Origin of the sequence: Sphingopyxis sp. UBA6723 (genome assembly GCF_002454115.1) — a bacterium.
In the GTDB taxonomy this organism is placed as follows: domain Bacteria; phylum Pseudomonadota; class Alphaproteobacteria; order Sphingomonadales; family Sphingomonadaceae; genus Sphingopyxis.
Genome location: NZ_DKIH01000005.1, coordinates 1 through 113,548 on the forward strand (window position 1 = coordinate 1; position 113,548 = coordinate 113,548).

General features: G+C 62.7%; 113 protein-coding genes, 2 tRNA genes and 1 pseudogene (1 of these 116 cut by a window edge). 51 read left to right on the plus strand and 65 right to left on the minus strand.

Going from position 1 to position 113,548, the window contains the following annotated elements:
• The 9 genes from B4F07_RS02710 to B4F07_RS02750 all read right to left on the minus strand — a co-directional run.
• On the minus strand, positions 1-711 hold a 711-nt coding region (locus B4F07_RS02710; protein WP_293704506.1), incomplete at its 3' end, for an outer membrane protein.
• 130 nt (positions 712-841) lie between these two features.
• Entirely contained in the window at positions 842-1,294 is a 453-nt protein-coding gene (locus B4F07_RS02715) for a DUF2793 domain-containing protein (RefSeq protein WP_293704507.1), read from the minus strand.
• A gap of 12 nt (positions 1,295-1,306) precedes the next feature.
• Entirely contained in the window at positions 1,307-2,824 is a 1,518-nt protein-coding gene (locus tag B4F07_RS02720; RefSeq protein WP_293704509.1) for a phage tail protein, read from the minus strand.
• Between the two features lie 837 nt (positions 2,825-3,661).
• The gene (locus tag B4F07_RS02725) at positions 3,662-4,084 is read right to left on the minus strand and encodes a peptidoglycan endopeptidase (protein WP_293704510.1); all 423 of its coding nucleotides are present in this window, start codon (positions 4,082-4,084) and stop codon (positions 3,662-3,664) included.
• Entirely contained in the window at positions 4,077-4,913 is an 837-nt protein-coding gene (locus tag B4F07_RS02730) for a DUF2163 domain-containing protein (protein WP_293704512.1), read from the minus strand. Before B4F07_RS02730 ends, B4F07_RS02725 begins: the two co-directional genes overlap by 8 nt.
• Positions 4,907-7,231: a DUF2460 domain-containing protein gene (locus B4F07_RS02735; RefSeq protein ID WP_293704513.1), complete on the minus strand. Its 2,325-nt coding sequence runs from the start codon at positions 7,229-7,231 to the stop codon at positions 4,907-4,909. The genes B4F07_RS02730 and B4F07_RS02735 overlap by 7 nt, the downstream gene beginning before the upstream one ends.
• A gap of 220 nt (positions 7,232-7,451) precedes the next feature.
• Positions 7,452-8,030, minus strand: a complete 579-nt coding sequence (locus B4F07_RS02740; protein ID WP_293704515.1) for a tail tape measure protein — start codon at positions 8,028-8,030, stop codon at positions 7,452-7,454.
• Entirely contained in the window at positions 8,023-8,226 is a 204-nt protein-coding gene (locus B4F07_RS02745) for a phage tail assembly chaperone (RefSeq protein ID WP_293704516.1), read from the minus strand. Before B4F07_RS02745 ends, B4F07_RS02740 begins: the two co-directional genes overlap by 8 nt.
• A gap of 292 nt (positions 8,227-8,518) precedes the next feature.
• Complete coding sequence (locus B4F07_RS02750) at positions 8,519-9,361, minus strand: TauD/TfdA dioxygenase family protein (protein ID WP_293699996.1); 843 nt, start codon at positions 9,359-9,361, stop codon at positions 8,519-8,521.
• Positions 9,362-9,531: 170 nt separating this feature from the next.
• Here B4F07_RS02750 and B4F07_RS02755 point away from each other — a divergent pair, with 170 nt between their 5' ends.
• Both B4F07_RS02755 and B4F07_RS02760 read left to right on the plus strand, forming a co-directional pair.
• The gene (locus B4F07_RS02755; protein ID WP_293699995.1) at positions 9,532-11,130 is read left to right on the plus strand and encodes a peptide chain release factor 3; all 1,599 of its coding nucleotides are present in this window, start codon (positions 9,532-9,534) and stop codon (positions 11,128-11,130) included.
• A 75-nt stretch (positions 11,131-11,205) separates the two neighbouring features.
• Positions 11,206-11,664, plus strand: coding sequence for a hypothetical protein (locus tag B4F07_RS02760; protein ID WP_293699994.1), 459 nt, complete (start codon positions 11,206-11,208; stop codon positions 11,662-11,664).
• Here B4F07_RS02760 and dinB read toward each other — a convergent pair.
• On the minus strand, positions 11,657-12,787 hold the full coding sequence (gene dinB / locus B4F07_RS02765; RefSeq protein ID WP_293699993.1) for a DNA polymerase IV: 1,131 nt from the start codon (positions 12,785-12,787) through the stop codon (positions 11,657-11,659). The genes B4F07_RS02760 and dinB overlap by 8 nt on opposite strands.
• Positions 12,788-12,886: 99 nt before the next feature.
• On the opposite strand from dinB, the gene B4F07_RS02770 reads away from it, so the two are divergent.
• A tRNA-Gly gene (locus B4F07_RS02770) sits at positions 12,887-12,960 on the plus strand.
• Between the two features lie 253 nt (positions 12,961-13,213).
• Here B4F07_RS02770 and bglX read toward each other — a convergent pair.
• The gene (gene bglX / locus B4F07_RS02775) at positions 13,214-15,538 is read right to left on the minus strand and encodes a beta-glucosidase BglX (protein WP_293699992.1); all 2,325 of its coding nucleotides are present in this window, start codon (positions 15,536-15,538) and stop codon (positions 13,214-13,216) included.
• A gap of 247 nt (positions 15,539-15,785) precedes the next feature.
• Between bglX and B4F07_RS02780 the strand changes: the two genes are divergently transcribed.
• Together B4F07_RS02780 and B4F07_RS02785 are read left to right on the plus strand one after the other, a co-directional pair.
• Positions 15,786-18,845: a TonB-dependent receptor domain-containing protein gene (locus B4F07_RS02780; protein WP_293699991.1), complete on the plus strand. Its 3,060-nt coding sequence runs from the start codon at positions 15,786-15,788 to the stop codon at positions 18,843-18,845.
• 69 nt (positions 18,846-18,914) lie between these two features.
• Positions 18,915-20,411, plus strand: a complete 1,497-nt coding sequence (locus B4F07_RS02785; protein WP_293699990.1) for a glucoamylase family protein — start codon at positions 18,915-18,917, stop codon at positions 20,409-20,411.
• A 101-nt stretch (positions 20,412-20,512) separates the two neighbouring features.
• On the opposite strand, the gene B4F07_RS02790 is transcribed toward B4F07_RS02785, so the two are convergent.
• The 13 genes from B4F07_RS02790 to B4F07_RS02850 form a co-directional block, all read right to left on the minus strand.
• Positions 20,513-21,376: an endonuclease/exonuclease/phosphatase family protein gene (locus B4F07_RS02790; protein ID WP_293699989.1), complete on the minus strand. Its 864-nt coding sequence runs from the start codon at positions 21,374-21,376 to the stop codon at positions 20,513-20,515.
• Entirely contained in the window at positions 21,373-22,719 is a 1,347-nt protein-coding gene (locus B4F07_RS02795) for a GH1 family beta-glucosidase (protein WP_293699987.1), read from the minus strand. The genes B4F07_RS02790 and B4F07_RS02795 overlap by 4 nt, the downstream gene beginning before the upstream one ends.
• A complete protein-coding gene (locus tag B4F07_RS02800) occupies positions 22,716-23,468 on the minus strand; it encodes a hypothetical protein (protein ID WP_293699985.1) in 753 nt (250 codons plus the stop codon). Before B4F07_RS02800 ends, B4F07_RS02795 begins: the two co-directional genes overlap by 4 nt.
• Positions 23,469-23,491: 23 nt before the next feature.
• Entirely contained in the window at positions 23,492-24,307 is an 816-nt protein-coding gene (locus B4F07_RS02805; protein ID WP_293699983.1) for a carbohydrate ABC transporter permease, read from the minus strand.
• Positions 24,304-25,200 carry a carbohydrate ABC transporter permease gene (locus B4F07_RS02810; RefSeq protein ID WP_293699981.1) on the minus strand — a complete coding sequence of 299 codons (897 nt, stop codon included), beginning with the start codon at positions 25,198-25,200 and terminating at the stop codon, positions 24,304-24,306. The genes B4F07_RS02805 and B4F07_RS02810 overlap by 4 nt, the downstream gene beginning before the upstream one ends.
• Positions 25,197-26,444, minus strand: a complete 1,248-nt coding sequence (locus B4F07_RS02815) for an extracellular solute-binding protein (RefSeq protein WP_293699979.1) — start codon at positions 26,442-26,444, stop codon at positions 25,197-25,199. Before B4F07_RS02815 ends, B4F07_RS02810 begins: the two co-directional genes overlap by 4 nt.
• A gap of 37 nt (positions 26,445-26,481) precedes the next feature.
• Complete coding sequence (locus tag B4F07_RS02820) at positions 26,482-27,525, minus strand: LacI family DNA-binding transcriptional regulator (RefSeq protein WP_293699977.1); 1,044 nt, start codon at positions 27,523-27,525, stop codon at positions 26,482-26,484.
• Between the two features lie 118 nt (positions 27,526-27,643).
• Positions 27,644-28,723, minus strand: a complete 1,080-nt coding sequence (locus B4F07_RS02825) for an ABC transporter ATP-binding protein (RefSeq protein WP_293699975.1) — start codon at positions 28,721-28,723, stop codon at positions 27,644-27,646.
• 23 nt (positions 28,724-28,746) lie between these two features.
• On the minus strand, positions 28,747-30,759 hold the full coding sequence (locus B4F07_RS02830; RefSeq protein ID WP_293699974.1) for a glycoside hydrolase family 97 protein: 2,013 nt from the start codon (positions 30,757-30,759) through the stop codon (positions 28,747-28,749).
• A 29-nt stretch (positions 30,760-30,788) separates the two neighbouring features.
• Entirely contained in the window at positions 30,789-32,159 is a 1,371-nt protein-coding gene (locus B4F07_RS02835) for an MFS transporter (RefSeq protein WP_293699973.1), read from the minus strand.
• A 406-nt stretch (positions 32,160-32,565) separates the two neighbouring features.
• Positions 32,566-32,931, minus strand: a complete 366-nt coding sequence (locus tag B4F07_RS02840) for a hypothetical protein (protein WP_293699972.1) — start codon at positions 32,929-32,931, stop codon at positions 32,566-32,568.
• 76 nt (positions 32,932-33,007) lie between these two features.
• Positions 33,008-33,103, minus strand: a tRNA-Lys gene (locus B4F07_RS02845).
• A 532-nt stretch (positions 33,104-33,635) separates the two neighbouring features.
• Positions 33,636-34,118, minus strand: coding sequence for a GNAT family N-acetyltransferase (locus B4F07_RS02850; protein ID WP_293699971.1), 483 nt, complete (start codon positions 34,116-34,118; stop codon positions 33,636-33,638).
• Between the two features lie 385 nt (positions 34,119-34,503).
• On the opposite strand from B4F07_RS02850, the gene B4F07_RS02855 reads away from it, so the two are divergent.
• The 4 genes from B4F07_RS02855 to B4F07_RS02870 all read left to right on the plus strand — a co-directional run bounded on the left by B4F07_RS02855 (position 34,504) and on the right by B4F07_RS02870 (position 41,887).
• Entirely contained in the window at positions 34,504-36,831 is a 2,328-nt protein-coding gene (locus B4F07_RS02855; RefSeq protein WP_293699970.1) for a TonB-dependent receptor, read from the plus strand.
• Between the two features lie 91 nt (positions 36,832-36,922).
• Positions 36,923-38,611, plus strand: a complete 1,689-nt coding sequence (locus B4F07_RS02860) for an amidohydrolase family protein (RefSeq protein ID WP_293704534.1) — start codon at positions 36,923-36,925, stop codon at positions 38,609-38,611.
• Positions 38,612-38,734: 123 nt separating this feature from the next.
• Positions 38,735-40,372, plus strand: a complete 1,638-nt coding sequence (locus tag B4F07_RS02865) for an amidohydrolase family protein (RefSeq protein WP_293699968.1) — start codon at positions 38,735-38,737, stop codon at positions 40,370-40,372.
• A 108-nt stretch (positions 40,373-40,480) separates the two neighbouring features.
• Positions 40,481-41,887, plus strand: a complete 1,407-nt coding sequence (locus B4F07_RS02870) for an amino acid permease (protein ID WP_293699967.1) — start codon at positions 40,481-40,483, stop codon at positions 41,885-41,887.
• A gap of 63 nt (positions 41,888-41,950) precedes the next feature.
• Here B4F07_RS02870 and B4F07_RS02875 read toward each other — a convergent pair whose 3' ends face one another.
• Complete coding sequence (locus B4F07_RS02875) at positions 41,951-42,406, minus strand: Lrp/AsnC ligand binding domain-containing protein (protein WP_293699966.1); 456 nt, start codon at positions 42,404-42,406, stop codon at positions 41,951-41,953.
• A gap of 167 nt (positions 42,407-42,573) precedes the next feature.
• Between B4F07_RS02875 and putA the strand changes: the two genes are divergently transcribed.
• Positions 42,574-45,606 (plus strand): bifunctional proline dehydrogenase/L-glutamate gamma-semialdehyde dehydrogenase PutA, encoded by a 3,033-nt coding sequence (putA, locus tag B4F07_RS02880; protein WP_293699965.1) that lies wholly within the window; start codon positions 42,574-42,576, stop codon positions 45,604-45,606.
• A gap of 40 nt (positions 45,607-45,646) precedes the next feature.
• Positions 45,647-45,937: a hypothetical protein gene (locus B4F07_RS02885; RefSeq protein ID WP_293699964.1), complete on the plus strand. Its 291-nt coding sequence runs from the start codon at positions 45,647-45,649 to the stop codon at positions 45,935-45,937.
• Between the two features lie 588 nt (positions 45,938-46,525).
• On the opposite strand, the gene B4F07_RS02890 is transcribed toward B4F07_RS02885, so the two are convergent.
• Positions 46,526-47,377, minus strand: coding sequence for a hypothetical protein (locus tag B4F07_RS02890; RefSeq protein ID WP_293699963.1), 852 nt, complete (start codon positions 47,375-47,377; stop codon positions 46,526-46,528).
• An 89-nt stretch (positions 47,378-47,466) separates the two neighbouring features.
• A complete protein-coding gene (locus B4F07_RS02895) occupies positions 47,467-48,735 on the minus strand; it encodes a S8 family serine peptidase (RefSeq protein ID WP_293699961.1) in 1,269 nt (422 codons plus the stop codon).
• Between the two features lie 127 nt (positions 48,736-48,862).
• On the opposite strand from B4F07_RS02895, the gene B4F07_RS02900 reads away from it, so the two are divergent.
• Both B4F07_RS02900 and B4F07_RS02905 read left to right on the plus strand, forming a co-directional pair.
• Complete coding sequence (locus B4F07_RS02900) at positions 48,863-49,351, plus strand: RNA polymerase sigma factor (RefSeq protein WP_293699958.1); 489 nt, start codon at positions 48,863-48,865, stop codon at positions 49,349-49,351.
• Entirely contained in the window at positions 49,348-50,043 is a 696-nt protein-coding gene (locus tag B4F07_RS02905) for an anti-sigma factor family protein (protein WP_293699955.1), read from the plus strand. Before B4F07_RS02900 ends, B4F07_RS02905 begins: the two co-directional genes overlap by 4 nt.
• A 277-nt stretch (positions 50,044-50,320) precedes the next feature.
• On the opposite strand, the gene B4F07_RS02910 is transcribed toward B4F07_RS02905, so the two are convergent.
• The 5 genes from B4F07_RS02910 to B4F07_RS02930 all read right to left on the minus strand — a co-directional run bounded on the left by B4F07_RS02910 (position 50,321) and on the right by B4F07_RS02930 (position 56,313).
• Positions 50,321-50,680 (minus strand): hypothetical protein, encoded by a 360-nt coding sequence (locus tag B4F07_RS02910; RefSeq protein ID WP_293699953.1) that lies wholly within the window; start codon positions 50,678-50,680, stop codon positions 50,321-50,323.
• A gap of 121 nt (positions 50,681-50,801) precedes the next feature.
• Positions 50,802-52,169: a PLP-dependent aminotransferase family protein gene (locus B4F07_RS02915; protein ID WP_293699950.1), complete on the minus strand. Its 1,368-nt coding sequence runs from the start codon at positions 52,167-52,169 to the stop codon at positions 50,802-50,804.
• Complete coding sequence (locus tag B4F07_RS02920; RefSeq protein WP_293699948.1) at positions 52,166-52,594, minus strand: DUF983 domain-containing protein; 429 nt, start codon at positions 52,592-52,594, stop codon at positions 52,166-52,168. Before B4F07_RS02920 ends, B4F07_RS02915 begins: the two co-directional genes overlap by 4 nt.
• Before the next feature lie 294 nt (positions 52,595-52,888).
• Positions 52,889-54,067, minus strand: coding sequence for an acyl-CoA dehydrogenase (locus tag B4F07_RS02925; RefSeq protein WP_293700003.1), 1,179 nt, complete (start codon positions 54,065-54,067; stop codon positions 52,889-52,891).
• A 65-nt stretch (positions 54,068-54,132) separates the two neighbouring features.
• Complete coding sequence (locus tag B4F07_RS02930; RefSeq protein WP_293699945.1) at positions 54,133-56,313, minus strand: TonB-dependent receptor; 2,181 nt, start codon at positions 56,311-56,313, stop codon at positions 54,133-54,135.
• Between the two features lie 162 nt (positions 56,314-56,475).
• Here B4F07_RS02930 and B4F07_RS02935 point away from each other — a divergent pair, with 162 nt between their 5' ends.
• The 7 genes from B4F07_RS02935 to B4F07_RS02965 all read left to right on the plus strand — a co-directional run bounded on the left by B4F07_RS02935 (position 56,476) and on the right by B4F07_RS02965 (position 64,062).
• Positions 56,476-57,723, plus strand: coding sequence for a TetR/AcrR family transcriptional regulator (locus B4F07_RS02935; protein WP_293699942.1), 1,248 nt, complete (start codon positions 56,476-56,478; stop codon positions 57,721-57,723).
• Positions 57,724-57,876: 153 nt separating this feature from the next.
• On the plus strand, positions 57,877-59,697 hold the full coding sequence (locus B4F07_RS02940; RefSeq protein WP_293699939.1) for a flavin-containing monooxygenase: 1,821 nt from the start codon (positions 57,877-57,879) through the stop codon (positions 59,695-59,697).
• The gene (locus B4F07_RS02945; RefSeq protein ID WP_293704518.1) at positions 59,666-60,640 is read left to right on the plus strand and encodes an alpha/beta hydrolase; all 975 of its coding nucleotides are present in this window, start codon (positions 59,666-59,668) and stop codon (positions 60,638-60,640) included. The genes B4F07_RS02940 and B4F07_RS02945 overlap by 32 nt, the downstream gene beginning before the upstream one ends.
• Positions 60,637-61,506 carry a crotonase/enoyl-CoA hydratase family protein gene (locus tag B4F07_RS02950; RefSeq protein WP_293699934.1) on the plus strand — a complete coding sequence of 290 codons (870 nt, stop codon included), beginning with the start codon at positions 60,637-60,639 and terminating at the stop codon, positions 61,504-61,506. The genes B4F07_RS02945 and B4F07_RS02950 overlap by 4 nt, the downstream gene beginning before the upstream one ends.
• A gap of 22 nt (positions 61,507-61,528) precedes the next feature.
• Positions 61,529-62,356 carry an SDR family NAD(P)-dependent oxidoreductase gene (locus B4F07_RS02955; RefSeq protein ID WP_293699931.1) on the plus strand — a complete coding sequence of 276 codons (828 nt, stop codon included), beginning with the start codon at positions 61,529-61,531 and terminating at the stop codon, positions 62,354-62,356.
• A 145-nt stretch (positions 62,357-62,501) separates the two neighbouring features.
• Complete coding sequence (locus tag B4F07_RS02960; RefSeq protein ID WP_293699928.1) at positions 62,502-63,314, plus strand: universal stress protein; 813 nt, start codon at positions 62,502-62,504, stop codon at positions 63,312-63,314.
• A gap of 55 nt (positions 63,315-63,369) precedes the next feature.
• On the plus strand, positions 63,370-64,062 hold the full coding sequence (locus B4F07_RS02965) for a Crp/Fnr family transcriptional regulator (RefSeq protein ID WP_293699926.1): 693 nt from the start codon (positions 63,370-63,372) through the stop codon (positions 64,060-64,062).
• A 9-nt stretch (positions 64,063-64,071) separates the two neighbouring features.
• On the opposite strand, the gene B4F07_RS02970 is transcribed toward B4F07_RS02965, so the two are convergent.
• Positions 64,072-64,743 carry an OmpW/AlkL family protein gene (locus B4F07_RS02970; RefSeq protein WP_293699923.1) on the minus strand — a complete coding sequence of 224 codons (672 nt, stop codon included), beginning with the start codon at positions 64,741-64,743 and terminating at the stop codon, positions 64,072-64,074.
• Between the two features lie 168 nt (positions 64,744-64,911).
• Between B4F07_RS02970 and ccoN the strand changes: the two genes are divergently transcribed.
• The 11 genes and pseudogenes from ccoN to B4F07_RS03025 all read left to right on the plus strand — a co-directional run.
• A complete protein-coding gene (gene ccoN / locus B4F07_RS02975; protein ID WP_293699921.1) occupies positions 64,912-66,570 on the plus strand; it encodes a cytochrome-c oxidase, cbb3-type subunit I in 1,659 nt (552 codons plus the stop codon).
• Positions 66,571-66,581: 11 nt separating this feature from the next.
• Positions 66,582-67,355, plus strand: a complete 774-nt coding sequence (ccoO, locus tag B4F07_RS02980; protein WP_293699918.1) for a cytochrome-c oxidase, cbb3-type subunit II — start codon at positions 66,582-66,584, stop codon at positions 67,353-67,355.
• A complete protein-coding gene (locus tag B4F07_RS02985; RefSeq protein ID WP_293699916.1) occupies positions 67,352-67,510 on the plus strand; it encodes a cbb3-type cytochrome c oxidase subunit 3 in 159 nt (52 codons plus the stop codon). Before ccoO ends, B4F07_RS02985 begins: the two co-directional genes overlap by 4 nt.
• A complete protein-coding gene (gene ccoP, locus B4F07_RS02990; RefSeq protein WP_293699913.1) occupies positions 67,503-68,465 on the plus strand; it encodes a cytochrome-c oxidase, cbb3-type subunit III in 963 nt (320 codons plus the stop codon). Before B4F07_RS02985 ends, ccoP begins: the two co-directional genes overlap by 8 nt.
• Entirely contained in the window at positions 68,452-69,909 is a 1,458-nt protein-coding gene (gene ccoG / locus B4F07_RS02995) for a cytochrome c oxidase accessory protein CcoG (protein WP_293699911.1), read from the plus strand. Before ccoP ends, ccoG begins: the two co-directional genes overlap by 14 nt.
• Positions 69,906-70,376 carry a FixH family protein gene (locus B4F07_RS03000; protein ID WP_293699909.1) on the plus strand — a complete coding sequence of 157 codons (471 nt, stop codon included), beginning with the start codon at positions 69,906-69,908 and terminating at the stop codon, positions 70,374-70,376. Before ccoG ends, B4F07_RS03000 begins: the two co-directional genes overlap by 4 nt.
• A complete protein-coding gene (locus B4F07_RS03005; RefSeq protein WP_293699906.1) occupies positions 70,373-72,484 on the plus strand; it encodes a heavy metal translocating P-type ATPase in 2,112 nt (703 codons plus the stop codon). Before B4F07_RS03000 ends, B4F07_RS03005 begins: the two co-directional genes overlap by 4 nt.
• Complete coding sequence (ccoS, locus tag B4F07_RS03010; RefSeq protein ID WP_293699903.1) at positions 72,481-72,636, plus strand: cbb3-type cytochrome oxidase assembly protein CcoS; 156 nt, start codon at positions 72,481-72,483, stop codon at positions 72,634-72,636. The genes B4F07_RS03005 and ccoS overlap by 4 nt, the downstream gene beginning before the upstream one ends.
• The gene (locus B4F07_RS03015; protein ID WP_293699900.1) at positions 72,633-72,860 is read left to right on the plus strand and encodes a hypothetical protein; all 228 of its coding nucleotides are present in this window, start codon (positions 72,633-72,635) and stop codon (positions 72,858-72,860) included. Before ccoS ends, B4F07_RS03015 begins: the two co-directional genes overlap by 4 nt.
• Before the next feature lie 56 nt (positions 72,861-72,916).
• Complete coding sequence (gene hemN, locus B4F07_RS03020; protein WP_293699897.1) at positions 72,917-74,212, plus strand: oxygen-independent coproporphyrinogen III oxidase; 1,296 nt, start codon at positions 72,917-72,919, stop codon at positions 74,210-74,212.
• Positions 74,213-74,417: 205 nt separating this feature from the next.
• Positions 74,418-74,767 (plus strand): annotated as a pseudogene (locus B4F07_RS03025) (tyrosine-type recombinase/integrase); the annotation flags it as partial.
• A gap of 117 nt (positions 74,768-74,884) precedes the next feature.
• Here B4F07_RS03025 and B4F07_RS03030 read toward each other — a convergent pair.
• The 3 genes from B4F07_RS03030 to B4F07_RS03040 all read right to left on the minus strand — a co-directional run bounded on the left by B4F07_RS03030 (position 74,885) and on the right by B4F07_RS03040 (position 77,602).
• Complete coding sequence (locus B4F07_RS03030) at positions 74,885-76,144, minus strand: cation:proton antiporter (protein ID WP_293699894.1); 1,260 nt, start codon at positions 76,142-76,144, stop codon at positions 74,885-74,887.
• Entirely contained in the window at positions 76,145-76,831 is a 687-nt protein-coding gene (locus tag B4F07_RS03035) for an MgtC/SapB family protein (protein WP_293699892.1), read from the minus strand.
• Between the two features lie 474 nt (positions 76,832-77,305).
• Complete coding sequence (locus tag B4F07_RS03040; protein ID WP_293699889.1) at positions 77,306-77,602, minus strand: hypothetical protein; 297 nt, start codon at positions 77,600-77,602, stop codon at positions 77,306-77,308.
• A gap of 185 nt (positions 77,603-77,787) precedes the next feature.
• Here B4F07_RS03040 and gntA (B4F07_RS03045) point away from each other — a divergent pair, with 185 nt between their 5' ends.
• The 5 genes from gntA (B4F07_RS03045) (at position 77,788) to B4F07_RS03065 (ending at position 81,057) form a co-directional block, all read left to right on the plus strand.
• A complete protein-coding gene (gene gntA / locus B4F07_RS03045) occupies positions 77,788-78,594 on the plus strand; it encodes a guanitoxin biosynthesis heme-dependent pre-guanitoxin N-hydroxylase GntA (RefSeq protein WP_293699886.1) in 807 nt (268 codons plus the stop codon).
• Between the two features lie 2 nt (positions 78,595-78,596).
• Positions 78,597-79,523 (plus strand): NAD(P)/FAD-dependent oxidoreductase, encoded by a 927-nt coding sequence (locus tag B4F07_RS03050; protein ID WP_293699883.1) that lies wholly within the window; start codon positions 78,597-78,599, stop codon positions 79,521-79,523.
• A 127-nt stretch (positions 79,524-79,650) separates the two neighbouring features.
• The gene (locus tag B4F07_RS03055; RefSeq protein ID WP_293699881.1) at positions 79,651-80,394 is read left to right on the plus strand and encodes a Crp/Fnr family transcriptional regulator; all 744 of its coding nucleotides are present in this window, start codon (positions 79,651-79,653) and stop codon (positions 80,392-80,394) included.
• Positions 80,391-80,588 (plus strand): hypothetical protein, encoded by a 198-nt coding sequence (locus B4F07_RS03060; RefSeq protein ID WP_293699879.1) that lies wholly within the window; start codon positions 80,391-80,393, stop codon positions 80,586-80,588. Before B4F07_RS03055 ends, B4F07_RS03060 begins: the two co-directional genes overlap by 4 nt.
• The gene (locus B4F07_RS03065) at positions 80,581-81,057 is read left to right on the plus strand and encodes a hypothetical protein (RefSeq protein ID WP_293699876.1); all 477 of its coding nucleotides are present in this window, start codon (positions 80,581-80,583) and stop codon (positions 81,055-81,057) included. The genes B4F07_RS03060 and B4F07_RS03065 overlap by 8 nt, the downstream gene beginning before the upstream one ends.
• 32 nt (positions 81,058-81,089) lie before the next feature.
• Here the strand turns inward: B4F07_RS03065 and B4F07_RS03070 are convergent, their stop codons facing one another.
• Together B4F07_RS03070 and B4F07_RS03075 are read right to left on the minus strand one after the other, a co-directional pair.
• A complete protein-coding gene (locus tag B4F07_RS03070; protein ID WP_414711694.1) occupies positions 81,090-82,154 on the minus strand; it encodes a L,D-transpeptidase family protein in 1,065 nt (354 codons plus the stop codon).
• A gap of 90 nt (positions 82,155-82,244) precedes the next feature.
• Positions 82,245-82,826, minus strand: a complete 582-nt coding sequence (locus B4F07_RS03075; protein WP_293699870.1) for an urea carboxylase-associated family protein — start codon at positions 82,824-82,826, stop codon at positions 82,245-82,247.
• Positions 82,827-83,021: 195 nt separating this feature from the next.
• Here B4F07_RS03075 and B4F07_RS03080 point away from each other — a divergent pair, with 195 nt between their 5' ends.
• Complete coding sequence (locus B4F07_RS03080) at positions 83,022-83,738, plus strand: hypothetical protein (protein ID WP_293699867.1); 717 nt, start codon at positions 83,022-83,024, stop codon at positions 83,736-83,738.
• 268 nt (positions 83,739-84,006) lie between these two features.
• Positions 84,007-84,252, plus strand: coding sequence for a conjugal transfer protein TraD (locus B4F07_RS03085; RefSeq protein WP_293699864.1), 246 nt, complete (start codon positions 84,007-84,009; stop codon positions 84,250-84,252).
• A 91-nt stretch (positions 84,253-84,343) separates the two neighbouring features.
• Here the strand turns inward: B4F07_RS03085 and B4F07_RS03090 are convergent, their stop codons facing one another.
• Together B4F07_RS03090 and B4F07_RS03095 are read right to left on the minus strand one after the other, a co-directional pair.
• On the minus strand, positions 84,344-84,505 hold the full coding sequence (locus B4F07_RS03090; RefSeq protein ID WP_414711746.1) for a DUF2256 domain-containing protein: 162 nt from the start codon (positions 84,503-84,505) through the stop codon (positions 84,344-84,346).
• A gap of 109 nt (positions 84,506-84,614) precedes the next feature.
• A complete protein-coding gene (locus B4F07_RS03095) occupies positions 84,615-85,148 on the minus strand; it encodes a diguanylate cyclase (protein WP_293699858.1) in 534 nt (177 codons plus the stop codon).
• A 734-nt stretch (positions 85,149-85,882) separates the two neighbouring features.
• Between B4F07_RS03095 and B4F07_RS03100 the strand changes: the two genes are divergently transcribed.
• Positions 85,883-86,770, plus strand: a complete 888-nt coding sequence (locus B4F07_RS03100) for a hypothetical protein (protein WP_293704520.1) — start codon at positions 85,883-85,885, stop codon at positions 86,768-86,770.
• Between the two features lie 179 nt (positions 86,771-86,949).
• On the opposite strand, the gene B4F07_RS03105 is transcribed toward B4F07_RS03100, so the two are convergent.
• Positions 86,950-87,831 carry a GNAT family N-acetyltransferase gene (locus B4F07_RS03105; RefSeq protein ID WP_293699852.1) on the minus strand — a complete coding sequence of 294 codons (882 nt, stop codon included), beginning with the start codon at positions 87,829-87,831 and terminating at the stop codon, positions 86,950-86,952.
• Between the two features lie 90 nt (positions 87,832-87,921).
• Between B4F07_RS03105 and B4F07_RS03110 the strand changes: the two genes are divergently transcribed.
• Entirely contained in the window at positions 87,922-88,188 is a 267-nt protein-coding gene (locus tag B4F07_RS03110; RefSeq protein WP_293699850.1) for a KTSC domain-containing protein, read from the plus strand.
• 33 nt (positions 88,189-88,221) lie between these two features.
• Here B4F07_RS03110 and B4F07_RS03115 read toward each other — a convergent pair whose 3' ends face one another.
• The gene (locus tag B4F07_RS03115; protein WP_293699848.1) at positions 88,222-89,100 is read right to left on the minus strand and encodes a Ku protein; all 879 of its coding nucleotides are present in this window, start codon (positions 89,098-89,100) and stop codon (positions 88,222-88,224) included.
• 108 nt (positions 89,101-89,208) lie between these two features.
• On the opposite strand from B4F07_RS03115, the gene B4F07_RS03120 reads away from it, so the two are divergent.
• Positions 89,209-90,096, plus strand: a complete 888-nt coding sequence (locus tag B4F07_RS03120; protein ID WP_293699845.1) for an esterase/lipase family protein — start codon at positions 89,209-89,211, stop codon at positions 90,094-90,096.
• 85 nt (positions 90,097-90,181) lie between these two features.
• Here B4F07_RS03120 and B4F07_RS03125 read toward each other — a convergent pair whose 3' ends face one another.
• The 7 genes from B4F07_RS03125 to B4F07_RS03155 all read right to left on the minus strand — a co-directional run bounded on the left by B4F07_RS03125 (position 90,182) and on the right by B4F07_RS03155 (position 95,688).
• Positions 90,182-91,267, minus strand: coding sequence for a response regulator (locus tag B4F07_RS03125; protein ID WP_293704521.1), 1,086 nt, complete (start codon positions 91,265-91,267; stop codon positions 90,182-90,184).
• A gap of 1 nt (position 91,268) precedes the next feature.
• A complete protein-coding gene (locus B4F07_RS03130; protein WP_293699839.1) occupies positions 91,269-91,715 on the minus strand; it encodes a response regulator in 447 nt (148 codons plus the stop codon).
• Positions 91,708-93,210 carry a sensor histidine kinase gene (locus tag B4F07_RS03135; RefSeq protein WP_293699836.1) on the minus strand — a complete coding sequence of 501 codons (1,503 nt, stop codon included), beginning with the start codon at positions 93,208-93,210 and terminating at the stop codon, positions 91,708-91,710. Before B4F07_RS03135 ends, B4F07_RS03130 begins: the two co-directional genes overlap by 8 nt.
• A gap of 132 nt (positions 93,211-93,342) precedes the next feature.
• Positions 93,343-93,708: a response regulator gene (locus B4F07_RS03140; protein WP_293699833.1), complete on the minus strand. Its 366-nt coding sequence runs from the start codon at positions 93,706-93,708 to the stop codon at positions 93,343-93,345.
• Between the two features lie 500 nt (positions 93,709-94,208).
• Positions 94,209-94,547 (minus strand): hypothetical protein, encoded by a 339-nt coding sequence (locus B4F07_RS03145; RefSeq protein ID WP_293699830.1) that lies wholly within the window; start codon positions 94,545-94,547, stop codon positions 94,209-94,211.
• Positions 94,548-94,964: 417 nt separating this feature from the next.
• Positions 94,965-95,369 (minus strand): PRC-barrel domain containing protein, encoded by a 405-nt coding sequence (locus B4F07_RS03150; RefSeq protein WP_293699827.1) that lies wholly within the window; start codon positions 95,367-95,369, stop codon positions 94,965-94,967.
• A 145-nt stretch (positions 95,370-95,514) separates the two neighbouring features.
• Positions 95,515-95,688 carry a DUF1328 domain-containing protein gene (locus B4F07_RS03155; protein WP_293699824.1) on the minus strand — a complete coding sequence of 58 codons (174 nt, stop codon included), beginning with the start codon at positions 95,686-95,688 and terminating at the stop codon, positions 95,515-95,517.
• A 254-nt stretch (positions 95,689-95,942) separates the two neighbouring features.
• On the opposite strand from B4F07_RS03155, the gene B4F07_RS03160 reads away from it, so the two are divergent.
• Complete coding sequence (locus B4F07_RS03160; RefSeq protein ID WP_293699821.1) at positions 95,943-96,554, plus strand: flavodoxin family protein; 612 nt, start codon at positions 95,943-95,945, stop codon at positions 96,552-96,554.
• Between the two features lie 26 nt (positions 96,555-96,580).
• On the opposite strand, the gene B4F07_RS03165 is transcribed toward B4F07_RS03160, so the two are convergent.
• The 4 genes from B4F07_RS03165 to gntA (B4F07_RS03180) all read right to left on the minus strand — a co-directional run bounded on the left by B4F07_RS03165 (position 96,581) and on the right by gntA (B4F07_RS03180) (position 98,848).
• Positions 96,581-97,087, minus strand: coding sequence for a lipocalin family protein (locus B4F07_RS03165; RefSeq protein WP_293699818.1), 507 nt, complete (start codon positions 97,085-97,087; stop codon positions 96,581-96,583).
• A 274-nt stretch (positions 97,088-97,361) separates the two neighbouring features.
• Entirely contained in the window at positions 97,362-97,571 is a 210-nt protein-coding gene (locus tag B4F07_RS03170) for a hypothetical protein (RefSeq protein WP_293699815.1), read from the minus strand.
• Between the two features lie 77 nt (positions 97,572-97,648).
• The gene (locus B4F07_RS03175; RefSeq protein ID WP_293700001.1) at positions 97,649-97,912 is read right to left on the minus strand and encodes a DksA/TraR family C4-type zinc finger protein; all 264 of its coding nucleotides are present in this window, start codon (positions 97,910-97,912) and stop codon (positions 97,649-97,651) included.
• Between the two features lie 141 nt (positions 97,913-98,053).
• Entirely contained in the window at positions 98,054-98,848 is a 795-nt protein-coding gene (gntA, locus tag B4F07_RS03180) for a guanitoxin biosynthesis heme-dependent pre-guanitoxin N-hydroxylase GntA (RefSeq protein ID WP_414711747.1), read from the minus strand.
• A 24-nt stretch (positions 98,849-98,872) separates the two neighbouring features.
• On the opposite strand from gntA (B4F07_RS03180), the gene B4F07_RS03185 reads away from it, so the two are divergent.
• Entirely contained in the window at positions 98,873-99,256 is a 384-nt protein-coding gene (locus B4F07_RS03185) for a hypothetical protein (RefSeq protein ID WP_414711748.1), read from the plus strand.
• 172 nt (positions 99,257-99,428) lie between these two features.
• Here B4F07_RS03185 and B4F07_RS03190 read toward each other — a convergent pair whose 3' ends face one another.
• Positions 99,429-99,833 (minus strand): response regulator, encoded by a 405-nt coding sequence (locus B4F07_RS03190; protein ID WP_293699806.1) that lies wholly within the window; start codon positions 99,831-99,833, stop codon positions 99,429-99,431.
• Positions 99,800-100,243: a response regulator gene (locus B4F07_RS03195; RefSeq protein ID WP_293699804.1), complete on the minus strand. Its 444-nt coding sequence runs from the start codon at positions 100,241-100,243 to the stop codon at positions 99,800-99,802. Before B4F07_RS03195 ends, B4F07_RS03190 begins: the two co-directional genes overlap by 34 nt.
• 312 nt (positions 100,244-100,555) lie before the next feature.
• On the opposite strand from B4F07_RS03195, the gene B4F07_RS17425 reads away from it, so the two are divergent.
• The 4 genes from B4F07_RS17425 to B4F07_RS03215 all read left to right on the plus strand — a co-directional run bounded on the left by B4F07_RS17425 (position 100,556) and on the right by B4F07_RS03215 (position 103,363).
• Positions 100,556-100,765, plus strand: coding sequence for a DUF6961 family protein (locus tag B4F07_RS17425; RefSeq protein ID WP_349681340.1), 210 nt, complete (start codon positions 100,556-100,558; stop codon positions 100,763-100,765).
• 201 nt (positions 100,766-100,966) lie between these two features.
• The gene (locus B4F07_RS03205; protein ID WP_293699798.1) at positions 100,967-101,728 is read left to right on the plus strand and encodes a histidine phosphatase family protein; all 762 of its coding nucleotides are present in this window, start codon (positions 100,967-100,969) and stop codon (positions 101,726-101,728) included.
• Positions 101,721-102,602: an NAD(P)H-hydrate dehydratase gene (locus tag B4F07_RS03210; protein ID WP_293699795.1), complete on the plus strand. Its 882-nt coding sequence runs from the start codon at positions 101,721-101,723 to the stop codon at positions 102,600-102,602. Before B4F07_RS03205 ends, B4F07_RS03210 begins: the two co-directional genes overlap by 8 nt.
• A gap of 299 nt (positions 102,603-102,901) precedes the next feature.
• Positions 102,902-103,363: a host attachment family protein gene (locus B4F07_RS03215; protein ID WP_293699792.1), complete on the plus strand. Its 462-nt coding sequence runs from the start codon at positions 102,902-102,904 to the stop codon at positions 103,361-103,363.
• A gap of 28 nt (positions 103,364-103,391) precedes the next feature.
• On the opposite strand, the gene B4F07_RS03220 is transcribed toward B4F07_RS03215, so the two are convergent.
• The 5 genes from B4F07_RS03220 to B4F07_RS03240 all read right to left on the minus strand — a co-directional run bounded on the left by B4F07_RS03220 (position 103,392) and on the right by B4F07_RS03240 (position 106,347).
• Positions 103,392-103,871, minus strand: a complete 480-nt coding sequence (locus B4F07_RS03220) for a DUF421 domain-containing protein (RefSeq protein ID WP_349681306.1) — start codon at positions 103,869-103,871, stop codon at positions 103,392-103,394.
• Positions 103,871-104,407: a hypothetical protein gene (locus B4F07_RS03225; RefSeq protein ID WP_293699786.1), complete on the minus strand. Its 537-nt coding sequence runs from the start codon at positions 104,405-104,407 to the stop codon at positions 103,871-103,873. The genes B4F07_RS03220 and B4F07_RS03225 overlap by 1 nt, the downstream gene beginning before the upstream one ends.
• A gap of 202 nt (positions 104,408-104,609) precedes the next feature.
• Positions 104,610-104,975: a hypothetical protein gene (locus B4F07_RS03230; RefSeq protein ID WP_293699783.1), complete on the minus strand. Its 366-nt coding sequence runs from the start codon at positions 104,973-104,975 to the stop codon at positions 104,610-104,612.
• Between the two features lie 26 nt (positions 104,976-105,001).
• A complete protein-coding gene (locus tag B4F07_RS03235) occupies positions 105,002-105,568 on the minus strand; it encodes a hemerythrin domain-containing protein (RefSeq protein ID WP_293699780.1) in 567 nt (188 codons plus the stop codon).
• A 23-nt stretch (positions 105,569-105,591) separates the two neighbouring features.
• The gene (locus B4F07_RS03240; protein WP_293699777.1) at positions 105,592-106,347 is read right to left on the minus strand and encodes an SDR family oxidoreductase; all 756 of its coding nucleotides are present in this window, start codon (positions 106,345-106,347) and stop codon (positions 105,592-105,594) included.
• 212 nt (positions 106,348-106,559) lie between these two features.
• Between B4F07_RS03240 and B4F07_RS03245 the strand changes: the two genes are divergently transcribed.
• Positions 106,560-106,730 (plus strand): hypothetical protein, encoded by a 171-nt coding sequence (locus B4F07_RS03245; protein WP_293699774.1) that lies wholly within the window; start codon positions 106,560-106,562, stop codon positions 106,728-106,730.
• A 26-nt stretch (positions 106,731-106,756) separates the two neighbouring features.
• On the opposite strand, the gene B4F07_RS03250 is transcribed toward B4F07_RS03245, so the two are convergent.
• The 4 genes from B4F07_RS03250 to B4F07_RS03265 all read right to left on the minus strand — a co-directional run bounded on the left by B4F07_RS03250 (position 106,757) and on the right by B4F07_RS03265 (position 110,876).
• Positions 106,757-107,056, minus strand: a complete 300-nt coding sequence (locus B4F07_RS03250) for a hypothetical protein (RefSeq protein ID WP_293704524.1) — start codon at positions 107,054-107,056, stop codon at positions 106,757-106,759.
• Between the two features lie 8 nt (positions 107,057-107,064).
• Entirely contained in the window at positions 107,065-107,358 is a 294-nt protein-coding gene (locus B4F07_RS03255; RefSeq protein WP_293699768.1) for a hypothetical protein, read from the minus strand.
• Between the two features lie 56 nt (positions 107,359-107,414).
• A complete protein-coding gene (locus B4F07_RS03260) occupies positions 107,415-109,640 on the minus strand; it encodes a hypothetical protein (RefSeq protein WP_293699765.1) in 2,226 nt (741 codons plus the stop codon).
• A gap of 117 nt (positions 109,641-109,757) precedes the next feature.
• Complete coding sequence (locus B4F07_RS03265) at positions 109,758-110,876, minus strand: glycosidase (protein ID WP_293699762.1); 1,119 nt, start codon at positions 110,874-110,876, stop codon at positions 109,758-109,760.
• A 194-nt stretch (positions 110,877-111,070) separates the two neighbouring features.
• On the opposite strand from B4F07_RS03265, the gene B4F07_RS03270 reads away from it, so the two are divergent.
• A complete protein-coding gene (locus tag B4F07_RS03270; protein ID WP_293699759.1) occupies positions 111,071-111,817 on the plus strand; it encodes an HAD-IIB family hydrolase in 747 nt (248 codons plus the stop codon).
• A gap of 188 nt (positions 111,818-112,005) precedes the next feature.
• On the opposite strand, the gene xth is transcribed toward B4F07_RS03270, so the two are convergent.
• Positions 112,006-112,803 (minus strand): exodeoxyribonuclease III, encoded by a 798-nt coding sequence (gene xth, locus B4F07_RS03275; RefSeq protein ID WP_293699756.1) that lies wholly within the window; start codon positions 112,801-112,803, stop codon positions 112,006-112,008.
• A gap of 242 nt (positions 112,804-113,045) precedes the next feature.
• Between xth and B4F07_RS03280 the strand changes: the two genes are divergently transcribed.
• Positions 113,046-113,225: a DUF3606 domain-containing protein gene (locus B4F07_RS03280; RefSeq protein WP_293699753.1), complete on the plus strand. Its 180-nt coding sequence runs from the start codon at positions 113,046-113,048 to the stop codon at positions 113,223-113,225.
• Positions 113,226-113,404: 179 nt separating this feature from the next.
• Positions 113,405-113,548, plus strand: the start of a protein-coding gene (locus B4F07_RS03285; RefSeq protein WP_293699751.1) for a PAS domain S-box protein. It continues 2,472 nt past the right edge of the window; only the first 144 of its 2,616 coding nucleotides appear in the window; its start codon is at positions 113,405-113,407; its stop codon lies off the right edge, out of view.

Genomic DNA, 113,548 nt, shown 5'->3' on the forward strand with positions numbered 1-113,548 from the left:
CGGCGGCGGCGGCGGGGCCACAACCGGCTCCGGTGCACCACCGAAGTTGAAGGTCAGCGTGCCCAGGACCGAGTGCGAACGGAAACGCGTCGACACATCGCGGCCAACCTGGTCAACCAGATCGACATTATCGACGTTGAAGAAGCGGTACTTCACGCCAACGTCGATGGTGTCGCTGAGCGGCGCGCGGATACCGGCAATTGCCTGCCAGGCAAAGCCCGTGTCCGAATCATCAAGGAACGCGCCGCCGTACACGGGTTCGACCGACACGCGGGCCACACCGGCACCACCGCCGATAAAGCCCTGGAGGCCGTCATCGTCACCGAAGTCGAGCATGCCGTTGACCATGAAGCTCAGCGCATTGCTGTCGCCGTTCAGATCGAAAGAACCGGTTGCGAGCGGACCAACACCACTAGCCGTCTGCGGGATCCCTGGGACACCAAAGCGGCCCGACTTGATGTCGGCTTCACGAAAACCAACTTCGACTTCGGCACGGAAACCGCCGAAATCGTAACCAACGGTGCCCTCGAAATCAGCGCCATAACGATGATCGAGCGAACCGGCGTTTTGCGTCGCGCCGATATCGAGATCCAGATCTTCAACGATCATAACGCCGGCGCCCACGCCAACATACCAAGAGTCGTCGCGCGCCAAAGCAGGCGACGCCAGGGCAGTGGAGGCTAACGCCACAGCTAAGGCAAGCTTCCTCATAGTAATTCCCCTTTCAAATTGAGATATACGTCTCGGCAGACGTCCTACTCGCCGCTTTGGTTCCGTGCAAGTGAACAAATCGCTAATCTGTTGCCAAAAAGTCGCACTTTTTAAATCCGCGAGCGGAAATTCAGCCTGAAATCAGAAGGCCCTGCGCCGCAAGGTGCAGGATCAACTTCGCCAGCGCGCTACGCGCTTCGGCATCGATTGTCGAGCCTCCGGATGGCACTGCAATCGGCCTCGGCTCGACCCAGGCGCCATCGTCGAATCGCAACCGCGCCCTATCGGTCAATCGAGTCACAATCATGCCAGCACGCGGCGCGGCGAATCGCCATCCGCCGACGGTCCATAGCGCGATCGCTTTTGCATGGTCGTGCCAGCCGCCCGTTGCATTGTCGCCGACCAGCCAGCATTGCCCCGGTGCGGGGTCGGACGGGGGATCGTTTATCGGGCCAGCCTCGACCGCGCTATGCACCAGCGCGTCGATCAGGGTCAGCGCTTCGTTATGCGTCAACTCTTTCTGCGCCTGCGCCACCGCGAGCAACGGCAGCGCATGGCGCGCCGTTATCAGCATATCGGTCATCGCATTCTCCTTTCATATCAGTGGCAAGACGAGCGGTCGTGACAGGTCGAAATCGCCGACCTGGCGAATCGCCAGCGCGGTCCCGGGCGGCAACGCCGCCATTACACCGGCGTCGATCGACAGCATCGGCGCTGCGCTTTCCCATGCCGCGATGCCCGGAACCGGGGGCGACAGAACAATGCGCCACGCCTCTTGCCCCTCCCCCAGCGGCAGATCGACATGGTCGCGCCAGCCGGCATCGGCCCGGCTCCGACGCCGCCACGATATCAGGACACCGCCCGCCCCGTCGGGAACGATGCGCCCATGCACCGGCGCCAGCGGCCGCAACGCTTGCCGCGCGGTCGGCACCGTCACGTCGGTCATCGCCGATCCGCCGCGCGGGGCCCATTGCACTCGCGCCGCGCCGCTTTCCGCTGCAACCGCCAGCGCCTCGGGTAACAGCATCGGCGCACTATCGTCGAGCATCACGAACGGCATCCCCGCCGCTTGCCCCGTTGCGCTCCCGGTCCCCGCCCGCCCACGCAGCAGATGCGACAACCGCCACGTTGCCGAGCCGACGACCTCGGCCGTGCCGAACTGCAACATTTCGTTTCCGACCATCGCCCGGTTGGCGCCGCCCAACAATGCGACCTCATCGACGGTTTCCAATGTCATCGATGGATTGACCAGCGTGACCAGCACCGAATGGACGCGGTCGACCAGAGTGTCGCTGCCCGCCGCCAGCGGTTCGGCCAACTGCCCCAACGCCGCCGCGGGGCGCACGGTGCCAAGCGCAATCGGTTCGCCATCGACCGCGGGAACGAACCAGCAATCGGCACCGCGCCAACCGTCATTGCTGCCCGCGGCGGCGATCAATATCCGCGCCGCCGCTCCCGGGCTCCCCAAATTCGGTAAGTCAAACAGATGAACGGTGCCCACCGCATCGGGCCAGTCGGGCGGTCGCACTGACACCCCCGGCTCGGCGGGCAGCGCGGCGGCGGGGACGGGCTGGTGCCGCTTCAGTTCCAGCATGATGCCACTGGCCCGCGCCTGCCGCCCCGCCAGCCGCCACTTGCTGCCGTCGGCCAGCACCACGATCCGGCCGACCGGCAGCGCCAGCGCCGCCAGATCGGCCTGCCAGATCAATGTCTCGCGCCCGTCTGCCGCGGCAGCGGCCAGCCGCTGCGCCAGCGCCCGCGCCACCGTCGCCGGCAGCACCGCGGGCAGGTCGATCCGGTCTTCGCGTACCCCGCCGCCCGCCACCGCGCTGCTCTGCTGGCCCAGTTGATAGTCGCGCTCGGGCTCATAGTGGCGCAGTCGAATTGCCCCCGGCAGCGACGCCAGCGGCGCGCGCTGCCGCTCGATTGCATCGCGCGCCGACTCCCCCCGCCGCGCCTCGCGAAAGTGGCTCAGTGCCAGCGGCGCCCCCGCCAGCGTCGCGGGTGCCAGTCGCCAGCCATCGGGGCCGTTCACCGCCCGCACGCCATCGACGTCGAACAACGGGGCGAGCGCATCGCGCGCCCGGTCGCCCGATGCGGCATAGCCCGCCACCGGCCATTCCCCCACACAGCGTCCCGCCTCGCCAAGCAACGCGTTCCCGATCACCCCCGCATTGACGCTCCCCGCATCGGCCTCCACCTCGAAGGTCAGCGACGGAATGCGGTTGCCGAACGCCCCCAAGCTCCAGCTCCTCCAACACGACATAGGCCAGCCCGCGAAACGCGCTCACCGAACCCGGCCCGACCGCCGACGCGATCAACGGATCGACCGCCTGATCCTCACCGCCGTCATGCCAGCGAAAGGTGCAACGCTCCTGAAACGTCCCGCTCGACCCGCGCAGCAAATTGCCGTCGGCCCAGATCCGCCGGATCGCGCGGATCGGGCGCGACGACAGGGCCACCGCCAGCGACACCGCATAGCTATATTCGGTGACCGACGGCCGCCCCTTGCCGCCGCCGCTCTTGGTGCGCCGTTCGATCAGGTCGGTTGACCAGATCACGCTGCCTGCGACGCGCATCGTCCCGAACAATTGTGGGATCTGCTGGCCATAGGTCGATGCCTGCACCTTCAGATCGGCCAGCTGCGGCCCCTCGCGCCCTTTCGGCTTGAAGATCGCGGCATCGACCTGCTGCCCCAGGCTCGCACCGATCGCCGCGCCAACCGGGCCGCCGATAAAGCCGCCGACCACCGTCAGCACCAACGTTGCCATGTCCTATCCCCATATCAGAGGCGCTGAAATCGGTTAACGCGGAGACGCGGAGACGCGGAGACGCGGAGACGCGAAGAAACAACAAAGGCGGCAAAGCCGCCCATAAGTCTTCTTCCTCCGCGTCTCCGCGTGAACAATTTCTTTTCTCTGCGCTCTCTGCGTCTCTGCGCGAAAATTCCTCAATCCAGCCCGAGCCGCCAAAACACGACGTCCGACAGTGCCGGATCGACCGGCGTCTCGACCACCCGCCGCAGCCCCGCGTGCGCGTGAACGAGGGTCGTTTGGCCCATCAATCCCAAATGAAATTGCCCCGCCGCCAACGCGATCAGCGCCACATCGCCGCTTTGCCGCGGGCCATCGACGGCAACGAAACCCGCGCGCACCAGCGCTTCGGCGATCCGCGCCCGCGACCACCCCCGCAGCGGATAATCGCTTGGCCGGATCAGCCGCCGCCCCGCCGCCGCATAGGCCGCCCACACCAGCCCGACACAGTCGAGCCCCGTCGCCGGGTCATAGCCCTGCGGCCGGAACCGCGCGCCGACCAGCCGCCGCGCGCGGACAAAGGCGCGCGCGCCCAAATCCCGTCCGCGCCGCTCATCCACCGGGATAACGCGTGAGCAAATCATTGCCCGGCAGATGCGCCTCCCCGCGAAAGTTGATCGCATTGGCAAATCGGTCGCGGCACGTCGCGAGCTGCTTGTCGCATCCTTCGGTCAGCCGCACCCGGGCCCCGTCCGGCACCGCAAACACCGGCCCCTCGGCCAGTTGCAAAACCGCGCCCTCGGCCGCGATCACCGGGCTCACCAGCCCGCAATTCGCCCCCTCGATCCACAACAGCTCGCCGAACGCCACCCCCGCGACCGCATGATCGAGCGTCACCGAGCGACCATCTACCGCGACCACGCGCCGGACATGAGTCAGCGGCGCCAGGTCAACCCGGCACGCCCGATCGCCCAGCATCGCGCGGCACGACGGCGACGTCGCCGGGCACACCGGCCGGTCGAGCACCCGCGTCACCCCCTGCAACTCCGCCGCAAACGCCGCCCCGCGCCGCTCGATAGCCCCCAGCGATCCGCGCGCCACCGTTACCGGTGCCGTCTCGGGCGCGGTCCAGTCGGTGACGAACAATTCCAGCTCCGCACCGTCCCAGCGTCCCGCATCCAGGTCGCGCGCCGCAATCGCATCGCTCGCGATCGCGCCTTCCAGGTCCATCGTCGCCGCGTCCAGGCTGTCGCTCGTCTCCAGCGCCGACGGTTTCATCCCCGGCGCCGCGCGATAGAGCAGCCCGCCGACCAGCAGGTCGCGGTCGTGCGAGGTCAGCCCGATCACCACCCCGTCGCGCCGCGCCAGCCGCCAGCACCACGCGAGCGTCACCACCTCCGCGCGCAGCCAGTCGGGCGCTTCCGTCAGCATCACCCCCGAACTCACCATGGCGCCCGCACCTCGACCAGAGGCACGCTCATTATCTCACCCGCCAAAAAGGTCGCGCAGCTCGCCTCCAGCCGGTCCTCGGCAAACCGCACCGGCACGTCGAACAGAAACCCTGCGCGCACCGCCACCCCCGCCGCGGGCGCGGCATCGAGCAGCACCTCGCCTTCACCCGTCACGACAAACGCCGCCGTCTCCAGCCCGTCGACCGACACCCGCACGCTGCCGTCAACCGGCAGCCGGATCGCGCGCACCTGCTCCGCGTCTCCCACACCATAACGCTTCATCAGTGCGAACTGCCGCTGCACCCCGTCGCCGACCCCCAGCATCTGATCACCCGCACTTGGCAATCCGCCGTCCGCTGCCGAACTCGCATCGAACGGATCGCGAAAGCGGAACCCCCGCGCCGCCCCGCGCCGCGCCCGAAAGAAATCGGCCAGCACCCGCACATCGGCCTCGGATCGGATCCCCGGCCCCGCGTCAAAGCGCATACGCGCCTCGGCCCACTCGCTCGACCGCTGCTCATGCCCCGACGGTGAGCTGACGATCTGGGTCGAATATTCGGTCGCGACCATCGCCTCGCGCCCGATCGCCAAGGGGAAGTCCACCGCATCAAAAGCCTGCACATCATCCTCCCCGTCAAACGCCACAAAGCCGTCGCGCGCGACCTGCGGCAGCGCCCACACGAATGTCCGCGCCGCCCCCGCCCGCCGCGATGCGTCGGCCGCATCGGCAATCGCCCGCCACTGCCCGCGGTCCTCCACGTTGAGCACAAAGCCCGAAAAATAATGTTGTTCGTGAACCGGATAGCCCAGCCGCTGCACCATCGCCGTGCGGGCCGGCGCCGTCTCGGCGCCGCGTCCCGCGGTCACCCAATCATAATCCTCCAGCTGCAACACGTCGAACGCGGGCTTGGCCCACCCCAGCGGGACATTCGCGCGCCGCAATTCGGGCGCCGCCGGATCGAGCACCGTCGGCAGGAACACCAACAGGTACGACGTAAGCCCCGCCGCCCCCGCCTCGTGCCGCGCCGCCGCGACCAGCGCCGCTGTCGAAGCTGCGAGCAGCGCCCCTAGCGCATCGAGCATCGCCCGCTGCGCCGCATCCAGCGCCCCGCGCACATCGGCAATCGCCACGCTCGCTGATCCCAGCGCCGCATTCGTCGCGCTATCATAACCGCAAATCTTCCCGCCCGGATTGACCCACCACCACGGCTCGCCAACCTGGAATTTCGGCGCCAGCCCGGCATCGCGCCCGATCGCGACGAACGCCCGCGCCACCAGCTGCAAATATCCCATCGCCGCCGCATTGGCGGGCGACAGCAGGGTCGACGGCGGCACCCAGCCGGTCAATGCCGGGGCGCCGTCGGCGCCCCGCTGCTTCCAGTCGTTCCAGCAGTAGGCGTCGAACAATTCGTACGACAGCGACCAGATCAGCCCCAACCCCGCCGCCGCGCACGCCGCCGCCAGCGCCCGGTGCCATTCGGCGGTCGGCCGGTTGAGCACCCCGCCCGCCAGACTGACGTAGAATCCGCCCCCTAAGGCTTCGAGCCGCATATAATGGCTCATCCCGACATAATGGACGACGTCGCCGCGGTATCCCAGCTGCACGATCTGCCGCACCACCCGCGCCGGGGTCAGATGATAGCAATCATCATAGCCGTTGGTCATGCCGAGCGCCGTTTCGGGCAGCATCGCATCGCCGATCGCGAGCACCGATCCCGACCCCGAACAAACAATGTCGCTCATCTCGGCCCAGCCCTCGACCGGCGCCGCCAGCACCCCGTCGCCGCCATCATAGGTCGGCGGCACCAGCGAGATGAACATCCGGTCCACGTCGCCCGCCCACACCGGATCGGCCTCGCCGGGCAACAGATACCCGCCGTCGAGTGCATCGAAATCGAGCGTGACGAGCGCATCCTCGGCGCTGCCGACCGCATAATTCCACAGCCGTACATACCAGGCCCGCGCCGCGCCGCTCGCATCGCGCCCCTCGATCGTCAGCGTCGGCCCGTGCAGCGCATCGAGCGGCTTCATCCCGCCCGACCGCCAGCGGAATTTCAGCTGCGTGCGCCGAAAATCGCGCTTCGTCTCATACGCCAGCAGCGGGTGATCCCAGCGATCCTCCGCCTCCCAGATCAGCCCCGCCAGATCCTGCTTGCGATAAAACACCGCCTCGACACGCAGCGCCCGCGCCGCCGGATTGGTCACGCTCGCCATCATCGGCCGCGCAAAATCGACCGTCCAATACCGTGGATCGAACCGCTTGACCCACCCCTTGCGATGATGCGGCTCGCCCGCCGCCACCAATGCCCAGCCCATCACAACCGCCTTTCCGGTTTGCTACGTCCGCGCCTCAAACATCCCTCTGCCGTTCCCCCGCGAAGGCGGGGGTCCATCACCGGAGCGATCGGCACTCCACCAATGGTTGCCGGTCATCGAGAGGGTCGGTGATGGGCCCCCGCTTTCGCGGGGGAACAAACCTGGCTTCGGTCGCGCGCGAAATTCGATCTCATCCCCTGCGGATTCGGTGAGGAACGCCCTAATCCTCACCCGCAGCCACCGCCCGCCGCACCGCGCGCGCCAGCTGCCGCCCGGTCTGCGCCAGCCGCTGCGGCTCGCTCCCCACCTCACCCCGCACATTCACCGTGATCGCAATGTTGCGCACGCCCGCGCCTGCCGCCTCGACCCGCCCGCTCGACGTCGGCACGAATAGCTCCGGCCCGCGTTCGCCGACCCGATAGGCGCGCCCGGCGCTCACCGGCCCACCCGTCGCGCGTCCCGGCGCCCCGAACAGCGCCATCGCGATCGACGTCCCCAACGACAGCAACCCCCCGGCCCCGCCGCCTTGGCCGCCGCCGCCCAGCGCAGCGCCGATGCCGTTCGCAATTGCCGCACGCGCAATCTCCGCCATCACCGACAGCGCCAGCCGCTTCAGATCCTCGAACCCCAGTTTGCCGCTGACAATGGCGCGCGACAGCGCATCTTCGATCCGTCGCCCCGCCGCATCGGCACCCGACCCCAGCGCCCCCTCCAACTCACCGCGCAGCGCCGCAATGTCGCGCCGGAACGCCCCGGTGTCGGCGCGCACAGCCACCACCATCTCGTCAATCTCATCCATCGGGAAATTGCTCCATCAATGCTGCCAGCGCGGTGCCGTCAAAACCGGCATCACCGCCCGCATCGACCCACCCCGCCAAGACCGCCCGCACATCGGCGGGCGTCGCGTTCCAGAAAATGTCGGGCGACCATCCCGCCACACGCGCCATCACGCCGAGTAGGGAAAGGGCCGCATCGCCCATGCAAATTCGCGTCACATCGATCCTCCCTGTGGCGAAGCCATGGGGAGGGGGACCGCCGCCGCAGGCGGTGGTGGTGGGGCGCTGACGGTGCGCTAAAGCCCCTCCGTCAGCGCTTCGCGCTGCCACCTCCCCATCGCTTCGCCACAGGGAGGATATTCTTCTCCTCGTCATCCCGGACTTGATCCGGGATCCCGCTTTTTGACGCGGCGACCGGCTTCGCCCTCAAGCGGGACCCCGGATCAAGTCCGGGGTGACGAAAAGGGGAATGGTCGCTCGCTCCCTCAAACAGCCGCTTCACCCATCAACCCTACCCCTCCCACGCCGCGATCGTCGTGCGGTGGAGCAGGCGGTCGTGGCCGTCGTAGCCGCCGGTGGCGCGGTGGAGGAGCGAGCGGTTGTCCCACAGGACCAGCATGTCGGGTTCCCAGACATGGCTGTAGCGAAATTCGTCGCGACCCTGCCATTGCAGCAGTTCATAGAGGATCGGCAGCGCCTCGGCATCGTCCATGCCTTCGATGCCCATGATGTAACCGGCGCAGCCGAACAGCCCTTCGCGGCCGGTTTCGGGGTGGCGGCGGATGAAGGGGTGGAGCTGCGTCGCCAGCGCCTCGTCGCCCGAGCGGATGTCCATGCTGCGATCTTTGTCATTCGCGCCATACATCCCCGACGGCGCATAGCCGCCGCGCGCGCTGTGGATCGCCTGCTTGTTCTCGATTTTCGCGCGTAGCGCATCGGGCATCGCATCCAGCGCGGCGTGCTGGTTGGCAAATTCGGTGTTGCCGCCGACGGGCGGGATGGTGATCCCGAACAGGCAGGTTCCGGCGGGCGGGCGCGCCTGAAAACTCCAGTCGCTGTGCCAGTTTTCGGCGAACAAGGGCGAGGTTTCGTCGGCGCGGCGCTTGACGGCGATGACATGCTGGCGGCCGGGGATCGGCTTGATGAAGGGATCGTCGCCGAAACCGCCGAAATAGCGGGTGAAACGCTCCAGATCGTTGTCGCGCATCGTCTGATCGGGGAAGGCGAGGACATGATGAGCGAGCCATGCGGCGCGGATTTCAGCGACGGTGTCGGGAGCGAGCGGCTGGGTCAGGTCGATGCCGGTGACGCGGGCGCCGCAGGACTGGCCGCTGGGGGTGATGGTGAGGGTCATGGCGCGATGCTGCGCCGGTTCATCGGCGAGGTCAATTGGGAGGCAGGCGGGCAAACCAAATGGGCCGTCGCTTGGCCGGCGGCGGCCCAATCCGGCGGATGCGACAATCGCGCGCGAGGCGCGATGCCAACCCTTTCCACATCTGGCGCCACCTGCTAACCGCCCGCGCCATGTCCCAGACGCATCCCGACCGCCGCACCTTTGCCATCATCTCGCATCCCGACGCGGGCAAGACCACGCTGACCGAGAAATTGCTCGTCGCCGGCGGCGCAATTCATATCGCGGGCGAGGTCAAGGCACGCGGACAGGCGCGGCGCGCGCGGTCCGACTGGATGAAGATCGAGCAGCAGCGCGGGATTTCGGTGACCTCGTCGGTGATGACGTTCGAACATGCGGGGCTGGTCTTCAACCTGCTCGACACCCCGGGACACGAGGATTTCAGCGAAGACACCTATCGCACCCTGACCGCGGTCGACAGCGCGGTGATGGTGATCGACGCCGCAAAGGGCATCGAACCGCAAACGCTGAAGCTGTTCGAGGTGTGCCGGTTGCGTTCGGTTCCGATCATTACCTTCATCAACAAGGTCGATCGTGAGGGCTTGCCGCCGTTCGAATTGCTCGACGAGGTCGCCGATCGGCTCGCGCTTGACGTCTGCCCGATGAACTGGCCCGCGGGCATGGGCGGGCAGTTCGAGGGGATTTACGATCTGGTCGATCCGGCGATCATGAAACCGGGCGGCGATGCGTCGCGGATGTATGAAGGCCACCGCGCCAAGGTGGCGGGGCTCGACGATCCGGCGCTGGCGGCCGAAATCAGCGCCGATGCGCTCGCGCACCTGAAGGAAGAGACCGAGCTGGCGTCGGCCTGCTACGCGGATTTCGACGCTGCCGCCTATCGCAATGGCGACCTGACGCCGGTCTATTTCGGCTCGGCGTTGAAGGAATTCGGGATCACCGACCTGCTCGCCGCCCTGGCGCAGCACGCGCCGGGGCCGCAGCCGCAACCCGCCGAGCCCGCGCCGGTGCAGCCGACCGACGATGCGGTCACCGGCTTTGTGTTCAAGGTCCAGGCGAACATGAACCCGGCGCACCGCGACCGCATCGCGTTCATGCGCCTGTGTTCGGGCAAGTTCGAGCGCGGGATGCGCTTGATGCAAGGGGGTACCGGCAAGGCGATCGCGATCAGCCGCCCGATGCTGTTCCTGGCCCAAGACCGCGAAATGGCCGAGGAAGCGTTTCCGGGCGACATCATCGGCATTCCGAACCATGGTACGCTGCGCGTTGGCGACACGCTGTCCGAACGCACCGACATTACGATCACCGGCCTGCCCAATTTCGCCCCCGAATTGCTGCGCCGCGTCGCGCTCGTCGATCCGACCCAGACCAAGAAACTGCGCAAGGCGCTCGACGACATGGCCGAGGAGGGGATCATCCAGGTTTTCTATCCCGAAATCGGCGCGAACATGATCGTCGGGGTCGTCGGGCAATTGCAGCTCGAAGTGCTGATCAGCCGCCTCGACGCCGAATATAAGGTGGAGGCAAAGCTGGAGCAGTCGCCGTGGGAAACCGCGCGCTGGATCGCCAGCGATGATCCCGCGAAGCTGAAAGCGTTCCAGTCGGAACATCGCGGCGCCAGCGCCACCGACCGCGACGGGGCGCCGGTTTTCATGGCCAAGGACGGCTGGGAAGTCGGCTACATCACCCAGCGCAATCCCGACATCCGCTTTACCGCGACGAAAGAGCGGCGGTTGGGGGCGTTGGCCGAATAGCCTGCCCATGCAGGGTTGATCGCGCGCGCCAGGTCCGCCACCATGACGCCGCTTCGGGCTGACGGGAGGATGACGATGCGGATAGCAATGCTGACGCTGGCGGCGATCGCCAGCTGTGTTCCTGCGATGGCGCAGTCGGCCATAAAATTGCCGATCGCGAAGGGGTTATGGACCAACGATAACCAGAAATGCGCGACGGTGCGCTATGGTTATGTCTTTGACGGGACGCGGTGGGGCTCGCTCTATTTCTATGGGCCGACCGGTAATCTTGGCCCCGCCGCCGAATTGCGCCCGATCACGCAGACGCGGGTGGTGGAGGGCGGTTTCACCCAGATGCAGTTCGACGGCTATGATGGTGCAGGCTATTTTCGGGTCAAGGCGACCGGCACCGACGGCGCGCTCTATCGCGTTGGTGCGCCGTTTCGCGAGGAGATCCAGGTGTCGGACGAACCACTCATCCGCTGTGCCTTGCCGACGCTATCGCCCAGGATGCAGGCCGCGATCAGGCGCCATGCGCCCGCGGCGGCTAAATAAGGCTGAGCAGATCGGCGGGCGCCGCGGCGTCGGCTTCGTCGTCGTCCTCTTCGCCTTCGAATTTGCTGAGCGTCAGCCCAAGCAAGCGGATGCCCTGTTCGGTCGGGAGCAGCGGTGCCAAGATCGCTTCGCCCGCTGCCAGTAGCGACGCGCCGTCGGTGATCGGAGAAGGCACCGATTTCGCCCGCGTGATCGTGCGGAAATCGGCGTAGCGCAGCTTCAGCGTCACCGTCCGCCCGCGCGCGCCTTTTTTCGCCGCCCTGTCCCACACCACGGCGCAGACATGTGCGAGCGCCTCGCGGATTTCGGTGTCGGTGATCAGGTCTTTAAAAAAGGTGCGCTCGCCGCCCAGCGATTTGAGCGGCCGGTGTGATTTGACGCGGCGATGATCGATGCCGCGCGCGAGGTTGAACAACCATTCGGCGCTGTTGCCAAAGTTCTCGGCAAGCCACAGCGGGTCTTTGCCCGCGAGATCGGCGCCCGAAAACACGCCGAGCCCCTCCATCTTGGCCGACGTCACCGGGCCGATGCCGTGGAAACGGCGGATCGACAATGTCTGGACAAAATCAGCGCCCTTGCCGGGCGGAATGACGGTGAGCCCGTCGGGCTTGTTCTGGTCCGACGCGAGCTTGGCGATGAACTTGTTGTACGACACCCCGGCTGAGGCGGTCAGGCCGGTTTCCTCGCGGATGCGGCGGCGGATCAGCTTGGCGGTCGCGGTCGCGCTACCCAGTCCGGCCTTGTCGGCGCTGACGTCGAGATAGGCTTCGTCGAGCGACAGCGGCTCGACCTCGTCGGCATAATCGTGGAAAATTGCGCGGATCTGGTGCGAGACCTCGCGATAGGCGTCGAAGCGCGGCGGCACAAAAATCAGCTCGGGACATTGGCGCTTGGCGGTGATGCTGGGCATGGCCGAACGCACCCCGAACTTGCGCGCTTCATAGCTGGCCGCGGCGACGACCCCGCGCCGCGACGACCCACCGACCGCGACGGGCTTGCCGCGCAGCGAAGGATCGTCGCGCTGTTCGACCGACGCATAAAAGGCATCCATATCGACATGGATGATCTTGCGAACGAGAGCGTCCGTCGGCGTGTCAGGGGCGAGGTCTGCGACGTCTTCCACGCGCGCAGCCTAGCATGTTGCCACGATGTTCTCAATGGCGCGCGCAACGCGGGCTTGACGGCGATGGGGCAAAATGGCAATCGCCGCCGACCTTGGTGAGCGGGTATAGCATAGTGGTAATGCTCTAGCCTTCCAAGCTAGCTAGGCGGGTTCGATTCCCGCTACCCGCTCCAATCCTTCCGTCCGGGGGCGCCTTGGTTGCCGTGGCGACGCGCGCTTGTTCACGCTGCCTTGTTGGCGGCAGGCCTGAGCGGCGGCGGCCGCATTTGATCATAGTGGCAGATTATGAGCGGCTTTGCTGCCGATTGCAGCGGCGAACGGTGGGCGCGGATGGCGGCTTGAGGAAAAGCGGGCGCAAGAGAGCACAACCGGTGCGCCGCGCGCGGGGCTACTGCTAAATGAAGGCCGATGGAGAATCATCGCCTGCTATTCGATCAATGTGAAGCTCGCTTCCGATCCAGTCGCGGAAGACGGCCCCACCCAAAGCCTATATTGTCCGGGCTCACTGCCCCAGCTCAAGTCCTGTCGGGTGAAGGCGAGGTCGGCATCGGTCAGCGTAAAGCGGACGGTGCGCTTCTCGCCTTTTTTCAGGCTGATCTTCTCGAACCCCTTCAACTCCTTGACCGGCCGGGTCACCGACCCGACGAGGTCGCGGACATATAGCTGTACGACTTCCTCCCCGTCGCGGGCGCCGCTGTTGGTTACTGTCACGCTGGCGGTCAAGGGTTCGCCGGGACGGATTTGGGTCTTGTCGAGCGCCACCGGCGAATAGGTGAAGCTGGTATAGCTGAGACCAAAACCGAAGGGATAGAGCGGCGTGTTCGGGGTATTGAGGTAGCGCGAGACATATTTCGCGCCGGGCGCGCCCAGCTCGATCGGACGTCCCGTGTTTTTCATGTCGTAATGGATCGGAACCTGGCCCACATTGCGCGGAAAGGTGACGGGCAGTTTGGCAGACGGATTATAGTCGCCATACAAGACATCGGCGATCGCATGGCCACCCATTGTGCCGGGGTACCAGGCCTCCAGGATCGCATCGACATTCGCGTCCGCCCATTCGATGCTGTTTGGCCGTCCGCTCATCAGCACGAGGATGATCGGTTTGCCGGTTTTCTTCAGCTCTTCGAGCAGCGCCTGCTGGTTCCCGGGCAGGTCGAGCGAGGTGCGGCTCGCCGCTTCGCCGGTCATATCCCAACGTTCGCCCATCGCGGCAATGATAACGTCCGATTTCGACGCCAGTGCCAGCGCCTCGGCAAAACCGTCCTGTTTGCCTGCGTCGTCAAAGGCATAGCTCCCACCCTTCGCGTACGCGACCGTCGTTCCCTCCGGTGCGCGCGTCTGCAAGCCTTCGAGCAACGTGATCGGGCGCGTTTGGCGGTCGCCAGCGGCGGACCAGCTGCCAATCATGTCTTCCTTGCTGTTCCCGAGCGGACCGATCACCGCGATGGACTTTGCAGTGGCGGCGAGGGGGAGGACATTGTCCTTGTTCTTGAGCAGCACGATGGACTTGCGCGCCACATCGCGTGCGGCATCGAGGAACTCGGGCTTGTAGATTGTTGCCTTTTCGCGCTTCTCATCGGCGTAGCGATAGGGATCGGCGAACAGGCCGAGGCGATATTTCATTTCCAGGATCGCTTTCACCGCAGCGTCGATCCGCGCCGTGTCGACTTTGCCCTCGGCGACCGATTTGGCGAGATTTTCCATATAGACCGCGCCCTGCATATCCATATCGACCCCGGCGGCCATCGCCTGCTCGCCCGCCTGTTTCAGGTCTTTCGAATAACCGTGCGGGACCATTTCGTTGATCGAGGTGTAATCGGTTACGACAAATCCCTTGAAGCCCCATTTTTCGCGCAGAATGTCGGTCAGCAGGTAGCGGCTGCCCGACGCGGGGACACCGTCGACTTCGTTGAACGAGGTCATGAAGGTCGCCGCACCGGCATCCGCGGCGGCCTGGAAAGGTGGCAGATAAATGTCGCGCAGGGTGCGCTCCGAGATATCGACGGTATGATAGTCGCGCCCGGCCTGCGCCGCGCCATAAGCGGCGAAATGCTTGGCGGTGGCCAGGATCGTGTCAGGGCGCGACAGGTCGCTGCCCTGATAGCCGCGCACGCGGGCCTTGGCGATCAGGCTGCCGAGATAGACATCTTCGCCGGCCCCCTCCGAAACGCGGCCCCAGCGCGGGTCTCGCGCGATGTCGACCATCGGCGAAAAGGTCCAGTGGATACCCTCGGCGGCCGCCTCGATGGCCGAGATTCGGGCTGCCTTTTCAATGGCCTGAAGATCCCAACTCGCGGCTTCTCCCAGCGAGATCGGAAAGATGGTCCGGTGGCCGTGAATCACGTCATAGCCAAAGAGCAACGGAATCTTGAGCCGTGTGCCTTCCACCGCAAGCGCCTGCAATTCGCGCGTATATTTGGCGGTATAGGCATTGAAGATCGCGCCGACGCGGCCGGCGCGAATGTCTTCCTTATAGCTGTCGCGCATCGTCGGGCCGGTCGATTCCCAATTGCTGGTAAGGAGCGTCAGCTGGCCGATTTTTTCGTCGAGCGTCATCTTGGCCATCAGATCGGCGATGAAGCGGTCCATCTTGGGATCGGGGCGCATCCAGCCCGCCGCATCGACCGGCGCCTTTGCGCTGGTACTCGCGCCCGTTGTCGGCTTTGCCATCAGCGGCGCAGGCGCCAGCTGACCGGCCAGCAGCAGCGTCGCCAGAGTCAGGCCAGTGAGGTTGCGCGAAATCGGCGGCATGATTCGTCCTTCCCAGTCGTTATACTTATAGATTCTCACACGGATCCGCCGAAATTCGGCACGAAACCGGCTTGCTTCGATCGTGCTTCTCTGTGTCGCTTCCCCCCTATACAGTGATCGTGAAACCGGTTACAAATCAAAAAAACAACGACGCGATTTCCCGCGATTCGTCGCTGCACCGGAGGCAAGGTCGGCCAGCGAATGAGACGAAGGCGGGAGATGTCGGGGCACAAAAAGGGAGGATGCCGTGAAGTTTCAGCATGAAATCTCGAACAATTCCGCGCGCCGGTCGCGCGCCAGAGCGGTTGCCGCTGCGCTGGCCTGGAGCAGCGCGGGCGCCGCGCTCGCGGTGGCGGTTGCCACGCCGGCTTATGCCCAGGTATCAAACGCATCGCTACGCGGCACGGTGAAGGCCGAAGGCGGCGTCAGTCAGGTCTCCGCGATCAATGTCGATACGGGCCTGACGCGCAGCGTCGCGGTCGGCCAGAGCGGCAGCTACAATATCGCGTCGCTTCCGGCTGGTACCTATCGCCTTGAAATCACGACCCCGGGCGGCGTGCGCAACACCGATGAATTTACTTTGTCGGTCGGGCAGTCGGCCGTGCTCGACTTCGACTTTTCCCAGCCCGACATCGCGGAAGGTGGCGATGACGCGATTATCGTCACCGGCAGCCGTATCCGGTCGATGGAGGGCGGCGAGGTCGGCACCAACATCTCGCAGCGCCTGATCGAAGTTCTGCCGCAAAATAATCGCAACTTTCTCGCCTTTGCCGATCTGGCGCCGGGAGTGCAGTTCATCACCAACGGCACCGATCAGTCGCGCCTGCAGGGCGGCGCGCAAGGCAGCAATTCGGTCAATATCTTCATCGATGGCATCGGGCAAAAGGACTATGTCCTGAAAAACGGCATCACCGGCCAGGATTCGACGCAGGGCAACCCTTTTCCGCAGCTTGCGATCGGCGAATATCGCGTCATCAGTTCGAACTATAAGGCGGAATTTGACCAGGTGAGTTCGGTCGCGGTCACCGCGGTCACCAAGTCGGGCACCAACGAATTCCATGGCGAAGGCTTTATCGACTTCACCAATCAGGATTTGCGTGATCGCCGCCCGAGCGAGAATTTTCCGACCTACATCCCGAAAATCCGCACCAAGGATCTGCAGTTCGGCGGCGCGCTTGGCGGCCCGATCATCAAGGACATGCTGCACTTTTTCGTTACCTATGAAGGCAAGCGCCGGGTCAACCCGCGCGACATCACGCCGGGCCTGCAACTGCCGGTCAGCTATTTCCCGAGCGAATATCAGGGTGTTTTCGGATCGGCGAATGAGACGTTCAACGAGGATCTGTATTTCGGGAAACTGAACTTTACCCCGACCGACAACGACCTGTTCGAATTCTCGGTCAAATATCGCGACGAGAGCGGCGAGCAGTTCAACAGCGGGATCGCCGCGTTTGAAACGCGAACCATCGCCAAGGTCGAAGAATGGCGTGGTCTGGCGCGCTGGGAACATACGGCAGACACGTGGGTCAATGATTTCAAGGTCGCCTATGAAGATGTCACCTGGGGGCCGCGCCCGGTCAATTTCGGCAATGTGTCGGTGTTCAACGCCACCGTTCCAAACCCGCCGCCGGCCGTCACCACCCGCCGCGGCGACATTCTGCGCATCGGCGCGGGCAGCAACTTCCAGGACAAAGGCCAGACCGGCTGGCAGGTGTCGAACGACTTCACCTATACCGGCCTGGAAGGCCATACCTTCAAGGTCGGGGTGAAGGGAAAGTGGGTCGAGCTCAACACCAACACGCAGAACGGCGTGAACCCGGTGTTCACTTATAATGTGAACTACAACCCCAATGGCGGGACATTCAACGACGACATCCCCTATCGCATGGTGTTCAGCGCCCCGGTCGCCGGCGGTGATCCCAACATCCGGTCGAAGAATTTTCAGTTCGGCGTTTATGTGCAGGACGATTGGGAATATGATGACCGTCTGACCCTGAACATCGGCCTGCGCTGGGACTATGAGCGAACGCCGGCGTTTCTTAACTACAAGCATGACCCGGCGATTGCCGAATTCGTTGCGGGCCGGGCATCCTATGTCGGGCCGAATGGCGCCGTCACCCCGCCGTATGCGAACCTCGTCAATGCGGACTATGACATCGACGATTATATTTCGACCGGAAGCGAGCGTAAGGCGTTCAAGGGAGCGTGGCAGCCGCGCCTGGGCTTTACCTACGCGCTCGACGACGAAAAGCGCTTCTCGATCTTTGGCGGCTACGGCCGGTCGTATGATCGGACGCAGTTCGACAATATCCAGCAGGAATTGACGCAAGGCCTGTTCGCGACGCGTACCTTCAACTTTAACAACCCGGGAGACACGCTCAACGTCTGTGCGCCGAGCGCAACCTGCATTCCTTGGAACCCGGTTTATCTTACGCCGGAAGGTCGCGCTGCGCTGGTGGCCGGACTGCCCGCTGGCGCGGGCCGGGAACTGCGCTTTATCAAGAATGACCTGAATGTGCCGTATTCGGACCAGTTCAGCCTGGGCGTTCGCGGCCGGTTCGACCTGCTCGATCTGGAGCTTGGCTACTCTTATGTCGAAAGCAAGGACGGCTTCGTCTATCTACTGGGCAACCGCCGTCCCAATGGCGCCTTCTTCCCACCGACGGGCAATGCGGATTCCCCGTTTGGTTTCGCACCGTCGCCGTTCGGCAGCATCATCATCGGGGACAATGGACTCGAGACGCGCGCCAACACGGCATATTTCAAGCTGACCAAACGCTACACCGAGTTTTCGCCGTGGAGCCTCGACGCGACCTACACCTTCACCGATGCCGAGGAAAACCGGCAGTTCGGCGAAACCTTCAGCCTCGATTTCCCGAGCATCGACGACTATAATTTCATCACCTCGACGGGCGTGCGCAAGCACCGCTTCGTAATGGCGGGGTCGGTCGATATTCCTTACGGGATCACGTTGTCGGGCAAGTTCCAGATGGCATCGCCAAAATATCTGGCTGCGCTGGTCAGCACGCCGGGACAGCCGCTCAGCCGCGAAGTCATCTCGACGAAGACCAAAGGTAATGGCGATCTGTGGGGTTACCGCCAGATGGACTTGTCGATTACCAAGAATATCCCGCTCAAATTCCTGACCGATGAAACGAGGGTGCGGCTGCGCGTGGACATCATCAACCTGTTCAACGATCGCAACTTTAGCGGCTTCAACGCAATTACAGGCCTTCGTAATCCGAACGATCTGGCCATTGATGGCCAGCCGCGAACGATTAAGCTATCGGCCGGTTTCTCTTTCTGACCGGCTGAACCAGGCGCTTGGCCCGCACCCCCTCCCGTGGGCTGGGCGCCTGATTTTTTGGAGTATCGAATGTCGTTCCGGATCGGGGCGCTTGCGTTGCCCCTGGTGGCGCTGACCGCCGCCTGCACCGCCACCCCCGCGCCGATCGCCGCGGGTGCGGCCGCTCCACCGGCGCTGGCGCCGATCAGCGAAGCGGCGTTTTCGGAAGAATTGACCGAGCGGACCTTCCGCTATTTCTGGGACACCACCGACACCCGGCGCTGCCTGGCGCCCGATCGCTGGCCCAGCAACCCCTTTTCCTCGATCGCGGCCACGGGCTTTGCGCTGACTGCTTATGGCATCGGCGCGGAGCGCGGCTATGTGACGCGCGCCGAGGCGGCGCTGCGCACCCGCGACTGTTTGCGCTTTTACTGGGCCGCGCCGCAAGGGCCGGAGGCTGCCGGGAACACCGGCTACAAGGGCTTTTTCTATCATTTCCTGAAGAATGACGACGGTACGCGGTACAAGACCAACGAGCTGTCGACCGTCGATACCAGCCTGTTTCTGGGCGGCGCGCTGTTTGCGCAAAGCTATTACGACCGCGATGACCCGGTCGAGGCCGAAATCCGCGATCTGGCGGAAAAGATCTATACCCGCGTCGACTGGACCTTTGTCCAGCGGAACCGCACCGGAACCGAGGCGCGCAACCTGGCCGGTTCACACGGGATCACGATGGGGTGGAAGCCCGAGAAGGGGTTCGAAACGCACGACTGGGTCGGATATAACGAGGGCATGCTGGTCTATGTGCTGGCGCTCGGATCACCGACGCACCCCGTCGGCAAGGACGCGTGGGACAAGGGCTGGGCGGCCCACCTCGAAAAGGACTGGGGCACCTATTACGGGCAGCAGCATCTGCAGTTCGAGCCGCTGTTCGGCCACCAGTACAGCCATGTCTGGATCGATTTCCGCAGCATCAAGGATGCGTTCATGCGCGGCAAGGGCATCGATTATTTCGAGAACAGCCGCCGCGCGACGCTGGCGCAGCGTGCCTATGGAGCCGATAATCCGAACAAGTGGACGGGTTATAGCGCTGACATCTGGGGTTGGACCGCGTCGGATGGGCCGATTTTTTCCGAAGGCAAGCTCGTCGTGAACGGGAAGCCGCGAAACTTTAACACCTACATGGCGCGCGGGGTCAGCGCGATCCGGGTCGTCGATGACGGGACAATCGTCCCCACCGCAGCCGGTGGTTCGATCCCCTTTGCGCCCGAGGTGACGATCCCGGCGCTGATGGCGATGCGCAGCCAATATGGCGAGCGGCTCTATACCCTTTACGGGTTCAAGGATGCCTTCAACACCAGCTTCACCTTCAGCGATGCGGCATCGCGCAGCGGCACCGTCGATCCGGTCCATGGCTGGGTTGCCAATGACTATCTGGGTATCGACCAGGGGCCGATCCTGGCGATGATGGAAAATCATCGCAGCGGCTTTGTCTGGAATGTGATGCGACGGAACCCACATATCGTCCGCGGGCTGAAACGGATCGGCTTTACCGGCGGCTGGCTCGATACCGCAGCCGCCGAATAGACCCTGCCGTCATCCCGGCGAAGGCCGGGACCTCACCCTCTCGTTCTGGTCGCGCCGGCGAGATCCCGGCCTTCGCCGGGATGACAAATTTGGACAGGGCGTTAGCACGCTTTCCCGACGCACAGGTCGGCCAGCACCGGATAATGATCGGACGGCAGCTTGCCGCCCGTATGCTGCGTCAGCGTAGCGTGACGAAGCACCGCCACGCCGTCGCTCACGAAAATATGGTCGATCGGGCTGACTGCGAGTTCGTCTATCTTGAAGCCGGTAAAAGTGCCGAGCGGCCCGAAATGCGGGGTACGGCTGATTGTCAGCGTGTCATGGAGCGCGTCCACGCCGGTCTCGATAATCGCCGCATAAGCAGGGCCGTCGGCCATAGTGTTGAAGTCGCCCATAAGCACCACCGCTTCACCGCGCTTGCGGTTCGCGCCGATCCAGCGGCGGAGCTGCCGCGCGCTTTCAACGCGCGCCGCGGTCCCGACATGGTCGAAATGCGTATTGACGGCGAGCAGCGTCCGGCGCGAACCCTTGTCCTTGAGGCGCGCCCAGCTCGCGATGCGCGGCAGGGCGGCGTCCCAGCCCTTGCTTGGCATGTCGGGTGTGGGCGATAGCCAGAAGGTACCCGATGCGACGAGCGCGAAGCGGTCGCGGCGGAAACCGAGCGGTGAAAATTCGCCCTTGTCCTTCCCGTCGTCGCGCGCCGCGCCGACAAACGTATAGCCCGGCAAATCGGACTCAATCTCCCGTTTCTGGTGGAGCAACACCTCTTGCAAGCCCGCCAGATCGGGCGCGTAATAGGCGACCAGACCGGTCAGCGCGCCGCGCCGGTGCGGCCACCCATTGTCGCCGTCGGACGCGATGTCGAGCCGGATATTGTACGTCATCGCGCTGTAGCGGTCGGCGCGTTCCTTCGCCGCCACAGGCAGCGCGAGCAACGTCGCCAGCAGGACTAACAGGAATCTCATCCGAGATTGCCGCCGTTCGCCGCGATCACACTGCTGTAGAAACGTGCACTGCGCTTCGGCGTGCGGACCTGTGTCCCATAATCGACATGGACGATGCCGAAGCGTTTCGAAAAACCAAGTGACCATTCGAGATTGTCGAGCAGCGACCAGGCCATATAGCCGCGCACGTCGACGCCTTTTGCAATGGCGTCACCGATCGCTGCAATATGTGTGCGCAGATAATCGCAGCGCAGCGGGTCGTCGATGCCATCCGGCCCCGCGGTAGGGGGATCGTAAAACGCGGCGCCATTTTCGGTGATATAGACCGGGATGTCGCCATAAGTGTCACGGAACCAGACCAGCGTATCGGTGAGGGCAGGGGGATAGACCTCCCAGTCGGTCGTCGTATGCGTCGCGACCTGCTTTACCGGCGACGCGCCGAGCGGCCACTGGTTCGGATCGGCTTTGACGACATTTCGCGTGTAATAATTGATGCCGATGAAATCCACCGGCTGGCAGATGTCCTTGAGATCGTCTGCCGACCAGTCGGGCCATGCCTCGCCAAATATGTCGGCGAGTTCGGCGGGATAGCTGCCCTTCAGCGCCGGGTCGAGATATTGGCGATTCATATAGGCGTGCGCGCGCGCCGTTGCGGCGACATCCTCGGCGCTGTCGCTGGCTGGATATTTGGGTTCGATGTTCACAACCAGGCCGATTTCGTGCGCGCCCTGGCTGCGATAGGCCTGCACTGCGCGGCCGTGCGCGCGCATCAGATTGTGGCTGGCGATCGGGGTTTCAAACAGGTTGCGGTGACCGGGTGCGAGGGCGCCGTGAAGGTACCCGCCGTCGGTGATCACCCATGGTTCGTTCAGCGTCACCCATTTCTTCACGCGGCCATCGAGGCGGCGATACATCACCGATCCATATTCGGCGAACCAGTCGGCGCTGTCGCGGTTCAGCCAGCCGCCCCTGTCGTCGAGCGCCGCGGGCAGGTCCCAGTGATGGAGCGTCAGCAGCGGCTCGATGTCGTGCTTCAGCAATTCGTCGACCAGCCGCTCGTAAAAATCGAGGCCGGGTTCGTTCACTCGCCCGATCCCCTCGGGCAATATGCGGCCCCAGTTGACGCTGAAGCGATAGGCTTTGAGCCCGAGCTCCTTCATCAGCGCGACGTCGGCAGGCATGCGGTTATAATGGTCGCAGGCGATATCGCCCGTGTCGCCCTTGACCGCCATCAACCGCGGATCGTGGCTGAACCGCTGCCAAATGCTGGCGCCCGCCCCGTCGGCGAGCGGCGAACCCTCGATCTGATAGGCAGCGGTGGCGGCGCCCCACAGGAAATTGTCGGGGAAAACAGTCTGCGTCATTTCTTGTCCTTGGTAGGCACGGGAGTGGGAAGGCGATGTTCGAGCAGCCAGGCGTAAAGCGCTGGATCGTCATAGGCCGGATCCCAGGCGTTATGGCCGAGATCGGGATAGATGGTCAGGCGAACCTTGCGGCCGCCGCACGCGCGGATGGCGCGCGCCATGTTGAAGCTCCCTTCCGGCGTCACGACATCGTCGCGGTCGCCGTGAAAGGTCCAGACGGGCAGGTCCATGAGCCGACACGCGCCGCCCGGATCACCACGGCCGGCGACGGGGGCTACTGCGGCAAAGCGCCGTGGCTGGGCAATCGCCCAGCGCCAGCTGGCATGGCCGCCGCGGCTGAGTCCGGTGAGATAGATCCGTGCCTGATCGATGCGATACGTCTTGGAGATATGGTCGACCAGCCTGTCGAGCCTGTCGATCTCCCAATCCTGATCGGCGCCGAGCAGCGGTGAGACAGTGAGAAACGGGAAAGCCGGATCGCGGTCGGCGATCTTCGGCGGGCCGTGGACCTTGACCTTGGCGACATCGTCGCCGCGCTCCCCCGAACCGTGGAGGAAGACCAGCAGCGGATACGCCTTGTCCTTGTCGGTCAGATAGCCCTTGGGCAGGAACAGCTGATACGGATAATTGCCGGGCTCGATCGCTTGCTGGGGCGTCTGTCCTTCGACCATCGGGGGCATTTTGGTCCTTGCAGTGGCGGGGGCGGCGGCAAGGGCGAGGCCCAGCAACGCTGCGGTCCAATATCTCATGCGATTGTCCTTGGTTGAAAATATCATCCTTTGACGCTCCCGGTCAGCAGGCCGCTCAGATAGAAGCGCTGGAGCGCGAGAAAGAGGATCAGCACGGGCAGCGTCGTGACGACCGCCCCCGCCATCATCAGCTCATTGTCCTGCACATGCTCGCGGCTCATCGCGGCAAGTGCGACGGGTAGCGTGTAAAGCTGTTGGTCGGCGAGGATGATAAGCGGCCACATGAAGTCGTTCCAGCTGCCCAAAAAGACGAATAGCGCCAGCGTGACGATGATCGGGGTCAGGATCGGCAGTACGATACGCCGCAATATCTGTCCTTCGCTCGCCCCGTCGATGCGTGCCGCTTCGAGCATTTCGTCGGGGATCGACAGGCAATACTGCCGGACGAGGAAGATGCCGAAGATGCCCGCGAGCCAAGGCACCAGCGCACCGGCGTAGCTGTTCACCAGACCCATCGCTTTGAGTTCCAGGAACAACGGCAGCATTCCGATCTGGCCAGGCACGACGAGCGCGGCCACGAGCAGGCGGAAGATCGCATCGCGGCCGGTGAAGCGCAGCTTGGCAAAGGCGTAACCCGCCGGGATCGTGAACATGAGCGCGAGGACCGTCGCGAGCGTCGAGACGAGGATGCTATTGGCGAGGAAGCGCCCGATGCCAAAGCTGCCGAACAGCGTGCGGTAATTTTCCAGGCTGGGATCGGCCGGCAACAGCGGCGGCGGGAACTGCGCCGCTTCGCCCGGCGCCATGAAGCTCACCGATAGCATCCACAGCAAGGGTGCGGTCGTGAGCAGCGCGACCAGCGCCGCCAGCAAGGTGACCGTCCAGCGGCGCGCGCTCATATCGCCCCCCCGCGCTTGGCCAGTCGCAGTTGCACCAGCGTCACTGCGAGGATGCACAGGAACAACAGGAACGCGACCGCCGCACCCGACCCCAGATTCCACCATTTGAACCCTTCCTCATACATGAAATAGAGGACGGTCGTGGTCGATTGGGCCGGACCGCCCTGCGTCATCACATAGGGCTCGGCGAATAGCTGGAACATGCCCGCGACGGTTAACACCGATACCAGCAGCGCCGTTGGCGCAAGTGCGGGCAGGGTGACGTGGCGCAGGCGTGTCCACCAGCCCGCGCCGTCGATGCGCGCTGCCTCGTCCAGCTCACGCGGCACGGTCTGCAGCGCAGCGAGGAAGATGATCATGTTGTAGCCAAAGGTCTTCCATCCGACGAAGATCAGGATCGCGGGCAGCGATGCGGTCGGGCTGCCGAGCCAGTCGATTGGCGGAACCCCGACCAGCGACAGCAGGTAATTGACCAGGCCATAGCGGGTGTGAAGCAGGTAGCGCCAGACGACTGCGGTCGCGACGAGCGTCGTCACATAGGGCGCAAAAAGCGCGACGCGCCAGACAGGGCGCCACATCAGCCAGCGCGAATTGACCAGCATCGCCGCAAACAGCGACAGTGCGACGATAAAGGGTGTCCCGACCACCACGAACAGCAAGGTGTTCGTCATCGCCTTCCAGAACAGCGGATTGTCGACCAAACGCGCATAATTCTGGAAGCCGACGAAGCGCAGATTGTCGAGGTTGGCGAGCGCATAGATGTCGAAGTCGGTGAAGCTGAGAAAAAGCGACGCGATCGCCGGAAACACAAAGAACAGGGTGATCGCGGCGAGCGCGGGCGACGACATCGCCCAGCCCGCGCGGGCCTCGCGCACGCGAAGCGCGGCGCTCATAGGGCGAGTCCCTTGTCCAGCATCCAGCGCCGCTTTTCGAGAAGGCGATTGGCGCGGCGGTCGATCTCCGCGGCCGCTTCATCGACGCTATATTGTCCGCGCACCATGCGTTCGGCGACGACCTGCATTTCGGTGACGACACGTTCCCATTCCGGTATTTTTGGCAGCGCCGTCGCGCGATCGAGCTGCGTGGCGAATGGCGCGACGACAGGGTCGCTGACCAGCCCTGCCTCGCGCCACACCGAACGCCGCGCGGGCAAATTTCCGGTCAGCCGCTGAAAATTGAGTTGCGCCGAGGGTGCGAGCAGGCGGGAGATAAGATCCCAAGCCGCCTCCGGATTTTCGGTGCTGGAAAAAACGACCAGGCTCGACCCGCCCGGCGCCGCCGACCCGATGCCGGTGGGGCCGGGGTTTGGCGCAGTGCCCCATTGGCCGTGCATGGCCGCGGGCAGCCGGCTTTTCATGTCGCCGATCGTCCACGGACCCGAAGTAAAGATGCTGAAAAAACCGCGGGCAAACTCGTTCCAGATATTCGAAATCTGTGTTGCCGAGGCAAGCGGCGCAAGCTGTTCGTCGAACAGCGATTTGTAGAAGGCGAGCGCCGCCTTGAATTCGGGATCGGTGAAAGCCCCGCGGCCGCCCTCGTCGCGCAGCAGTCGCGCCCCGGCCGACAGTGCGATGGTGAGCAATTGTTCGAATTCGTTGACCGGCAGCAGCACGGCATAATTGCCGTCGCCCGCGACCGCCTTGACCTTGTGCAGAGCAGCCTTCCACCCATCCCAGTCGAGCGGCGGTGCGGCGTAGCCGACGCGCGCGAACATGTCCTTGCGGTAGAATTGCAGCCGCGTGTCGACATACCAGGGGATCGCCCAGGTCCGGCCGGCGATGCGGTTCGTGTCGGCGACGGCGGCGAACTGGTCGTCCAGCAAGCGCTCTGCCGATGCCGGGACGGGCGCGATCGCCCCAATCGCCGCCATTTCGGCGATCCAGCTGTTGCCGACCTGGCCGATCGCGGGCAGCGCGTTTCCGGCAAAACCCGTAAGCAGTTTCTCATGCGCCGCCGTCCAGGGCAGTGGCTGCACCGTCACTTTCGGCAACCCGGCAGGAAGTTCGAGACTTTTCAACAGTGCGGGCAAATTTGCAGCTTCATTGCCCATTGCCCAGATCGTCAGCCCGTCGGCACTGCGAGCGCCGCATCCGCCGAGCATCGGCAGCAGGGGCAGCGCCGCAAGCGCGCCCGTCATTCGGCGCCGCGTCACCTGCATCGGGCGCCGCCACCGATCATGCGCGCGCGCCGCGCACCGGCGCTTTGTCTACAGTCGTACTGCCCAATGCACCGCCGGTGGTACCGCGGGCTACCAGCGTCGGGGTGAGGATGGTTCCGCTCGCCGCGGCCAATGACTCGCCGCGCAGGATGCGCAGCAACATCATCATCGCCGTCGAACCAAGGCGGTCGATATTCACCTGCATCGTCGAGAGCGACGGATTGAGGTGGCGGGCGAGGGGGATGTCATCGAAGCCCGCGACCATGATGTCGCCGGGGACCGACAAGCCTGATGCCGCCAGTTCGGCGATCAGTCCGACCGCCATCTGGTCATTGGCAGCAAAGACTGCGTCGGCCGGAAGTCGACCCTGCACCAGCAGGCGCCCCGCCTGCGCGCCGCTTTCCTCGGAAAAGTCGCCGGGAAGAATGGCGGGGCTCTTTATCTTCGCGATCTTGGTCATCGCATCGACAAAACCACGCTGGCGGTCGCGCGCGTCGCGATTATGCCTGGGACCGGCGATATGCACGACTTGTTTCGCGCCACGCGCCAACAGCGCCTCGGTCATTGCATAGGCGCCGCGATAATTATCGACCGCGACGAAGGGGAGGTCGAGCGAGTCAGCATCATAGTTGAGCAGGACAGTCGGAAGCGCGGGGTCGAGATAGCCCGACAGCAGTTCGGGCTTCACATCGGGCGGCATGACCAGCAGTCCGTCGACGCGGCCGCGCATCGCGGCGATCGCGGCCGCGGTTTCATGGGGGCTGCCGTGCATGTTGCCAAGCAGCAGATGCATCCCCGATTCATGCGCCACCAGGTCGATGCCGCGGATGATCTCGGAGAAAAACTCGCCAAACAGGTCGGGCAGGATGACCCCGACGGTGTCGGTCTTGCGCCGGGTCAGGCTGCGCGCGCCGCTGTGCGGAACGAAATTGAGCTTCTTGACTGCCGCGAGCACGGCGTCCTTCGTCGGGCCGGTCACATTGCTGTGGTCGTTGATGGCGCGCGATGCCGTGGCGACAGAAACCCCCGCCTCGCGGGCGACGTCCCTTAACGTTGCCATGCTGTTCGCCCCCTCAAGTTCCGATGGCGCCGGGTTGGCGGTGCGACGCCTTTGATATTCGGACAGCCGGGCGCGGAAACGGCATGAGAGTAACCGGTTACAGTTGCAAAATGCAAGGTCATTTGCGCGCTTCGCGGGCTAGCGCGGCGCCGTGGGCGTCGAACAGGTGCAGGCGGTCGGACGGCAATTGAACCGCCACCGTTTGACCTTCGATGAGGTGGATGTCATCGCGCAACTGGCAGGCGATCGGCTCGCCATCGGCTTGCAGATGCACGGTTGCCAACCCGCCAAGCCGTTCGACAAAGCGGATTGTAAACGGCAGCGCATCGGGTGCTGCGCCAATCCGGACGTCTTCCGGCCGGATGCCGACCGACACCCTGGCACCTGGTGCCAGCGTGTCCGCCATTGCTGGCAGCTTGATCTCCCGGCCATTGTCCAACCGGGCCTGCCGGTGGTCTGTGAGCACCGCCGGAATGATGTTCATGCGCGGCGTTCCCAGAAATTGGGCGACAAAGATGTTTGCGGGTTGCGCATAAATTTCACGTGGGGTGCCGACCTGTTCGATGATCCCGTCACGCAGCACGATGATGCGGTCGGCGAGCGTCATCGCTTCCACCTGGTCGTGGGTGACGTACAGCGTGGTGGTGCCCAATGTCTTGTGCAGCGCCGCGAACTCGTAGCGCATCCGGACGCGAAGGTCGGCGTCCAGATTGGAGAGCGGTTCGTCGAACAGGAAAATCTGCGGCTGGCGGACAATCGCGCGGCCAATCGCGACGCGCTGACGTTGGCCGCCCGAAAGCGCCGCAGGCTTGCGTTCGAGCAAGCCCTCGATGTTCAGGATCGCGGCCGCGCCGCGCACCGCAACATCAATCGCGCTCTTATCGACCTTTGCGATGCGCAGCGCGAACGCCATATTTTCGTAGACGGTCAGGTGCGGGTAAAGCGCATAGCTTTGAAAGACCATCGCGATACCGCGCGCCGACGGTGGCAGGTCGGTGACGTCCCGGCCGCCAATGACGATGCGCCCCTCGGTCAATGCTTCCAGACCCGCTACCGCCCGCAACAGCGTCGATTTGCCGCAGCCGGACGGGCCAACGATCACCGCGAACTCGCCGTCGGCCACGTCGATCGATACGCCGTGCAGCACCTGAGTTTCGCCGAAACTCTTGCGTGCGTTCTCGATCGACAGTCCGGCCATGAGTTCTCCCTGTGCCGCGCGACCTAGCGCGCCGGACTTATCGCAATGGCGAAACCGCCGCCTGCCGCCATGCGGATCGGCCATTTCGTCGCTGCGGTCACCGCCTTGGTCTCGATGGTCATCGCAAACGGATCGCCGTCGATGCCGCCTTGGGGACCGTCGCGCCAGATCGTCGCTGAATAACGCTTGCCTGCGGGCAGGAAAGCGAAATCGACCGTTACGCCGCGGGCCGTTTCGTCCGTCACGCCGCCGACATACCAGTCGCCGCCGCCACGTCGCTGCCGCGCAAAGACGGCATAATCGCCGATTGCGCCGCCAAGCACGCGCGTTACCTCCCAGTCCGCGGGGACGCGCTTGATGAAATCGAACGCCGCCGGCCGTGCTTCGTAATGTTCGGGGAGGTCGGCGGCCATCTGGACCGGGCTATAGATCACCACATAGTTGGCGAGCTGCTTCGCGAGCGTCGATGGAATTCGTCGCCCGCCCTTGCCGGTCAGGCTGACAATCCCGGGCGTGTAATCCATTGGGCCCGACAGCATCCGGGTAAAGGCCAGATTGGCTTCATGCTCTGGCGGGTTGGGCGGGTCGCCCCACGCCTGATATTCCATCCCCCGCGCGCCCTCGCGGCTGACCATATTGGGCCAGGTTCGTCGCAGTCCGGTATCCTTGACCGGCTCGTGCACGTTCACCGACATGCGGCGTTTCGCCGCAGCTTCGGCGACCGCCTGATGATGGCGAACCTGATACTGGCCGTCGTGCCAATCCCAGATCTCCTCGCCGTCATTGTCCTGGTGCAGCACACCGCCGGCGTCGGCGACATAGCCCGTCTTGACCGAGGGTATGCCGTAGCGCGCATAATAATCGAACGCAGCATCCATCTGGGCGGCATAACGACCGGAATTTCCGGCCGTTTCGTGGTGCCCCATGATGGCGACGCCCTTTTTGCGCGCATGGGCGGCGACCCGGTCCATGTCGAAATCGGGATAGGCCGCAGCAAAGTTGAAGTTGCGCCCGTGATCGCCGATCCAGTTGCCGTCCCAGCCGATATTCCACCCCTCGACCAGCACCGCGTCGAAGCCATGCTTGGCCGCGAAGTCGATATATTTCAGGGTGTTTTCGGTCGTCGCGCCATGTTTCGGTCCGCTGTGCCAACTGGCCTGGTCAAGGTGCATGGCCCACCAGATGCCGATATATTTGAGCGGTTTCACCCAGCTGACGTCGCCCAGCTTGTTGGGTTCGTTAAGGCTGAGGATCATGTCCGACGCGGCATAAAGACGCGGCGCGTCGTCGGCGATCAGGATTGTCCGCCACGGCGTTTCGAACGGCGCGGCGCGGCGCACCTTTGCTGGCTGGGACGATGGGGAAAGGCGGGTGCGAAAACGCTGACCGTCGATCCGCTGCAGCCAGAAGCTGGCATAATCGACCAGCGCCGCCTCGTGGATCGCGATATGCAGGCCATCGTCGCGGCGAAAGGTGATCGGCGAATGCGCAGTGCCGACCTGGTTCGCGGGGGTATGGTTATAGAGATATTCGTAACGGTTCCACTCGCCCGCCGGAATCCACCATGCTTCGGCCGTACCCGCGATGTTGAACTCGGTGAGCTCTTCATCGATCTGGACGTCGCGGAGCTGGGCCTGGTCGGGGAAGGCAAAGCGAAAGCCGACCCCGGTGTCGAACACCCGGGCGATCAGGTCAATCCGGCGCTTGCCCCCGATCAGTTCGGTAATCGGAACCCGCATTTCCCGGTAATGGTCGCGGACCCAGCGATTCTCGCCCCACGGCTGTTCCCAGCGCTTGTCGGTCTCGGAATAGCTCGCTTTGCCGAGCGCTGTTGCATGTTCGAACTTGCCATGCCCGCGCAGCATGAAACCCAGCCGCGATGGCGCGATGATCGGCTTGCCGTCGCGCGTGACGCGATACGTCGGTATCTCGCCCACCGTCGTCAGCGCAAAGCAGGTGCGCGTATCGGGCGAACAGACTTCGTGCGTCACGTCGTCGCGTGCCGCCGCAGGTGAAGCTGCAAGGACAGCGAGCATAACGCCGCCGAGACGGGCAAGGCCGCGCATTAGTGTACCGAAACGACCGACGCCGCCGCCTTGACCGGCGCGCGACCGGCCGCGAAGGCGAAAATGCTGAGAAGGGCATAGCATAGCGCGGGCAGGGCAAAGGCGGCCGCATAGCCCATCGCGTCGGACAGACTGCCAACGAGCACGGGAATGATCGCCCCGCCGATGATCGCCGTGCAAAGCAACCCCGAAGTCGCCTCGGCCCGCGCACTCGACCGTTCAAGGGTTAATGTGAAAATGACCGGGAACATGATGGAATTGACCAGCCCGATCGACAGCGCGACGAAGCCCGCGTTCACGCCGCCGACAAAGACGATATAGAGACAAAGCACGCACGCCGCCGCAGTAAAGGCGGCGAGCAAACGCGCAGCTGGCGCGAGCGCGAGCAACACCGAACCGATTGCGCGGCCGACCATCGCGCCGCCCCAGTAAAAGGCGACCGCCTTGCCGGCCTCTTGCAGCGAGACGCCAGGAATGCCGTCGCTGCCCATCGCAAAGCCCAGCAACGGAACGCCAAAGGGCGCCTCCGACTGCCCCCAGACGGCGTCGCTGTTGAGGAACAGCGCCATTTGCGTGCCGATTGCGACTTCGGCGCCGACATAAAGGAAGATCGCGAGCGCTCCAAACACGCCCCATCGCGATGAAAAGGCCTCGCGGATCAATTCGCCCATGTTGGCGCGCTCGCGCGTGGGTGCGGGGGGAACCGCGGCGCTGACGATCCGGCGGCTGACCCAGAAGAAGAGGATGAGCGCGACAATCAGGCCGCAGATCCAGAAATAGGCGGCGTCGATCCCGGCCAAGGCCTGATCGCGGACGCTGTCGGAAATGGTCGCGCCATCCTTGACCTCGACGCCTTCGAGAAACAGGTGCGCGCCGATCAACGGGCCAAGGAAGGTACCAAAACTGTTGAAAGTCTGGCTGAGGGTCAGTCGGAAATGGCTCCATTTGGGATTGCCGAGCGCCGCCGCGAGCGGATTGGCGGCGACCTGCAAAATCGTGATCCCGCTTGCCAGCATGAACAGGCCCACCAAGACGAGCGGATAGATCGCCAGATTGGCTGCCGCCAGCATGACCAGGCAGCCCGCGACCATCGTCACCAGCGCAGTCAGGATCGAGGGAATCGAATGAAAGCGGGCAATCAGCGCCGCCGCGGGAAAGGACATGACGCCATAGGCGATGAAAAAGGCAAAGGCCGACAGCTGGGCTTCGGCATCACTCAGGGTGAAAATACCCTTTACCGCCGCGACCAGCGGGTCGATCATCGACGTGATGAAACCCCAAGCAAAAAATAGGACCGTGACCGCCGCAAAGGCCGCGGCGGCGGTCGATCGACCGCTGGGTGCTGCATAGTCCTGCGCGGGTTGGCCCATATTTTTGTCCTCTTCCCTGATTTTATTCTGGGCCGGTCTAACTGCACCCATAGGGCAATGCAACCGGTTACATCTTTGTCACCTAGCTGGAATTGTGGAGTGCAAGCGCTTAGATGTCGCACAGTTACGACGCGGCGTTCGATTGGATAAGGGATGAAAATCCGGCCGGCATCAAGATGGGCATTGGCAACGAGGTGATGCGGCTTGCCAGGATAGATCTCCGAGATTGATGCTTCGGTGAGGCTATGGATGCTGATCCAATGGACGCGATCAATGCGGGGTGGACGTTCTTGAAATGCCCGGCGCATTCGCTCGACGGTGTTCGGGTCCGGCCAAAAGCCGTGCTCCATGCTGTAGATTACCACTAAGCGCCGCGTACCACTTTTGTGGGCCGACTTCCTAACAATCAGAGCTTTGGCGTGTTTAGCCTTCTCCCGCGGATGGAGCGACCGTCGGACATCCGCAAATCGCGGCCGCAAATCGGAAAGCGGCGCGAACTCTGCCAACTCCATCTGCATTTTCCGGCCGAGGTCTCCACTATGAAGGCGAGATCGTTTTCCTCGGTTTGCTTCGGTTGGTCAAAGGGGGCGAGCGTCGGCTCACTTTCTCTGGCGACCCAACGGTCAACCGCCTTCACAAAGCGGCTGGCGATCAGCTGCTCGCGTTCGGCCTTGTGCTGCGGCAAGGGAATCACGAACCAAGTCGGCCCATTTGGGCGGGCGCCGGCCGGCCCGCTTTCGCCTTGGGGATGGATCGCGATCCTGCTCATCATTCGGTGCCCCAGACGAGGCCATGGAAACCAAACTGGAGCAGCGAGCGCGAAATTGCCCAACTAAGTCTTTGGAATATGGTGGACGCACTAGGGCTCGAACCTAGGACCCGCTGATTAAGAGTCGATCCGTTGTGGTATATTTGGTAGCATTAACAGGTACTTAGATGCATCCGTTTCAAGCGGCTGGTCCAGTATGCCACAACGGACCACATGGCGCTACAATGCGCGACGTCACAAGAACGCCTACAGTCAGGCGAGCCGCTGTGGCCTGTTTTGCGCCTCATCTAAGCCGTAGCTGCCGTCGAAACCGCTCCCCGAAATCGGACGTTCTCAGCGTCGGAGGCGGAGGAGAACAGCGCGACTGATTTGAGCGGTGGCCGCCGGTGAAATCGGCACTCGAAAGCCGCCGCAGGCCAATGTGGGAATACCGGTTCGGGGGCGGCGCCGGACGTTTCACATTGCCGATCATTTTTCGGTTTCCGAAAGGGGCGAGATACGCTCCGACCTTAGGCCAATCTGGGGACGTGGTTTTCCCGCTACCTTGAGACGACTTAACAGCGCTTGAGAACTAATACGCTGTTATGGCGGTTTCCGCGTAACCAAAAGCTGGGCGGTAGAGCGGGTGGCGGCGTTAGGCGACTCCGTCTGCGAACGAAAAAGAAGCTTTCCTTTAGAAAAGCGCAGGCTTTCGAGCATTGTGATCGCTAAAGTTCTATGTGCATAATTAGTGCATCAACTTCCCCGTGAACAGGGTGCTCGAAAGCACGCGGCAGTCTGCCGACCGTCGTAAATCCTAAGGACTTCCACAATCCTATGGCTCGTTCGTTCGTCGATACGACGAAGTTAAACTGCATTGCGCGAAAATCCCGCTGCCGCGCGTGGTTCAGTGAATGCTCGCACATTCGACGGGCGATTCCCCGGCCGGCCGCAGCGCTGGCCGTCATATAGCCACAATTACATACATGACGTCCCCCACCATGCTGATTTGGCCGCAGGTAATATGTGCCCAGAATTTGGCCGTCGGTAACGGCGACAAAGGATTCCTTGTCACCCCCGCACCAATAAGCGATTGCGTCTTTATCGCTCATGTCCCGGTCGAGTGTATAAGTCTCACCGGCGCGAATAACGGGCCCAATGATCGACCAAATCGCTGAATGGTCTTCTGCGGTTGCGACACGAATCAACATCTCTCACAATCTAAGCCATTCGCTTTCTTAAGCAATAACACCTGCCAAGCCCTACGGCCAAGGCTGAGAATTCCTCTCGGCGTTTGCGCGCAACGCCTTGCTATTCGATCTGGCCGATCGGAAATAAGTTTCCTATTTGCGGGTAGTTTTCCAGCAATAGAAATTCGATTCGATTGGCGAACTGCCGATGTACGGGTCACGAGCGGACGTATGCGACAAAATCACGGAGGAAATTGGCCCAGGGCGTAGAATGTCCGGAAATTTGACAGTTTGAAGAATTTTCTGTGTTTTATCGGTGAAAATACCGAGCACCTTCGGTCGGAGCGATGTTAGCATCATAAAATTCCAAGAATCGGATCGATTGTGGAAATAAGGGGACTTTCAAATGGCATTTAGTGGAATATCGCTACGTGGAAAAGATCGCCAGACGCGTGCCACCTTGTTAGCTTCGGCGATGTGTGCGGCAGTTGTCTCCCCCGCGGCGGCTCAGGAGGCGGAGCAAGCTCAAGAGTATGTCGAGGCTACCGGCGGCGAGATTGTCGTAACGGCGCTGAAGCGCGACACGCGACTGCAGGATACGCCGTTGGCTATTTCTGCCGTTACGGGTGAGTCGCTCGAACGAGCCGGCACGACCAGCTTCACCGAATTGACGTCCAATACACCCAGCCTGCGGATCGTTGACAATGGACCGGGGAACCGCCGCGTCATCCTTCGCGGCGTCGTGGGTTCGGGCGAACCCACGGTCGGCGTATATTACGACGAATCGCCCGTGTCCGGCTCGGTCGGCACAAGCAGCGATGCCGCAAGCAGCACACCCGATTTTCGCGTGTTCGATGTTCAGCGTGCGGAGGTCCTGCGCGGCCCTCAAGGCACGCTTTACGGTTCTGGCTCGATGGGCGGAACCGTCCGCATCATTTATGAAAAGCCCAAAACTGACTTGATCGAAGGCGCCGCTGCGTTCAATATTTCCTCGATAAAAGGCGGCAGCCCCGGTGCGTCGGTAGATGGCATGATCAACCTGCCGATCGTCGACGACAAATTGGCGCTCCGCGTTGTCGGCAGTTATCAGCAGTTCGGCGGCTATATTGATAACAGCTATTATGGTCTCAAGAATATCAACGATGGTTACAGCTACAGCGGACGCGCACTGCTCCGCTTCACACCGACCGAACGGCTGACCCTCGACCTTGGTGCTTATTTCACCAAGGTTTCCACCAACAGTTCGCGTTGGTTTTTTGAAACCGGCGAAGAGCAAGTGACGAACGCCCGCGCCGAATCCGGTAACTACGACGAAAGCCGGATTTACAGCGCCACGCTGAACTATGATTTTGGACCCGTATCCATGACGGCGGTGTCGACCTATTTCGATCGTGACCGTATCGTGGTCGGCGACGTCAGCGATACGTTCAACGGCCGCGCGAACGCTGCAGGTTGCGCGCGTTATTTGTTGCGCAATACCACTGCCACCTGCTCGGCGCCAGAACTCGGTTCCTATTTGGAACTGACGAACACCATTCTGTTTTCCAGTCTGTACCAGCCGCAAAGCGTGAAAAACTGGACGAACGAGTTGCGTTTCAGCTCCACCGGCAGTGGCCCATTCAACTGGACGTTTGGCGGCTTCCTAGAAGATCGCAAATCGACTGTTCGCTCGACTCTGCTTTCGGCCGATCCACGCACCGGCGAACTCTATCCCTTTGTTCCGCAAAACATCTATTACGACCGCACAATCAACGATCGCTTGAAACAAAAGGCGTTATTTGCCGAGCTTTCATACCAGTTTTTCGACCGGCTGACGGCTACGGTCGGGTCGCGCTGGTACGAATATGATAAGGTTGTTGGGGGCGTGGTGGAGCAAGGCCAGATTCATTATGCCTCGGTTCCCAGTCCTTATACCGAGGCTCAAACCACCGAAAACGGTTTCGTCTACAAGTTCAACCTATCGTATGAATTTAGCCGGGACCTGATGATCTACGCGCAAGCGGCGCAGGGTTTCCGCCCCGGCGGCGTCAACCAAGCAATCGGTTTGCCGGCCGCCTTTGCCGCGTATACTTCCGACAGCCTCTGGAATTATGAAATCGGGATGAAAAGTCAGCCGATTTCGGGCATCTACTTCAATCTCACGGGATACCAGATCGACTGGACAAATATGCAGGTGTCGGCTCGGACCGCCGGGACTGGATCGGTGTTCGGCCTGATCTCGAACGTCGGTGCGTCGCGCATCCGCGGTGTTGAAGCCGAAATAAATGCGACCCCCGTCCAGGGACTGTCGATGACCGCCAACGTTGGCTACACCGATGCGAAACTTACCGAAGACCAAGTCAGCGCGGTTGTGATCGCCGCTGGCCGCAAAGGTGATCGGCTTCCCTTCGTTCCCAAATGGAATGTCAGCGCATCCGCCGAGTATATCTGGACGCTCAGCGACAGCCTGGAAGGTCTGGTGCGGCTCGACGGAAGTTATGTCGGTTCTTCCTATTCCACTCTTGCAGCGACCGATGCCTTTCGCCGCAAGGTCGATGAATATGGACTGGTCAATGCACGCTTGGGCGTTCAGGCGCCCGACAATGACTGGAGCGCGCATCTATATGTGAACAATCTGTTCGACGCGCTGGCAATTACGACCAAATCCAGCAGCTCGAACACAGGCGGGCTGACGATCACCCATGGCGCGCCGCCGCGGACGATCGGTCTTAACCTTACCAAGCGGTTTCGTTGAAGACAGCGGGCGCGGCGGTCGCAGTGTTCCGCCGCGCTCCCAACCCTGAGAGCACAGGGCTTTCATCAGGTTTATACGGAGAGGTCTAATGATGACGAAGTTCAAGCATATTGCGCCGCGGGCACTACTGATCGGCACAGCTAGCCTGTTTGCCACCATTGCCGCTGCGCCGACATTCGCGCAAACCGCCGAACCGGCGGCGCAGGCGGTCAAGCCGCGCGCAGGCGCCGTTCCTGCGCCTGCGCGCCAGCAAGGCGAAGGCGTAGGTCCTTTTCGCAAAATGGTCATCCGCGGTGTCACCTTGATCGACGGCAGCGGGGCCCCGCCGCGCGGGCCGGTCGATGTCGTCGTTGAGAACAACATGATTACGTCGATCGAAGCGGCTGGCACGCCAGGCCTTGCGATGGTCGACGGCCGTGCACCGCGTGATGCCGATTATGAATTGGATGCCGCGGGCATGTTCATGCTTCCCGGTTTCATCGACATGCACGTCCACGGGTCGAGCGACGATAAAGCCCCAGATCTTAGTTATTCCTACAAGCTGTGGTTGGCTCATGGTATCACGAGCGTTCGCGGGGTCGATTTGGCGCCGTTTGAAACTTCGCTGAGCGAGCGAGGACGGTCGGCGCGCAACGAGATCGTGGCGCCGCGTATCTTTGCATATCATCGACCGGGTCAGGGGGACGGCTGGACTGGGGGATTGACCAACACGCCGACCAAAGCGCGCGAATGGGTCCGCTGGGCGGCAAAGGCAGGAATCGATGGGATCAAATTGGGAGCCGACGCGAACCAGCCCCCCGAAGTGCTGGAAGCGATCTATGACGAAGCCGCCAAGCAGAATATCGGAACGGTGGCCCACCTGTCGCAGATCGGCGTTGCGCGCATGGATGCCAAGCATGCCGGCGTCGCCGGGCTGGGGTCGGTAACTCATTTCTATGGTCATTTTGAATCTCTGTTGAAGAATGGCCCGGTTCAGGACTGGAACCCTGACTATAATTTCATGGACGAGCAGCATCGTTTTGCCGACGTTGCGAATTTGTATCGTGAAAGCTTTGAGCCCGGCTCCGACGAGTGGAAGGCCTATCTGCAAAGCCAAAAGGAAAATGGCGTCACCTTCGACCCGACGATGACCATTTACGCGGCGTCGCGCGATCTAATGCACGCGCGCAATGCCGACTGGCATGCGCGCTATACGATGCCACAGCTGTGGAACTTTTTCCAATCCTCGCGTGAAAATCATGGCTCCTACTTTTTCGACTGGACGACTGAAAAAGAAGTGCGCTGGCGCAATTTCTATAAAAAATTCATGGCGTTGGTTAACGACTACAAGAATATTGGCGGTCGGGTCACGACGGGATCGGACTCGGGCTTCATCTTCAAAACATATGGGTTTGGACTAATCGAGGAAATGGAACTGCTGCAGGAAGCGGGATTCAATCCCTCGCAAGTCATCCAGGCGGCAACCTTGAACGGCGCACTAACGCTTTATGAACCGAAGGGCATCGTCGCCCCGCCGATCGGGACAGTGCGCGTGGGTAAGCTCGCCGATATGGTCTTGGTGAAAGAGAACCCCATGCAGAATTTCAAAACGCTCTACGGCACGGGTGCGCTGCGGCTCAATGAGCAGACACAGAAGCTCGAGCGCGTCGGCGGGGTCAGCTACACGATCAAGGATGGTATCGTATACGATGCCAAAAAACTGCTCGCGGATGTTGCCGACATGGTGAAGTCGGAAAAGCGGCGGATGGGAATGCCCGAAGATGGCGTTCCCTTGCCCTGATGAGAGAAAGGCGGCGCCACCACGGCGCCGCCTTATCCAAAAGGGGTGCCGAGATAAATGGGACTTTCTTCGGGAGGCCCAGCACATTTTTCGAAATGATAACGAACTGGGAAGCCGGGACCTATGAAGTTGAGAGCCACCACCATCGCGCTTGCCGCCATCCTTTTTGCGGCGCCGACTACAGCACATCAAGCAGGCGACAAAAACAAACCAGCACCGGTCGCAGAGGTTTTCCCAATCAGTGCAGGCGCACCTGCACGCAAGGCTGGCGAAGGAATCGGGCCGTTCCGAAAAATGGTCATCCGCAACGCGACGATCATTGACGGCACCGGAGGGCCGCCGCGTGGCCGTTATGATATCGTTATCGAGGGCAATCGCATCGCTGCGATCAAGCAGGCAGGCTGGCCTGGGCTTCCTTCGCCCGCCGATCGCACCCCCACCGACGCCGATTACGAAATCGACGCGACGGGCTTGTATGTCCTGCCGGGCTTTACCGACATGCACGTCCATTTGCCCGGAGCCGACAAGGCACCCGACGCCAGTTATGCTTACAAATTGTGGCTTGCGCATGGGGTGACGACTGTACGCGGCGTTCCGCTGGCCGCGCCGTCGGTGTCCAGCAACGAAAAGAATCGTTCGGCGCGTAATGAAATCGCCGCACCGCGTATTTTCAACTATCAAACATTGGGCGCGGGCTGGTCGGGCGGCGTGGTCGACACGCCGCTCAAAGCGCGTGAATGGGTGCGCTGGGCGGCAAAGAACAACATCGACGGCATCAAATTCTTCAATCGCGAAAATGAGACTCCTGACGTCTTTACCGCGGCAGTGGACGAAGCCAAGAAATTGGGCTTGGGCACCACCGCGCATCTCAGCCAGATCGGAGTTGCCAATTTTAATGGGCGGCAAGCCGGCGATGCCGGTTTGAATACGATCACCCATTATTATGGACATATGGAATCTCTGCTCAAAGACCGGGCAATCCAGGATTTTCCATCCCATTACGATTATAACAACGAGCAAAATCGGTTTGGCGAGGTCGCAGAAATCTGGAACCAGGTTTATGGTCCTGATTCCGCACAATGGACCGATTATCTGGAGGCGCAAAAGGCGAACCACGTCACTTTTGACCCGACGTTCAACATCTATGCGGCGTCGCGCGATCTGATGCGCGCCCGTAACGCGGATTGGCAGGCGAGTTATACGACGCCGCAGCTTTGGAACTATTTTCAGTCGACCCGAGACAACCACGGGTCCTATTTTTATGACTGGACGACCGAGAACGAGTTTGCATGGAAGAAGTTCTACTCGCTCTACATGCGCTTGATGAATGATTACAAAAACATGGGCGGCCGCGTCGTCGTCGGAACGGACTCGGGTTTCATCTACAAAGTCTATGGCTTTGCCTATGTCGAAGAACTGGAATTGCTCCGCGAATCCGGCTTCTCGCCGCTTGAGGTTATTCGCGCTGCGACGATGATGGGCGCCAAGACTCTGTACGAACCGCGGGGTGAAACGCCGCCGATTGGTGCAGTGCGCGCCGGCATGTTAGCCGATTTGGTGATCGTTCCCGAAAACCCGTTGCAGAACCTCAAGACGCTTTATGGCACCGGCTTCATGCGGCTGAATTCGGATACCAATAAGCAAGAAAAGGTGGGCGGCGTGAAATTCACCGTCAAGGACGGCATCGTCTACGACGCGAAGCAATTGCTGGCCGACGTCGCTGCAATGGTCGAGGCCGAAAAGACCAGACTCGGCCAATAACTTCCATTCCGCCCGGGCCGCTCTGGTCCTCTGTGCACGACCGTGCAGGGGACCAGCGCGTCCCGGAACATTAACCCGGTCGCATCGGCGGCGGGGCAGGGGATCTCTATGTCTTTTCTCACGCGACGAAAATCAATCGATACGCTTGGCGCGATGGACGAAGGGCAGCGTTTGCACCGAACGCTCAGCTGGCCGCATCTTATCGCGCTGGGTGTCGGAGCGATTGTTGGCACCGGAATCTATACCCTGATCGGTGTGGGGGCGGAACGCGCGGGGCCAGCGGTCATTATCGCTTTCATCGTTGCGGGCCTCGTCTGCGTTTGCGCCGCGCTCGCTTATGCCGAACTCGCCACGCTGATGCCGGTGTCGGGCAGTGCCTATACATACAGTTATGCCGTACTCGGCGAGGGCACAGCTTGGGTCATCGGGTGGAGCCTGGTACTCGAATATTCAGTGGTATGCGCGGCAGTGGCGGTTGGATGGTCGGGATATGCCGTGGGCTTTCTCCAAGCTGCGGGGTTCGATATGCCGCGTGCGCTGGCGGCGGGTCCCCATGCTGGCGGGATCGTCAATCTGCCGGCGATCGCGATTGTCGCGGCCGTGACGGGTATGTTGCTCGTCGGAACGCGCGAAAGCGCCACTCTTAACATCATCCTCGTGGTGCTGAAACTGGGCGCACTCGCCGCCTTTGTCGTGCTTGCGCTCCCAGCCTTCGAAACCGGGAATTTTGAACCTTTTATGCCGTATGGCTTTGCGTCGCATGAGGTGGACGGGCAGTCGCGCGGGGTTATGGCGGCTGCGGCTATCATCTTCTTTGCCTTCTATGGCTTTGACGCCGTGTCGACCGCGGCTGAGGAAACAAAAAATCCCGCCCGCGATCTCAAGATTGGGATCGTTGGTTCGATGGTCGTTTGCACTCTCGTGTATATGGGCGTCGCCGCGGCAGCAGTCGGGGCATTGCCTTTTACGGAGTTTTCGCAGTCGGGCGAGCCACTCGCCCATGTACTGCGCTCGGTCGGTCATCCAGGGGTCGCGACCTTCATCGGCGCGGTGGCCGTCGTGGCGTTGCCGACGGTGATTCTGGCGTTCATGTTCGGACAGAGCCGCATCTTCTTTGTCATGGCGCGCGACCGCATGTTGCCTGCAGGACTGGGCCGGGTGAATGCAAAGGGAACCCCGGTTGCCGTGACAATCGGCACCGCCATCGTCGTGTCAGCCATCGCAGGCTTTTTCCCGCTGGCTGAAATCGCCGAACTGGCGAATGCAGGAACACTGGCTGCCTTTGTCGCGGTCGGCCTTTGCCTGATCGTGCTGAGGGTTCGTCGACCCGACCTGCCGCGACAGTTTCGCGCGCCGATGCCCTGGGTGGTCGGAACTGTCGCGATCCTGGGCTGTATTTATTTGTTCGTCAGCCTTCCGGAATCGACACAGTGGCGCTTCCTGATCTGGAACATGATCGGCGTAGCTGTCTATCTGGCCTATGGTGCGCGCAAAAGCCGTCTGGCGGGGCAATAGTCAATGGCCGTGTTTGCGCCGCCCATGCGTGGACCCTGTCGCGGGTACGCATTGGCACCCCCCTTAAAGATGCAGATTCGTCGTATTCTTGACCTCGTCGAGCACGGCGTAGGTACGGGTCTCGCGGACACCGGGCATATGGACCAGCGTGTCGACCAGAAAAGATCGGTAGGCGGCCATGTCGCGGACCCGCACTTTGATAAGATAGTCGAATCCGCCCCCGACCATATGGCATTCCAGAATTTCCGGCATCACGGTCACAGCGTCGGCAAATTCGCGAAACACGTCGCCCGTCGTGCGGTCCATCAGCACTTCGATAAAGATCAGCAATGCGCGATCGAGCTTGGTCGGATCGAGCAGTGCGTGAAATCCCAGAATATATCCTTGTTCGCGCAGGCGTTTCAGCCGGTCAAAACATGCCGACGGCGACAGGCCGCAGCGGGTCGCCAGTTCCTGATTGGTGATCCGCCCTTCCAGCTGAATAATCTTGAGAATGCGGTGATCAGCGTCACTTAGCATCGACTATCCTCCGGTTTCTTCGCGATGTCGCGGGCGATCATTTCACAGATTTCGATGAAGTCCAGTGAAAAGCACGAAAAATCCCATATTTCTCGAACTATACACGAACTGAGATGAAATTGTTCCAGTACCAAAATGATCAGACCAAAAGGTCACTGCTGCATCGCATGAAGGAAGAAGAGGTGCTCGCGGCGCTTTTGCCGCTGGCGCACCGGACTGACGCGGAGAATGAGGCTATCACGGCCCGTCTTCTGGCACTGTTGCCCCAGCTTCACGCCGCTCGTGGCGGATTGGTCGAAGAATTTATGCAGGAGTATCCGCTCGGAAGCGACGAAGGCGGCGCGCTGTTATCGCTCGCCGAAGCCTTCTTGCGCATCCCCGATCAGCGAACAGCGAGCCAGTTGATTGTCGACAAATTCGCCATCGGTGACTGGGGCGTTCATAAGGGGCGCTCGCGCTTGGCGCTGGTGAACGGCGCGACGCGTGGACTGATGCTGGCCAAGGCACTGAAAGCGCCAGGGGGCGGCGCGCTCCGCACGTTCGTCGGGCGACTGGCGGACCCCGTCGTGCGACGCGCAGTCGCTGCTGGCATGCAGATGATGGGCAGCCAGTTCGTGCTCGGGCGTAGCGTTGCGGAGGCGATGCGCCGAGCGGCGCGCGGCGGCTATATCTGTTCGTTTGATATGCTGGGTGAATCCGCGCGAACTGCCGCCGACGCTGATCGCTATTTCCGAGCCTATCAAGGCGCGATCGCTGCGGTTACAGGTGTTGATAGCGACGCGCCGCACCTCGACCGCCATTCGGTTTCGATCAAATTGTCGGCGCTCCACCCCCGCTATGAACCGGCGAAGCGCGGCCGGGTCATGGCAGAACTGACAGCAACGGTGCTGGCGCTCGCCGAGCAAGCGAAAGCAGGCGGGATCGGCCTCACCATCGACGCTGAAGAGGCCGACCGGCTCGAACTGTCGCTTGAAGTTATTGCGGCCATCGCTGATGCGCCGAGTCTGGCCGGGTGGGATGGCTTGGGTATGGCCATTCAGGCCTATCAGAAACGCGCACCTGCCGTTGTCCAATGGGCCGACGCACTGGGTGCGCGCACTGCACGTAAAATCGCAGTGCGCCTCGTCAAAGGCGCCTACTGGGACAGCGAAATCAAACATGCGCAAGAAGAGGGGCTATCTGATTTTCCCGTTTTCACACGCAAAGAGGCTACCGACGTTTGCTATCTGGTCTGCGCTCGCCAGATGCTTTCGTCGGCAAATATCGCCCCCGCTTTTGCGACACATAACGCGGTGACGCTCGCAACGCTGCTCGAATGGGTGGGCGATCGTCGTGACGTAGAATTCCAGCGCCTGCACGGGATGGGCGAACCGCTCTATCGCGAAGCGCTGCGTGGAAGTGAACTTGATGTTCGTGTCTATGCGCCCGTCGGCGGATATCGCGATCTTTTGCCATATCTCGTCCGGCGCTTGCTGGAGAACGGCGCCAACACCAGCTTCGTCCATCAGTTTGGCGATGAAAATCGAGATGATCGTGAATTGATGGCCGATCCTGTCACGCTCGTTTCTCGGACAGGCGGCGCACCGCACCCCTATATTCTCCTGCCACGGCAACTTTTTGGCGCTGAGCGCCAAAATTCGGAGGGCTTCGACTTGAATGACCGAGCGTTGATCGACTTTGCGGAAAATACGGTGCGATCGGTGGCGGCCGATATGTCGCGTGCTGCGCCGCTTATCGGCGGTGTCGATAGAGAAGGCACGGCGGCGGCCGTCTGCGATCCATCGACCGGTGCCGTGGTTGGTCATGTCGTCGAGGCGAGCGCTCAGGATGTCGATGCGGCCCTGTCACGCGCGGTTGCTGCCGCTCCCGCTTGGGCCAGGCTGTCCGTCGATGATCGTGCTGCGTGCTTAACGCGGATGGCCGATCTGATGGAGGCTCGGCGCGAGACACTCTATGCGCTGATCGTTCGCGAGGCGGGCAAATCGATCGCCGACGCGATTGGCGAGGTTCGCGAAGCCGTCGATTTTTGCCGCTATTATGCCAATGAGGCGCGGCGTCATTTGGTGGTTGATATCCTGCCCGGTCCGACGGGAGAGCGCAACGAAATGACGCTTGCGGCTCGCGGTGTCTTCGCCTGCATCAGCCCGTGGAATTTTCCGCTAGCCATCTTCATCGGACAAGTTGCCGCGGCGCTGGTCACGGGCAATGCCGTGGTCGCCAAGCCCGCACCGCAAACGCCGCTGACTGCCTATGCCGCCGCCCGCATGCTCCACGAAGCGGGCATCCCCGTCGATGTGTTTCACCTTCTTCCCGGAGGCCCCGATGTGGGTCGGGCGCTGGTCGGTGACGCGCGCGTGGGGGGGGTCGCCTTCACGGGATCGACTAAGGCTGCCCGGCAAATCGCGCGCAGCTTGCTCGACGATGAAATGCGCCCGCTTGTGCCGCTGATCGCCGAAACCGGCGGACTCAACACGATGATCGTAGATTCCACGGCTTTGCCCGAACAGGTGGTCGCTGACGTCATCACTTCTGCTTTTCAAAGCGCGGGCCAGCGATGTTCGGCATTGCGCCTGTTATGCCTCCAAGATGACATCGCCGACGCGGTTATAAACTTGCTCGTAGGTGCGATGAATGAGCTGAAGATCGGCGACCCGGGTGCGGTTTCTACAGATGTCGGTCCAGTGATCGATGCCGACGCCAAGCAACGCATTGCCGCGCACATCGACGCACACAAGGACCGTCTTGTCGTCAAGCTTACCGTGCCATCCGACCTCAGCGGCCACTACGTTGGTCCCGCAATCATTCAGATCGATCAGCCAGAGCATTTGCAGGCCGAGATTTTCGGGCCTGTCCTGCATGTCGTGCGATGGAAGGCGGGCGAACTTGACGCACTGGTCGAGCGGATCGGGCGCAGTGGCTATGGCCTTACCATGGGACTGCACAGCCGCCTCGACACCGCGCTCAAAACGGTACGCGCGGGCGCGCGGGTGGGTAATCTTTATATAAATCGATCAATGATCGGTGCGGTCGTGGGCGTCCAGCCGTTCGGCGGTGAAGGGTTGTCAGGGACGGGATTCAAAGCCGGTGGCCCTCACTATCTGCTACGGTTTGTCACCGAGAGATCGGTATCGATCGACACAACGTCCGCAGGTGGCAACGCAAGCCTTTTCGCGCTCGAGATCGACGCGGCGGAGCGTTGAATATGCCCTTCCAACATCCATCAATCGAGGAGTCTCGCAGGTGAAGCAGGTAACGCAGCGCATGTGTATCGTAAACCCGGCGCTAGTTCCCGACATTGCTCCTCTCGTCGGCGGGCAGTCAGATATCATGACCAACATTGGTATCAGCTGGAACACTTGGACCAAAATCACCGGCGGGCAGCCGGTGCGCTATTCGCTCGCCGAACGATTGAAGGCGCGTATCATCGCCAACGCCGATGAGTTGGAGACGCTTGGCAGGAAATTCCCGGCGACGTGCGGTGGAGTAGATCATGAAGCCTTAGGCAATGCTCTGTTGATCAGCAATTCATGATTTGATCCGAGCTGCAAGTAGTGCATGATCTAACACCGTCCGCATCGACAAACGCCTGGCGGCGGATAGTATAAACATTTTGCCGTGACCCTAAGGCGAGGTTTCCGCCTTCCAAGGCACTTATGCTACTGATTTCAAGAACGACTCTCCGCGGACCGTAGCTTCCACAGACGGGAATAAACTTGGATTTCCACCGGCATTGGGCGCCTATCCCCCCAACAACATCAGCCTCAACGAGATACTCCGTTTCACACAATTTGCTCTCTGGAGTAATAGCAGGAGCTACTGCACCAACGCTACGATGCCAAAAATATTTCATCAAAATCCTGACCTAATGACGGTTCTTCAGTCACCCTGTTCGCCAGCGTTCATATTTGAGATCGTGAGCGATGAGGCTAGGGCCGCACGCGACATTTTGGCGCTTGATCAAAAATAGCGAACGTCGGCTATCTTGGATTCACACCCGAATGCGGCTGGTCAGAAACCGGCCAGATGAAGTTATCCGCGAACGAAAATGGGGCGGGCCACGTGGCGGCCCGCCCAGTTAACGATCGGCATCAATTGGGGTCGCCGCCGATCGCCCCTTGGTCAATTACTCGCTGCTTGCTGCTGCTCGGCAGTCTTCTTGAGCTGGCCCTTCGTCATCCCGCTCACCAGCACGTCGCCCGAACCGGCAAAGCTGGCGGCGGGCAGCGTCGCAGTGCGGTTACCGACCTCGACGGTCACGGCTTCGACCACACCGCGCCCGGTTTGACGCAGCTCCTGCACATAACCTATCACTTTGCCGCGTGGGTCGGTGACGGGCATGCCGGGCGCGACGGCAAACATGCCGTTGCCACCGGCCGCGCCGCTGCCCGCTGCGGCGAGCTGGCCAAGGCTACCCTGGAAGCTGCCCGCGGCCGAGCCGGCGCCACTGGCACTGCCTGAGACGTTTGACAGCGCTCCGCCGGCCCGGTCGCGGACAGTCCCGACCGCACCGCGCGCGGTGCCGGTTGCGGTCGAAGCGGTGTCCCGGGCGGTGCCGACAACGCCGCGCGCAGTCTGGCCCACAAAATCGGTGCCGACCGCTTGCGCGTCGAGGCTGCCACCGCCCGACGCGCTGCCCGATCCGGCAGCGCTGCCGCCGATCGTGCTGCCGAGCAGGTCGGCGTTGCCATTGGCCGAGCCGTTACCGTTCGCGTCGGCGTTGCCCTTGCCCTGGACGCGGCCCGAGCGGCGATCGACGCGGGCGTCGCCGCGGCCCGATCCGGTGATGTCACCCGCGGTACCGAGCGTGCCGCCGATCCGGTCGGTCGGGTTGCCGAGCGTGCTACTCAGGGTTCCGCCGAGGTCGCCGCCAAGCCCGCCGCTGCCGCCAAGCAGCTGCGCTGAGGCCGGCGCCGATAACGCCATGGCCGATGCGACGATCGCGAGCGCCGAGGTCAAAAGTCCATTTGCCATTGTGTTTCTCCTTCGTCGTGCGGCCCGGGGGGGCCTGCCTTGAAGAACGATGGCACGTTCGAATTTCTTCCGAAAAAATATCGGGCGGGTCAGCGGCCGCCGCAATCGCCGCAAATCAGGCCGTGGCCATAGATCTCGTCGCGGCCCCGCTTGCCAAGGTCGTGCGCCTCCATGACAAGCGCGGCGACGGCAGGACCGATGCGATCAACGGCCGGTGCGGGGTAGCGAAGTGCGAGCCGACCCGCGACCAGCGGCGCCGCAAAGGAGGTGCCGCGCAGCCTGTCGGCCGAGGCCGGGCCGGTGGCCGCCAGCACCGCATCGCCGGGCGCGGCAAAATCGATATGGCGTGCGCGCCCCGCCTCCGGAAGCGCGCGATTCCGCGCATCGACCCCGGTCACCGCGAAAACGCCTTGGTAGGAGGCGGGATAAGCGGGCGGCGCGGCCGGGCCGTCGTTGCCGACCGCCGCGACAATGAGCATGCCGCGCTGCTGCGCCCGCGAAACCGCCAGCGCCAGCAGCTTGTTGTCGGGCCCGACGAGGCTGATCGTCGTCACCGCAACGCCGTTTTGCGCGAGCCAGCCGAGTGCGCGCGCGATGGCGCTCGCATTGCCGCCCGCAGGATCAGTGCCATAGACGTCGGCCGCGAGCAGCCGCTGCCCGGGCGCCGAACCGCGCACCGTTCCGTTCCCGACGAGCAGCGAGGCGACCGCTGTACCGTGCCGGCTTGCGGCGGGCGCTCCGGCGGCGAAGCCGTGCTGCGCGACGCGCCCCGCCAGAGATGGATGCGCGGCAACGCCGCCGTCGATCAGCCCAAGCGACGCTTTGCCGGGTGGGGAAGCCGCCGCGAGCGTGGCGGTGGGGAGCAGCCCGCCGGAACCGCTCGCGAAATAAAGGTGATCGGCATCGACGTCGGCATCGGGGAGCAGTTTGGCAAGCTGTTTTTGCGCGCGGGCAAGGCTGCGGCCATCCGGAACCGTGAAGCGGACGATGTCGAGGCCGAGGCCCTCGATCCGTTCGCGGTCCAGCAGGCGGAAGCCTTTTTCCGCCGCGCGCGCGATCATCGCATCGTCGACGCCGGTCGCGACTAATATACCGCGCACCGCGGGCTCGCCGTTGCGGTCGGGCTCCATCCGGTCGCGCTGGTCGCGCAGCAGGTTCGTGATCCGGTCGAGCCGTATGTCCGCGAGCGTATCGCCGACGCGCGCCAGCGGCTCTGTCCTGAGATTTGGCAAGGGCGGAAGCATCCGCGTGGTATCGGGAAGCGGAACGGAAGGCAGCGCTACCTGCGCCACGCCGCGCGGCACCGATCCCGGCATCAGCAGGGCGAAGATCAGCATCAGGGCGGTCCAATGTCGCATCGCTTCTCCTTGCGCAGACGGGGGCCAACCGATGCCGACACCCCTTCCGGCCTGAAAAATTTAGCATGGCAGGGAAGAAACGATAGGGTGGTGTCGTTTATTCCTCGAACCTGACGAAAAGGCGAATATGCGCTTCGAAGAGGAACTGGTCGAATTATTGCCGCGCCTGCGCCGGTTCGCGCGCGGGCTAGCGCGCGATGCAAGCGACGCCGATGATTTGTGCCAGGCCGCGATCGAGCGCGCGCTGAAATCGCGCGACCAATGGCAACAAGGAACGAGACTGGACAGCTGGATGTACCGTATCACCCGCAATCTCTGGATCGACGAGCGCCGCGCCGCGGGCCGGCGCGGCGTTCATGCCCCGATCGACGACGCGGTCACGCAAGTCGCGGGTGACGGCGCGGCCGAGGTCGAGGCCGGGGCGCTGCGCGGCGATGTCGACGCCGCGATGGCACGGCTTCCCGACGAGCAGCGCGAGGTCGTCATGCTTGTGCTGGTCGAAGGTTATGCCTATCGCGAAGCCGCCGACATTTTGGAGCTGCCGATCGGCACTGTCACCTCGCGCCTCGCGCGGGGCAGAGAGACGTTGATGCACTATCTGGGAGAGGCGGCATGAGTTTTGATCCTGACACGATCGCGGCATTCGTCGATGGCGAACTGGACGATCTGACCGCGCGCCGTATCGAACGGGAGGCCGAGAGCGATGCCGCACTTGCCGCTGAAATCGCGCGCTACCGGGCGTTGACCGCGAAGCTGTCCGCGCATTTTGCTCCGGTCGTCGACGAGGCAGTGCCCGAGCGGCTGCGTGCGCTACTGGTCGAAGGCGGTATCGATATCAGCATGGCTGATCGCCGCAATGCGAAACATAGGCTTTTTGCGCCCGTTCATTGGGGTGCGATCGCCGCATCGCTGGTGTTCGGACTGACGATCGGCCTCAGGCCGTGGGTACCTGCGGCGGATATCGCTTCTGTGAATGGCACCTTGGTTGCCTCGGGCGCGCTCGCCGACGCACTCGACACCCAACTTGCATCGGACCAGTTGGCGAATGCCGAAATCCGCATCGGGCTGAGCTTCCGCGATAGACAAGGACGTGTATGCCGCAGCTTCGAGGCCCGCGACGTGTCCGGCATCGGCTGCCGCGATAGCGGCCGTTGGGCGCTTGAGCGCGCGATCGGCGGGCGGGCAAACCCGGAATACCGCCAGGCATCCTCTGGAGAACTCTTGGCAGCTGCCGCTGTTATGATGGCGGGGGATCCCTTCGACTTTGCAGCCGAGCGCGCCGCTCGCGACAAGGGCTGGAGAAATTGATCCGGTTCTGCAGGTCGACGTCGGCATTGCGGCTCTTGCGATTTCAAACCGGACGGACTGGAATTGGCCAGTAGCCGCTCTCCACCCAATTCTAAACTCAAGCGTTGAAACCCCGAGTGCCGCCGGGCGCGTGACGCCTGACGTCCATTAAGGGCGCTGACGGCGAAGCAAGCGTCAGTAGCCTTATCGCTTCGACCGTGGTCCGCACCCTGGCCTGCTGCCGGTTTGATGGACACCGAAAGCTGTCAGTCAGCAAACGGCCAGAAGTTTAAGTACTCTAGCATTCCTCTCCGACTATTCGGCGTCCGTGTCGCTTAATGGGAGGAGCAGTCATTGATGCGGGGTTCATCATCTGCCACATCGCGATAGCCATACGCACTTCTCGGAAATCATCGCCTTCTCCGCCAGCTGCCATGTCGGCTTCACGGACGTAGCCCTGCGCTCGAAGATATTGAGCGGCGGCCGCGCGGGCCGCTTCCAGAACAGTTTGATCATCCAAAAGTCGACCTTTCCAGTTCGAGCCGAATTGCACGGCGATGTTTGTAGTTTCAAAAAGCCGAAAATGCGCTTCAAACCTTATTTTTCGATCAAAACCCGAAATCGACAAAAGGCGGTGACCCGTTTCGGCCCTCCACATTATGACATCGGGTTCGCGGGTAACGGGATGGGAACGGGCTCACGCACACTCGATCGGCTGATCATTTTCCCCCTGAGAAGCGGCCGGGCGGCATCTGGCGAATTTCGGTGCGGCACCGGGATCAGATTACCAGCGACGCCGGTCCGGCAGTGGACAGATACATGGAGAGCATGGTCAGCCCGCGCCGCACGCCCGATACATCGACCGCGCCGCCAAGCGATACGCGCAACGCATGCACTACGCTTGTTCCGCCGGGCAAAAAGCGGTCCGCCGGTATGGCGGCCATGCCCGCGCCAGCGAGCGCGCTGCTGATCTGGGCCGCGTTACCGTCGGCGCCGAGAGTTACCCAAAGATGATAGCCGCTGGGATGGGCGGCATAGCTTGCTGGCGGCAGAATTTCCGCCGCGATCGCTTGGCGCCGTATGGCTTCGGCGCGCGTTTCGGCGATCAGCCGGTCATAGCGGCCATCTTCGACCCAGCAGGTCAAAATCGCCGCGTTAAGCGGCGGGGGCATCACATTGCTGTCATGTATCTGGCCAGCCAGAGCCATCGCCTGACGCAGCGAAGGCGCTCGGACATGGGCGACACGCAGCGCGGGCGAAATAATCTTGGAACTGGTTGCGACATACCAGGCGAGTTCCGGGACAAAGCTGGACAGAGGCGCCAGCGGATGCGCGTCAAGCATGCCATAAGCATCGTCTTCGATGATCTGGATGCCGTGCTTGCGCACCACCTCGGCGAGCGCCGCGCGCTCGCTTTTACGCAGTGTCGTCGTCGTCGGATTGTCGTTCGTCGGTACGAGATAGAGCGCAGCAATCTTCCTGGTCCGGCAAAGGGCTTCCAGTTCCGCCGCATCGACGCGGGCCATGGGTGCGAGCTTCAGCCCAGCCTTTCGAGCGAGTGCAAGGAACCCCGGATAGACATAAGGTCCGCAGGCGACGGCGTCGCCGGACTCCAGCGCCGCGCTGATGATGGCGTGCAGGGCATTTTGCGAACCCGCGGTCACGACCACCTCGTCTGGGTGGCTCGCCAAGCTCATTCGTTCAAAGATCCGTGCTCCTGCGATCCGGTCGGTCTCGCATCCGCCCGCGGGAGCGTAGTGGAGCCGACCGCCCGCTCCGGGGGAGCTTAGCAGGGTACTGGTCGTGCGTTCCCACGCAATGAGCAGCGACCCGCTCTCGAGTTCGGGCGGCATGTTCATGCCCGTATCACGCGGAGGTGGCCCAGCGGCAATCATGCCCTGCGGCAGAACAAAGCTTCCGGCACGTCCACGCGCTATGATCAGGCCTCGACTTCGCGCCTGATCATAAGCTTTGGTGACGGTAGTAAGATCGAGGCCGAGACGGGCGGCGAGATTGCGCTGCGGGGGGAGGCGGTCACCGCCGCGCAGTTCGCCCGCTTCGATCGCTGAGGACAATGCCTCGGCGATCGCCAGATATTTGGGTCCGCCAGCCCCATCTAGATCAGGGAGCCAATCCTGCTTGATCACGCCTGGTCGTCCTCCTTCGCGCGCGCATTGAGTTTGGCCCATAGCGCGCCGGTGCCCGCTTCCTGCGCCTTGTTCACATATTGCGATGCGACCAACCACCCCTTGATGGGATGCAGCGCAAGCACGCAAGGGATAATCATCAGCGGCACCGAGACAAGCGCGTGCATCCACCAAGGCGGGCTGAAAGCCACCTCGAACCACACCACCAGAAAGATGAGCGGAAAAGCGATGAAGCATAACGAAAAAAATGCCGGCCCGTCGTCGGGCGTCGCAAAATCATAGTCTAAGCCGCAGCTGGAACAGCGATGCTCGACTTTTAGCCAGCGCTTGAACATCTTGCCCTGTCCGCAGTGCGGGCAGAGGCCATGAAGCCCGGATCTGTAGATCCAAACCCATTTTTCGCGGGTCTCAAGGTCGTGTGCCATATAGAACCCCTGCATATGACCATACAATATGCCATACATAAGACGCGCTCGCCAAATGTCTAGTCGCTGGCGTTTGACGTCTCGAGTGAGCATGACTGGTGGGCGTCGAAACGCTTGGCTGGCCAAACAATTGGCGGTCCGGGGTCAGTGGCCTTAATTCTGGGTGTTACGGATTCCCAATTCGACCCCCGGCTGGCTGACGGTTAGGAGTGCAAAAGTTTGCAACACTTCAATGGTGGCTTTGTCGCGACGTCGTCGGAAGGCTGCCAGTCCGCTACCGGCCAAAAACACAATCTAAAATGCCGATATTCCAGTGATTGCACGCCCGAGAATGAGCGCGTGAACGTCATGCGTTCCCTCGTAAGTATTAACAGTCTCAAGGTTCATCAGATGGCGCATCACATGATATTCTCCGGCGATGCCGTTGCCGCCGTGCATGTCACGCGCCGCCCGCGCGATATCGAGGGCATGTCCGACATTGGCCCGCTTGATCATCGAAATCTGCTCGGGCACCATGCGGTCCGCGTCGATGTTCCGGCCGACGCGCAGGCAGGCTTCTAGATTGAAGGCGATCTGTGTCGCCATGTCGGCGAGCTTCTTCTGGAACAGCTGCGTCGCGGCGAGTGGCCGGCCGAACTGCTCGCGTTCGAGGCCATATTGGCGCGCGGCGGCATAGCAGGCTTCGGCTGCGCCGACCGCGCCCCAGGCAATTCCGAACCGGGCACGGTTGAGGCAGCCGAACGGCCCTGCGAGGCCGGTCACGCCAGAAAGCAGCGCATCGTCGCTCACCTCCACGCCGTCGAGATGGATACTGCCGGTAATCGAAGTCCGAAGGCTGAGCTTCCCGTCGATCTTCGTCGCCGACAGGCCCTTGGCGCCGCGATCGAGGACGAAGCCACGAATGACATTCGTCTCGCTACACTTTGCCCAGACAATGAAGACATCGGCTATCGGCGCATTGCTGATCCATGTCTTGCTGCCATTGAGGATGTAACCGCCATCGACCCGATCGGCCCGAGATCGCATCTGCGACGGGTTCGATCCCGCATCGGGTTCGTTGAGGCCGAAACAGCCGATCCATTCACCGGCCGCAAGTTTCGGGAGATAGCGCCGCTTCTGTGCTTCCGTGCCGTAGGCAAGGATCGGGTGCATCACCAGGCTCGACTGAACCGAAAACATCGAGCGGTAGCCGGAATCGATCCGCTCGATCTCGCGCGCGATCAGCCCATATCCGACATAGGAAGCTCCCGCTCCGCCATATTCGACCGGCACGGTGGGGCCCAGTAAGCCAAGTGACCCGAGTTCGCGAAAGACTTCGACGTCGGTCGTTTCGTTGACGAAGGCATCAACCACCCGAGGCAGCAACCGATCATGGGCATAGTCCTGCGCCACTTCGCGCATCATGCGCTCTTCGCTTGAAAGCTGGGCATCAAAACCGAACGGATCGGCCCAGTCGAAGGCTGTTGTCGTCATTTGTACGAGATCATCCACTTGGCTGCGGGGGAGCTTCACCGCTCCCCCGGCAGAGGCGACAGGCATCAGAAGTTGGTGCGAAGTTCGACACCATATTGGCGCGGCGCGTTCCATGAGATGAAGCGCGCGCCAAAATTGTCGGACGAGTCCATTCGCGCAACATAGGCCTTGTTCGTCAGGTTGTTAACGAACAGCCGAACGCGGAATTGCTCGTCGGGGCTGTCCCAGATGAGCCCGGCATTGATCAGCGCGAAGGCTTCCTGGGTATCGAGCGGGCCGTTAAACTCGCGGAGATAATATCGGCTGCGATAGCTGAGGTCGGTTCGGATCGTGAAGCGGCCATGAGCGCTCTCGGCGGCGCGGTAGGCGACGCCAAGGTTGCCCGAGAATTTAGGCGCTTCGTTGAGCCGGTTGCCGTCGAGCAGCTGCACACCGGCGGCAGGATCGAGGCCGTCGGTGTTAGAGAAGCGCTTGTAGGTCGCATCGAGATAGGTCGCATTGGCGTTGATCGACCAATGCTCATCCGGCTGCCAGTCGGCTTCGAGCTCTGCGCCCTTGATCGTTGCCGCAGCCGCGTTGGTGATGAAGCGGGCAAGCCCGACGACCTGGCTGATCTGGAGATCGGTATAATCGTAATAGAAGGCCGAGAGGTTGAGCGTCAGCGTGCGGTCGAGAAGCCGGGTCTTCAGCCCGACTTCATAGGAATCAAGCTTTTCGGGATTGAACTGGTTGCTGCACGCATTGAGGTTAAAGCCGCCCGCCTTGTAGCCTTTTGAGAAGGTCGCATAGGCGTTGGCCGATGGCGAAAATTCATAGCGCGCGCCGATGCGCGGCGTCGTCGAGGTGAATTTTGCCTCGTTGGTCGTCAGCGGGCAGGTCTCGATCGTCGCAAACGTGCCGATTGAGATCGTGTTGCGCTGGACCTGTGTCTGCTTTTCCTCGGAGTAGCGGATGCCGGCGATCAGGCTGAGATCGCCGATCGGCCGGACCGTGACGTCGGCAAAGGCCGCCTTGACGCTCGTGTCATAATCGCGAACGTCGAACACGAGATCGCTTCCAGGCGGCAGGCCGAATGGAGACAGCGGCGCCACGCCTTCGAGCAGGTCGTAGTCGAGGATGTGCTTGTAGCTATCCTTGAGATAATACAGGCCCGCGACGACATCGGCGGCATTGAAGCTCGCGCCGATATTCAGTTCCTGCGAAAAGCTCTTCGAGTCATAGAAGCGTCGTGCCGGGAAGATCGAGACGTTGATCCCGTCGTCATCGGCCAGCGAGTCGTCGCGAAGCGTCGTGTAGGCGCTGATCGATTTCAGCGTGACGTCGCCAAGCGACCAGGTCGCGGTCGCCGAACTCATCGACAGCCGTCGTTCGGTGTTGACCGGATCATTGGCGGATGTGCGCCACGGCTCGAATGAATAGGAGGCGGATGCAAGCGCGGGATTGACCGACACCACCGGTGCCGTCGGCGGGTTACTCAGCACGAAATATTGCGTCGGGCCGCTGCCGTCGAGAAAGGTTGTGGCGAGGCTCAGCTCGAAGTTGGGCGTGATGTCCATGTCGAAGCGCACACGGCCCGAGAAGGTGCGCCCGCGATCGAGATCCTGCCCGCCGGTGACGATATTCTTTACAAAACCGTCGCCGCGCCGGTTCCAGTCGAGCACAACACGGCCCCGGATATTCTCGCCCAGCGGGATATTGACCATTCCCTGCACGCGCGCCTCGTCATAGTTAGCGTAGCTTGCGAGCAGATAGCCTTCATATTCGTCGGTCGGTGCCTTGGTGATGAAATTGACCGCGCCGCCATTGGCGTTGCGGCCGTAGAGCGTTCCCTGGGGCCCGCGCAACACTTCGACCCGCTCGAGGTCGATCTGGAGCAGGTCCCCCATCGAAGGCCGCGGCTGATAGACGCCGTCGACATGGATCGCGACGCCAGGCGCGCCCTGGTTGAGACCGACACCGCGGATCGTCACCGATGTCTGACCGAGCAAATTGCCAATCTGGGTGCTTGGCACGCTGAACTGCAAACCTGAGGCGGTCGAAATGCCGCGCTCTTCGAGCATCTCCGAGTTCAGCGCCGAAATGGCGACGGGGACTTGCTGGATGGACTGCGAGCGCTTCTGCGCCGTGACGACGATATCGCCCGCGTTGACGTCTTGGGCACCGGTATCCGCCTCCTGCGCGAGGACGGGGAAGGGGAGCGCGATCGCAGCGGCGGCGCACAGAAGGCGATTGCGGAAACTTAGCATGGTCGAATTCTCCTCACCCGAAGTGTCGGATGATGATGCATCCCCGACTTTTTACATTTGAGGGCATAACTACATCACAACGCAAAATATGAGTCAATAGATTTTACAAATGGGTGCCACCCGAGCGATTGACGTAAAAGCCTGCTTATGGTGAAGAGAAGCATGTCCAGCCAAACTGCCAAGGTCCGTATATCCAAGGGTTCGAAGCGCGAGCGCGTCATGGAGGAAGCGGCGCGGACGCTGAACAGTCACGGTGTTTCAAACGCTTCGCTTCCGGTGGTCGCATCCCGCCTCGGGGTATCGCGCGCCGCCCTCTATTATTATTTCGAAGATCAGGAAGATCTCGTATTCCAAAGCTACCAGCGGACGTGCGAGGCGATGGCGAAGGAACTTGCCGCGGCGGAGGCGGCTGGCGGCGATGCCATGGCCAAGCTGCTGCGCTTTGTCGATTCGCTCCTGACAGATGATGCGCCCGAGCTCGCTGCGATCAGCGATCTCGCCTATCTTGCACCCGAACGGCGTGCGGTCATCAGTGGCCGTTTCCAGGCCGTCAAAGCCGGCATCGCGGCTCTGCTCGCGGCCGGTGCGGCTCGCGGGGAACTGCGCGAATGCCGCGCCAGCATCATCGCCCCCGCCATTTTGGGACTCGTGTTATGGGTTCCGATCGCGCGCCAGTGGCGGAGCAACGAGAGCCTCTCCCACCGCGATCTGGTCGAGGCGCTGAAAGCCATCCTTCGCGAGGGTGTTGCGACCGATCGCCGCTCGAATGTTGAATTTCGTCCGATCGATATTGCTCTCGGCCACGTCCCCGACGTGAATCTGTTCGACGGCCAGGCCGTGGCTGCGGCGAAGCAGGAGGCGCTGCTGGGCGCGGCCTCGTGGCTCTTCAACCTGAAGGGGGTCGATGCAACCTCGCTCGACGAAATTGCCACGCGCGTCGGGGTGACCAAGAAGGTGATCTATCATAATCTGGGCGACAAGGAGACCCTGGTCGCTGAATGCTATCGACGCTCCTTTCGCCATTACGAGGCGGTTATGCGCGCGGCGCGCGATTATGATGGCCCCCGGATCGCTGCGATCATGGCAGCCAATTATGCATTCGCGCAAGCCAGCCTGATGGAAGGCAGCGCCCCACTGTCGCCGTTGACCGGCATCGAAGCCCTTCCGGTCTCGGTGCGCGAGGAAATCGACCAGTCGACCAACTTTCTGATGGATACCTTCCTCGACATTCATGCGGAGGGTCAGGCCGAGCAAACGGTGCGGTCGCTCGATGCCCGCGCCCTCGTTGCAGCCAATCCGGGCGGTTTTGAATGGCTGCCGAAGTGGTTCGATACGCTTAGTGAGGCGGAGCGTACCGCTGCGCCGCTCGAACTCGCCGAGCTATACCGCGTGGGTCTCCTCCCGATCTAACCCAATTCCCCGATTGATCCGATCCTTTGACATCGCGCCGCGATGGTCCCGAAAGCGTGCCTGCTTGACTCGATTATTCATATAGGGGTATCACTGCACTCATATGTAAAAACATGAAGCGCCGATAGGGCGCTTTCCTGATGGGAGCGAGAAATGACCGAAAGCGCAGAATCCTTGGTAAGTGACCCGGATTTGGCCGCATCGACGGTGGCTAGTGAGGGCGATCTCCTGGATCGCTACCGGACCGAGCGCGACAAGCGACTCGCGGCGGCAGGGGTCGGGCAATATGTGGCTCCCGAAGGAGAACTCGCCCGCTATCTCGATGATCCCTATGCCGACCATGCGTCTGAGCGCGCGCCCGTCATTCGCGACGTTGAGGTCGCGATCATCGGCGCGGGGTTCGGCGGCCTGCAAACGGCAGCGGAACTGACCAAGCGCGGCATCACGGACTTCATCGTCATCGACAAGGCCAGCGACTTCGGCGGCGTCTGGTACTGGAACCGCTACCCGGGCGCTTCGTGCGATATCGAATCCTATATCTACATGCCGATGCTCGAGGACATGGGCTACGTCCCTTCGCTCAAATATGCGCGCGGGCCGGAGATCTTCGCCTATGCACGCGCGATCGCGGAGCGCTTTGGGCTTTATGACAAAGCGCTGCTGCAGACGCTCGTCGAAGCGCTGACGTGGGATGAGACGGCGGGCCGCTGGCTCATCACAACGAGCGAGGGTGACAGAATCGGCGCACGCTTCGTCATGGTCGCCACCGGCGTACTCCAGAGCGTGCGCCTTCCAGCAATCCCCGGCATCGAAAGCTTCACGGGGCACAGCTTTCATACGAGCCGATGGGATTATGCCTATACCGGCGGCGATGCGACCGGTGGCCTCACCGGGTTGGCCGACAAACGCGTCGGTATTATCGGGACGGGCGCCACCGCGGTTCAGTGCATCCCGCATCTCGGGGCGAGCGCGGGTCATCTCTATGTCTTCCAGCGCACTCCTGCCGCCGTGCCTGTCCGCGACAACCGGACGACTGACATGGGCTGGGCAGCGTCGCTCGATGCGGGGTGGCAGCGCGAGCGGATGATGAACTTCGACTATATCGTCAATGGCCGGGCACCGGAGGTCGATCTGGTTCAGGATGGCTGGACTGAGGTGCTAGGCCGTATCGGTGTCGAGCTGACCGGAGTTAACGATGCCGACGAACGCCGCCGCGCCGCCGATATCGCGTTCATGAACGATGTCCGCGCCCGCGTTGATGCGATCGTTCAGGATCCGGCGACAGCTGAGGCGCTCAAGCCCTGGTTCAATGTCATGTGCAAGCGGCCCTGCTTCCACGACGAGTATCTCGCTACCTTCAACTGCGCCAACGTCACCCTGGTCGATACCGATGGTCAGGGGGTCGAGCGTATCGATGGGAACATGGTCTGGGCCGGCGGCAAGGCGTATGAGGTCGATTGCCTGATCTATGCCAGCGGCTTCGATTTCCAGACGCCCAACATGGCAAAGCGCAACGGCTTCGAGCTTTATGGCCGGGATGGCGTGAGCCTCACCGAGAAATGGAGCAGCGGCATGACGACGCTCTACGGGCATTTCAATGCCGGCTTCCCCAATCTGATGGTCCAGACCGCGACGCAGGGCGGCCTCACCTCCAACGTCACCCACGGGCTCGGCGACCTCGCGCGGCATTTCGCCTATATGGTGAGCTATTGCCGCGAGAATGGCGTGCGAAGCTTCGATCCGACCCCGGAAGCCGAGCAAGAGTGGCAGACGCGGCTGCGCGCGGTCGCCGGCGCACGGCGCAAATATGACGCCGAATGCACCCCCGGCTATTATAACAACGACGGCCAGCCCGAGGCCGAGACAGGCTTGCAGGCCTTCTATCAGGGCGGATCGGCCGAGTTTTTCGAGATATTGGAAGCCTGGCGAGCCGACGGTAAGTTTGCGGGGTTCGAGCTTCGCCATGTCGATTGATCCAAAAAGCAAAGCGTTCGGTCGCCCGGAGTCCGAAATCGCCGCATTCAAGCGTCGCTGGCTTGAGCAGTTGAGTGAACTCGCCGCGGGGCCAATCCCGACGGTCGAGCAGCAGCGGGCCGCTTTCGATGCCGAGCATGGCGCGGTGCCGCCTGCGGAAGATTGCGTGATCGAGCGGATCGACCATGGCAATGTCCGTGGCGAGCGCATCGTCCCGGCGGGCGCCGACACCGGAAAGGCACTGCTTTACCACCACGGTGGTGGTTATGCATTCGGGTCGGCGCTCAGCCACCGGCATCTCGTCTCGCGGATCGCGAGCGCGGCGGGGGTGGTGGCCTATAATATGGATTATGCGCTGGCGCCGGAAAATCCCTATCCTGCGGCATTGGACGATGCGACGAACGCGTGGCAGTTTGTGGTGGGCGAGGGGTTCTCGCCAGACGACATCGTGGTCGGCGGGGAATCCGCAGGCGGCAATCTGACCCTCGCGTTGGTCCTGAAATTGCGCCAGCGGGGCTTGGCGCTGCCGACGGGTATTTATCTGCTTAGCCCTTGGCTCGATCTGACCCAAAGCGGCGAATCCTATGACATCTGCGCCTCGCGCGATCCGATGGTCTCGCGCGACGTGTTGCAAGGGCTGGCAGATAGCTATTGCGGAAGCGCGCCGCCTGCGAATCCGCTGATATCGCCGCTTTTTGCAGAGCTTGCGGGGCTCCCGCCGATGTTCGTGCAAGCTGGCAGCGACGAAGTGCTGCTCTGCGATTCCACCCGCCTGGCCCATCGCTTCGCCCTGGCAGGAGGCGATGTGACGCTGCGTGTCTGGCCCGAAATGGTCCATGCATGGCCGCTCTTCCAGCAAGCCATTCCTGTCGCCGGCAACGCAGCGATCACCGAGGCGGGGCACTGGATTGCCAACCGTCTGAGCGTGGGGCTGGATCGATGATGTTCGAGACTTTGGCATGGAATCTGGAAGACCGGATTCTGACATTGCAGCTCAATCGTCCCGATCAATTGAATGCCTTTACCCTCACAATGGCCGACGATCTGGTCGCAGCATTCACCCGGGCGAGTGAAGACGATGCCGTTGGCGCGGTGATCGTGACCGGCGAAGGACGGGCGTTCTGCGCGGGAATGGACCTGAGCATTTTGGGCAACGTGTTTGGTCTTGATGAAAGCCAATATCCCGATCTCGACTATGCCCGCCGTGAATTTGGTGCGCCGAAACAACGCGACGGAATCCGCGACGAAGGCGGCCGGGTCAGCCTCGCGATATTTGCCTGCAAGAAGCCGGTCATCGCCGCGATCAACGGTGCGGCGGTGGGCGTCGGGGCGACGATGACGCTCGGCATGGACGTGCGGATGGCTTCGGACAAGGCACGCATCGGATTTGTTTTCGGCAAACTGGGTATCGTGCCCGAGGCGTGCTCCAGCTGGTTCCTGCCGCGGCTCGTCGGTCCGCAGCAGGCGCTTGAATGGACCCTGTCGGGGGAGGTTTTCGATGCCATGGAAGGATTGCGCGGGGGACTTCTACGGTCGATCCACCCGCCCGAAAAACTTCTCGATGAAGCGCGAGCATTGGCGCGAAAATTCGTCGAGAACCGTTCGCCCGTTGCGGTGGCGCTGACCCGGCAGATGATGTGGCGCAATGCCGCACAACCCCATCCGATGGACGCGCACCAGATCGACTCTCTGGCGATGTTCTACACCAGCATCGCCGACGGAAAGGAAGGCGTGGCCGCGTTTTTAGAAAAACGCGATCCGGTCTTTGCGGGCCGGGCCTCGGACATGCCGTCCTTCTATCCCTGGTAAAGTGACCGAACAGGAGAGGCTCATGCGATTTGAAAGCAAATGCGTTGTCGTCACCGGCGCCGCTTCGGGCATCGGCCGGGCCACCGCACTGTTGTTCGCGAACGAAGGTGCGACGGTCTTTGCCGCTGACATTGATGCGCAAGGGGCTGAGGCTTTGGCGACCGAGGCCGAGACGATTACAGCCGTTGGCTGCGACGTTTGTGATCCGGACCAGATCAAGGCGCTGATGGAGCAGGCCGCCGCCGCTTGCGGCGGGATCGACTATCTTTTCAACAATGCGGGTGCGGGCGGCGCGCTCGAAGCTGTCGATGAAATCGACGTCGATGGTTGGGATCATACCATGGCTTTGTTGCTTCGATCGGTTGCCATGGGTATCCGTCATGCCGCCCCGCATATGAAGCATCGACCGGGCGCGGCAATCGTCAATACATCCAGCGTCGCCGCAATCGGTCCCGGCTATTCGCCGACCACTTACGCTGTCGCTAAAGCTGGTGTTTTGCAGCTCACCAGATGTGCCGCGACCGATTTGGCCCGATACGGAATTCGCGTGAATGCAGTGCAACCGGGCTTCATCAACACCAACATTTTTGCGTCCGTCCTCGATATGCCGAAGGAGCAGTTCGATCAATCCAAGGTAGCCATTGCGCAGATGTCGAGTCAAGTTCAGCCGGTTGCACGAGCCGGATTGCCGGGCGATGTTGCCGAGGCCGTCGCGTTCCTATGCAGCGAGCAAGGCAGTTTCATGAATGGGACGTCGATGATCGTCGACGGCGGTTTGACGATCGGTCCTCGCCACACATGGGACCAAAACACTCCAGGACTTATGGATGCAATTCAGGCTGCACCTTGAAAGGCCCGGCTATTAGTACTTAACGTCCGCAATCGCACCTTCGATAGCCAAAAGCGGCCTGACCGCTAACGGCCAAACTTTGACCGCGATCAATGACGCGGCGTGCATTGCGGCTTCATATGCCTGTCACAGCAGGAGAATTGACGTGCGCAATATCTTGATTCACGCCGACGATGGTCCCGGAATGCCCACGCGATTGGAGAGCGGTCTGGCGATCGGGCGGCGGCATCGGTCGCATTTGGATTTCGTGATCAGTTCGCCGTTTCAGCAGTTCATTGCCACGGATCCCTTCGGCGGCATGTATCTGGCGAGCGAGCAGTTAGCGAAAGCGCAGGCGGCGGACGCGGCGCTTGATCGACGGTTGCGGGCCGATCTCGAGCGTGAAGATGTGCTTTGGAATGTCACGTTGGCCGACGGCGACGTGCTGGCGACGTTGACGCTTGCCGCAACGCTGGCCGATCTCGTCATCGTTTCGCTCGGCACTGCCGATCGGCGCCGCAGCTTTACTCCACCGATGATGGCGGGTGATCTGGCGATGGCGGTACCTGCGCCGGTGCTCGCCATTCCCGAACCCTGCGGCCCGATCAATCTCGACGCCCCGGTGATGGTGGCGTGGAATGGCAGCCCGCAAGCGGCGCACGCGCTGCGCGCAGCGGTGCCGCTGATGCGCGACGCAGCGCAGGTTATCATGGTCACGGTTGGTCAGGATGAGGGGCAGGTGGCCGCCGACGACGCGCTGCGCTACCTCTCGCGCCACGCGATCCACGCCGAACTGCGCCATGTCGAGCGCAGCGTCGAAACGATCGAAGAAGCGCTTGAGCGGACCGCTCGTGATATCGGCGCCGGTCTGATCGTGATGGGCGCCTTTGGGCATACTCGGTTGCGCGAGACGTTTTTCGGCGGCGTGACGCGCTATTTACTGGAATCGGCGCCGGCCCCGCTTCTGCTCATGCACTGACCCGACGCGGGTCGCTTCGCTTCCCAAAGCCAGCGGGCTGCTGTACGGCGGCGGCATGACCGATTGTTCCACCTGTGTCGTCCGCAACCGCGCGATTTGCGCCAGCCTCGACGCGACGGAAATTCTGGCGCTGGGCAAGATGGGGCGCAAGCAAAAGGTTCGGCAGGGGCAGACCTTGCTGTGGGAAGGCGACGGCGCGCCCGTGGTGGCCAATGTCCTGACCGGAGTGTTGAAGCTGGTGGTGTCGACCGCCGATGGCCGCGAACAGATCGTCGGGGTTGTGTTCCCCTCCGACTTCATCGGTAGGCCGTTCGGCAAGGAAAGCCCCTACACCGTCACCGCGATGACCGACGCGGAAGTGTGCATTTTCAACCGCAACAATTTCGACGAATTCGCCAGCTCGCATCCCGACCTTCAGCAGAAGCTATTGCGCCGCACGCTCGACGAGCTCGACCGCGCACGCCACTGGATGATGCTGCTTGGGCGCAAGTCCGCGTCGGAAAAAGTCGCGTCCTTCCTGCTCGAAATGTCCGAACGCTTGTCGGGGCAGGGATGCGACGCGACAATGTCCAAGGGCGGCTTTGAGCTTCCCTTCGGGCGTCAGCAGATCGCCGATATCCTGGGGCTGACGATCGAAACGACTAGCCGCCAGCTCACCAGAATGCGCGGCGAAGGCGTGCTCGACCTGCCGTCTCGCCGCGAGATCGTGATCATCGACCTCGCGGCGATGGAGGCGATGGCGGGCTGACCCGCCACGTCAGAAGCGGAAAGCGAGCCCGGCGCTGACGACCCACGGATCAAGCTTGTGCCGGGTGCGCAATACTTCGGTTGGGCCGGCGAACCAGCTCGCGGTCGAGCGCATGATATGGCGCTTGGCGTCGAACGTCACCGACAGTCCCTTGGCATTCACCGGGACGTCGACCCCGGCCTGAAACGCCATGCCCAGTGAATCGCCCATCTTTTGCCGGTTCGCGCCGAGCGCGACCGCCGTCGCTCCGGGCTTTTCGTCGATGAAGATGAAATAGCTGGGACCGGCGCCGACATAGGGGCGCACGCCGCCGTCTTTGCCGAAATGATATTTGAGCGTCAGCGTCGCGGGGACGATGTTCGCATTCGACACCAGCCCTGCACCCGCCAGACCGCCGCGACCGACGACATCATGCTGGGTGACACCAGCGATCGTCTCGACCGAGATATTGTCGGCTAAGAAATATTCGATCGCGACCGTCGGCACGATATTGTCGTCGGCCTTGGTCTGCGTGCCCGCAGGCAGCCCGATCAGGTCCAGCTTCACGTCGCTGATCTTGCCGTCGGGCGCGACATAGGTCGCGAGCAGCTTGAACTGGACGTCACCGCTTTTCGCCGCGGCTTGCCCGGGGACCGCCAGCGCGACGGCCAGCGCGGCGAGGGAGAGATATTGGGTCTTCATGAGTCCTGGCTCCTGTTGTTGATGGAGCCGTCCCTGCGCCGTCGGCCGCTGCGCCGCATTGATGAAGCGCAAGCAATTCGTTGATCCCGATCAATGTTTCGGCGGACCCGCGCGTCCATGAGCGAAGCGAAGCGCGGTCCGAAGACCGCACCAAGCGGGGACAAGCATATGGACGGTCTGGTAATCAAAGCGGGCGGCTGGCTGGCGCTGGCACTGCTCGCGCTGGTGATGGCGGCGCTGGCAGTCGATGCGCCCTTCGCAGTGCATATGGGCATCGTTGCCGTCGCCGCGCTGACCGTGATGTGGACGACCGTCTCGCGCGCCGATTATGGCGCGATGACACGCGGCGTGCTGAAAATGCCCGCCAGCGAAGGCGCTTATGACGATGACCCGATCCGTTGGGGCGTCATTGCTACCCTGTTCTGGGGGATCGCCGGGATGGCGGCGGGGCTGTTCATCGCGCTCCAGCTCGCTTTCCCGGCGCTCAACTTCAACCTCGAATATACGACCTTTGGCCGCATCCGACCGCTGCATACGTCGGCGGTGATCTTTGCTTTCGGTGGGAACGCGCTGATCGCGACGAGCTTTTACGTCGTGCAGCGCACCTGCCGCGCCCGGCTCGCCTTTCCCAAGCTCGCGCGCTTTGTCTTCTGGGGCTACCAGCTGTTCATCGTCCTCGCTGCAACCGGCTACCTGATGGGCGTGACCGAGGCGAAGGAGTATGCCGAGCCCGAATGGTATGTCGACCTGTGGCTGACGATTGTCTGGGTCGCCTATCTGGCGGTCTTTGTCGGCACGATCGTCAAGCGCCGCGAACCGCACATCTATGTCGCAAACTGGTTCTATCTCAGCTTCATCATCACCATCGCGATGCTCCATATCGTCAACAACCTGTCGATGCCCGCCAGCATCTTGGGTTCCAAAAGCTACGCCGCCTTTGCCGGGGTGCAGGATGCGCTGACGCAATGGTGGTACGGGCATAATGCGGTCGGTTTCTTCCTGACCGCGGGCTTCCTCGCGATGATGTATTATTTCGTGCCGAAGCAGGCCGAGCGGCCGGTGTACAGTTACCGCCTGTCGATCATCCACTTCTGGTCGCTGATCTTTCTCTACATCTGGGCGGGGCCGCACCATCTGCATTACACCGCGCTGCCCGACTGGGCGCAGACGCTCGGCATGGTGTTTTCGATCATGCTGTGGATGCCGAGCTGGGGCGGGATGATCAACGGCCTGATGACGCTCAACGGCGCGTGGGACAAGATCCGCACGGACCCGATCATCCGCATGATGGTGATGGCGCTCGCCTTTTACGGGATGAGCACCTTCGAAGGCCCGATGATGTCGATCAAATGGGTCAATTCGATGTCGCATTACACCGACTGGACGATCGGCCATGTCCATTCGGGGGCACTCGGGTGGAACGGCATGATCACCTTTGCCTGCGTCTATTATCTGGTGCCGCGCCTGTGGGGCCGTCCGCGCCTCTACAGCCTGCGCATGGTCAACTGGCACTTCTGGCTCGCGACCGTCGGGATCGTTTTCTACGCCGCGTCGATGTGGGTGGCGGGCATCATGCAGGGGCTGATGTGGCGCGAATATGGCGCCGATGGTTACCTCGTTTACAGCTTTGCCGAGAGTGTCGCGGCGATGCACCCGATGTACCTGATCCGCGCCGCGGGCGGGGCGATGTATCTCGCCGGTTTCTTGATCATGATCGTCAATGTCTGGGCGACGCTCCGCGGCAAGGTGCGCGCCGAAAAACCGATGACCGAAACCCCGCATAACGCCGCCGCGGACCGCCCGCTCGCGCTCGTTCGCGCCGCTTAAGGAGCCGCACGATGGCCACCCAACCCACCGAAAAGCCCTTCAGTCACAAGAAGCTCGAGCGCAACGTCAGCCTGCTCGGCCTCTTCGCGCTCGTCGCCGTCACCATCGGCGGCATCGTCGAGATCGCGCCGCTGTTCTGGATCGACAACACGATCGAGAAGGTCGACGGCATGCGCCCCTACACCCCGCTCGAGCTGGCGGGTCGCAACATCTATATGCGCGAGGGCTGCTACACCTGTCACAGCCAGATGATCCGCCCGTTCCGCGACGAAGTCGAACGCTATGGCCATTACAGCCTGGCCGCCGAGAGCATGTACGATCACCCGTTCCAATGGGGGTCGAAGCGCACCGGACCCGACCTTGCGCGCGTCGGCGGACGTTATTCGGACGAATGGCACAAGGCGCATCTGATCGACCCGCGCAGCGTGGTGCCGGAATCGATCATGCCGCCCTATGCCTTTTTGGCCGAGCGTGATCTGTACACCGGCGACATGCGCAACGATCTGACGGCGCTGTCGCGCGTTGGGGTGCCGTACAGCAAAGAAGCGATCGCCGCGGCGAATGAAGATATGCAGGCGCAGGTCGATCCGGCCGCGGGCGTCGATCTGCAAAAACGCTATCCCAAGGCGCAGGTGCGCGATTTCGACGGTAACCCCGATCGCCTGTCCGAAATGGATGCGCTGATCGCCTATCTCCAGATGCTCGGCACGCTCGTCGATGTCGAAAAGGCCGCCCCGCAGGAGCAGGGCGCCGCGCCCGCGGTGACGCAGGAGAAGGCACGGTGACCTACAACGACCTGCGTCATTTCGCCGACAGCTGGGGTCTGCTCGCGATGACCATCCTGTTTCTTGGCCTTGTCGCTTGGCCGTTCCGCAAGGGTGCGCGTCGCCACAATGAAGAGGCCGCAACGATGATCTTCAAGGACGACGACCATGGCTGATCCTCACACTTCCCCGACCGCTGTCGGTGTGCATCGCATCGACGAAGCCACCGGTACGAGCACCGTCGGCCATGAATGGGATGGCATCGAAGAGCTCAACACACCGCTGCCGCGCTGGTGGCTGTGGACCTTCTACGCCTCGATCGTCTGGGCGGCTGGCTATGTCGTTCTCTACCCCGCCTGGCCGATGCTCAACAGCGCCACGCAAGGCGTGCTGGGGTGGAGCAGTCGCAGCGATCTGGAGCGCGAGATGCAGGCGCATGCGGTGCGCCGCGCGCCGATCACCAATGCCATTGCCGCGACGGCGCTGACCGACCTACCCGCCAAACCCGAACTGATGCAGGCGGCGGTGCAGGGCGGCGCCGCGGCGTTCCGCGTTCATTGCGTCCAGTGCCACGGCGCCGGCGGCGCGGGGGTCAAGAAGCTTTATCCCAGCCTGACCGACGATGACTGGCTGTGGGGCGGCGATCTGGCGAGCATCGAATATACGATCGCGCACGGGATCCGGAACCCCGACCACAAGGCGACGCGCGTCAGCCAGATGCCGGCGTTTGGACGCGACGGCATTCTTGACGCGGCGCAGATCGCCGACGTCGTCAGCCATGTTCGTGTCATCAGCAAGCAGGACAAGCCGAGCGCGGAATCAATGCGCGGGAATGCGCTGTTCCAGGCGAACTGCGCCGTCTGTCACGGTGCGTCGGGCGCCGGGGATCGCACCGTGGGCGCGCCGAAGCTGACCGACGCGGTCTGGCTCTATGGCGGCGATCGCGACAGCCTGATCGCGACGATCGCGCAGCCGCGCAACGGCGTGATGCCGCGCTGGGGCCACCGGCTCGACCCGGTGACGGTCAAGATGCTCGCGACCTATGTCTATTCGCTCGGCGGGGGCGAGAAAGCATCGGCGCCCGCGCTGGCGCCAATATCCGAAGGACAGGGAGCCGATGGCCAGCCCTGACGACCTGACCGGCGAGAACGCGCCGCTCTATGCGGCGCGAAAAGGCGTTTACCCCAAAAAGGTCGATGGTCCCTTTCGTCGCTTCAAATGGGCGATCATGGGGATCACGCTGGCGATCTATTATGGCACGCCGTGGATCCGCTGGGACCGCGGCCCCTATGCTCCCGACCAGGCGGTGCTCGTCGATCTCGCGAACCGTCGCTTCTACATGTTCCAGATCGAAATCTGGCCGCACGAATTTTACTATGTCGCAGGCCTGCTCATCATGGCGGGTATCGGGCTGTTCCTCGTTACCAGCGCGGTGGGCCGCGCCTGGTGCGGCTATGCCTGTCCCCAGACGGTGTGGACCGATCTGTTCCAGCATGTCGACCGGCTGGTCGATGGCGACCGCAACGCGCAGATCCGCTTGGCGAACGGTCCGTGGACGGCAGAGAAGCTCGGCAAGCGCAGCTTCAAATACGCGATCTATCTTGCCATCGCTTTTTGGACCGGCGGCGCGTGGATCATGTATTTCGCCGATGCGCCGTCGCTGACCGTCGATTTTTGGAGCGGGCAGGCGGCGCCGATCGCCTACGGTACGGTCGCCGTGCTGACCGCGACGACCTTCATCCTCGGCGGCTTCATGCGCGAGCAGGTGTGCATCTATATGTGTCCCTGGCCGCGCATCCAGACCGCGATGATGGACGAAAAATCGCTGCTGGTGACGTATAAGGACTGGCGCGGCGAACCGCGCGGTAGCGTCAAAAAGGCGCAGGCGCATCCCGACGCGTTCGGCGATTGTGTCGATTGCAACCAGTGCGTTGCGGTATGCCCGACCGGCATCGACATTCGCGAAGGGCCGCAGATTGGCTGCATCACCTGCGCGCTGTGCATTGACGCATGCGATGATGTGATGGGCCAGATCGGGCGCCCGCGCGGGCTGATCGATTATTGCACGCTCGACGATGCCGCGGTCGAAAAGGCGGGCGGCATCGGCAAGCCGGTCATGAAAACGCTGCTGCGCCCGCGCACGCTGATCTATTTCGGTATATGGAGCGCGATCGGCGCCGCGATGCTGTTTTCGCTGGGCCAGCGCACGCGGCTCGACCTTGCGGTTCAGCACGAGCGCAGCCCGCTCTATGTCCAACTGTCCGACGGCCATATCCGCAATAATTACACGCTGAAGCTGCGCAACATGGAAACGCGCCCGCGCCGCGTCGCGGTGACGGTGGACGGGCTGGCGGGCGCCGCGCTGTGGACCGAAGCAGGATTGCGTGAGACCGCCAAGCAACGCATCGAAATAGCGCTCGCGCCCGACAGCGTTACGCGCGTCCGATTGTTCGTCGCGGCACCGGGTGACGGACCGGCGCGGCAGGATTTTACCATCGCGACCCGCGGCCTCGATGGCGACCCGCGCGGCGACAGCGACGTCATCCAGTTCGACCGGCCGGAGGCAGGACAATGAGCGACAAACCGATCCGCAAGGTCTTCACCGGCTGGCACATGACCGCGATCCTCGTCACCTTCTTTGCCGTCGTCATCACGGTCAATTTCACCATGGCGCGCCTCGCCATGTCGACCTTTGGCGGCAAGGTGGTCGAAAACAGCTATGTCGCGAGCCAGCACTACAATGTCTGGCTGGCGCGTGCGGAGGCGCAGGACCGGTTGGGCTGGACGCAGAAGGTTTCGCTTGATGCCGACCGCCATGTTCGCGTCGAAATTCGCAAGGATGGCCGACCGCTGACCGCCCTGCGCGTCGTCGCAACCGCCAGCCATCCGCTCGGGCGCACCGCCCCCTCCATCCTCCGGTTCGAAGGGGTGGAGGATGGCGCGTGGCGCTCGGTCGAGCCGCTGGCGGTAGGGCGCCAGCGGCTCGACATCAGCGTCGCCAACGGCTCGGACGAGGCGCGCTATCGGATCGATCTGCAATGACCGCAGCCGCCCTAATCGAACGGGATTTCGCCGTTCCCGACATTCGCTGCGCGGGGTGCATCGCCAAGCTGGAGCAGGGGCTGGTGCGTGATCGCCGCATCGCGTCGGCGCGGGTGAACTTCACCGAAAAGCGCGTCCATCTGGCGTGCGTCTCCGATGCCGAGATGCCCGATCTGATCGGCGCGTTCACGACTTTGGGATTCGAGGCGCATCCGATCGGCGACGCGCTAGGCGACGCCGACCCGGCAGCGGCGGGCAGCCGCGAATTGCTGCGCGCGGTTGCGGTCGCCGGCTTTGCGATGATGAACATCATGCTGCTGTCGGTCTCGGTCTGGTCGGGCGCGTCGGGCGCGACGCGTGACCTCTTCCACTGGCTGTCGGCGATGATCGCGCTGCCAACGATCGCTTATGCCGGTCGGCCATTCTTCCGCTCGGCGTGGCGCGCGCTGCGTCACCGCCAGACCAATATGGATGTGCCGATCAGTATCGGGGTGCTGCTCGCAAGCGCGCTCAGTCTCTATGAAACCGCGACGCACGGCCCGCACGCCTATTTCGACGGCGCGGTGATGCTGTTGTTCTTTCTGCTGTGCGGTCGCTGGCTCGACAGCGTGATGCGCGATCGCGCCCGTGGCGGCATCACCGCTTTGCTGCGCAATATGGGCACCGGCGCGATGGTGCTCGGCGCCAATGGCAAGACGCGGTGGATCGACGCGACCGCGCTGGAGCCCGGCATGGTGATGCTCGTCGCAGCGGGTGAGCGGCTAGCGGCAGATGGCGCCGTTGTCCGCGGATCCAGCCGTCTCGACCTGTCGCTGCTCACTGGCGAGAGCGCGCCGCAGTTGGTCCACCCCGACGCCCGCGTCCATGCCGGGACGCTCAATCTCGATGCGCCGGTCGAGGTCAAAGTTTCGGCGGTGGGCGCCGACACCGCGCTGGCAGATATTGCGCGCCTGATGGGCGAGGCGGCGCAGGGCAAGTCGCGCTACGTCCGCATCGCCGACCGCGCCGCGCGGCTCTACGCCCCCGCGGTTCATGCGCTCGCTTTGCTGGCGTTTGTCGGCTGGATGGTGGTTGGCGCGGGTTGGCACCACAGCCTGCTGATCGCGGTGGCGGTGCTGATCATCACTTGCCCGTGCGCGCTTGGGCTGGCGGTGCCGGCGGCGCAGATTGTCGCTGCGGGCGAACTGATGCGCGCAGGGGTGCTGGTCAAGGATGGATCGGCGCTCGAACGGCTGGCCGAGGTCGACCAGGCGATGATCGACAAGACCGGGACGCTGACCCTCGGCCGCCCCGAGGTCCGCGATCTCGAACGCCTCGACGCTCATGTCCAGTCGCTGGCGTTGGCGCTGGCGCAGGCCAGTCGCCACCCGCTGAGCGAGGCGTTGACGCGCGGATTGCAGGCGCTCGACGTCGCGCGCGCCGATGTCCATTCTATCCGCGAAACGCCGGGATTCGGCGTCGAGGCCAAATGGGGCGATCATGTCGTGACCCTCGGTCGCCCGAGCGACCCCATCAAGGGCGACGCGCTGGCGACCCAGCTATCGATCGACGGCGCGCTCGTCGCCACAATCCGCTTCGCCGATCGCCTGCGCCCCGACGCGCGCGCTGCCATCGACGCGCTGCGCAGCGACGGTATCGACGTGTCGATCCTGAGCGGCGATCGCGCTGCGGCGGTAGCTCCCGTTGCCCGCGAACTGGCGATGACCGCGCAAACCGGAATGAGCCCGCAAGACAAGCTCGCCGCGCTCGCGCGCCAGAGCGTCACGCACAAGGTGCTGATGATCGGCGACGGGCTCAACGACGGTCCGGCGTTGGCCGCCGGCCACGCTTCGATGGCGCCGGGATCGGCGAGCGACGTTGGCAAAAACGCCTCGGACTGCATCTTCCTTGGTGACCGGTTGATGCCGATCGTCGCGACGTTGCGGATGGCGCGGCGGACGCAGGCGATCGTCCGGCAGAATTTCGCGCTGGCGATCGGTTACAACGTCGTCGCGGTGCCGCTGGCGTTCCTTGGTTATGTCACCCCGCTCGTCGCGGCGCTGGCGATGTCGGGATCGTCGCTGCTGGTCGTCGGCAACGCCATGCGGCTGAAGAGGGCGATCCGGTGAACGGTCTCGCGGTCCTGATCCCGATCGCGCTCGGGCTCGGTCTGCTTGGGCTGGCGGCCTTTTTCTGGTCGCTGCGCCGCGGGCAGTTCGACGATCTCGACGGCGCGGCGCTACGCATCTTTGTCGAGGATGAAGAGGAGACGGCGCCATGATCGGCCGGGCGTTCGCTTCTCTGGCCGCGGCTACCGCTCTTGCGCTGGCGCCGCTGGCCGTTGATGCCCGCGTCCTGATTGTCCCCGATTGCGGCGGCGGTCGCCACATGCTGCTCGTACCGGACGCGCCCGACGGGAGGGGTGAGAACGCTTGTGCCAAGGCCTGTCACGCGATGACCGAGCGGCGCAGCAAATCTTTGGGCGTCAGGAAAAGCTGTTGCTAATCGCTGCGTTGATCTGGGTCAATGCGACCGCGCCAGCCCCCGCCTAATCCGTCACCATGTGGAGCTATTATCCCGACCTGCTGGCAACGCCGGTGCCGCGCTATACCAGCTATCCGACTGCGCTCGAATTCGGCGATGATGTCGGTGCCGACGATTATGCCGCGGCGCTCGAACGGATAGAATCCGCGACCCCTGTCTCGCTGTACATCCATATCCCGTTTTGCGACCAGATTTGCTGGTATTGCGGCTGCAACACCGGCGCCGCGAACCGCACCCAGCGCCTGAGCGACTATCTGACGGCGCTGCGCTCCGAAATAGCCATGGTCGCCAAGCGCATCGGGGGCCGCGCGCGCGTGCAGCGCATCGCGTTCGGCGGCGGCAGTCCCAACGCCATCGCGCCGGTCGATTTTGTGCGCCTGCTCGACCGCATCCTGACCGTCTTCGACGTCAGCGACCCCGACATTTCGATCGAGATCGACCCGCGCGGCTTTTCCGTCGATTGGGCGCGCGTCCTAGCTGCGTCCTCCGTCAAACGTGTCAGTCTGGGCGTGCAGACCTTTGCGCCGCAGATCCAGCAGGCGATCGGGCGCGTTCAGCCGCTCGCCGATATCGAAAATGCGATGGCCAGCCTACGCCTGCGCGGCATCGACGCGATCAATTTCGACCTGATGTACGGCCTGCCCGGGCAGAGCCTGGCTGACCTCGACGCCACCCTCGACGAAACGATCCGCCTCGCGCCGAGCCGCGTTGCGCTGTTCGGCTATGCGCATCTACCCGCGATGATCCCCCGCCAGCGACGGATCGACGCCAGCAATCTGCCCGATCACAAACTCCGCTTCGAACAGGCCGAGCTGGGCTTCGATCGTCTGACCGCAGCAGGCTATATCCCCATCGGCTTCGATCATTTTGCGCTGCCCGCCGATCCGCTGGCCATCGCCGCAAGCGAAGGGCGGGTGAACCGCAATTTCCAGGGCTTTACCGACGACGACGCGCCCATTCTGCTCGGCTTTGGCGCCAGCGCGATCAGCAAGTTTCCGGATCTGATTGTCCAGAATGAAAAGCGCGCGGGGCATTACCGCGACCTGATCGCCGAAGGTCGGCTGACCGCGACGCGCGGGGTGTCGATTGACGCGAACGAACGCGATCGCGGCGCAATCATTCGTGACCTGCTTTGCAGCGGTCGGGCGCGCATCCACGCGCCGATGTGTGAGGCTACGCATATCGCGATGGCTGCTCTCGAAGATCGGGGTCTGATCGGCTGGGAGGCCGATAATCTGATCATCCGCGATTGTGGTCGCCCCTATGCCCGTCATGTCGCAGCGCAATTCGATCGGGTCCGCGGAAAGCTATAATTGCGGCGATCAGCCAAGGGGGACACAAGAACCAGACAACTCGCAATTTGCAGCGCAAAGTTGCGTTCTAGCCTTGTCGCTTGGCGGCGACAATTTTCTCCATCCAGCCTCCATTCGCTGACCGTTACCCATCGGCCACCGGCTTTACATGAGCGTTTTCCCTTTTGCCCATTTTGGCCAAAGGAGAACGACTATAGGTAGGTCAAAATTCGAAATCGCGTCGGATGCTCGCGGGAGCCTACTCGCTTGGCGCGAGCGGCGCGGTGGACCGATCGACCATTATACTTACCCAGTCGCGTCGACCATTCTGCTCACATGAGCACGCGGCAGTATTCGCGCCTTGTAGATGAATGGATCAAGGCAGTTGGCCTCCGAAGCGAGGACTACGGTCCATATTCGTTACGCAGAGCAAAGGCATCAATCATTTGCAAGGCGACGGGCAATCTGCGGGCGGTGCAAATTCTGCTTGGCCACACCAAAATCGAGAACACTGTTCGATACCTCGGCGTTGATGTGGAAGATGCGCTGACGTTGGCGGAAGGAATCGAAGTCTAACGTGAACATCTGAAGCGCCTGAGAGCGAGCGCTCTGACGTGTCGCGGAACGTCCGCTCTCTTTGTTTGGTCGCCAAAAGCAGTCAGTCAGCAATCGGCCAATGGCGGCGATTAGGCTTTAGCCGCTAACGCAGCGCTGGCGAAGAATGATGTGATGGACGACCGGCCCTGCGGTGAAGCCATGAACGACGGTCGACAACAGGATAGTCAGCGCGATCGTTGCCCATAATTGCCCTTCGTTGACCAGCTCGAGATGGCTGGTCGCATAGGCGAGATAGTAGATCGACCCGATCCCGCGCACACCATAGAAGGCGACGACCAGCCGGTCCTGCGAGGGCAGGTCAGCGTCGACCATGCTGAGCCACCCGGCGAGCGGGCGCACGATAAACAGCAGGCCGATAGCAATGCCCGCATGGGCCCAGTCGAGCTCACCGAACAGCAGCGGAAAGGTGCCGCCGATCAGTATCAGCAGCAGCGCGGTGAGCGCGAGCTCGATCGCTTCGTTGAAGCTGTGGAGCTTGCCGTGGAATTCATGGCTCGCCTCGAACCGGCGCAGCACGATCCCGGCGACAAAGCAGGCGATGAAGCCATAGCCTTCGACCAGTTCGGTCGCACCATAGCAGAGCAGCACCCCCGCGATCGCCAGCACGCCCGAGGCGGTGTCGGCAAGGACATTGCCCTGCGGGATGACGAACAGGATGCGCGCGAGCAGCCATCCGACCACCGCGCCGCCGATGCAGCCGACCAGGATGCGATAGACGACGTCAACCAGCAGCCACTCGCCCAGCATCGCGGCGGAAAAGCCGGTGGTGCCGACGAGCAGGCCGAGATAGACGAACGGGAAAGCCAGTCCGTCGTTCAGCCCGGCCTCGGTGGTCAGCGCAAAGCGTACCGGCTGTTCCTCGCCTTCGGTGGGCGGCCCGACCTGGACTTCGCCGGCGAGCACGGGGTCGGTCGGTGCGAGCACCGCGCCGAGCAGGATTGCGCCCGCCAGCGTCATGCCGGCAAAGGCCAGACCCATGAACGCCACCGCGGCGATCGTCAGTGGCATCGCAATTGCCAGCAGCCGGATTGTCGGGCGCCAACGGCGATAGTTCGACAGGTCGTCGATGCGGATACCCGTTCCGAACAGCGCGACGATGACCGCAAGCTCGCTGGCCAGCTCCCAGAATTTCGGAGCGTCCCTGGGATCGAGCCCTTTAGCGACATCGGGCAATATCAGGTAGATCGCGATCCCGAACAGGATGAGCAGTGCCGAGGCCGCCGGTTCGCGCCCCGACAGAAAGCGGGGCAGCCAAAAGGCCGCGATAATCCCGGCGCCGATCAGCGCCATACCGACATGATAGCTACTCAATGCAAAGAAGGGTTGATCGTCCATTCAGGCCTGTTGGGGGCGGATTTCAAAGCCGGTGACATTGGGATCAACTGACAGGCTCGCGGCCAGTTGCTCGGCGCGGCCTTCGCTGTAGCCGTGGGCGATGGCGCCATATTCCACGACATCGTCGTTCATCGACTGGTCGATGGTGATGGATCGGAGCTTGTGGTCGGCGAGCAGCGTGGCGAAGTCGCCCAGCGCAACGGCCTTTGACCGGCGATAGCGGACCTTTAGATGCACGATGCGTTGCTGCGGAGCGCGCCGGTCGGTGATCGTGACGGCGGCCAGCACCAGCACCGTCGCGGTCGCCGCAAAGATTGCCAGCTCGTAAAAGCCGATACCGAACAATATGCCCAGCGTCGCGGTCATCCACAGCGAAGCGGCGGTGGTGAGCCCGCGGACGTTGAACCCTTCGCGAAAGATCACCCCGCCGCACAGAAAGCCAATGCCGGTCAGAATGCCGTGCGCCATGCGCACCGGATCGATGCGGACCACCTCGACCGGGGCGTCGTTGAGCCACGCCATCTGATGCACCGCCGAAAGCATCAACAGACAGCAGGACAGTCCCACCAGAATATGCGTGCGCAGCCCGGCGGGACTGGCCCGATATTCGCGTTCGGCGCCGATTAGGGCGCTGGCCACAATCGCGCCGATGATCGGCCAGAACAGGTCGGGGTCGAGCAGTTCCAATTATCTCGTCCTGATGATGGAGCGGGTAAGACAGCGAATACGGAATGCGGCGCGGCGGAATGGTGATGGCGTTGTCACAAATTTGCAACGCGCGCTGGATGCGGCGGTTGCAAAGCGTGGCAGGGAGGCAGTCCATCCCGGCATCATTGGCGCGCCAGCATCTCCGCGGCCTAACATGGATCAAGACGAATTCGCGCCGGGGAAGGGGCGTTTGCGTTAAGATACGGCATCGCAAGGGGCTGCCAATGACGATCGACAAAGCACTGATATGGCAGACCGTCCTTGCCGCAGAGGACGAGCATGGAGAGGCGGCCGAGGCCTATGCGCGCGCCAATGCAGCACAGGCCGCGGTCGAGGGGGATGAGGCGCAGGCCGCCTTGTGGGAAGCGACCGCTGAAGCGTTACAGACGCTTCATACGATCAATTGTCACGGAGCGCGCCTTCGCCGCGCACAGGAGTGCGGGCGCCGAGACGTCAGTAAGCGGGCGGATCGCTGGCGGGAAAGGATTCGTCCGCCGCTTCATCGACGCGGTCCCAGTCGCGGCGGGGCGCATCGCGCATTCCGGCGGGACCGGCCGAGCGCGTCTGGTCGAAATTCTCGGGGTCGGTTTCGCGATCGGCGAAAGCAGCCGAATGCGAATCCTGGGTCGATGCGCCGGACTTGCGGTCGCGGGTGAACCAGAAGAGGCCGCTGAGCACGGCGGCGCCGACAAACTTGCCGAAATATCCGCTTTTGCCTTTGGTAGCCGTCGAGGGTGTCGTGTTGGTCATGAGATCGTTCCTTTTCGGACGATCAACGGGGCCGCGTTGCGAAAGTTGCCGGGTCGCGGCGCTATTCGCGTTAACCTCGATCAACTTGGACCGATTGGTCGGCAGGCAACCGACCGGCTCGGACAAATCGATGCAATCCAGGTTAATCTGTCGCAACCGGACACTCTGCCAACGGTTACTCGCCCATGCTTTACCCCGTCGATGACTCCAGCCACCCGCTGGCCCAGCGCTTTCAGGCGTTCATTCGCGATCCGGCGTTTCCTTGCGTCGGTGCCAAGTCGGCGCTTGCGAAAGAACAGATGCGGATTGTCGTCGGCCGCGATATGTGTTCGGCGTGGGACGATCTGCGCATCTATCCCAATCTGCTCGATCTGGCGTCCAGCTATGCGCGCGAGCCGACGCTGTTCCACTCGCTCGCGGTGCTGTTCGAAACCGATAATGCGCTGGACGAAGAGGCATTTGAGCGATGCCTCTGGGCGCGGCTGGAATCGCTGACCGACAAAGATGATTTTCACGGACAGCGCGCCGACCCGCGCGTCAGCGCCGATCCTGGCGACCCGCATTTTTCGTTGAGCTTTGGCGGCGAGGCGTTTTTTGTCGTCGGCCTGCATCCGCAGGCCAGCCGACCGGCAAGACGCTTCGAGCGTCCGGCGCTGATCTTCAACCTGCACGACCAGTTCGTCCAGTTGCGGGCCAGCGGCGTGTATGACAAGATGCGCAGTACAATCATTGCGCGCGATGTGGCGCTGGCGGGTAACGTCAACCCAATGCTGGCGCGGCACGGCAGCGTGTCGGAAGCGCGGCAATATTCGGGCCGCGTTGTTGGGGCCGATTGGGCTTGTCCATTCGCCGGTCGAAGCGGTGCCTTTGCGCCGGAAGGGAAGGGGCAAGCAATGTTTCCAGATTTGCGTAGCCTCAACGTGACCGAAACCGTGTCCGGTGCCTGCTCGCGATCGCCGTCGCCGACGCGTTTCGCGGTGGCTGGACAATAGAAGTGCCGCACGCCGCGCCATCGTCGCTGGATTGCCTGGTCATCGGCGGCGGGCCGGCGGGGTTGACCGCGGCCATCTATCTGGCGCGATTTCACTTGTCGGTAGCGGTTGTGGATGCGGGGCAGAGCCGCGCCAGCCTGATCCCGCTGACTCGCAATCACGCCGGATTTCCCGACGGGATATCGGGAAACGACCTGCTGATGCGAATGCGCGAGCAGGCGCGCCTTTATCGTGCTGATTTGCGTGAAGGCCGGGTCGACAGCATCGTGCGCAACGGCGACGATTTCGTTGCGACAATGGAAGGGTCCGCCATTGCTGCGCGGTCTGTCCTGCTCGCGACGGGCGTGGTCAACCGGCGTCCCGCGATGCTGGACGACGCTGCGCATCAACAGGCGTTAAATGACGGCCGGCTGCGCTATTGTCCGATCTGCGATGGATATGAGGTCACCGACCGCCGGATCGCGGTGCTCGGCACCGGCGATCGGGGCTGCGATGAGGCCCTGTTTCTGCGCAGCTACACCGCCGACATCACGCTGGTCGCACCCGAAGGTGGCCACGAACTGGACGATGCTCATTATGGGCGATTGCGTGACGCCGGTATCAAGGTGGTTGGCAGCTGCCGGGCCATCGCGTTGGCGGACGACGCCATCGTGCTGCGGGTCAATGGCGACCGGCTGTCTTTCGATAGCCTCTATCCGGCTTTGGGTTCCGACGTCTGTTCCGAGCTGGCCGCACCATTGGGCGCCGTGATGTCCGAAGCGGGTTGCCTGAAGGTCGATACGCACCAGCGCACTAACGTCCCCGGCCTCTATGCTGCTGGCGACGTCGTGCTCGGGCTCGACCAGATCAGCCATGCGATGGGCGGGGGCGGCGTGGCGGCAACGACCATTCGCAACGATCTGGCGGAAAAAGCGCCGCTTCGCCGCTGACGGAAACTAACCTGCATCATGCGTTTAACCGCGCCTGCCATGCAACAGCAGGCGATGTCGCTCGTTAGGACCGTGGCACCGGGTGATCGCTGATCCATCGCGAACCTGGTCGCAGGGATCGTACGACATGTTTACCGAACGCTTTTTGAGAGACAAACGCGGTGCGAGCCTCGAGGCGGACGAGCGCGCACGGATCGAGGCCGCCATCAGTGAGGTCAAGACCTTTGGCCCGCGCAATATCGTCGCGCGCGCCGGCGAACCGCTCACCAACAGCACCTTGCTGCTCGAAGGCATCATGTCGCGCTATCTCGACGACCGGAACGGGCTGCGTCAGCTTGTGGCGATCCATTTTCCCGGCGACTTTCTCGATCTCCACGCCTTTCCGCTCAAGGTGCTCGACCATGATGTCGCGACGCTGACGACCGCGACGGTCGCGACCGTCCCGCACGCCGAGATCGAGGCGATCGCAGAGGAAATGCCGCAGCTGATCCGCAAGCTGTGGTTTGCGACCCTGCTCGACGCGGCGATCCACCGCGCGTGGCTGTTTCGGCTCGGCCGCCTCGATGCCACGGGGCGCGTCGCGCATTTTCTGTGCGAAACCAACGCGCGGCTTTTTTCGGCGGGCCTTAGCGACGGCCGCCGTTTCGCGCTCGCGCTGACGCAGGCCGACCTCGCCGAAATCTGCGGGCTGACAACCGTCCATGTGAACCGCGTGATGCGGCAGTTGCGCGAGGAGCAGCTTTGCCTGTTCCGCTCGTCGCTGGTCGAAATCCTCGACCCCGCCGGACTCGCCAAGCGCGCGCAATTCGACCCCGCCTACCTGTATATCGACGACGATAGCCAGCTCCCCTCCGTGCAAAGGCCAAAATGATGAGAGATCCGACCGACGAGCTCCAACCCGAAACTCAGCCGGGTATCGCGACTGCCGAAGGCGGGCTCGTGTTCCTCGACGGGCCGGACGGGGTGGCAACGACGATGACGCCCGAGGCTGCCGCGGAAACCGGGCAAAGCCTGATCGACGCCGCCGCAACCGCCGAACGCCAGCAGGCGACGGCTAATGTTTGACGCCTTTGCCCAATGGAACCGGATGCTCGCGGCGGGCGCATCGATGCGCACTACGAGTGTCCGCGCTGCCGAAACTTTTGGCGGCGCCAACAAGGTCGTCGCGGCGCGCGGCGCGATTATTGGTGAGGCGATGCAATCGCCGTGGACGGCGGATCATGCCGAGCTTGGCCGGATGATCCCCGAAAAGATCGACACGCTGTCACGCGCAGGATCAGCTGCGGCGACGATCTGGTGGGACAGTCAGACGGCGTGGATGAAGCATTTCCAGCACCTTGGCACCATGGCGATGCGAGGCCGACTACCGACGCCGGCCGAGATCGCCGACCTTGGCGAACGCAGCGCCACGCTGATGCTGCAATCAATCGAGGCGACCGCCAGGATCGGCGCGGCGAGCCTCGCGCCGGTCCACCGCCAGGTCGCGACCAATGTGCGGCGTTTGGGGGCGAAGCGACCGGCAGCAAAGGGGTGAGGGGCATCGCGACGCTGACAGACCTCTGACCGTCAGTTCTGGAAAATCGCAGGCGTGCCGGGTTTCACCATCTGCGCCAGTCGCGCCGCATCCCAGTTGGTCAGCCGAACGCAGCCATGGCTTTCGGCGCGGCCGATGGTGTGTGGCTCGCTGGTGCCATGGATGCCATAATGCGGCTTATTGATGTCGATCCATGCCACCCCGACGGGGCTGTTCGGTCCGGGCTGTAGCAGCGCCGCCTCTTTGCTGTCGCTCACGTCCCAGAATAATTTAGGGTTGTAATGAAAATCGGGATTGCGGCTCACGCCCTGGATTCTCCACGTTCCGATCGGCAGCGGATCGCGGCTGCTTCCCATCGTGGCGGGGAATTGCGCGATCAGCTTGTCGCTGGCGTCGAACACCTTCAGCACGCCTTCGGATTTGTCGACGACGACCTTGGCCGCGGCCGGTTGTTTGGGCGCAACGCCGAGGCGTTCGAGCGTTCCGTTCCAGCCGCGCGAATCCTCGCCTAGCGTCGATTGGTCGATATCGGCGATGTTGGGGACGCGGAACGGGCGGTCCGCTCCCACCAGCGTCGATGCGCTGTTCAGCGCGACGAGGGTTTCGGGCGTGGTGTGAAAGCGCTCGGCCAGCGCCTCGGTCAAATTGCGATAGCCGAGCGCGGGCAATTTGGCCTGTTCGGCCGCGTCTTTCAGAAAGGCCGGGACGAACGGCCCTTTGGCAAAGCCTGCCGGAATGATGACAACCCGCGTCGCGGGAACCTGCCGCCACCGCTGCAACGCCTGCTCCGTCACGGTGTCGAGCTTGCCCGTGTCGGCAATGTCATTGGCCTGCTGAAAACCGCGCAACGCTGCGGCATAGGACGCGCCTTCCTTGCCATCGATGACGCCGGGCGAAAAACCGAGATGGTCGAGGATGACCTGCGCGCGCAGGATGGGGGTTTCGTCGAAGGCAATCGCGCCCGGTTCGGCATCCGCGAATATCAGACTATCGCCATCGGTATTCGCCGGTGCCGCCGCGCGCGTTTCGTCCGTATTTTTGTCGGGTGAGGCATTGCAGCCGGCGAGCAGCAGCGCCCCGGCTAGATAGATTGGAATTTTCAAGCGCTGGTCCTCTCGGTTGAGGCTTGTTCAACGATTGCGTCGGCTAAAGGATGCGCGCCATCCGCGGTTCAACGCAAACTTCGGCTAGCGTTCGATTTCATAATGGATCGGTTTGAACGTCCCGCCGCAACTGTCATAGGCCGAACAGGCGGTGAGCCCGATGATCAGGTCGTCGAGCGCGCGGAACCGAATGAAATCGCCGGGCGCGGTCGGCGGCGGCAGCACCTTGACCTTGCCCGCATTATCGACCGGAACGTGCATGAAGATGTTAAACGCGACGGGAATATCGTCCTCGGCGATGCCATAGGGTGCCAGCGCCTCGGCCAGATTGCCGAAACAGCCGCGATGGACGGGCTTGTCCTTGTAGAAATGGCGAAAGGTCGCTTCACTGCACGGGGTCAGCAGGAAATCATGCGTCCCGACATGGTCCTCGACAATCTCGAGCATGGGATTGGACCGGTTCGACCACAGCCGGTTGCCGGTCGTCAGCCGGATCGTTTCCTCGTAGTCGAACGTCCGCCCGTTCGACACAACCTCGCGAACGTCGCCGCGCATGAAGGCCAGCATGTCGCTGACCTGTCCGCCCTCGGGATCGATCACGCGCAGCGTTTCGCCGCGGAGCAGGGGGAAGGCCGTGCCGCTTCGCGGCGCGATAATCTCGGTCATGCATGGTCTTTCGCGCGAGGAGTGTGCGGTCACTACGTGCGGGGCGGGCGAAGGCTGCCTCGCCGGGCAAACTCTCGCCACCCTCTCATTTTTTCCGGTTCGTGCGTGAACATCGCGTGAGGCCGCCATTCAGCAACGCGACACCGGGCGAAGCGCTTTGGGGCGGAACGCCGGGGGGCTGACAGGAGAAAGCCGATGAAGACGCTACTCGTGAGCCTGGCGGTATCCGCCGCGGCCATCGCAAGCCCCGCCGCCGCACAATATCCGAGCGACGGCTACCAGAACCGCGGCAACAACGACCGCGATGACGACCGCGCCGGTGCAAACATGGCACCGCGGATCGAACAGATGCGCGTGCGGATCCAGGCGGGCGTGCAATCAGGCGCGATCAGCCGTCAGGAGGCCGTCTCGCTGCGCGCCGACCTGCGTTCCTTGACGCAGCTGGAGCGACAGTACAGCCGCGGCGGCCTGACCAACCAGGAGCGGCAGGACCTGCAAAGGCGGCTGCGCGAACTGCGCCAGGATGTCCGCCGCGCCGATGGCGGCGCGAACGGGCGCTATGATAATTGGGACCGCCAGAACGATCGCGACGATGATCGCTATGACGATCGCTATGACGGGCGGGGCTATGGCACCGATGGCCGCTGGAATGATAACGACCGGGACGATGATGACCGCCAGCCGCCACAGCGCGGCGGCATTGGCGGCTTGATCGACAATGTGCTGGGCCGCAACGAGGCGACCCTGCAAGTCGGCCAGCGCGCCCCGTCGGACCTTTACGGCGTACCCTATGAGTATCGCGACCGTTATCGCGACACCAACCAGTCCTATTATCGTTCGGACGGACGCCAGATCTACCAGATCGACGCCCGGACCCAAGCGGTTGTCCGCATCCACACGATGAACCGATAATTGCGCCCGCCTCAGCCAGCATCCTTGGCTGGCTGAGGCGCGCTGCAGGAGTTCGCGCTCACATCCGAGACCCTACAGCGATGGCTGAGATCTGAACAATGGGAAGGTTTCGGCGATTGAGATTGGCCCTGTCGCCAACGCAGACCCCGGTGTTTTTACGGTATTGGCGGGGAACAACGATTAACTCATTCAATTGCTTCAAGAGCGGGGGGGACGCTGGACACTGCTTCACACGAGCCACCCCGTGTTGATGAGAAGGGCGATTGTTGTGGACCGAGAAGATAACGTCGTGACGATTGCCCGGTTCGGACCGAGAAAGCTGCCGGAACTGACCATGCGGAAAAACAAGCTGGTGGGCGATGTCGTGGTGGCTACCGGTGCGGGTGATCTGCCATTGGACGTCCTCGCTGGCGCGCTACTCGAAGCTGCTGAAAGTAATGACAATACCAAGCTTGTGGCCTGGGCATTGCGCGGGGCTGCATTTTTCGACGGTGGAGAGCGGTCTGCTCCCTAAATGACAGGAAAGCACGGTTCGGTTAGCTACCTCCCCTTTTTGATCGGCGCGGGAGCGGGTGCAAATACCCGTCCCTAGAACGCAATCCTCGTCAGAAATTCACGTTCTTGGCTGACCGGCAGCGATCCGAACAAAATTTCACCTTATCCCAGTCCCGCGCCCATTTTTTTCGCCATGAGAATGGTCGGCCGCAGCTCGCGCAGATCTTGGACGGAAAGTCGGACTTTTTGATCATCCGTGGCACTGAGACCATCCTGCAACATGTGAATTTTGATATGCAGACTCCGCGTGACTATCCTGAACTAGCAGCCGGCGCAGGAGCGTCGAAAGAGCAGCGGTCGACACCCATTGATACCATCTTATCATGTCGCAGTTTTGGCGAAGATCAATGTCGTGCGGCAACAGTTTCGGCCTGCTTCCTTCGCCATGTATAGAGCCCGGTCGGCGGATGCCAGAAGCGCGTGCGGCATCGCTACCGATCCGCCGTCGCGGGCGAATGCGGTCGCCGCCCCTATGCTTATCGTGACCACGCCACTTGTCGTTGCGCCGTGCGGAATTTCCAAGGCTTCGACGGCCGCCCGGGCGCTCTCGGACGTCAGTGCGGCGCTGCGGCTGTCAGCATCGCCGAGCACAATCGCCAGCTCATCGCCGCCATACCGGGCGAGCAGTCCGCCCGAACCAGTGAGCGAGGATTGCAACGCTGCTCCGACGCTGCGCAGGCAGTCGTCGCCGACTTGGTGGCCGTGGGCGTCATTGAACTCTTTGAAATGATCGATGTCGATCAGCAGCAGCGATATTTGGGACTTTGCGGCCGATGTGCGCTGCCACTGGCTTTCCAGCGCTTCGTCGAACGCGCGGCGGTTGGCGAGGCCGGTGAGCCCGTCGCGCATCGCCATCGATCGCAGCTCATCCTCCAGCGCCTGCGGTCGGAAATGTCGCGCATGATGACCGCGCGGTCGCCGGGCGCGCCATTCGGCGCCGTGCCAGCCGGGTGTCGAGAACATACTTGAATATGCGCCGCCGCCTTTGGCCCGGGGGCTTGGACATACGCAGCGGCCACCCGGCAGGATGGCTATGGAAGTTCGTTGTTCAAGCGGGTTCTCAAGCCCGGCACCGCGCGCCTCTTGGCCCGATGCGTCCTCAGCATAGCCACACCAACGCACGGCGCAAGATGGTTTCATTTGAAACTTGTCCAATATGGCAGGATAATGCTTGAACGCCTTCGTCTGGAAGGATGGCGCGCGTCAGGCGCGCTAGCCTCCGCCCGATCTCATGCCGCAATCGTGAATGTCCAACTCGCCGGTCGGACGCCAGTGCGTCCGTCGGCGCGGTCAAGGGCAGTGGCGGCAGTAATGCGGCCAAGATCTTGCCTTAATGTCCGCAGACACAAGAGGTGGCCGATGATGGCAGGCGATCCGGAACAGGCCGATGCGGCAGAAGCCTTTGTGCGCCCGCAATCAGACCGCTGCCTCCATGACGCAGCGCGAACAAGCGATGTCACGGTCTTTCTTGGGACGCGGGCAACCGGCGCATCTCCAGCGCGTTCCATAGCAATATGAAGCGTCGGCGTCGTTCACGAGATCGCCGATCCGCTCGTGAACCGATCGCTCCTCGAATGAAGGTCCCCGCCATGAACATCAAATGCCTCCTGATCGCTGCGACAAGCACTTTGCTTTTCTCTGGCACCGCTTTGGCACAGCAACAGACCCAACCGCAGCCGAATATTCTCGAGCAGTTGCTCGGGTCCGTGTTTGGCAACAGCGAACAGGCCAGCGAACAGACCTTGGAATCGGACTGGAACCAAGGTCGCCGACCTTTTGCCCAGCGCCGCGCGACGTTGGAACAGCGCATCGATACCGCTGTGCGCGACGGCTCGCTCAGCCGCAGCGAAGCAGAGCAGATGCGCCGTGAGTATAATGAGATCGTGCGCCTGGAAGCGCAATATTCGGCCAACGGCAATATGTCCCAGCAGCAGCGCAGCGATTTGCGGATGCGATATCGGGCATTGACGCAGCGGATTGCTGGCCAGAACACCGGTCAAGGCGGCTATGCAGACGAGGGACGGTGGCAGATGTTGTCGACCCGCAACGCCGATTTCGAACAGCGGCTAACGAGCGGACTGCGGAACCGAAGCATTACGCAGGCAGAAGCCACGCGGCTGCGCAGCGATTGGCGCTCTTTGGCTCAACTTGAGGCGCGGTATCAGCGCGGCGGGTTCGATGCACGCGAGCAGGCCGATCTTTGGGCGCGCTACAATGCCATCATCGATCGCCTCGGTGGCGCTTATGGCAATGATGGGAACAGCGGTCGCTGGGGTCAGTTGGAAACACGATTGGCGGCGTTGGAACGCAATGGCGGCATCAACCGAAATGACGCGGTCCAGATTCGGGCGCAGCTCGGTGATCTGGCAAGGCTCGACGCTGCTTATACGAACGGCGGATACGGTGCAGATGAGCGGACATATCTGACCCGTCGATTTGGTGAACTCGAACAGATGCTCGGAAATATCCGTCGATAGCAGTCTTGCGGAGTCGAGCCGCGGCGCGGCGATTGGCAGGTGTCAGCAGGGTCAGGGTCGCGCGCGCCGACCTGTCTCGCCGCCATAGCCGCGCATCAGGATTGCTGATTGGCCTTTCGGGCCAGGCGCGACGGCAATGATCCTGCGCGATCGGCTGTCACCGAAGCGGCGTTCCGATATCAGTCCGCAAGCGAGCGCACGAACCGATAGCTTTTTTGGTCATAACCTCGTGTTCGGAAGAAGTTATGGGCGTTGTCGATCATGATGTCGCTCATCGCCTCGACTGCGCCGCATCCCGCTCTTGCGAGCGCTTCCAGCGCGGTCTCCATCATCGCCGTCGCGACCCCGCTGCGCCGGTGCGGCTTGTCGACCAAAAGCAGCGTGAGCCGTCCCAGCAGGCCGCGGTGGATCGTGGGCACAATCGTCCAGGCGCAGCAACCGATGACGCCGTCGCGATCGGCGACGACAAGCCCGCCCTGTGTCCGTTTGAGCGATGCGATATTGGCGGCGATGTCGCCGCGTTCGATCCGGGCGCCAGAGATGTGGCGCAGCAGCCCTGCAAGCGCCGCGGCATCGGCGACCGTTGCGGGGCGAATTTGCCAGTCGGGAGCAGGTCCGATCTTGGCGTCTTCGTCGGCAACGATACGTAGCACCGGCTTGACGGGCGGCCTAGGGGGCTTGGCAGGGTTTTCGGCGCGCAGCCGCGCTTTCGTCTTGGTGGCCCCAGCCCGCGCTGGCGTTCGGACCCGGCGCCGCACTACTGACGGTCCCTCGCTCGCTATAATGGGCTTTTTCTTCTTTGCCGGTGGGGCAGGGGAGGTGGTCTCGGCGGAGAGTTTCCAGGTGCCAAGCGCGCGACCGCGAAGATAGTCTTCGACCTCCTGCGCAGTGGCGGTAAGCCCTTCCTTGCCGATCCCGAGCAAGGCCTCGCCCTTTGCATCGGTAAGGCCGAATTTGCCGAAATCTCCGACCCCCGGTTTGCGTTTGCGCGATCGCAAAAGCTTCAGCCCGCGATGTTCGGCCATCGCGCGTAACTGATCAACCGTTGCGGTGGTTATCACCGCTCAGCGTCCCGAAGCGCGCAACGCCTGCGCCGCTTCGGGCAAGGCGGCGCGAACCGGGAGTAGGCGGCATTGGCGACAGGAACGATCATGCGATCCAAGCGCTTGAACTGCATGCGCGTGCATCGGTTCAGCCAATCTTCGACAATCGATCGAATTGCCTATGATGCCGCCGCCCGGACCCTTTCCATCGCGTTTTATGATAGCGGCAAATATATTTACGACGGCGTACCCGAGACGCTGTTCGAGGCCTTTTGCCGGGCCGGGTCTGCAGGAGCATTTTTCCACGAGCGGGTCAGGAATCGCTTCAGATTTCGCCGCGATCCCGAGCGCCGGGGCTTCGGACCGAACGCCTGACAATGTCCCGCCGCGCCGCATCGACCAACCCGATCACGCGCGCTTGCGAGCGGGCGTTTTTGCGGCCTTTTTGGCTGGGGTCTTGACCGCGCTTTTCTTGGTGCCGGCGCTCGATTTGGTAGCGCCTCGACCGCCAACCGATTTCTTGAGTGCTGCCATCAAATCGATGACGTTGGAGCCTTGGGTCTCGCTGCTGCCGCCCTCGCTCTCGATGTTGAGCGTCTTGCCCTTCTTCTTGCGTTCGATGAGGTCGCGCAGCGCCTCGACATAACGATCGTGGAAATCGCTGGCATCGAATTTGCCGGTCTTCTTGTCGATCAAGGTGGTCGCGAGATCGAGCAAATCTTCATCGGGGTCGCCTTCTGCGATATCACGAAAATAGCTTGCAGCCTTGTTCACCTCATCGGCGTAGCGCAGCGTTTCCATGACGAGACCGCGCCCGCACGGCTTGATGCTGACGACATATTCACGGCCGCGCATCGCGAGTTGCCCCAACCCGACCTTTCGGCTGCGACGCAGCGCCTCGCGAAGGACGATGAATGCCTCTTCGGCAAGCTCGTCGGCAGGCACGACATAATAGGGCTTTTCGAAATAGATGGCGTCGATGTCATGCGCCTCGACGAACTGGGTGAGCTCGAGCGTCTTCTTGCTTTCCAGCTTGACCCCCTCAATCTCGTCTTCGTCCAGAATGACATATTCGCCCTTGGCATATTCATAGCCCTTGACGATTTCGTCGACATCGACCGGGCCGATGCCGGGAACGACCTTTTCATATTTGATGCGCTTGCCCGATGGTTCGTGGATCTGGTTGAACGCGATGGTGGCGCCGCTTTTCGTGGCGCTATAGATTTCGACTGGAATCGAGACCAGCGCCAGCCTGATCTGGCCCTTCCAATAGGGTCGTACAGCCATGATCTTCTCCTTTGATGCTCCTCGTTCAATTCGCGATGACGACGGACGTTCCACTCTGACGTGCGCGCCGCGATATCGCGCGGATCTTCGGGAACTGCGGTCGGCAATATGGTTTTCACGATCCGGAAATTCGGATTAACCTCGATCAATTTGGGGCAACAATGCCCCTCGTCGGCGCTTTGTCGGGCCATGACCCATGCAAGAATGAACGCCGCAGGTGCGGCAACGCCCCTTCCGCCATCGCCCTGGATCGCCGCGGCCGAGCTGCCGCGGGCCGTGTCGGAATTCGGCCTGCTCGCTGCGAGCATCCCGGGCCTTCTGCGCAGTGCGGCACGCGGCGACGGACACCCCGTGCTGGTTCTACCCGGCCTGCTTGCCGGAGACCGGTCGACCGCTGCGCTTCGCGCTATCCTTACCAGGCTCGGCTTTGACGCTCGTGGCTGGGGTCTCGGGCGCAACCGCGGACCGCGCGCGATAGGTTCGCGCGGCGAACGCCTTCAGGCGCGAGTGGAGGTGCTGGCTGAAGAAACCGGGCGCAAGGTGAGTCTGGTCGGCTGGAGCCTTGGCGGGCTCTATGCGCGTCTGCTCGCCCGGCGCTTGCCAGCCCAGGTTCGTCAGGTGATCACGCTGGGGTCGCCTATCATGGATAAGGGCAGGGCGACCAATGCCGGCGAAATTTTCGAGATCGTCAGCGGCACGGCGCGGAACGATCGCGCCAACCGTGCCTTGCTTGCGGAACTGGCGGCGCCGTGTCCCATACCCTCGTCGGCGCTATACAGCCGATCCGACGGCGTTTGTGCGTGGCAGGTCTGCCGCGAGACGCCTGGCGCGCAGCGGGAGAATATTGAAGTCTTTGGCAGCCATTGCGGCCTTGGGGTCAATCCCAGCGTGATCTTCGCGGTGGCCGATCGGCTGGCCCAAACCGAAGGCCAATGGAAGCCCTTTGCGCCGCGTGGCTGGGCCACCTGGGCCTATCCGGCGCCCGGCCATGCCTGAATTGGCAGGCACGCATCGCCGCGCCGTAACTTTTGCCCGCGCCACCATGGCCGGACATTGGGAACAACGCCCTGCGCTGGCAGCATCATGCCCCGTTGGTGCATGCCTGCATGGGGGCGAGGTCGGTGCGTGCCAAAGGCAGTTTCGCAACCGCTCGCGTTCCGGGCGCGTGGCGCTCGGGGTGCATTTTCTCGTAGCGAATGTCCGCATGGTGCGGGCGTGCGAGCGCAGAGATAAGACGGGTTCCCAATCCGGTGCCGCGCACCGCGCCGCCTTGGGGCCAACCCACGCCATCATCCTCGACCGCGAGCTCGAGCGTCATCTCGTGGATCGAAAGCAAGATGCGGACTTCGCCGGTGCTGCCATCATAGGCGTATTTGCAGGCATTGCTGACCCACTCGTTGACGATCATCCCCAGCGCGACGGCCTTGTCCGTCGAGATTTTCAGCCGCGGCGCTTCGGCGCGAACGCTGCGGATAGCGTCGCCCGTTGACCAAGTGGTGGCAAGATCGGCAGCAAGTCCTTCAAGATACTCGTCGATCGCAACATATTCCACATCGTCGCTTGTGTAGAGCCGTCGGTTCACATGCGCGATCGTCGCGATGCGCTGCTGCGTTTGCTGGAGCGCTTCGCGCGCGCCAGCGTCACTGAGCGCGCGCGACTGTAGCGCGATGAACGACATCACCATCTGGAGATTGTTGGCGACGCGGTGGTTCACCTCCTTGAGGAGAGCTTCGAGGCGGGCGTTGCTCACCCTGAGATCGGCCTCTGCCCGCTCGCGGTCATGCCGAAGCTGCGCGCGCTCAAGGACCTGGTCGAAGCTGCTCGCAAGGAGGTTGAAAAAATCCTCGCCCACCGACTTCACGACATAATCGTCGGCCCCCGATTTGAGCGCTGCCACGGCGATGCGGCTTTCCTCCGATCCGGTCACATACACGACCGGCGGGCAGGCAGGCAGCGCGCGCAGCGCCTCGAGCGTCTGGAGCCCGTCCATTCCTGGCATGTAATGATCGACTGCAACGAGGTCGAAATTGTCGCAGGCAACCAGCGCCAGCCCTTCACTGCCACTCGAAGCCAGGCTCACCTCATAACCCTTGCGAGTGAGCCCGCGCGCGACGAGGCGTCGGATCCCTTCGTCATCGTCGATGTATAATATGCGCACTGGCGCCACGTCAGATCGGGTCCGGATCGGGAACCTGGATCACCGAGAGGAACAGCCCGAGCTGACGGATCGCATCCGCGAAGCTCTCATAATTTACCGGCTTGGTGATATAGACATTGCAGCCGAGGTCGTAACAGCGCTGGATTTCGACCTTGTCGTCGGTGGTCGTCAGCACCACGACCGGAGTGCGTCGCAGCGCGCTGTCGTCGGCTTTGATCTTGGCGAGAATGTCGGTGCCGCTCATGTCGGGCAAGTTGAGGTCGAGAAGGATCAGCGCCGGTCCGTTGCGGACCGGACCCTCGTCGGCATCGTAGAGAAAGGCGAGCGCGCTGCCGCCATCGGTAAAGTGATGGATCGTGTTCGAAATCCCGGCGCGCCGGATATTTTTTTCGATCAGGCGCGCATGACCCTCGTCATCCTCGATCATCACAATATTGACCGGTTGGTGTTCAGTCATCGCCATTACCGCCTTGCCATTCGCTCGGCAGGATCAGTCGAAAGGTCGATCCTTCCCCCAATGCCGATGCCACTTCAATGAATCCGCCGAGGCGATAAGCGAGCGCCCGCGCATGCGCAAGGCCGATGCCTTCGCCGGGTTGATCCTGCGCCCCCGAGCGCCGAAACAGATCGAATATCCGCTCATGATCCCGGGGGTCGATCCCACGGCCATTGTCGCTGACCTCGACGATGACGCGGCCATATTCGGTGCGGCCGGTAACCCCGATTTGACCCGCCACGCCCGGCTTCAGATATTTCAACGCATTTTCGATCAGGTTCGACAGAATCTGTTCGACCGCGACGCGGTCGTTGATGACCGGGGGGAGGGGCTCGATGGTGAGCGTGGTACCGGTTTCCTCGACACGGTGATGCAGGCTGTCGCTGATCCCGCCTGCGATCGCGGTGAGATCGAGGGGTTCGGGGGCGAGTGTGCGGCGGCCCTGCCGCGACAATTGCAGGATCGCATTGATCAGCCGATCCATTTTCTGCGTCGAGCTGCGGATGAAACCGATCGCCTCGGGCAGATCCTCATCGATCGCGAGGCGGGTGCCGCTGTCGGGCGCGGCCCAGCCCTCGGCGTCGCTCCGCTCGATATAACCTGCAATCGCTTTGCGCGCCGCTTCAAGCTCGGCCGTGAATCCCATGACATTGACGAGGGGGGATCGCAGGTCGTGCGAGACGATGTAGGCAAACCGCTGGATCTCGCTGTTCGCGCGCTGGAGTTCGGCGGTGCGGGCATCGACAAGCTGTTCGAGACCCGCGTTCAGATTGTTAAGCTCTTCCCGCGAATCCCGCAAATCGGCCAGATTGCGACGCACGAGGAAGAGCGTCGCGGCGGCGACGATCAGGATCAATAGGCCGGTGCCGGCGAGCGTGGCGGTAAAGAGAAACTGCGTCTGCTGCTGTCGCGCCTCCCGGCTCCGCAGCAGGCGCAGTTCTTCGTCCAACATTGTGTCGACGACGCGGCGCGCCTCGCGAACGTACCCGACGCCGGTATCGCTCATGAAATTCGCGATCATTTCCTGCCGCGCCGCGCCGGTAAGCTGCACCGAACGGCGGTGATAGATGCCGTAGGCATCGAGCAAAGCGCGCAATCTCGCCGTGCGCTGCTGCTGCCGCGGATTGTCGCGGGTGAGATCCATCAAAGCCGCCAGGTTCTTGCGCGCGCCGACCTCAGCCTCGCCCATGATCGTCGCAAAGGCGGGATTGCCGGTCAAAAGCAGGCCGCGGCGCGCGGTTTCCAGCCGCTCGTTGGAACTTGCAAACCCCCCGAGGCGCACCTCGACCGCGAGCGTATGCGATACGAGCGCGGCGCTCGCTTCATTGTCGCGCTGAGCCCAGAACACCGCCGCCGCCGCGACGAGAAGTGCCGCAAAGCCGACACCAAGGAGGACGATGATGGCACGATTGGCGCGCGCGTCGCGCCCCAAAGGTGCTGGCTTGCCCAGTTTCATACGGAACCCATATCCCGATCACTCGACGCCAGTTGGCGGCGCGGCCACCGTCATAGGGAAGAGCGTATTTCTGGCAAGCACCAAGCCCGCGGCGCTCCGGAGTGCGCCCCGCTGCGCGGCGCCAGCAACTCGTCAGGCCAAGCTACTGAGACAAGCGATCAATTCTTGCGGGCGATAGGGTTTGGGAAGAAACAGGCTCCCGATCGGCAAGACGATATCGCTTGCGGGTATGCGGCCCGATGTGACGATGATTGCGACGGGCGGCCAGCGCTCGCGAACGCAGGCCGCCAATTTTACCCCGTCCATCGATCCGGGCATCTCGATGTCGGTAAAAATGATCCGAATGTCTGGGCACATCTCGAGCAGCGCCATGGCTTCGTCGGCATTGCCAGCTTGGAGCGCATGATAGCCTGCGGATTCGATCGTATCGGCCGTTGATAGCAGTACGAGCGGATCGTCTTCGACGACGAGGACGACAACGGGCAAATTATTGGGCACTCTTGCTCTCCTCGCGTCCGAATTCGCGCCAGCGGTCGGCGCTTCAAGGTCGGTCAGCAATATGCCGATGGCCCATATGAGCTTAACGCCCCCGCGCTCGATTAGTCCCATCTCGATTCAGCGACTTGAAGATAGTCTGTGGAACGGCACAGCGGCGCGCGGATCACCGGCGACGTCGACCGCGCCGAGCGGACCGATGACGCGCGCGGCGACATGGCGCTTTGCCGAAGGCAAGTTCACGGACCAAATGCCAAAGGCCGACGCAGAGAAACGCATACCGGAAATGCCCCAGCGTTTGTCACTGCGGCGCTTTGCTGGGCTATCTCGGCGGGTCGCGAACGCGGGTGCAGGGCGCTCTTGTTTCCGATCGGTAAAGCCTGTTCGGCTTCGTAGATTTTATCCCGGTGCGGCTCGCGCCATTCGGCACTGCTTTGCGCGCGGGCGCTTTGATCGCGGGCGAGTTCTCCGCCACGATCGCAAAATGTCGTCGCTGGCCGCCTTCACGGCTGGCCTTTGAACCAGGGCGCATAAGGTGTGCTGCTCGCCATCTGCCGATTATAGTCGGGCGCGCCGTCGTCCCACCAGACCGGTCCTCGTTCGCCAAGGGCGCGCTTTGTCTTATCAACCGTCGCTCTCGCGTTGCGCTCGGCCAGCGTATCGCCCGTCATCTTCGCCGCACCGACAGCGCGGCGAGCGTTCATCAGAGCGCCGACCAGGCGCGCTCGCTCCCCCTCGCTTAAATTCGGGTCCGACATGCGCCAAAGCCTGCCGCGCACGACAAAATATCGCCCGTCGGGCGTAACGGGATGGTGGATCGAAGCGGAACTGGCGTCGGTCATTGTCGGTGACTTTCCACGGTCGTTGCGGAGTATCGCGACATCCTGCTGCGGTCTCCAAGGGAGCGACAGGAACTGGGTGCTTCCACTAGCTTTGCGCAACCGCCGCATCTTAACTGTTGTGCATATTCGGTTCCGCTAAAACGGCATCTGACACGCCGGCTCGAACGTCGTTTAACGCGCTCGCCGAGACCACTCTTTATGAGCGAACCGCACGGCCGTGCCGCTCCCAGACATCGTCGGTTTCCGCTCATTCGGGAGTCATGCAGCGTCATTTATCGGGGCTGCGGCGGGCCGCGTGCCGCCGTTGTGCGCGCGTCGATACTGAAGACAGCTCTATAATCCTCTCACCGCCGTCAGTGGATCCAATCATCGACAGCGGTCCCCCTGGCGTGATTCCGCTGGCGGCTGGGGATCGCATTACGGCGTGGGAAGTTTCACCTCGGGAAGCGCTGCCAGATCAGCCTTGGTCATCGTGGTTGCCAGATCCGTATCGTCGCCAGCTACGCGGGTTTTCAATCCCGTAATCGGCACATGGACGTAGCGGTCGGGATTGCTGTCTTCGATTTCAACGAGCAGGCGATCGACCTTGCCGTCGGGCCCGCGCAGGATCTGCGCAACGTCGCCGAGCTCCATGCCCTTCGCATCGAGGAGTTCGGCGTCGAGAAGCTGGGCCTCACTCAGCCCCAGTGCGGCGGGGAGCGGTCCCGCCACCCTCGCGCTGGTTTCGGCCGCCTTCTCGAGACGGTCTTCGGCAGCCTCATTCTTATCGGCGCAGGCCGACAAGCAGGCGGTCGACAGGGCAATGACGAGAAGTGAGCGCATGTGATTTCTTTCCAAGCAATTCTCGGCGACGCTTTTGGTCTCGCCGGGGGGCTGCCAGAGCTCGACTATGAACCCCGAAAAGGTGTCGGCGCTGCCGACACCGAAGCGGTTGCGCGAGCAATGACGGGCTCGCGAGCCAGTAACGTCAGGGTAAAGTTCGCCGCCCGCCGCGACCGAACACAAAGCCGACCACGACCAGAACGACCGCAATGACAAGCAAAATCTTCGCAAAGTCAGCAGAGAGGCCGGCGACGCCGCCGAAGCCGAGCAGCGCCGCCACGAGCGCGATCACTGCGAATATGATGGCCCATTTGAACATATTGTCATCCCTTCAAAGACACGATCCCGCCGCTCCCGCGCGAAGGCGCCAGAGCCGTGGAAATCACCGCCAAATCATCTTGCATGGATAGAGCGATAACGCCGGTCACTGGCAAAAAGTTCCAGGGCATGCCGGGTCGCGCCGCCCTGTTGCCGCGCGCGATGCGTGGCACTCGATCAACCGCCCGGGAACATCGACGGCAGCGAGGCATTCATCTTGCGCCAGGAAAACAATGATCAGAGAAAGGGCCGCCGATGTCATCGCGCTTGACCGCTGCCGCCATCAATTGTTCTTTATCCGCCAAGGGCCGCGCATCCTCCACCGACGCGATGCTGGACGTGCTTGCAGAGCATTTCCAGGCCCACGACGTCGAGGTCGCCGCACCGATCCGTATCGCTGCCCATCAGGTAAAATGGGGCGTCTCCTCCAATGAAGGCGCGGGCGACGACTGGCCGGCGATCCGTGAGCAGATACTTGCGGCCGACATCCTGATCTTTGGCACGCCAATCTGGATGGGACAGCCATCAAGCGTAGCCAAGCTTGTGCTCGAGCGGATGGACGCATTTCTCGACGAAACCGATGCAGCAGGGCGCATGCCGAGCTATTCTAAAGTTGCCGTCGCCGCGATCGTCGGCAATGAGGATGGCGCGCATCATGTTTCGTCGCAGATTTTCCAGGCGCTGAACGATGTTGGATGGACGATTCCCGCGGTAGCAGCGTGCTACTGGGTCGGCGAGGCGATGCGTGCCATTGATTTCAAAGATCTCGAGCATCGACCGCGCTCGGTCACCCGGACAGCCGGCATGGTGGCAGCCAACGCGTCGCATCTCGCGCGTTTGTTGCGCCAGTCTCCCTATCCCGGCTGATCGCGTGCGATTATGCGGACGTGCGATCAGTCCGCGAAGACGGCATCCGCAACCATATGTCCCGATTGCCGCAGGGTGATGAGGGGGTCAAGATTGAAGCCCTGCGATTTTGCGAGGGCGAGATAATTGTCAGCGACGTCGCTCGGCAAGGCTGCCGTGCGGGAAATCAGCCACAAATGCTTGCGGTCGGGGGTCCCGACCAGCGCTATCGAATAATCGGGTGCGATCGCGAGCACCCAATAGTCGCCCGCGGTAAACGGAATCCATCGCAGATAGGCCGGAAGAAAGCTGACCTTGAGTTTGGCATTGTTTTCTTCTTGCGGAACGGCGACGCCGATCGAACGCTCGGGGGTGCCATGCTTGTCGAGGCAGCGATTTTCGACCCTGATCCCGCCGTCTCCCGCCTTGCTGTACGTCGCGGTGATAGCGCTCGCTTCCGCATCTTCCCATTTCAGCGGCAGGCGGCAAATTTCGAACCATGTGCCAAGGTAGCGGTCGAGGTCGATGCCGGGGACCGCTGCGACATCTTTCATTTGATTATTCCTGAAGTTTCCGTCCGAAAGGAAAACCGAGCGGGGGGCGACTTGTTCCATGCGCAATCGCTTGATGTTGACTGTGGCCGACGCAGCGAAGATGCGTATGCCGGTCGAGAAACAGTTCGCGCTGCGACCGACCTTTGGAGCCGGTTATTGCCGATGATGCCCTGGCGCCGCCGCGGCGATTTTTGGATTCCGATATGTGCTGGCCAGAACACGGCGTCCTGGCCGTTATAACCCGCCCATGGCGCGCTCAAAGCGACGAGAGCACTTAATCCTGCTGGTCGGAAGCATCCGGCTTGGCAAGCGGCGCGAGGCGGTCAATAGCGGCCGCACGCTCGGCGGCAGTTTCGGCGGGCATCGCCATCGCATGCTCGCGCGTCATGCCCGGCGTCGGCGCCAGCGTTCCTGCCTCGAGATCGGCCATGAGTCGGCGCACGAAGATCAGTTCGAGTTCCGTGTGGGTCAGAAAGGTGTCCAAGAGGCTCATTGCCTTACGGCAACGCTCTGGCGCACAACTTGTTCAACAGAATTTGCCGCGATTGCCCCCCGGGACGTTCACCGCAACTGGCTGTCCTTGCTGCCGCGCCGATTGAAGCCCGCCGACCGCACAGCCGCGTCGCGGTGCGATTGGCAGCGGACGCACGTGCGGGTTCCTGGCAGCGCGGTTTGCCGCGCTTGCGGGATGTGTTCGCCGCAATCCTCGCACCAAGCGGTGCCGTCGCCGGACGGCAGCCTGGCACGCGCCGCCTGGACCGCGTCGGACACGGTGTCGTCGATTTGTTCCTGCACGGCGCCGTCGCGCGCCCAACCATTGGCCATCATGCGATCCTCCCGCCACCAACGCGCCTTGATCCCAAAAGCTCCCGCGCGTTTTGCGCTATGGCGTTGGACGCGGGCGCCATTGAAGACTTGCGTCGGCAGCTCCAAGGTCTTGGCGCCTTTGCTTGGCAGCGCCGCGACCTAGCTGCCGGGTCCCGCCAGCGGGTTGCTGGATATTTCGGGCTCGCCGCGGCCCGCGAAGGGACAAACCCAATCGGCATCCACCGCCCGGCCCGAATATTGCCGGGCTTCGGAGATCGTCCCGTGGCGCGCGAGCATCGGATTGGCATGGCCAGCCAGTTCAATGTCGCGCGCAATGATTGTCCTGCGCAGTTTGTCATAGACGCCGCCGGTACGAAGCTGCTCAAACTGATCGTGCAAATTGAAGATCAAGGCAGGTCGTTCGAAACGCCGCGCCGGACGGCTCGCACGCGGATGGAGGCCGACCACGAAGAAGGCTTCGCCGCCGAAGCTCAGCGAAAAATGGGGGTCGGTTGGATCGGCGCTGACGCGTGGATCGGCGGGCTGGCCATGCCACGCGTCTTTATGCGTGAGCGACTCCAGCCGCTCCCACAGGCAGCGCTCGAATTCTGTTTCGTTGAGGCCGCTATCGTCTTCAAATATCACGGCAAGCGACTGGAAAAGGGCCGGCTCACTGGCATAGCTCCAGGCCAGGTCGAGCAGGTTGGGATAGATGCGCAGATCGTCCCACGCCGATCGCATATCGCGGCCGACCACGATCCGCATCTGGCCTTTTGCCAGCGCGGACTTGGCGCCAACGCAGGGAAAGGCCGGGTCGCGCACAAACGCTTCGAAGCGGCGTGCGAGAGGATGTTTGCTGTCGTCGGTCGGTTGAAGCATGCACGGAAAAACCGTCATGCCGCTGGCGAGTTGCAGACGATTAACATGGGTTGCCATGAATTTTGGCGGGCGCATTATTGGTCGAAAGAGCGGCGATCAGTGGCGGCTATCGGCACAGGCCATGCGCAAGCGCAGCTGCTGCTGACGGCAAGGCAAAAAGGCGTGGAAGGCGCTGCCGCGTCGCGGCGTGCATCCTTTTCAGTTGGATCTGCCAGTCATCCCGCGGCTTTGCGCCCAGCCATAAAGATCTGCAATCATACCGCGCTCGGCTTCCTGTTGCAGAAAGACGACGACGGCTGTCTCGGCGTCGTGGTCGATGAAGCGCATCGTGGCATAGCTTGCGCCATCGCGCTCGGTATCGCCACCTTCGATTTCGTCAGGCCAAATTTCGATTGTCCGCACTGGCCATTCCTTTCCAAGCCACTGTCAGCGAATGGTTCGAAAATGCCGAAACTTGATTTTGGTTGCAGAAGAGCTGGGTGATTTTAACCGAGATCATTCGCTTTGCCGGTCGTGCTAATTGCACAGCCTGATCGAAAGAGCCCCCCCTCCCGGCACTGCAACGCCAAAGGGGACGGCCCCTCGGCCGCTGGCAGTCGTGTCAGGGTCGTGGCGGCGGCGCGGACCCGCCCGCGTCCATTTCGATCGCGCCCCATCAGGGTGCTTGCCGTTTGACCGCCGCTAACAGGCGTTTGATGTGCGCTACGACCTTTTCCGGCTCATAGGGACGCCGCAGATGCGGCCCGTCGTCGCAAAGTTGGCTGGCTGCTTTGGCGGCAGCGTCGACGCTACCGGCAAGAACGGTCGTGATCGCGGGAAATTCTTCGCGAAGCCGAATGCGGAGCTCGAACGCATTGATCGAACCTGCGAGTTCGGCGTCGGCAAGCACGGCATCGGCGCTGGCGGTGCCGCGCCGCAGCGCGGTCAGCACTTCGTCTGAATTTGCTGCTTCGATCACCTTGTAGCCGCAGTGGCGTAGATATTCCGCCAGCGCATTGCGGATCAGGACGTCACCGTCCGCGACGATCAGGCACTGCGCGTCTGCGTGTCGGTTTTCCATGCGGTTCCCATCAACTTGGTCACTTCCTTGACCAGCGCATCCGCCAGATAAGGCTTTGCAAGAAATATGTCTGCGGGTGCCGCTTCACTCGACATCAGGTGGCCCGAACAGACAATCACCGGACGCGCGGGCGCGAGTGCCTTGGACCGCCGCGTGAGTTCCATCCCGTCGATCCCGCCGGGCATGCGCACGTCGGTAATCATAAGATCGACCGGCTGTCCGGACAGCAAAACGGCGAGACCCTCTTCACCGTCGGTTGCCTCGAGGACGGCATAACCTTCGTCTCGCAAGGACTCGCTGATCAGGAAGCGAATGAGAAACTCGTCTTCGACCAGAAGTATGTTGCGTTCGCCCACCATTTGGTCCTTGTTCTGAGCGTCGGCCGACCAGCCAGCGCGCGACGGCTTCATCAGCTTCCCGATTCATTTCAATACGCTAGCCCGAAGCCGATCGTTCCGAAAGGGCGTGGCGAAGCTATCTTTGTTTCGAAAATCGACATTGCCGCAGACGGTGCATATTGCATGCCGATGCGGAGCCTAAGCGCGTTGCTTTCTGCGATCAGCCGCACTTTGCGTAGTGAAGTCACTTCAAATGGATGCCGGACAGGTCGTGGCCTCAGGCTGCAATGACGACAGAAACATGCTAAATATGTCGCCGGCATCGCCGAATCACAGGGGTCGCTCCACGTGAGATCATTTTCTGAAAAAGACATCTGGGCCGAGGTGCGCGCGGCCGAGCGCCAACACGGCGATCGGGCGGAAGCCGAACTCGCTCGTCGGATCCACGAACTGACGGCGGCGGAGCAGTTCGATGAAGCGTCTTTCTGGTCCGCCGTTGCGGCGCGCCTGAAACAACTTCACGATATCAAATTGCCGGGGCCATCGGTGCTGCCGAAGCTGCTGAACGAAATCGACAGCGGCAAAACGTCCTGATCGGTTCAGTCCGAACCGGGTAACCGCCGCTCGCCGACTTGCGCCCGGGCTGGTAACGACAATTCGCTCCCAGTGACCTGCGCGCAAGCGCTGACTTAGAAGATGCCGGGAGTTGCTTTTCCGCCGAATAACCGGTCCGGCAATGCCATTCGCAACCCGCCGGACCCTGCTGCGTTGGATGGTCATGCGAGAAACAATCTCATGACGCCGCGCTGGCCGTCTTCCCTTTGGGTCGTGCGCCACGGGCAGAGCGCGGGTAATGTCGCGCGTGATGCTGCCGATGCCGCCGGCGCCGAGCGCATCGAACTGGACCACCGCGATGTCGACGTGCCGCTGTCGCGGCTTGGGAAGGAGCAATCGCGCGCCCTCGGAGAATGGTTTGCTGCCGGCAAGGAAGATGGGCGGCCCGAGATCCTGCTTGCCTCGCCTTATGTCCGCGCGGTGCAAACGGCCGAGATCTTTCGTCATGCCGGGGGATGCGCGTCGGATGTCGCAATCTGCATCGACGAGCGGCTCCGCGAAAAGGAATTCGGTATTCTCGATGGTCTGACCCGGTTCGGAATCGAGGCAGCCCATCCCGACCAGGCCGAGTATCGCAGCCTGCTCGGTAAATTCTATCACCGCCCACCGGGGGGCGAGAGCTGGTGCGATGTCATTTTGCGGCTGCGCTCGCTCCTCGACACGGTGTCGCTGCACTATGGCGGACGCCGGGTAATGATCGTGGCGCACCAGGTGGTCGTGCTTTGCCTGCGGACCATTATTGAAAATCTTGGAGAAGCCGAGATTCTCGCGATCGACAAGGAGGGCGATGTCGCCAACTGCGCGATTACCGAATATCGCTTTCATCCTCAGCCCGGTGGCGATGGTCACCTCGCGCTCGCCCGCTATAATGTGACGGCGCCGATGCAGGATGAAGTTCCGGTGACGCGCGAACCCGATGCGATGGTTGCCGCGCGTGGCTGACCCGATCGCGCTCGATACCGCCTGGCTCAAGGCGCACCCGCTCCCCGACCACCATGATAATATCGACAAGAACGGCCGCGGGCGGGTGCTGGTTATTGGCGGCTGCCGCAGGGTACCCGGCGGCATGCTGCTCACCGCCGAGGCGGCATTCCGCGCCGGTGCCGGCAAGGTAACGATCGCGACGATCGCATCGGCGGCGATCGCTGTCGGCGTTGCCTGTCCGGCCTGCGCTATCGTTGCGCTGCCCGAAACCGCCACCGGCGAAATCGCGCCCGAAAGCGCCGATTTGCTGCTTGCGGAAATTGCCGGCCATGATGCCATCGTATTTGGTCCGGCGATGATCGACGAAGATATCGTTTGCCAGCTGCTTGCCGCGCTTTTGCCCGCGCTGCCTGACGATATGTTCCTGCTTCTCGACGCCGCCGCACTGCGTGCAGCAAGCGAACATGCCGAATTTATCTCGGCTCGCAGCGCGCATACCGTGCTGACCCCGCATGCGGGCGAACTCGCGGCCATGCTCGGCGTGGACACGGACAGTGTGACCCGCGATCCGCTCGGCGCGCTTGTCCAAGCCGCCGAACGCTATGGCGCCGCGGTCATGGTCAAGGGTGCGACGAGCCATGTGCTGGGGGAGGGGACCTGCCTTGCCTATGCCGGCGGCGGGCTGGGTCTCGCGGTGAGCGGCTCGGGCGACGTGCTCGCCGGTCTGATCGCAGGTCTCGGTGCGCAGGGACTTTCTCCGCTCCGTGCTGCCGCCTGGGGCATCTGGCTTCACGGGGAAGCGGGACGCCGCTTGTCCGAGACGATGGGGCCAATCGGCTACCTGCCGCGCGAACTCGCAGCGCTCGCGCCCGGGCTCATGCGCGGGGTTTAACAGCGCCGCACGCGACAGACTTCCGCATGACTGTGAGGGTCATGGGACCTGTTGCCGTCCGCAACTTGTCGGATCAAATAAAATGCGCGTGGTGCTGCCGCATTCACGGGCAGGCGGCACAAATCGATGACCCATTGGAAAGGCGCTCGCGCGTTGGAGCGCGCGTTTCCAGGGACTTCCCGTCTGCACCGCATTGCGCGGCTGGCGCTGCCGCACGGGCGAAGTCGTCCCGGCCAAAAAGCAATTACGGAAACTTCAGCGAGGCCCGGTGCGTTGCTTTGAACGGAAGGAGCTGGATAATGAATCTCCCGCACGACACCCTTGTCCTGGTCGCCGATGGCCGCAAAGCGCTATTCCTGCGCAACCAGGGAAATGGGCAGCATATCGATTTGCGCACCGCATCGCACGAGGAGCGCGAAGACCGAAAAAACAGCGACATTAAAACTGCCCCTTCGGGTCAGTCGCCGGCACCCGGTGGCACCGGACTGTCTGGCGGGACGATGGGCGAGCCGGACTTCCATCAACAGGAAGAAGACCGTTTTGCTCAGGACCTTGCGAAACGGATCAATTCCATGGCGTTGGCCGGAAGTTTTGATGCGCTCGTGGTTGTGGCGCCGGCCAGAACGATGGGAGAGTTGCGCCCGCTCTGGCATAAGGAGGTGACGCGGCGAATTCTCGGCGAACATGTCAAGGAGATGACCGACCGTCCCTTGGCGGACATCGAAGCATTGCTGGTTGGCGAAGGCGTGCCGCCGCACTGACCGCCGATCCGGGCGCCGGCGTCGCGGTTCACAGCGCGTCTTCGTCATCCTGCTGCGGTGTCGGTGCGCTGCCGCGAGCGATGAAGCTGATCTTGCCCTGCGGTTCGAGGATCGCCCATTCGACGTCGGCCAGACGGGCGATGCCGGCGAGGCGCATTTCGGACAAAATTTCGTCCCGCGTGAGTCGGTCGCGGCGAAGGTTCGCCTCGATGATCGTTCCATGTCTGACGACCACGCGGGGCTCACCGTCCAGCATGTTTTTCAGCTTCGGAAAGAGATATGTCAGCCAGCTCAGCGTCAGCGCCCAAAAGGCAAAGGTGCCGATCGCGAGCATTCCGCCCGTGAGGCTGAAGTCGTTGTGCGTCACCCCTTGTTGAATCAAGTCGCCCATCACCACAAGCAGGACAAGCTCGAACGGCGTCATTTGGCCAAGTTCGCGCTTTCCCAAGAGGCGGATCAGCACATAGAGAAGCACGAACATCGCGGTCGCGCGCAGCACGATATCCATCAGGGGTGAACCTTGATCCGGAAATGCCGCCGCCCGATCAGCCGTTCGCCGTCATAGAGCGTAATGTAGCCCGCATTGCCGCCAAAAAGCGGCGGATTGATTTGCCCATCGATCTTGACCCGCAGGGTTTCACCTTCCGCGAGCGGCCCGTAGGCAAACCGATATTCGCCCTCCTTGAAGGTCTCCTCGGTCGCTGCGGGAATCATCGTATTGATCGTAATGTCGCGCCAAAGACCGGTTTCGATCGCCAGGGTTGCATCTGCGATCGCCATATTGGCGCGAATGTCGATCGACGTTTCCAGGAATTCGCCGTTGCGGATGACTGTGGGAATCTGCACACCCATTGTTGCGGCTCCGAAGTCTGCCTCGATGCGGGAGCTTGGCTGTCCGCCAAACACGCCTGCCACCGCCGCGACAAGCAGGCCGCCGAAAACGATAAACGAGACGGGGCTCGCGTGTCGGTCCCAAAAGCGCGACCGTTCAAGGGGCTCGTCTATGCCATCTGGCGCGCTGGGCGTTGCAGCAGAACTGTCCATGGCGATACAACGCCGCTATCCTCTTGTCGTTGCTGCCGCGCAATGAAGGCCATAATGCGCCCAGCAGCGAGAGGATTGTTTGCGCATGGACAGCTGCATGCAAGCGGTGGTCGGGCTCGCCGTCATTGCGGGACCATAGGCCGACGCAGGGAGGCAAGCAGACAGCGTATCGCTGAGAGATGCTTGCGCCGCAGCGGCCAAACTAACGGCTGCCGCCCACGGGGGCATCGGCGCCTGTCTTAGGTCCATGGTCGGTCGGCCGCGGCATATGGCCGCCACCGCCCTGCGCGTCGTCGTCATAATCTTCGGGGTTGCCACCGCCGCCGGCACCTGCGCCGCTGCCGGTCACCGGACCGCTGCCTTGCTTGTTCGCCCTTTTCCCGCGGTTCCGGGCAGCCGTGACGTCGCCGTCCTCGCGTTCGGTCTTGGGATAATCCTCGGGGACCGCGGTGCCGACATTCTCGCGGTCTTCGACTTTCTGCTGCGGCAGCGAGCCGGGCGTAGGGGCACGCGGCCCGGAATCGGGGCGGGCGTCGTCATGCGGGCGGTGCGGGTTGCTGTCGCTCATGGCATCTGTCCTTCTTTGATCGGGGATCAGGCGGCGGCGAAGCCGGCCTTGTTCATCTCGGCGGTGACAAGGGCATTGCCTTCCTTGCCGAGCGCGGCGCGCAGGCGCGGGAACAGCGCGTCTTCCTCCTCGGCAATATGCGCTTCGATTTCGCTGCGAAATTTGCGGACCTTGGCGATCCATTGAGGATCGTCGTTCGGCATCGCGCCAAGGTCGTGGAGATATTGCTTCACATAGCCATGGTCGTGGATGAGCTGATCGGCATCCTCGACCTGGCCATGGTCCCGCATCGCAGGATAAACGACATTTTCTTCCTCAAACGCATGTTTGGCGAGCGCATGCTTGAGCTGGGTCAGCAACATGCCGCGCTTCCAGGTCTGCGACGCGTCGGTCTTCTCGATGGCATCGAAAAGACGAAGCGTCAGCCGGTGTTCGGCCTTGAGACCTTCGTCCCACTCACCCTGCGCGGCGGTGATCCCCTGGACCACCGCCTTGCGGCCGAAGTTCGCCGCGAGCCCGACAACGAAGCCTGCCGCGGCGGCGCCGAGCAGAATGACGGGGCTCTTGTTTCCGGTCAGAATATTCGTTGCCATGGTCGTCTCCTTGGGTCTGGGGGTCAGGGATGCTCGCGCCGCGTCTCGACGCGGATCAGCGAAACTGCGGTACGCCGCGGCTGGGTCAGCATGAAATGCGCCGCAACCGCGATATCTTCGGCGCGCAGCATCTTGTGCTCGCCGATCAGCGCTTTCTGCTTCTCAGGCGGGAATTCGGGATATTGGAAGTCCGCGCCGGTGAAGCCGGGTTCGATCAATCCGACCTTGATATCCTCTTCGGCCAACTCCTTGCGAAACGCCGGAACAAAGCCCTGAATGCCTGCCTTTGCCGCGACATAGATCGAGCTGCCGGGCTTTTGCGAAACCGCTGACATCGAGCCGATGAAGATGATGTCGCTCCCGCCCTGCATCCGCCGCGCTGCTTCCTGCGCACAGACGAGATACGCGTTGAAATCGGTATCGAGCTGGTAGCGCATCTCGCTCTCGCCCGCGTCGGCGAGCGCGGCGGCCGGTACCGCCGCATTAATGATCGCGATATCGAAACCGCCAAGGTAAGTGTCCGCTGCCGCGAAAAAGCGATCGACGTCCTCCCCGATCGAGAGGTCGACATTGATCCCGTCGCCTTCGCCCACCTCGCGGATCCGCTGCAACGCATCATCCAGATGCTCGGGTGTCCGCCCACAGATAAAGAGTTTCACGCCATGACCGGCGAGCAATGTCGCGATGGCGCGGCCGATCCCTGTTGTCCCGCCGGTGACGATCGCGCGGCGGCCCTTGAGCTCGGGCATTTCCGTGTGCGCGTCATTTTCGTCGATCATGATCGATCCGCTCCTGCCATCATCTCGGGCGACCGGTTCTCGAACGGGACAAGCCCGCCGCAGCGGCCGCCCCCATGGTTGAACGACGCCTGCCGACCGGCACGGTTCCGCCGCCGGGCGAACGAACGGAATTTTTTCCGCTTGCACGCCGCAGGCAGCTTTTGACCGCGTCGCTCGTTGACCGAAAAAGCCTGTTGGAAGGAAGAAAATTCATGGAATGGACCCTGATCACGATCGTCGGACCGATCCTGTTCGTGCTGGTGCTGGGCTGGGCGATGCTGCACAATCACCGCTCGCGCGCCGAAACCCGGCGCACCGAGGAAGCGACCCGCTTGCGGCGCGCCGAAGAGGATCGGGACGCAAAAGCGAAGCAAGAAAATTGATCGCATCGTCGGATTGCGCGCGTCGCTCATGCCGACCGCGGCGCAGCGTTTTGAGGCGCTATGATCCAGTAGGGAGGATCGGCGTCGGCGGCCTTTGCGAGGCGGCAGAGCGGCAGACCTTCGACAAGCAATAATGCTTCGCGGCCCCTGGCTTCGCCTTGCGCGATCTCGAGCGCCGTCGCCGGGCTGGCGGCTTCGAATTCGATCCGCTTTGGTAACCCGAACGCATCGTCATCGTAACGCAGCGTGTAGGTCAGCCGCACCGTTGGCGGCGCGGTCGATGCGTTGCCGGGTACCGGCGGGCGGGAGACAATGTCCATTCCCATGGCTGCGCTCAGTAGGCCGGCGGGTCGCTGGCAGGGAACGACTCGTCGGCGGCCTGGTCGACGCGGTCCCACGTCCGCCGTGGCTCCGAACGCATGCCCTCGGGTCCCGCCGAGCGAGTCTGGTCGAAATTGTCGGGATCGGTTTCGTGGTCGGCGAACGCCGCGGCGTGCTGGTCGTCTCTTGCGGGTTCGGGCGTTTGCTTGCGCGTGAACCATAGAAGCGCGCCGAGCACGGCGACGCCGAACAGCCTGCTGAATCCTGACGTCCCGGCATGGGCGGGTGGCGGGGCTGTTCGTGCCATGATCTTCTCCTTTATTGATCGAAAACTCGTCTCGCGCGCCGGGCGCCGCCGCGCCTTTACGCCTCCCAGCGGAGGACGAGGCGACCATTGGCGGGCACAAAATAATCGATGCGGTCCGCGCTCGCGGCGTTCGGACGCAGCACGTCGCCATCGACCGTGGCGACATGGGTGTTCGGGAGCGTGCGGCGTTTGGCGCGCACGAAGCTCAGCCGCGCGGTGCAGGTCTCGCCGCCATCGAGGGTGAGCGAGACCGCCGCCGTGTCGGTGCGCTCGATGGCGCGCACAAAATGGTCGCAGTAGAGGAGGAAGGGCGCATCCTCGATCCGGTGGAAGGCGCGCGTCGCGAACACGAAGGCGGCGCCGGCGCCGTAAATCTCCTGGCCCACCTGGCCCGCCGCTTGACCGTCCGGGTAAAGATCCTCGAGCGGGAAGGCGAGGCGGCGGTCGATATGGCCGTTGTTTTCGCGCTGCTCGCTGGCGATCGCCTCCGGTGGCAGCGCGTCGGGATAGTAGAACCAGGCGCGATCAAGCGCATATTTGCAATATTCCGAAATCAGCATCCGCGCCGCAGGTTCGAGATCGGGGCCGCTGTCGTCCAGATAATGTTCAAAGGCGGAAAAGCTGTCGAAACATTCGTAGATCGCCATATAGGGCGCATCTTGCAGGCAGGTGACCGCCAGGAAATTGCGATAGTGGACCGCATGGCCCAGCGCGCTTTCCCAGATCTCGCTGTTGTGGAAGAAGCTCGCGAGATAGACATAACTCTGGTCGCGATAGACGTCGCGATTGGTGATCCGCCACAAACGCATGCACGCCGCGGCACCCCATGCGGTGAGATTGGCCTGATAGTTGATCCCGAAGCCAAGCCCGATCGCGGCGTCGATCGCGGCGCGTGCCTCGTCGAGAAAACGCTTGTCGTCGGTAAGCTCGAACGCCTGCAACATCACCCAGGCATAGACGCCGCCGACATCGGTCTGCCCGCGCCCGTCGGCCCCCGCGGTCTCGGTGATCACCGAAAAGTCGGTGACCTTATACTGGATCGGCCATTTATATTCGAAGTGCCGCGCCGCCTTGATCGCATAATCCATCGACTTCAGGAACAGGCTGCGGGCCTGCGCATCGCCGTCCTGCGCGAGCCGCCCAAGGTTGAGCAGTGGATGATAAAGATACCAGCTGTCGACGGCATCGGCATCCTTGTCGTCGCCGACATTGGGGAGATAGCGCCGCAGCGTCTTCAGCTTGGGATCCCAGAATTTGCCGAGACCCGCCTTGAACTCGGCTTCGAGCGGGTGCGGCGTGCCGTCCCATTTCCCCCAGTCATGGATCGCCTGGACGATCGACATCTGCACCATGATGTCGGGATATTCGGCGGCGGTATAGGGGTGGATGTAGCGATGTCCATAGTGGCGGATCGTCGCCTCGGGCGCTTCGTCGAGATCGCGCAGCGTCTGTCTGGCGCGCAGCGTCCAGTCGCGAAACTCGGTGGGCGGCAAATCGAGCAGTTGATAGGCGCCGCCGAGCAGCTGGAGAAAGTGGCGCGCCCGGTCGCGCTCGTCGCTCGGCCCGTCAGGGCGGCAGAGGAGGATCGCATCGGACAGGATGATCTCCTTGCCGGACGCGAGCGGCTCGATGTCGTCCTCGCCTGGCGGCGGGACCGGAAGCAGCAGGCCGAGCGAGGGCCACTCGCCGCCGACAACATCCTCGGGCTTCGTATCTGTCGCGCGGCAATAATCATTGAGCGCGGTCAGATTCTGGAAATAGAAAAAACTGCCGGCCGCAGGCTCATCGAGCTCGAAATAAAGCAGTCCCGCATTCAGTCCGCGCTGCACGGCGTGGACGCGGCCGCTAGCCCCCAGCGGCTCGTCGTGGCGATCGAGCGGGTAGAGATCACGCGGCACAAATGGCAGCCGGGTTGGCGCGCTCGGCGTGAACCGGGTGGTGACCCGAAAATAGGGCAGGGTCCGCGCGCCCGCGCGCAGTGACACGATATGCACGCCAAGGCCGCTGGTGATCCGGATACGGTCGATTTCGCCGGGCTCGGGCTGCAAGGCCTTGGCAATACTTTCGCCCGCCCAGGCTGCGGCGCGGAGCGCAATGCCGCCGCTCCCGGGGCGGCGGACGATCAGCCATAGCGCATCGCCGAGGGTGCGCGCTTCGGCAGCGAGGTCGCCAATAGCAAAAACTGCCAGCGCTTTACCGCGCATGGCCGCAAGCTGGTCGCATAGGGTAAGGAGATAAGGGGTTACCGTTGCGGGGCTACCCTCGAGCGCGCTCGCTGCCATGATCCTGCTGCTTCCTGCTGACCGTCGCTTTCGCCGAACATCTTCGGTTGGAAAAACCGCGGCGCCGACCTTGGTTCCCAGCGCTTGATCGATGTTAATGCGATCGCGCGGCGCGGCTCAGAGGCCGAAGACCGATTTGGGGATATGGGTGATGCGGCACGCGAGATCGGCTTCGCCCGAAGCGACGACATAATGCTCGCCCGCATCGGCGATGCCGGTCGTGAACACGACGTCGCGCACGTAAAGCTTGTCCTCGAGCGGGCGTGTGAGTTCGGGGTCGGCCTCGAGCAAGGGCGCGTGATCGCTGCGCACGATGCGTGCGGGATCGTGCCGGTCCAGCAGCGACCAATAGGTGCGGTACACGCCGACGATCTCCTTGGGCTCGACCCCGTGCCAGAGCGTCAGCCAGCCATGCTCGGTCAGAATGGGCGGGGTGCCGCCGCCGATCCGCGCGGTCGCGATTGTATCGGCGTGCGGGCGGATGCCGGGCGCACGGTGCGGTTTCCAGTGCAGCGCGTCGGGCGAGCTTGCCAGGTTGATCGAGGGCCCCGCGCGCCACGCCGAACCTGGCGGATAGGCGAAATATAGATCGCCGAGCGGGCGCGTCTGGGCCCAATAATGTCCATCGATCAGACCTTCGAAGATCAGCATATCCTTGTTCTGATGGTCGAGGACAATATCTTCGAACCGCCAGTCGAGCCCGTTGTCCGAGCTGTAGAGCGTTGTCGAATGGCGTTCGGGGCTGACCGAGCAGCTGGTCATCAGCAAGCGGTCTTCGACCCGGCTGATCCGCGCATCCTCGACGCCGTAACATTGAAAGTCGCCTTGCGGCGCAATCGCGCGGTCGTAATGAACCGTGACCAGCGCGAGGCCGTCGGGGGTGAGCTCGACCGGCAACAGCCACGACAGTGAAGTCAGCGCCATCACCCGCCAGGCGCCGCCGCGCACCATGAATTTGCGCGGGTCCGCGGTGTCGCATAAATCGAGTGGCCACGCATCGAGGACATATCGCCCCTCGGCCCAGCGAATGCAGTGGACATGGCCGTCGAAGATGGGGCTGCGCAGCGCTTCCGCAATGCGAACCAGCATCAAGAGATTGCCGTTGGCCAACCGCGTCAGGCCTGGGTTGAAAGCCCCCAGAACATAAGTTTCTGCCGAGAAATGGCCTGCGAGCGGCGAGCGCGCCAGATCGACGTCGTCGGGGCCAAAAACGAGCCGGTCGATAGCAAAGCCCACGCGTTCCGTCCTCCTGCTCGATTGTTTGGCGCTTGCGCCATTGCCCCTATCAAGCCGCGGGCCGCTGCATCGTTCCCGGCACCGCCTTGGCCGCTGGATTGCGGGGGCGCGGAACCATTGGCGGCCTCGATCGATTCGATGTTGTCTCGGGGACCCGCCCGGGGCGACGATGAACCCAAGGGAGTGCCGTCCTGATGAAACAGCTTGTCGCCTTCGATCTCGATGGGACGCTGGCCGAGAGCAAACAGCCGCTCGAACCCGAGATGGGCGAGGCGCTTGCCGATCTCATGGCCGTCGCCCAGGTCGCCGTTATTTCGGGCGGCGATTGGCCGCAATTCGACAAGCAGGTCGCGAGCCGCCTGCCCGCGCGGGCCGACCGCTCGCGGCTCTGGCTGATGCCGACGACGGGAACCAAGCTTTACACTTATGCGACGGACGCTTGGACGCCGGTTTATGCCGAACTCTTCGAGGCTGGGCAAAGGCGCGAGATCCTCGCGGCGTTCGACGCGGCGCTGATCGCGACGGGTTTTGTACCCGAACAGGTCTGGGGGGAGCGGATCGAGGATCGGGGCAGCCAGATCACCTTTTCAGCGCTTGGTCAGCAGGCTCCGATCCACGCCAAGGAAGTCTGGGATCCCGATTTTGCCAAGCGCCGGATCATTCAGGCCGATCTGCGCCAGCGCTTGCCGGGCCTGTCGATCAACATGGGCGGCGCCACTTCGATCGACATCACGCGCGAAGGCGTCGACAAGGGTTATGGTCTCAAGAAGCTCCGCGACGCGAGCGGCATCCCGCTCGACGCGATGATGTTCGTCGGCGATGCGATTTTCCCCGGCGGCAACGATTATCCGGCAAAGCTTCTCGGCCTCGACACCGTCCGGGTGCGCGATCCGCAAGAGACGCTAGCCGTGGTCGCAGCGATCATCGCTTGCCAGAAATGAGCGGGAGCGCGTGCGCCGACCATCGTCTCGCATCGCAGCACAAGCCGCGCGCCTCGGCTTAGCCGTCCACGGAGAGCGACAGCCGGGTCACGCGGAGGCGGTCGCTAACCGCCAAAGGTGCCTTCGCCTTGCCCCGGACGACGACTTGGCCGCATCCTGCCATTGTGCGGCAGTCCGGGGCGAAGCTTTTATTTCAGAGGCTTGGATTTGTTACGATCGGCAAGCTCGACCCAGACCGGTGTGTGATCGCTGCTCTTCTCCCAGCCGCGCGGCTGAAGATCGACCTCGGCGCTCTGGAGCAATGTCTTTGCCGGTTTGTTCAACAGGACATGGTCGATGCGGATGCCGGCGTTGCGCTCGAAGCTCCTGCGCCAATAAGGCCAGAAGCTGTAGATCGTCGCCTCCGGGTGCAGATGGCGGATCGCGTCGGTCCAGCCCTGGTCGAGGATCTGCTGATAAGCAGCTCTGGCCTCGGGGGCGAACAGCGCATCCTTGGTCCAGCGTTCGGGCTTGTAGACATCGCGGTCGGTCGGAATGACGTTGAAGTCGCCGAGCACGACGACCGGTGCCTTCAGGTCGACAAGGGTGCGCAGGTGCGCGTCAAGGCGCGCCATCCATGCGAGCTTGTAATCGAACTTCGGCCCGGGCCGGGGATTGCCGTTCGGCAGATAGAGCCCGGCGATAAGCACGCCGCCGACCGCGGCTTCGATGTAGCGGCTCTGTGCATCGTCTGGATCGCCCGGCAGCCCGCGGCGCGTCTCGTGAATCTCGCCGACACGGCTCAGGAGTGCGACGCCGTTCCAGCGGCTTTGGCCGTGCCAGATCGCCTGATAGCCCGCGGCTTCGATCTCCGCGTGCGGGAAGGCCGCTTGCGGCGCCTTCAATTCCTGCAGAACCACAATGTCGGGTTCGGCAAGCCCGAGCCATTTCAGCAAGTTCGGGAGACGCCGGCCGATGCCGTTCACATTGAAGGTTGCGATCTTCACCGGGCCGCACGCGTCTGGTCGGCACGGCCCCGACGGGAAACGGCGTCCGCTCGCGATGCCGACGCCCGGGCAAAGGCTGCGCCGATGACGGCAGGCTTGGCCGGGGTCGATGCATTCGCGGATGGCATGTTTCTGACTACTCGGATGAAGCCGCTTCGTTCCCGGCGCGGGGGGGGGGGGCAACCCGCGGCCCGGACGCGCGTTGAAATTCGCGTCAGCAACGAGCAAGCAAGGAGCGCAGCATGGCCGACGACAAGACCAATATCGGCTCGCCCGATCGCGATCGGATCAGCCTCGGCGAAGACTATGAAATTCGTAACTGGACGCAGAGCCTCGGGGTCAGCGAAGCAGAATTGCGCGAAGCCGTGGATGCGGTCGGCAATTCGGTCGACGCTGTCCGCGCCTATCTGAAGACGCGCTGATAGCTGAGATCGCCTGACGCGCGAGTCGCCGCAGCGCTGTCGCCCGTTCGGCGGATCGGCGGGCGTTACAGGGGCGCCGCGGTAGTGCGATTGGGGTCCTTTGCTTCCTCGTTGGATGGCGGGAACCGTCGCCGGGGTTGTGTCGTTCTGGAAGCTGTATTTGAAGGGGACCGGAACGCGTGTGGAACGCCTTGGCAAAGCGCAGCGATAACATCGATTTTCTTCGCCACGACGGAGAAATGGGCCAGCGCATCGCAGTCTATGACTGGGAGTCGACGTCGCTCGGTCCGATCACCGGATGGCCGCAAAGCCTCAGGGCGATG

Bases quoted from the DNA above. Each gene is read 5' to 3' on its own strand.
- B4F07_RS02715 (WP_293704507.1), bottom strand. From the start codon at position 1,294: ATGACCGATATGCTGATAACGGCGCGCCATGCGCTGCCGTTGCTCGCG.
- B4F07_RS02730 (WP_293704512.1), bottom strand. From the start codon at position 4,913: ATGGTGAGTTCGGGGGTGATGCTGACGGAAGCGCCCGACTGGCTGCGC.
- B4F07_RS02735 (WP_293704513.1), bottom strand. From the start codon at position 7,231: ATGGGCTGGGCATTGGTGGCGGCGGGCGAGCCGCATCATCGCAAGGGG.
- B4F07_RS02740 (WP_293704515.1), bottom strand. From the start codon at position 8,030: ATGGATGAGATTGACGAGATGGTGGTGGCTGTGCGCGCCGACACCGGG.
- B4F07_RS02750 (WP_293699996.1), bottom strand. From the start codon at position 9,361: ATGACCCTCACCATCACCCCCAGCGGCCAGTCCTGCGGCGCCCGCGTC.
- B4F07_RS02755 (WP_293699995.1), top strand. From the start codon at position 9,532: ATGTCCCAGACGCATCCCGACCGCCGCACCTTTGCCATCATCTCGCAT.
- B4F07_RS02760 (WP_293699994.1), top strand. From the start codon at position 11,206: ATGCGGATAGCAATGCTGACGCTGGCGGCGATCGCCAGCTGTGTTCCT.
- bglX (WP_293699992.1), bottom strand. From the start codon at position 15,538: ATGCCGCCGATTTCGCGCAACCTCACTGGCCTGACTCTGGCGACGCTG.
- B4F07_RS02785 (WP_293699990.1), top strand. From the start codon at position 18,915: ATGTCGTTCCGGATCGGGGCGCTTGCGTTGCCCCTGGTGGCGCTGACC.
- B4F07_RS02790 (WP_293699989.1), bottom strand. From the start codon at position 21,376: ATGAGATTCCTGTTAGTCCTGCTGGCGACGTTGCTCGCGCTGCCTGTG.
- B4F07_RS02795 (WP_293699987.1), bottom strand. From the start codon at position 22,719: ATGACGCAGACTGTTTTCCCCGACAATTTCCTGTGGGGCGCCGCCACC.
- B4F07_RS02800 (WP_293699985.1), bottom strand. From the start codon at position 23,468: ATGAGATATTGGACCGCAGCGTTGCTGGGCCTCGCCCTTGCCGCCGCC.
- B4F07_RS02805 (WP_293699983.1), bottom strand. From the start codon at position 24,307: ATGAGCGCGCGCCGCTGGACGGTCACCTTGCTGGCGGCGCTGGTCGCG.
- B4F07_RS02810 (WP_293699981.1), bottom strand. From the start codon at position 25,200: ATGAGCGCCGCGCTTCGCGTGCGCGAGGCCCGCGCGGGCTGGGCGATG.
- B4F07_RS02815 (WP_293699979.1), bottom strand. From the start codon at position 26,444: ATGACGGGCGCGCTTGCGGCGCTGCCCCTGCTGCCGATGCTCGGCGGA.
- B4F07_RS02820 (WP_293699977.1), bottom strand. From the start codon at position 27,525: ATGGCAACGTTAAGGGACGTCGCCCGCGAGGCGGGGGTTTCTGTCGCC.
- B4F07_RS02825 (WP_293699975.1), bottom strand. From the start codon at position 28,723: ATGGCCGGACTGTCGATCGAGAACGCACGCAAGAGTTTCGGCGAAACT.
- B4F07_RS02830 (WP_293699974.1), bottom strand. From the start codon at position 30,759: ATGCTCGCTGTCCTTGCAGCTTCACCTGCGGCGGCACGCGACGACGTG.
- B4F07_RS02835 (WP_293699973.1), bottom strand. From the start codon at position 32,159: ATGGGCCAACCCGCGCAGGACTATGCAGCACCCAGCGGTCGATCGACC.
- B4F07_RS02840 (WP_293699972.1), bottom strand. From the start codon at position 32,931: ATGATGAGCAGGATCGCGATCCATCCCCAAGGCGAAAGCGGGCCGGCC.
- B4F07_RS02850 (WP_293699971.1), bottom strand. From the start codon at position 34,118: ATGTTGATTCGTGTCGCAACCGCAGAAGACCATTCAGCGATTTGGTCG.
- B4F07_RS02855 (WP_293699970.1), top strand. From the start codon at position 34,504: ATGGCATTTAGTGGAATATCGCTACGTGGAAAAGATCGCCAGACGCGT.
- B4F07_RS02860 (WP_293704534.1), top strand. From the start codon at position 36,923: ATGACGAAGTTCAAGCATATTGCGCCGCGGGCACTACTGATCGGCACA.
- B4F07_RS02865 (WP_293699968.1), top strand. From the start codon at position 38,735: ATGAAGTTGAGAGCCACCACCATCGCGCTTGCCGCCATCCTTTTTGCG.
- B4F07_RS02870 (WP_293699967.1), top strand. From the start codon at position 40,481: ATGTCTTTTCTCACGCGACGAAAATCAATCGATACGCTTGGCGCGATG.
- B4F07_RS02875 (WP_293699966.1), bottom strand. From the start codon at position 42,406: ATGCTAAGTGACGCTGATCACCGCATTCTCAAGATTATTCAGCTGGAA.
- putA (WP_293699965.1), top strand. From the start codon at position 42,574: ATGAAGGAAGAAGAGGTGCTCGCGGCGCTTTTGCCGCTGGCGCACCGG.
- B4F07_RS02890 (WP_293699963.1), bottom strand. From the start codon at position 47,377: ATGGCAAATGGACTTTTGACCTCGGCGCTCGCGATCGTCGCATCGGCC.
- B4F07_RS02895 (WP_293699961.1), bottom strand. From the start codon at position 48,735: ATGCGACATTGGACCGCCCTGATGCTGATCTTCGCCCTGCTGATGCCG.
- B4F07_RS02900 (WP_293699958.1), top strand. From the start codon at position 48,863: ATGCGCTTCGAAGAGGAACTGGTCGAATTATTGCCGCGCCTGCGCCGG.
- B4F07_RS02905 (WP_293699955.1), top strand. From the start codon at position 49,348: ATGAGTTTTGATCCTGACACGATCGCGGCATTCGTCGATGGCGAACTG.
- B4F07_RS02910 (WP_293699953.1), bottom strand. From the start codon at position 50,680: ATGTGGAGGGCCGAAACGGGTCACCGCCTTTTGTCGATTTCGGGTTTT.
- B4F07_RS02920 (WP_293699948.1), bottom strand. From the start codon at position 52,594: ATGGCACACGACCTTGAGACCCGCGAAAAATGGGTTTGGATCTACAGA.
- B4F07_RS02925 (WP_293700003.1), bottom strand. From the start codon at position 54,067: ATGACGACAACAGCCTTCGACTGGGCCGATCCGTTCGGTTTTGATGCC.
- B4F07_RS02930 (WP_293699945.1), bottom strand. From the start codon at position 56,313: ATGCTAAGTTTCCGCAATCGCCTTCTGTGCGCCGCCGCTGCGATCGCG.
- B4F07_RS02935 (WP_293699942.1), top strand. From the start codon at position 56,476: ATGTCCAGCCAAACTGCCAAGGTCCGTATATCCAAGGGTTCGAAGCGC.
- B4F07_RS02940 (WP_293699939.1), top strand. From the start codon at position 57,877: ATGACCGAAAGCGCAGAATCCTTGGTAAGTGACCCGGATTTGGCCGCA.
- B4F07_RS02950 (WP_293699934.1), top strand. From the start codon at position 60,637: ATGATGTTCGAGACTTTGGCATGGAATCTGGAAGACCGGATTCTGACA.
- B4F07_RS02955 (WP_293699931.1), top strand. From the start codon at position 61,529: ATGCGATTTGAAAGCAAATGCGTTGTCGTCACCGGCGCCGCTTCGGGC.
- B4F07_RS02965 (WP_293699926.1), top strand. From the start codon at position 63,370: ATGACCGATTGTTCCACCTGTGTCGTCCGCAACCGCGCGATTTGCGCC.
- B4F07_RS02970 (WP_293699923.1), bottom strand. From the start codon at position 64,743: ATGAAGACCCAATATCTCTCCCTCGCCGCGCTGGCCGTCGCGCTGGCG.
- ccoN (WP_293699921.1), top strand. From the start codon at position 64,912: ATGGACGGTCTGGTAATCAAAGCGGGCGGCTGGCTGGCGCTGGCACTG.
- ccoO (WP_293699918.1), top strand. From the start codon at position 66,582: ATGGCCACCCAACCCACCGAAAAGCCCTTCAGTCACAAGAAGCTCGAG.
- ccoP (WP_293699913.1), top strand. From the start codon at position 67,503: ATGGCTGATCCTCACACTTCCCCGACCGCTGTCGGTGTGCATCGCATC.
- ccoG (WP_293699911.1), top strand. From the start codon at position 68,452: ATGGCCAGCCCTGACGACCTGACCGGCGAGAACGCGCCGCTCTATGCG.
- B4F07_RS03000 (WP_293699909.1), top strand. From the start codon at position 69,906: ATGAGCGACAAACCGATCCGCAAGGTCTTCACCGGCTGGCACATGACC.
- B4F07_RS03005 (WP_293699906.1), top strand. From the start codon at position 70,373: ATGACCGCAGCCGCCCTAATCGAACGGGATTTCGCCGTTCCCGACATT.
- B4F07_RS03015 (WP_293699900.1), top strand. From the start codon at position 72,633: ATGATCGGCCGGGCGTTCGCTTCTCTGGCCGCGGCTACCGCTCTTGCG.
- hemN (WP_293699897.1), top strand. From the start codon at position 72,917: ATGTGGAGCTATTATCCCGACCTGCTGGCAACGCCGGTGCCGCGCTAT.
- B4F07_RS03030 (WP_293699894.1), bottom strand. From the start codon at position 76,144: ATGGACGATCAACCCTTCTTTGCATTGAGTAGCTATCATGTCGGTATG.
- B4F07_RS03040 (WP_293699889.1), bottom strand. From the start codon at position 77,602: ATGACCAACACGACACCCTCGACGGCTACCAAAGGCAAAAGCGGATAT.
- gntA (WP_293699886.1), top strand. From the start codon at position 77,788: ATGCTTTACCCCGTCGATGACTCCAGCCACCCGCTGGCCCAGCGCTTT.
- B4F07_RS03055 (WP_293699881.1), top strand. From the start codon at position 79,651: ATGTTTACCGAACGCTTTTTGAGAGACAAACGCGGTGCGAGCCTCGAG.
- B4F07_RS03060 (WP_293699879.1), top strand. From the start codon at position 80,391: ATGATGAGAGATCCGACCGACGAGCTCCAACCCGAAACTCAGCCGGGT.
- B4F07_RS03065 (WP_293699876.1), top strand. From the start codon at position 80,581: ATGTTTGACGCCTTTGCCCAATGGAACCGGATGCTCGCGGCGGGCGCA.
- B4F07_RS03075 (WP_293699870.1), bottom strand. From the start codon at position 82,826: ATGACCGAGATTATCGCGCCGCGAAGCGGCACGGCCTTCCCCCTGCTC.
- B4F07_RS03080 (WP_293699867.1), top strand. From the start codon at position 83,022: ATGAAGACGCTACTCGTGAGCCTGGCGGTATCCGCCGCGGCCATCGCA.
- B4F07_RS03090 (WP_414711746.1), bottom strand. From the start codon at position 84,505: ATGGTCTCAGTGCCACGGATGATCAAAAAGTCCGACTTTCCGTCCAAG.
- B4F07_RS03095 (WP_293699858.1), bottom strand. From the start codon at position 85,148: ATGGCGATGCGCGACGGGCTCACCGGCCTCGCCAACCGCCGCGCGTTC.
- B4F07_RS03100 (WP_293704520.1), top strand. From the start codon at position 85,883: ATGAACATCAAATGCCTCCTGATCGCTGCGACAAGCACTTTGCTTTTC.
- B4F07_RS03110 (WP_293699850.1), top strand. From the start codon at position 87,922: ATGCGATCCAAGCGCTTGAACTGCATGCGCGTGCATCGGTTCAGCCAA.
- B4F07_RS03115 (WP_293699848.1), bottom strand. From the start codon at position 89,100: ATGGCTGTACGACCCTATTGGAAGGGCCAGATCAGGCTGGCGCTGGTC.
- B4F07_RS03120 (WP_293699845.1), top strand. From the start codon at position 89,209: ATGGTTTTCACGATCCGGAAATTCGGATTAACCTCGATCAATTTGGGG.
- B4F07_RS03130 (WP_293699839.1), bottom strand. From the start codon at position 91,715: ATGACTGAACACCAACCGGTCAATATTGTGATGATCGAGGATGACGAG.
- B4F07_RS03135 (WP_293699836.1), bottom strand. From the start codon at position 93,210: ATGAAACTGGGCAAGCCAGCACCTTTGGGGCGCGACGCGCGCGCCAAT.
- B4F07_RS03145 (WP_293699830.1), bottom strand. From the start codon at position 94,547: ATGACCGACGCCAGTTCCGCTTCGATCCACCATCCCGTTACGCCCGAC.
- B4F07_RS03150 (WP_293699827.1), bottom strand. From the start codon at position 95,369: ATGCGCTCACTTCTCGTCATTGCCCTGTCGACCGCCTGCTTGTCGGCC.
- B4F07_RS03155 (WP_293699824.1), bottom strand. From the start codon at position 95,688: ATGTTCAAATGGGCCATCATATTCGCAGTGATCGCGCTCGTGGCGGCG.
- B4F07_RS03160 (WP_293699821.1), top strand. From the start codon at position 95,943: ATGTCATCGCGCTTGACCGCTGCCGCCATCAATTGTTCTTTATCCGCC.
- B4F07_RS03165 (WP_293699818.1), bottom strand. From the start codon at position 97,087: ATGAAAGATGTCGCAGCGGTCCCCGGCATCGACCTCGACCGCTACCTT.
- B4F07_RS03175 (WP_293700001.1), bottom strand. From the start codon at position 97,912: ATGGCCAATGGTTGGGCGCGCGACGGCGCCGTGCAGGAACAAATCGAC.
- gntA (WP_414711747.1), bottom strand. From the start codon at position 98,848: ATGCGCCCGCCAAAATTCATGGCAACCCATGTTAATCGTCTGCAACTC.
- B4F07_RS03190 (WP_293699806.1), bottom strand. From the start codon at position 99,833: ATGGAAAACCGACACGCAGACGCGCAGTGCCTGATCGTCGCGGACGGT.
- B4F07_RS03195 (WP_293699804.1), bottom strand. From the start codon at position 100,243: ATGAAGCCGTCGCGCGCTGGCTGGTCGGCCGACGCTCAGAACAAGGAC.
- B4F07_RS03205 (WP_293699798.1), top strand. From the start codon at position 100,967: ATGACGCCGCGCTGGCCGTCTTCCCTTTGGGTCGTGCGCCACGGGCAG.
- B4F07_RS03215 (WP_293699792.1), top strand. From the start codon at position 102,902: ATGAATCTCCCGCACGACACCCTTGTCCTGGTCGCCGATGGCCGCAAA.
- B4F07_RS03220 (WP_349681306.1), bottom strand. From the start codon at position 103,871: ATGGATATCGTGCTGCGCGCGACCGCGATGTTCGTGCTTCTCTATGTG.
- B4F07_RS03225 (WP_293699786.1), bottom strand. From the start codon at position 104,407: ATGGACAGTTCTGCTGCAACGCCCAGCGCGCCAGATGGCATAGACGAG.
- B4F07_RS03230 (WP_293699783.1), bottom strand. From the start codon at position 104,975: ATGAGCGACAGCAACCCGCACCGCCCGCATGACGACGCCCGCCCCGAT.
- B4F07_RS03235 (WP_293699780.1), bottom strand. From the start codon at position 105,568: ATGGCAACGAATATTCTGACCGGAAACAAGAGCCCCGTCATTCTGCTC.
- B4F07_RS03240 (WP_293699777.1), bottom strand. From the start codon at position 106,347: ATGATCGACGAAAATGACGCGCACACGGAAATGCCCGAGCTCAAGGGC.
- B4F07_RS03245 (WP_293699774.1), top strand. From the start codon at position 106,560: ATGGAATGGACCCTGATCACGATCGTCGGACCGATCCTGTTCGTGCTG.
- B4F07_RS03250 (WP_293704524.1), bottom strand. From the start codon at position 107,056: ATGGGAATGGACATTGTCTCCCGCCCGCCGGTACCCGGCAACGCATCG.
- B4F07_RS03255 (WP_293699768.1), bottom strand. From the start codon at position 107,358: ATGGCACGAACAGCCCCGCCACCCGCCCATGCCGGGACGTCAGGATTC.
- B4F07_RS03260 (WP_293699765.1), bottom strand. From the start codon at position 109,640: ATGGCAGCGAGCGCGCTCGAGGGTAGCCCCGCAACGGTAACCCCTTAT.
- B4F07_RS03270 (WP_293699759.1), top strand. From the start codon at position 111,071: ATGAAACAGCTTGTCGCCTTCGATCTCGATGGGACGCTGGCCGAGAGC.
- B4F07_RS03280 (WP_293699753.1), top strand. From the start codon at position 113,046: ATGGCCGACGACAAGACCAATATCGGCTCGCCCGATCGCGATCGGATC.